This is a genomic window from Synechococcus sp. N32, assembly GCF_900473895.1.
In the GTDB taxonomy this organism is placed as follows: Bacteria; Cyanobacteriota; Cyanobacteriia; order PCC-6307; family Cyanobiaceae; genus Parasynechococcus.
Genome location: NZ_UCND01000011.1, coordinates 53,515 through 165,167, shown reverse-complemented (window position 1 = coordinate 165,167; position 111,653 = coordinate 53,515). Strand labels below are relative to the sequence as shown.

The window sequence follows — 111,653 nt, the reverse complement described above, 5'->3', positions numbered from 1 at the left end:
GCTCTGATCGTGGCGGCGACCCGTTGCCAAGTCTTCGGGGCTGTCGTGCGCCCCCAAGCTGACGCGTTAGGGCAGAATCTGCCCGGTGGGGCGATTAGCTCAGCGGTAGAGCACCTCCCTTACAAGGAGATTGTCACTGGTTCGATCCCAGTATCGCCCATTTAAAAACGCAGTGCTGCACTGCGTTTCCTGAGGTTTTGCTTCAGTTCGCCAGCGTTCGCTCTCCAGGACCATCGCTTGTTGGCTGGGCGCTGAATTCACCGCGCAGGACGCCTTCTGCCCTTCGCATCATTTTCAGGCAGGTCTCCCTGTCAGCAGCGGCGTAGGCAGCATCCATGCATTGCACGTACTGCTCTTCAGGAGTCACAAGGCGCTTGCCGTTGGGCGGAGTATCGGTCCGATTCGAATGGCTTGCCGTAGCTGCAATTACTCATCCGCTCGGTGCGTCGGACGGTTGGGTGTGCAAAGGTGGGGCGACGCCAAAGAGCCTGATTGAAGGCCCACTGCGCGAGAACCGATAACTCGATTCCATGAACAGAAGATCCAGCACCCCCCCGAGGGAGTGGCGAAAGGCTGGCAGCAATGCCAGCAGAATTGACCTCAGCGGCTATGCCTCATCTCAGCATCGCCGTTTCCTGAAGGCGGAAGCCGAGCAGGCCCCAGGGGAGCCCAGACATCGCTGACGAGGTTCGTCCCTTCAGCGGAATGAAGACGCCTCAGCTGTTGCTGCCGTCGTCCATGCCACGTCTGATCAGGCTTTGCGTGAGCCAAAGCAGACCAATGAAACCGGCCGTGACGATCAACAGAGTCAAGATTCAGGCTGTGGTGCGGACGTAGAGACGTAGCTCGATTTGCCACCACATCATCATTGGAAGGTAGGCCTCAAAGGCACTTTGTGATGCAGTTGGTCTTGGCGCTTGTGGTTCCCGTGGTTCTGCTAGTGGGGTTCACTGCGCTGTTGGCAACTGGCAGGTTGTCGATCTCTCGCAACGCTGCTTGGTTGTTGGAACGCCAAGGCAGCATCTGGATGGCTGGAATCGTTGCCCTTGCTGCTGCTGCGGCTGTGGTTGCTCTGCAGCGTTAAGCCGTCTCGCCGCAGCGCTTTCAAAAGCTTGACCCATCCCCAGGTAGGGAGCGGGATGGGTGGCTTGTGATTTGGAAGTCTTGATCAGCGGCTGCTGGAGCGCTTGCGCACAACCCTGGGGGTCTCCCGCTCGGTCTTGGCATCGGTTTCAGACACCGTCTTGTCTTCGCCGGCCGCTTCTCCCTGCCCGGGCTCATCGTCGGGTTCCTGCGCCTCAATCACCCCAAGCACCATGGCGGCCTCCAGCTGATCGCTCATGTCACCGATGGTGAGCAGGGCTTTTAAGACCAGCTGGGCGCGAGGCGCTTTGGGCAGGCCGGGACGAAGCTTTTTGGTGGTGTTCCACAGCTCCAGGGCCACTTCCTTCAGCAGTTCCTTGTCAGCAGCCATTCGATTCGAACGTGAATCGCACCATTCTCATCATCGGGGGGGTGGTCCCCCTTCCGAATCAGAAGCAGAAGGGCAGGAATTGGGTGCGGCAGGCGGCATAGCCATCCACCAGGGGACCCAGTCCGATCTGGTGAACGATGCCGGCACCGGTGAGCCCCTCGGTGATGATTCCGATCACGATGCCGACCATGGCGGCACGGCCGTTGAAGCGTTCGGCCTTTTTGAGCTGCTCCATGTGGATGTCGCGGGCAGCGACGCCTTGGAACCAGGAATCGCTGGCTTGCGTGGATTTCATCGAACTCAAGCTGTTGTTACAAAGCTTAATCCAAGCAATCAGTTTTTCAGCAGCAGTCGTTCCCCCGGTGTTGGATCGGTCCAGGAGCTGCTGGCCGGCAGCTGGGCTCCAGTGCTGGCCACGGATCCTTTCATTTGCAGGGCCCGACTCAAGGCGCCGCTAAAGCGCACGTCGCCGCCGGAGGTGCTGGCGAGCACTGTGGTGGGTTGGAAGCGTTCCACCAGTTGCGGCACCACGGAGCAGCCTTTAACAAACGCTCCAAGCGCCGGCAGCCCCAGATCCACCATCGGCGTGATCACGGCATCCAGGGGCTGTGGCTCCAGGGCTGGATCGAGAAAACCGTGGGGTTCGAGATAGAGCGACCCGGCCGGATGCTCGAGCAGATAACCGTTTTCCACCATCGGCACCGGTGCACCGGCGCTGGCGCGCACCCGCAGGCCCTGGTGGTTGGTGCTCTCTCCGGGGGAGAGGGCTTTCACGCTGGTGAAGCCCAGGCGTTCCGCCACCCGTGCAGCCGCCGCCGATCCAATGACGGGCAGGTCCTTGGGGAGAAGCGCCAAGGTGTCCGGATGGGCGTGGTCTGCAAGCCCCTGGGTGAGCAACAGCAGGTTCAGCTTCTCGGGCACCTTGCGCTCGCAGGGCAGTTCCCCTTTGAGCAGCCACTCCCCAGGGGGGAAGCTCAGGCTGCCGCGCAACCAGGGATCCACCAGAACGCGGAGATCATCGAATTCGAGCAACCAGCCATTGGCTCCGTAGTACGTGGCGGCCAGGGTCATGACGGGCTTTGCTGCCGCTCGCGGCAGTCGCTGCAGAGACCAAAGAATTCAAGCGTGTGAAACAGGAGATCGAAGCCTTTGCGACCGTCTTCGGGCACCTCCAGGTCGTGAATCGGGCAGTGGTCGAGCGCCTGGGTCTTGCCGCAATCGACGCAGGTGAGGTGGTGGCGATCTCGCTCCAGCGGCGCATAGAGCGCCTCGCCATTGGGCAGGTGGCGGCAGCGCACCAGGCCCCGTTGCTGCAGCTGGCGCAGATTCCGGTACACCGTGGCCAGGCCCATGGCCTGTTCGGGCTCCAGGCTGCGGTGCAGCTGCTGACCGCTCATCTCATCACCACAGGCCTGCAGGTTCGCCAGCAAGACCTTCTGGCGGGCATTGATCTGGGTGGCAGGGCGGCGAGTGGCCATGGTTTCAAAGGGCGACCAACCAGCGGCCACTCAACATCACAGCGTGGGATTCAGCCACCGATCAGCTGCTCGCTCAAGCTCCAGAGCCGCTGCCGTTCGGTGGGTTCATTCGCTGCGGGCGCCACACGGCAGAGCGCCGGTGCACCCCGTAAGCCACCGAACTGTTCAGGGCCGTAGTGCTCGCCACCCTGTGCCGTCGCGGCGGTGGCGGCATGCAGTTGTGGGAGGGCACCCATGCCGGCGCTTTGGAACAGGGGATCCATCAGCCGGTAGGCCAGAGCCTCGAAGCGGTTGCCGACGCTGGCGATTGCGGTGGGCTGCAATTCCGTGCGCGCGATGCCGGGATGGGCGGCCAGGGAGCGGATCGGGCTGCTCTGCTCGCGCAGGCGTGCATCCAGCTCAAGGGCAAACATCACGTTGGCGAGTTTGCTTTGGCCATAGGCCGCATAGCGGTCGTAGCCCTTGCTCCAACTGGGGTCGTCCCAGCGGATCTTGCTGAAGTACTGCGCTCCGGAAGTCACCGTCACTACGCGGGGATCGGGCCGGTTCTGCAGCAGCGGCAGCAGGGCCTGAGTCAGGGCCATGTGCCCCAGGTGATTCACACCGAACTGCAATTCATGCCCCTGGGCGGTGGTGCGGCGCGGCGGTGCCATCACGCCAGCGTTGTTGATCAGCAGATCAAGGCAGCCGTAGCGCTCCCCGACGGTGGCCGCCGCCTTTTGCACGCTGGTCAGGTCCGCCAGATCCAGGTCCACCAGATCCACCGCTCCCCCATCGCGCTCCGGCAGCAACTCCTGCTTGGCCAGCTCGGCTTTGCGGGGGCTGCGGCACGCCAACACCACCGTGGCCCCGCAGCGTTTCAAGGCCCGTGCGGTTTCCAGACCCAGACCGCTGTTGGCTCCAGTGATCAGGGCAATGCGCCCCTGCTGGTTCGGGATGTCAGCCGCGGACCAACCCATCGCGTCACCTGAGCCTGGGCTCAGTCCTCCGGGAAGAGCAGCTCGGCCAGTTCGTCGGCGTCCACGTCGTAGACGCGGGCCAGGCTGGTTTCGATGGCGCTGGTCACTTCGCCGGGCAGGAAGCGCATTGAGTTAAGGGCGTCCTCGGCGATGTCATCGGTGAGCAGCTTGTCGTCGCTGTCCAGCTTTTCGTCGTTGATCACCGCCATCACCCAGCTCTGGTAGGCGTAGACCAGATCGGAGAACTCGAGTTCGGGATCGTTCAGGTCCAGGGCCATGGTGCGAATAGCCAGTCGCCCCAGTCTGACCTTTCGCAGGAGAGGATGAACAGCATGGATTCCGCTGATGCCACTGGCCTGCAGGCCACGCTGTTTGATTTTTCAATCGCTGAGCTGGTGCGGCAGCACCGGGAGAGCTTCCAACCCCTGTGGACGGCAGAAAGTTGGGTGAAGCTGCTGATCTGGTTATCGCTCAATTGCGGCAGCTCCGGGGATGAAGCCGGCATGGCCCGGTTCGTCGAGGCGCTTGGGCCAAGCTTCACCACCCGGATGCGGCGGGTGTTCTTTGAGCGGGAGCTGGAGGCCCTCGATCTTCAGGTGATGGCCGATCCGGCTGAGCAGCAGGTGCTGGTGCTGCCGATGGGCCCGGGTGTTCCCCTTGATCTTGAGCGCGCTGGCACGGTGATTGAACAGGTGCAGTTGCAGGACCATGTGGTGGCTGACCGGGCGCGTTGGCAGCAGCTCGATGCTGTGGTGGCGATTCCCCGCTTGGAGGCTGCGGCATGAACCTGATCGGGCGCTACAGCAATCCCGGTTACGCCTCGGTGGCGGATGCGGTGCGTGAATTCTTCGAGCGCCGGGTGGACTTACAGCGGCCTGGCGTGGCTTTCGGGCCCGAGGGGGAGGGGGAGCCGGCGAAACAGAGCACCGACATCAGCCTGGTGGCGATTGATCGCTCGGAACCTGAATCCTTTGCTCTCTCGCAACTGATCCTGCGTGGGGTGACGGCCGGCTTGGAGCGCTATCTGCAGGAGCGACCGCTGTTCCGGCAGTGCTGCCCGCAGCAGAGCCTGTTTGTGAATCCGATCTTCAACCTCCAGCACTACGCCCCGGGGGAAGGGTTCAAGCGTTGGCACTGCGATTGGACCATCAGCGATGAGGCCACCGAACCGGTGCACCGGGTGCTGGCCTGGATTCTTTATTGCAACGACGTGGATGAGGCCGGCACCGAGTTCCACTGGCAGGACCATCACGAACCGGCGGAGCGGGGCAAGTTGGTGATCTTTCCGGCTGGTCCGTCCCACATTCATCGTGGCCGGGTGAACGAGAGCGCCAGCAAGTTGATCGCCACCGGTTGGATCAACGCCGGACGACAGGAGGACTACCTACGACGTCTCGCCAGTTGAATCGTTGGTTGGATCGCTGTCTGTTTCTGCCTGGAGCTGCTTGGTGGGGCTGCCAATCCGGTGGGTTTGTTCCTTGGAGGGGGGCCATTCCATTGGATACACCTGTCGCTGCGGGAAGGGAATGCCGATCCGTTCTTGTCGAACGCCGTCCAGATCGCTTGACGCAAATCACTGCCAACAGCGAAGGCTTCCAGGGGATTGCGCACCCAGAAGAGCAGCTTGTAGTTGATCGATGAATCGGCGAAATCCACCGTGAACGCCTGTGGTGGTGGGTATTCCAGCACCTTCTCGTGCTGACGGGCCACCTCCTCAAGGACCGCGATCACCTGACTGGGTTCATGGTGATAAGCCGCCCCCACCACCACCGCGTCGCGGCGTGAGGTTTCCTCAGCGGTGTACGACTCCGCCTCCTGGGTGAAGAAGTTCTGGTTCGGAATCAGCAATTCCGCTCCATCGCGGCCGCGCCGCAACTGGGTGGCCCGCAGGCCCAGCTTGCGCACGGTGCAGGGGTCGCCGTTGATCATCAGGATTTCGCCGGGGCGCACCGATCCTTCGAACAACAGCCAGAGGCTGCTGATGAAGTTGGAGATGATCTCCTTGATGCCGAAGCCGATGCCCACCGAGAGGCCCCCGGCCACGGCCACCAGGGCGGTGCCATTGATGCCGATGTAATACGCCACCCCCATCACGCCGACGCCGATCACCGAATAGCGAAGAATCACTTCCAGTGCCTTGCGGCCCTGTGGCCTGATGCCGAAGAAGCTTCCCCCCAGCCAGGCGGCGAAGGCCGCAGGCCGGCTGGCCAGGGCGATCACCATATAAACGATCACCAGGGCGGTGAACAATTTGCCGATGGTGAGTGTCACCCCGAACACGTCACCCAGGGAAATCAGCGACAACGATTCCCGGCTGCCCAGCATCTGGACAAAGGTGAGGATCGACATCACCAGCAGCACAGGCCGGAAGAACGATTTATCGATTTCTTCCACAGGCACTTTGGGGAAGCGTTGGTGGATCAGCTGCTTGGTGGGTTCAACGCAGCGCCACAGCACCCAGAGCAGCGCCAGGTACTGCAGAAAGCCCGCTGTGATGCCGGCCAGGGTCAACACGCTGGCGCTAATGAACAGCGCCGCCGGCACGATCAGATGGGTCAGGCTGGCGATCAGGGGGCTGTTGAGTTTGCGCTTGACCCTGGATTCGCTGCTGATGGCAGCAACGAAAAAACCCACCTGGATGAGCACAGAACCGCGTTGCAGATAACCCAGCCAAGTGGTGGCCTCAGACGTGATCTGCGTGATCATGAGCCGCTCTCCCGCAAACTCTTGAGGATGGTTTGGCTGGCTTTCTCAGGAGAACTGACGTCGTAAATGGTGTCGAGCAGAGCGTTCGAGATGGCTTCGTAACGCTCCGGATCCCGGTACACCCGAGCTTTCGATTGCCCCTTGGCGGCGTTTTCCTTCAGCGACTGCTTTGCGTATGTCACCAGGGCTTCAGTCCCTCCTGGGATTTTTGCCGCCACAATTTTTGCGGCTTTCCGATTCACCGGAAGTGAATTGCGTCCGGCCAGGGCATAGGTCTTTTGCGCCCAGGGTTTGGTGATGAAATCGATCATCACCAGAGCCTTGTCCCGCTGCTCGGGGCTGGAGTTGCGCCCCAGGGACCACACCTGAAGTTTGGTGGCGGCTTTGAGCTTGGTGGACGGACCTTTCGGGAGCGGGGCGAGGGCAAGCTTCCCGTCCATTTTTTCTCTCAACTCCCGCAGGCTGCTGCTCCAGCAGGTGATCCAATCCAGATCTCCAGCTACCAAGGCATCGCGCAGGCTGCGCTGATCATTGAGGAAGCGAATGTTCTGCTGATAGCTGGAGTTTTTCAACCAGTGCAACCAGCTGGTCACGTTGGCTTGCCGTTCAGCGTTCGGCGGGAGTTGGGCTAGAGCGGCTTCCATGGCCTCGCCGGCGTCGAAGGATTCAGCGCTCCAGAACAGATCTTTCAGCTGAAGCGCCATGCCGAAGGTGCTGCCTTCGCTTTCTTGTTCCATCCCCTCCAGAGTCTGAGGAGGGGAGCTCAAGCGCTCCTTGTTGAAGCAGGCCAGCTGCACGAACTGGTTCACCGGGCGGCCCACCAGTTGTCCGTCATGAGCGGTGACGAGGTCGAACAGATAGCTCGGTGTGTCGGCGCGATCTTCGGGTGAAAGTTCAATCGGATCCACCAATTTGCGCCTGTACAGCTCAAGGGCTGTGTCGCTATCGGTGATCAGCAGATCTGGGCCAAAGCCGCTGCGGGTCTGATCGGCGATTTCGTCAACGAAGTTTTTCTGGCTGGACAGGGTCAGTTGCGGGCGGATGTGGGGATTCACGCCCTTGATGTGATCGATGGCTTCTTCGGTCACCTCCCTCAGCCGTTCGTAGTCCTTGCTGGAAATGGTTTCTGCGTTGTTGATCGTGCGCGCCACCTTCACCACCACCGGTGGCCTCCAGGAGCTGCAGCCTGCGCTGGTCACGGCGAGTGCGATGCCTAGGGCCAGATGCTGGATCCGGATCGCGACCATGCCATCGCTTCGATAGGCCGATGCTAGGGAGATTGGCCGTAGCGGACAGGGCTTTGCGAGCATGGCCGGCTGAACCGCTGAGCTTTCCGTGCCCGAACTGGCCAAGACCTACGACCCGGCTGGCACGGAGGCCCGCTGGCAGCAGGCCTGGGAGGACCAGGGGGCGTTCCATCCCAACCCGAAGGCCCCCGGTGAACCGTTCTCTGTGGTGATCCCGCCGCCGAACGTGACCGGCAGCCTGCACATGGGCCATGCCTTCAACACGGCCCTGATCGACACGATCGTGCGCTACCAGCGCTTGGCGGGGAAAAACGTGCTCTGCCTGCCCGGTACCGACCACGCCTCGATCGCGGTGCAGACGATCCTCGAGAAGCAGCTGAAGGAGGAGGGCAAGACTCGCCACGATCTCGGCCGCGATGCCTTCCTGGAGCGGGCTTGGGAATGGAAGGCCGAAAGCGGTGGCCGCATCGTGGGCCAGCTGCGGCGGTTGGGGTATTCCGTTGATTGGAAGCGCCAGCGCTTCACCCTGGATGAGGGCCTGAGTGAGGCGGTGAAGGAGGCCTTCGTGCGGCTGCACGAGCAGGGGCTGATTTACCGCGGTGAGTATCTAGTGAACTGGTGCCCCGCCTCTGGTTCGGCGGTGAGTGATCTGGAGGTGGAGATGAAGGAGGTGGACGGCCACCTCTGGCATTTCCGCTATCCGCTGAGCAGCGGCGACGGCCACCTGGAGGTGGCCACAACCCGGCCCGAAACAATGCTGGGCGACACGGCGGTGGCGGTGAACCCCACCGACGAGCGCTACGCCCACCTGGTGGGCCAGACCCTCACCCTGCCGTTCGTGGGCCGGGAGATTCCGATCGTGGCCGACGACCACGTGGAGAAGGAGTTCGGCACCGGCTGCGTCAAGGTGACGCCGGCCCACGACCCCAACGATTTCGCCATCGGCCAGCGCCACGGTCTGCCCCAGATCACGGTGATGCGCAAGAACGGCACGATGAACAAGGAGGCCGGCCAGTTCGAGGGGCTGGATCGCTTCGAGGCCCGCAAGGCTGTGGTGGCTGGCCTGGAGGGGCTGGGGCTGCTGGTGAAGGTGGAGGACTACCGCCACAGCGTTCCCTATTCCGATCGCGGCAAGGTGCCGGTGGAGCCGCTGCTTTCCACCCAGTGGTTTGTCAAAACCGAGCCTTTGGCGGCTCGTTGCCGTGAGGCCCTCGAGAAGCAGGACCCCCGCTTCATCCCCGAGCGCTGGGAGAAGGTGTATCGCGACTGGCTCACCGACATCCGCGACTGGTGCATCAGCCGCCAGCTCTGGTGGGGCCATCGCATTCCCGCCTGGTTCGTGATCAGCGAGACCGGCGGCAAGTACACCGACACCACCCCCTACGTGGTGGCCCGCAACGAAGCTGAAGCCCTGGAGAAGGCCAAGGCGGAGTACGGCGCGGCGGTAGAGATCGAGCAGGACGAAGACGTGCTCGACACCTGGTTCTCCAGCGGCCTCTGGCCCTTCTCCACCCTGGGCTGGCCCGATGCTGACAGCGCCGACCTGCAGCGCTGGTACCCCACTAGCACCCTGGTGACGGGTTTCGACATCATCTTTTTCTGGGTGGCCCGGATGACGATGATGGCCGGCGCCTTCACCGGTGAGATGCCCTTCCAGGACGTCTACATCCACGGCCTGGTGCGGGATGAGCAGAACCGCAAGATGAGCAAGAGCGCCGGCAACGGCATCGATCCGCTGCTGCTGATCGACCGCTACGGCACCGATGCCCTGCGCTTCGCCCTGGTGCGGGAGGTGGCCGGTGCCGGTCAGGACATCCGCCTGGACTATGACCGCAAGAAGGACACCTCCGCCACGGTTGAGGCCTCGCGCAACTTCGCCAACAAGCTCTGGAACGCCACTCGCTTCGCCCTGATGAACCTGGGCGGTGAAACGCCGGCCCAACTCGGGGATCCCGACCCTGCGGCCCTGCAGCTGGCCGATCGCTGGATCCTCTCTCGCCTGGCCCGGGTGAACCGGGAGACGGCCGAGCGCTACAGCAGCTACGGCCTGGGTGAAGCGGCCAAGGGGCTTTACGAGTTCGCCTGGAACGACGTTTGCGACTGGTATCTGGAGCTGAGCAAGCGCCGGCTCAACCCCGGTGAGAACCCCTCAGCCGAGGCCCTGGCTGATCAGCGGGTGGCCAAGCAGGTGCTGGCCAAGGTGATCAGCCAGATGCATCTGATGCTGCACCCGTTGATGCCCCACCTCACCGAGGAGCTCTGGCACAGCGTTACCGGCGAGCCGGAGACCACCTTCCTGGCTCTGCAGCCCTGGCCGGTCCTGGATGAAAGTGCTCTGGATGATGCATTGGAAGCCTCCTTCGCTGAGCTGATCGGCGCCATCCGTGTGGTGCGCAACCTGCGTGCGGTGGCGGGTCTTAAGCCCTCGCAATCGGTGCCGGTGCGCTTCGTCACAGGTCGCGGCGAGCTGGCGGATGTGCTCACCAAGGGCACGGCCGACATCACGGCGCTGACCCGGGCGGAGTCGGTGGTGGTGATGGCGCCGGCGGAGGCCGATGCGGCTCCGGTGGCCAAGGCCCTGGCGGGGGTGAGCGGAGAGTTGCAGGTGCTGCTGCCGATCGAAGGCCTTGTGGATCTCGATGCGCTGAAAGGGCGCCTGGAGAAAGACATCGCCAAGGCGGAGAAGGAGATCAAGGGCCTGGCGGGCCGGCTGGGCAACCCCAACTTCGCCGACAAGGCCCCGCCGGAGGTGGTGGCGGAATGCCAGGCCAACCTCGATGAGAAGCAGGCCCAGGCCAATCTGGCCCGCAAGCGCCTGGCGGATCTGAGCTGAGTCGGTGATTCAGGTTGAGGGGCTGAGCAAGATTTACCGGGTTGCTGAGAAGCAGCCCGGCTTGGCTGGCACCCTGCGTCATTTCATCCGCCGCCGCACCCGGGACGTCACCGCGGTGCAGGACGTTTCCTTCGGGATTGAACCTGGGGAGATGGTGGGCTTTCTCGGTGCCAACGGCGCCGGCAAAACCACCACCTTGAAGATGCTCTGCGGCTTGATCCACCCCAGCGCCGGCGAGGTGCAGGTGGCGGGGCACCGGCCCCAGCGCCGTCAGGCGGAGTTTCTGCGCCGGATCACCCTGGTGATGGGGCAGAAGCAGCAACTGCTCTGGGACCTGCCGCCGATGGATTCACTGCGGGTGAATGCGGCGGTCTACGGCATCCCTGATGCTGTGGCCCGGCGACGGATCAATGAGCTGGCCGATCTGCTGGAGCTGGGGGATGAACTCACCCGGCCGGTGCGCAAGCTTTCCCTGGGCCAGCGGATGAAGGCCGAACTGTTGGCGGCGCTGCTGCATGAGCCGGAGGTGTTGTTTCTCGATGAACCGACCCTGGGGCTGGATGTGAATGCCCAGGCCCGGGTGCGGCAGTTCCTGGCTGAGTACAACCGCCGCACGGGGGCAACGGTGCTGCTCACCAGCCACTACATGGCTGACATCACGGCCCTCTGCCCCCGGGTGCTGTTGATCCACCAGGGTCGCTTGTTCCACGACGGCCCACTGGAAGCGCTGGCTGATCAGTTAGCACCGGAGCGGGAGGTGAGGCTCGAGTTGGAGTCGCCCGTTTCAGCCGATGCCTTGGCGGGGTTGGGGCGTCTGGAGCAGTTGAAGGGCTGTGACGTGCGGCTGCTGGTGCCCCGCGACCAGCTCACCGCCGTGGTGGCGCAGCTGCTGGATCGCTTCCCTGTGCGTGATCTCGATGTGACCGATCCACCGATCGAGGAGTTGATCGGTGGGTTGTTCCGGCAGGGGCGGGTCTGATGCGGATCTTCGGGCTGAACCGCCGGATCATCCGTGTGCTGCTGGGTTCCCAGTACGCCCACATGCTCGAGTACCGCGCCGAAATCGCCCTCTGGGCTCTGTCTGGGGTGTTGCCGTTCATCATGCTCAGCGTCTGGAGCGGCAGCGACGCGCGCACGGGGCTGGGGCTGGATGGTGTGGCCCTGGATCGCTATTTCCTCAGCGCTTTTCTGGTGCGCCAGTTCTCGGTGGTGTGGGTGGTCTATGCCTTCGAGGAAGACGCTCTGCTGGGCCGGCTCTCGCCCTATCTGCTGCAGCCGCTGCATCCGCTCTGGCGCTATGTGGCGGCCCACCTCGGTGAGCAGCTCACCCGTCTGCCCTTTGCAGCCCTGATCGCCGTCGTGTTTTTTGTAGTGCGGCCCCAGGCCTTCTGGTTGCCGTCGTTGGGGGGCTTCCTGTTGGCCTGGCTGGCCACGTGGATGGCCTTCGCCATCGCCTTTCTGTTTCAGAGCCTGATTGCGGCCCTCTGCTTCTGGAGTGAGAAGGCCAGTGCCCTGGAGCGGCTCCAGTTCATTCCCTTCCTCTTCCTGTCCGGTCTGCTGGCACCGCTCACGGCCTTTCCGCCGGCGGTGCGGGCCCTGGCCCAGTGGACGCCCTTCCCTTATCTAATCGACTTTCCGGCCCGGGTGCTGGCGGGCCAACCGGTGGATCTGTTGGCGGGCTTCGGGGCGCAACTGGCCTGGATCGCTCTGCTGTTGCCGCTGGTGCTGCTGCTCTGGCGTGCCGGCGTGCGGCGCTACAGCGCCATGGGGGCCTGATGGGGCGCTACTGGCGAACCCTGCGTCGCTTCTGGGGTACGGCCGTGGCCGTGCAGCTGGAGTATCAGGCCAACGTGCTGATCGAGCTGTTGGCGGTAGCGATGAGCCTTAGCGGCAGCCTGTTCCTGCTCTCGCTGTTCTATGGCCCTGATCAAACGTTGGGGGGCTGGAGCTGGGCCCAGGCCCTGATGGTGCAGGGGCTTTACACGGTGTTCGATGGCATGGCCACCACCTGGTTGCGCCCCAACCTCGGCGCGATCGTCACCCATGTGCGTGAGGGCACCCTGGATTTCGTGCTGCTCAAACCGATCGACAGCCAGTTCTGGTTGTCGCTGCGCACGCTTTCGCCGGCGGGCCTGCCGGAGATCGGCCTGGGGCTTGGGCTCCTGGCCTGGGGCAGCCATCAGGCTGATGTGGTGTTCAGCCTGTCTTCTCTCTTCACCGTGCTGGTGATGCTGCTGGCTGGTGGCTTGATTCTCTATTCGCTCTGGTTTCTGATCGCCGCCACCAGCATCTGGTTCGTCAAAACCTGGAATGCCACTGAGGTGTTGCGGGCCCTACTGGCCTCCGGCCGTTATCCCCTCAACGCCTATCCGCCTGCCCTGCGCCTGTTGTTCACCCTGGTGCTGCCGGTGGCCTTTCTCACCACGGTTCCGGCCCAGGTGCTGCTGGGTGAGGCCGCCGCACCGATGCTGCTGGCGGGCTTGGTTCTGGCGGTGCTGTTCTTTGCGGCGGCGCGGGCCTTCTGGCTCTTTGCCCTGCGCTTTTACACCTCAGCATCGAGTTAGTGCAATGCTCCAGACCATGCGTGGGTGATTCCGCTTGATCTCCTTGGTTCAACACTGGCTGCCGGATGTGTTGGAGCTGCTGCGCTCCCCCGCTGGGGCTCTGTTGTTCATGCCGCTCTATGCCCTCTGGGTGACGCTGCTGCTGCCGGGGGTTTGGGCGTCGATGCTGGCCGGGGTGCTCTATGGCACCTGGCTTGGCAGTGGCCTGGTGTTTGTTGGGGCCTGCCTCGGGGCGGTGGTGGTGTTTCTGCTGGGCCGTTCGGTGCTGCGCGACTGGGCCCGGCGCCGGTTGGAGCAGCTCCCCAAACTGCAGGCGGTGGAGCGGGCCGTGAGCAAGGAGGGCCTGAAGTTGGTGTTGTTGACGCGCCTCTCGCCCGCCTTTCCTTTCTCGCTGCTCAACCTGGCCTACGGCCTCAGTGAGGTGAGCTTGCGGGACTACAGCATCGGCTTGATCGGCATCCTCCCCGGCACGGTGCTGTTCTGCGGTTTGGGTGCCTTGGCCGGCGATGTGGCCCGGTTCGGTGAGGTGCTGGGGGGTGAGGCCGATGCCGGCACCTGGGCGCTGCGGGTGGTGGGGCTGCTCGCCACGCTGGCCGTGGTCTGGCTGGTGAGCCGGGCGGCCCGGCGGGCGCTTCAGGATGTCGAGACGTCGTTCTGATCGGGATTGGGCAGACGCCAGTCCCGCAGGGCAGCGATCAGGATGAACCACGCCAGGCGCACGCGGGCAATCGGGCCGGTGTGCTGCTGCAGCTCAGCCAACTTGGCCCGTCCGCAGTCGGTCTTGATCCAGCGGTGCAGGGCAGGGGTGGCTGGGCTCATGGCTGCAGCAGGGCGGTGAGGTCGGCTTCGCTGAGCACCGTCACCCCGAGGCTCTCGGCTTTGGTCAGTTTGCTGCCGGCGGCTTCGCCGGCCACCAGGTAGTCAGTCTTCTTGCTGACGCTGCCGCTCACCTTGCCGCCGGCCGCTTCGATCAGCGCTTTGGCCTCGCTGCGGCTGAGGTTGGGGAGTGTGCCCGTGAGCACCAGGGTCTTGCCCTGCAGCACGCCGTCGGCGTCAGCTCCGGCTTGGCTGGCGGACTCCTGCTCGAAGGCATTCGCCTCCAGGGAGAGCCCAACGCTGTGCAAGTCCTGCAGCAGCTGTTGGTTGGCGGGGTTGCGCAGCCACTGGCCAAGGCTGGCGCTGATTTCCGGGCCGATGCCATGCAGTTCGGCGATCTGCTCCGGGGCCTCCAGCGCTGCTGCCGCGAGGCTGTCGATGCTGAAGAAAGCGGCCGAGAGCGCTTTGGCGTTGACCTCGCCGATGTGGCGGATGCCCAGGCCATAAAGCTGGCGGTGCCAGGGCTGTTGTTTGGAGGCCTCCAGAGCCTCCACCAGATTGGTGGCCGACTTATCGCCCATCCGATCCAGGCTGGCAAGCAGGGCCGCATCCAAGCGGTAGAGATCCGCCAGCGAGCCCACCAGGCCGCGGTCCACCAGCTGTTCGATCAACTTGCTGCCGAGCCCATCCACATCCAGGGCACCCTTGCTCACCCAGTGCCGCAGGCCACCCCGCAGGATCGCTGGGCAGCTGCTGTTCACGCAGCGGGTGGCGGCTTCATCTCCCTCCCGCACCATGTTGGAGCCACATTCGGGGCAGTGCTGCGGCAGTTGCACCGGTGTGGCGTCGCTGGGCCTGAGCTCAGGCAGCACCCGCACCACTTCGGGAATGATCTCCCCGGCTTTGCGCACCACGATGGTGTCGCCCAGGTGCAGATCCAGTTCTGCGATCCGATCGGCGTTGTGGAGGGTGGCGCGGCTGACGCTCGTGCCGGCCAGGGCGACTGCTTCGAATTCAGCCACGGGGGTGATGGCACCGGTGCGGCCTACCTGAGCACCAACGCGGAGTAATCGGGTGGGGGCTTCTTCGGCCGGGTATTTGAGGGCGATAGCCCAGCGCGGGGCCTTCTGGGTGAAGCCGGCTTCGTCCTGCAGCTGCAGGTCGTCCAGCTTCACCACCACGCCGTCGGTGGCATAGGGGAGGTCATGACGTCCCTGCTCCCAGTGGTCGCAGAAGCGCTGGATGGCGGCCAGGTCTTCGCAGCGTTCCCGGTTCGGGTTCACGCGGAAACCGGCCGAGTTCAGCCACTCCAGAGCTGCCCATTGGCCTGGGGGTTGGGCGTCACCCGGCAGGTGCAGGGTGTAGGCGAAGAAGTCGAGCCGACGGGCGGCCACCACCTTCGGATCCAGTTGGCGCAGGGTTCCGGCGCAGGCGTTGCGCGGATTGGCGAATAGCGCTTCACCCCGTTGCTCCCGTTCGGCATTGATCGCCGCGAAGGTGGCATCAGGGATGAAGGCTTCTCCTCGCACTTCCACCCATTCCGGTGGGTTCTCGATCTGCAGCCGCAGCGGAATCGAGCTGATCGTGCGCACGTTGGCGGTGATCTCTTCACCGCGGCTGCCATCGCCCCGGGTGGCGGCCCGCTCCAGCACCCCATTGCGGTAGCTCAGGGCCAGGGCGTTGCCGTCAATTTTGAGTTCTCCCACCAGGGGCAGGCGGGTGTCGCTGGGACGGTCCAGCACCTTGAGCAGCCGCTCGTGCCAGGCCTGCAGGTCGTCGCGGTTGAAAGCGTTGTCGAGGCTGAGCATGCCCACGCGGTGCTCAACGCTGGTGAACCCCTCCGCCGGAGCTCCACCCACTCTCTGGGTTGGGCTGTCGGACCGTTGCAGGTCTGGATGCTTCTGTTCCAGCTCGAGCAGCTCGCGATAGAGGCGGTCGTAGACCGCGTCCTCCATCACCGGAGCATCGAGAACGTAATAGGCGTGGCCGGCACGGTTGAGCAGCTGCCGCAGTTCCGCAGCCCGCTCGTGCGGATCAGCCATTGACCTGGTTGATGCGGGCAATGCGCCAGTTGTCGTCCACCTTGGTGAAGGTGAAGTCGAGGGGGAGCTCTTCGTCGCCTTCGGACTTCAGCTTCACGGTGAGGATCAAGTTGCCTTCCTGCACGCGGGGGCGGCCGGACTTGAGATTGCGGAACTTGTTCAGCTTCAGGCCCGCTAGGAAGCGGATGAACTGCTGACGGCTCACGTGCTGGCGGTAGGCCTTGGTGGTGAGCAGGTAGGCGGCATCGATGCGGCCGGCAGCCACCTGGGTGAAGAACTGCTTGATCAGGGGATTGATGCCGCGGGCGTCTAGCACCAGCTTCACGGCGTTGTAGATCCAGTACCCCAGCAGGGTGAGACCCCCGGCCAGCAGAGCTTTGCTGCCGATCTCCCGCACCAGTCCCAGTTCCATCACCAGCTGTCAAAGCAGGGCCGAGTCTGACTGACCACGGCAGGATGGCGCTGATTCGGATCTCCTCCCCCCCCGTTCTGTGCCTTTGCAGCCCCTGCTGCCGATGTTTCACCGTCTTAACCGGGAGCATTTCGGCGGTGCTTTGGTGGATGGGGGCCAGCCGCTGACGGCGGTGCGCTGGAGCGATGGCCGGATGAGCCGCACGGCGGGGTTCTACCGCCGTGGCCCCGGTGTGGGTGAGGGCCGCGGCAGCGAGATCGTGCTGTCGCGGCCGGTGCTTGAGCCCTTGCCGCAGATCGCCACGGAAAGCACGCTCTGCCACGAAATGATCCACGCCTGGGTTGATCTGGTGCAGCGTCGCCGCGAAAGCCACGGACCGCTGTTCCGGGCCCGGATGGCCGCCATCAATGCGGCCCAGAGCCGGTTTCAGGTGAGCATCCGCCACAGCTATCCGGTGCCGCCCCGACCGCCCCGCTGGCTGGCGGTCTGTCCCCGTTGCGGCCGCCGCACCCCCTGCCGAAGGCGCACGCGCAATGCCGCTTGTCGGGCCTGTTGTGTCGAGCATTTCCATGGCCGCTGGGATGCCAGCTGCGTGCTCAGCTACGTGGAGGCGGAGGGTTAGATGGAGGTGTTCTGGCTCACCCTGGAGTGCGGCGGTGTGGTGATTGTGTTGCTGGGATTGCGGCGGGAACAGTGGTTGCGCCGCCGCCGTCGGTAACGTCAGGGGATGGAGGAGCGTTTCGATCGGTTGGACCGGTTCCGTGATCAGCGGGATCGCCGTCTCGACCAGTTCTTGGAAACCGGCCGTCAGCTCGTGGATGGGGTGTCCGGTCGGCGACCAGGACAACGGCCTGGAGGGCGGCGCTCCGGTTTGGATCTCGATTCGGTGGGCCGCTGGGTCGGCGAAAAGGTCGAGTGGCTGCTGGAAGAGGACGACGACTGGCAGGAGCCCTGGCAAGAGGCTGGCCGTGGCCGGCCAGAGCCCGCACGTTCGATGCGTTCTTCCCGTCGCCCCCTTGAGGCGATCTCCCGCCGGAGTCGCCGCGGAGCAGCAGCGCAGGCTCCAGCGCCCCCATCAACGCCACCTGTGGCTCAGGAGTTCAGCGCGGCAGATCAGGGCGACTGGCCGGAGGACGACAGCTTCCGGGTGCAGCGCTGGTCGCGCTCTGCCCAGCCGGCAGCCCGTCCAGAGCCCGAAGCCGCATCCAATCCAGCGGGCTCCCGCCGGACCTTGCCCCGCTCCAGCCGCCGCCGGATCGACTAATGCCTCGCGTGCAATGAGCGTGGGCTGACCCGGTAGCGGCAGCCCCGTGCAGCGAGCTGGTGGTTCACATCCTCGAGCAGCTCTCCGGGCATCTCTTCGGCCATCTGGTCCGCTGTGGCGGTGATAGATGGGGATCCCACCTGCAGCGCTTCCAGCAGTTGGGTCCACTGCTCCACTTGCAGGCTGCGGCTCATCGGCTCATAGCCCTTCTGTTCCAGCAGCTCGCTGCAGACCGTGCGGTTCCAGAGCACCGTGCGTCCCTGGCCATGGGGGCCGGTCTGCATGGCGGCATTGGCGTCGAGGGCGCTTTGGGTGGGGCGGCCCCGCCTGTCACGCCAGCCTTGATGTTCGAGGGTCTTGCCGCAGTGAATCGCCGAAATGCCGTAGATCCGACCGAGGTCGGTGAGGCTGAGCCAGGAGGTGGTGGCAGCCATGACACGGTGCACCGAATTGGCCACATCTTCCTGTGAGCACAACTAATGGCAAGTTGTCAAGAGCAAATCCCAACAAACCCGCAGGTTTGTTCATGAATTTTGTTGAAATTCCTGGCGCAGCGTGGGTCCGAGCCAGGTTTCGAGTTGCGGGCTGAACACTTCGCGAATCACGGTGAGGGCCTTGCCCTGGCGGAAGAAGCGGTAATGGCGGCTCCAGTAGGGGCCGCGATGGCCAAAGGTCTGGTCGAGCCAGTCCCCCTCCACCAGTGCCAAGCCATCCACCTCACGGAACAGCTCGGAACGCCCTTCGGTGAGGCTTTTCCAGATCGGCTGGTTGCGGTCCCGCAGGTGCCAATCCGCTTCGGCCTGGTTCCACCAGCTTTCGGCCCAGGCCAGCGGGGTGCCGCCGCAGGTGAGCCACACCTGGCGGCGCAGCAGCGGTGCCATCAATTCCTTCACCTCCTCCGGTGCCCCGGGGTGGTCGGTCTGGTCGGCCTCCATGGCGATCAGATCCACGGCAACGGGCGAACCGGTGAGCAGGCGCAGGTGGCGGGTGGGGCTGCCATCGCCCAGCAGCATCAGCCGCCAGGGGCCGGGCAGTTGACGCGGCCCCTCCGCTGAGAGCACCGCATCGGTGGGGGCTTGCCAGAGCTGGTGCGGTGATGGATGAAGACGGGGGGTGGGGTTCAGAACAGTCCTCCCACCGAGAGGGTTTGGCGTTGGCCGTTGCGGCTGATCACGGCACCGCTGTCGGTGACCTCGCTGAGCACCCAGCCGCTGCTGCCGATCGCTTCACCGATGCCGGCGGACACCGATCCCTGCCCCAGTTGAAAAATGGCGGAACTGGAACCACCGGGGCCCTGCACCACACCGGTGAGTTGCGGGATCGGTCCCATCGGTGCCAATGCCTGAACGCTGCCTAGCGGCTCAACCGTCAAGGGTTGTTGGATCGGCACGGTCAGCGGTTCGAGGCTTTGGATGGCAAGGGAGGCCTCCTCGGGCGTTGCTGTCTCTTCTGCCCGGCTTTCTCGGGCCGCCACTTGCTCGCGCAGCTGCTCGATCAGGGCGGCGTTTTGCTTCCGTTCCAGCTCCAGGCGGGAGCGTTGCAGGCTGCTCACCAGCCAGGCGCTGCAGATCACTCCGGCAACGGCGATGCCACTGATCAGTGGCAGCAGCCAGGTGGAGGGGGAGCGGCGTTCGCTGGGTTCGCTTGGTTTGGTTGTTGGTTCGTGCACATCCACATCCACCGGCACCAGGTGCGGCTGGCTTGGGGCGGTGACCGTCTCGCGGTCGAACACGTTGTCCATCACCTGCTCAGCCCGCAGGTTCCAATAGGCACGTGAGGTGGGAACCCGGGCTGGCACTGCAGAGGTTTCAGGAGTCCAACGCTATCGAGCTTCTGCGGTGGGGGCGAGGGGTTGGCGTTCCCTTTGCTGCAGTTCCAGCCACATCAGCAGGGCGGTGATGTCGGCTTTGCTGACGCCGGGGATGCGGCTGGCCTGCCCCAGGGTGCTGGGTTGAATCGCCGTGAGCTTTTCGCGGGCTTCATTGGAAAGAGTGCCGATGCCGGCGTAGTTGAGGTCGGCCGGCAGCTTGCGCTGGCTCTGGCGTTTCACCTGATCGATCTGCTGCTGCTGCCGCTGCAGGTAGCCGCTGTATTTGATGTCGATCTCCGCCCCCTCGCGCACGGGCAGGGGCAGATCGGCATCAGCCAGGCCATGGCGCACCAGATCGGCGGCGTGCATGCCGGGCCGGCGCAGCAGGTCGGCCAGGGTGATCGAGCCTTTGATCGCTGCACCGGTTTCCTGTTCCACCGCCGGGGCCACCGGATCGCTCACCTTGAGCCGCACGGTTTCTAGCCGCTGCTTTTCGCCCTCCATCGCCTGGAGTTTGTCTTCGAACAGCTGCCAGCGCCGGTCGTCGATCAGGCCAAGCTCACGGCCTAATGGTGTGAGGCGGCGGTCGGCGTTGTCGCCCCGCAGGATCAACCGGTATTCGCTGCGGCTGGTGAGCACCCGGTAGGGCTCGCGCAGGTCCTTGCTCACCAGATCGTCGATCATCGTGCCGATGTAGCTGCCCTCCCGGGGGAAGTGCACCGGCTCCTGGCCGCCGATCAGTCGGGCGGCGTTGATGCCAGCCACCAGGCCCTGGGCGGCGGCTTCCTCATAGCCCGTGGTGCCATTGAGCTGGCCGGCGCTGAACAGGCCGCGCACCTGCTTGGTTTCCAGGGAAGGCTTGAGCTGGGTGGCGGGCAGGTAGTCGTAATCCACCGAGTAGGCCGGCCGCAGCATCACGGCGTGCTCCAGGCCCGGCAGGCTGCGCAGCAGTTGCAGCTGGATCGGTTCGGGCAGGCCGGTGGAGAAGCCCTGCACATAGATCTCCGGGGTGTCGCGCCCCTCCGGCTCGAGGAAGATCTGGTGGCTGTCCTTGTCCGCAAAGCGAACGATCTTGTCTTCGATTGAGGGGCAATAGCGCGGACCTTTGCTGTCGATCACGCCGCCGTAGATGGCGGTGAGGTGCAGGTTGTCGCGGATCAGCTGATGGGTTTCGGCGGTGGTGCGGGTGATGTGGCAGCTCATCTGCTCACCGCTCACCCAGGCGGCCGGGTCAAAGGAGAAGAAGCGATCGGCCGCATCACTGGGCTGCTCCTCCAGTTGATCGAGGGCGATGCTTCGCCGGTCCACCCGGGCGGGGGTGCCGGTTTTGAGCCGGTCGGTCTGGAAGCCCAGTTGCTGCAGTGCTTCGGTGAGCCCTTCAGCGGCTTGCTCCCCTGCGCGGCCGGCGGCCATCGATTGATGCCCCACCCAGATGCGGCCGCCGAGGAAGGTGCCGGCGGTGAGGATCACCGCTTTAGCGCCGTAGACGCTGCCGAAATAGGTGCGGATGCCACTGATGCGTTGCTGGTCCCCTTCACCGCTGGTTTCCAGGCCGGTCACCATCGCTTCGCGCAGGGCGAGGTTGGGGGTGTGCTGCAGCAGTTGCAGCATCTGGCGGGAATAGAGGCGTTTGTCGGTTTGGGCGCGCAAGGCCCATACCGCTGGGCCGCGGCTGGCGTTGAGGATGCGCTTCTGGATCGCGGTGGCATCGGCCAGGCGCCCGATCACCCCACCCAGGGCATCTACTTCATGGACGAGCTGGCTTTTGGCGGGGCCGCCAACGGCCGGGTTGCAGGGCTGCCAAGCGATGCGATCGAGATTGAGGCTGAACAGAGCGGTGTTCAGGCCCAGCCGGGCAGCGGTGATCGCCGCTTCACAGCCTGCATGGCCGCCGCCGACCACGATCACGTCGAAGGATTCGGTGGGGGAGGCGCTGAAGCTCATGCCTCCATTATCTGAGTTGGCTCAGGCCGCCAGGTTGCGGAAGCGGGTGAACTGCGGCTCGAACAGCAGCTTCACCGTGCCCACCGGACCGTTGCGGTGCTTGGTCACGATTACTTCGGTGATGCCGCGGTCCGGTGTTTCCGGGTTGTAGTACTCGTCGCGGTAGATCATCAGCACCAGGTCGGCGTCCTGCTCAATCGAGCCCGATTCCCGCAGGTCGCTCAGCATCGGTCGCTTGTTGGTGCGTGCCTCCACACCCCGGCTCAGCTGGGAGAGGGCAATCACCGGCACATTCAGTTCCCGAGCCATCTGCTTCAGGCCCCGGGTGATGCGCGACAGCTCCTGCACCCGGTTGTCGGACCCTGAGCCTTCCATCAGCTGCAGGTAGTCGATCATCACTAGCCCCAGCTCCTTGCCCTGTTCGGCCATCAGCCGCCGGCAGAGCGAGCGCATCTCCAGCACGCCGGAGTTGGGTTTGTCATCGATGAAGATCGGCAGTTGCCCCAGGCTGTTGATGCCCTGGCCCAGCAGAGGCCATTCCTCCTGCTGCAGGCGGCCGGTGCGCAGCCGGCCCGCCTCGATGCCCACCTCCATCGAGAGCAGGCGGTAGGTGAGCTGCTCCTTGCTCATCTCCAGGGAGAACAGGCACACCGGTAGGTCGTGCAGCTGGGCCACGTTCTTGGCCAGGTTCAGCACGATCGAGGTTTTGCCCATGGCCGGCCGGCCCGCCACGATGATCAGGTCGCTGCGCTGCAGGCCCTGGGTCATCGCATCCAGGTCGTAGAAATTCACCGGGATGCCGGCCACTGAGGTGCCCAGCGAGCGGCTTTCGATTTCCTCAAAGGTCTGGGTGAGGATTTCGGCGGTGGGGGTGAGCCCCTTGGAGGGTTTCTCCTGGCTGATGGCAAAGATCTTTTGTTCTGCCTGGTCCAGCACCTGCTCCATCGGCAGGCTCTGATCAAAGCCCAGCTGGATCACTTCGTTGCCGGAGCGGATCAGCTGGCGGCGCAGGAACTTGTCCATCACCAGCCGGGCCACCTGCTCGATCGAGGCGGTGGACGGCACCCGCTCCACCAGCTCCACGAGTCGGTTGTTGCCGCCCACCTTCTCCAGGGCACCGGTGTCGGCCAGCCAGGCGCTCATGGCGGTGAGATCCGTCGGCTTGCCCTGGCCGTGCAGCATCAGGGCGGTGCGGAAGATCTCCCGGTGGGCGTTCAGATAAAACGCTTCCGGCTGCAGCACATCGGCCACACGCCCGATTGCATCGGGATCCAGCAGGATGCCGCCCAGCACCGCTTCCTCCGCCTCCAGGTTCTGGGGCGGAAGCGAATCGGGCAGAGCCTCGAAATTGGGCTCATCGTCGCGGCCTTTGCCAAAACCACGGCGTCCCCCATCGTTGTTCTCTGGCAGGGGGACGCTCACCATGGCGGCAGGGCGTGAAGCGAAGGGATCACACTCTGGCTCGAATGAGCCGTTTGAGTGTCAATTGACAGCGATCAGTAGCCGACCACTTCCAGGTTGATCTCAGCGGTGACTTCGCTGTGCAGCTTCACCGTCACGGTGTACTTGCCGGTGCGGTGGATCTCAGGCACCACGATGTCGCGGCGGTCGATCTCCTTCTTGGTGGCGGTTTCGATGGCTTCTGCCACGTCACCGTTGGTGACGGTGCCGAACAGCACGTTGTCTTCACCGGTCTGCTTCTTCACGGTGAAGCGACCAATGGTGGAGAGGGCGGTCTTGAAGTCGATGGCTTCTTGCTTCAGAGCGGCCTGACGCTCAGCTTCCTTGGCCCGGCGGTGCTCCACCTGCTTCATCACCGCAGGGGTAAGGGGCACAGCTTTGCCGAAGGGCAGCAGGAAGTTGCGGGCATAACCCGGAGCCACTTCCACCAGGTCTCCGTCCTTGCCGAGGCTGAGGACGTCCTCATTCAGAACGACTTGTACACGCTTAGGCATGGGACCGGTATGAAGGATGGAGACGGGTGCGATCGACCACGTTACGACGTGGCCGGTTTTTGAAGGTTGCTTTGAGCCTCAGGAGGCTCCGGGGACGTAGCGGGCTGTGCGGATCCGGCTGGCCAGTCCGAGGCGCTTGAGCAGGCGCACGTGCTGCCAGGTGAGATCGAACTCGAACCAGCGCAAACCGTGGCGTGCACTCGCCGGATGGGCGTGGTGGTTGTTGTGCCAACCCTCACCGAAGGAGAGCAGTGCCACCCACCAGCAGTTGCGGGAGAGGTCAGGGCAATCGAAATTGCGGTACCCGAAGGCGTGGGTGGCGGAGTTCACCAGCCAAGTCACGTGGTACACGACCACGAGGCGCAGAGGAATGGCCCACAGAACCAGGCCAAGGCCACCGCCGTGAACCTGGGCGGCTTCACCGAACCAGTAGAGCCCAAGGCCCAGGGGGATCTGCAGCAGCAGGAACCAGCGGTCGAGCCAGCGGTAGAAGGGGTCGCACTGCAGGTCGCCGGCGTAGCGGTCGAGTTCCTTCAGGGCCGGGATGTCGTGCAGCATCCATTCGCTGTGGGCCCACCACAGGCCACGGCCAGCGTCGTGGTGATCCGTGGGCTGATCCGAAAAACGGTGGTGATGGCGGTGCAGACCCACCCATTCGATCGGGCCGCTCTGGCAGGCCAGGGTGCCCATCAGCACCAGGATGCGCTCAACCCACACCGGCACCACCAGGCTGCGGTGCGCCACCAGACGGTGCAGGCCCAGGGTGACGCCCAGCACCGTCATCCAGTAGAGAACGCCAAAGGCCACAACGCCCTGCCAGCTCCAGAAGCGCGGCAGCAGCGCCACGGTGGCGAGCACGTGCATCACCAGCATGAAGCTGGTGGTTCCCATCTTGAATTTGCGCTGACGCGCGGGCAGTCGGTCACGCGGTGCCATCACCGCGGCCCGCTGCCGAAGCTCGCGGGTGTCAGCTGTTTGCGAGGAAACCAAGCGGATTCTCCTTGGATTGACAAAGCCGCTCAGACAGGAAAACCAGGGAGCGGATGGTGCCGTTAGTGACAGAAATCTAAAGGAGTTGCCGCATCGCAGCGGCTCCCCGCGTTGTGAATTCTGGCGTTGGCCAGGGTTTAGGAAGGCATGACATCCGTCAGGCAAGTGGTGATCAGTGCGTTTGCAGAGGACCTGATCAACACGGTGGCGCGGGAGCAGGCCGACCTGGCTGCAGCGAGGACGGCGGCGGTGGAGCAACGCCTGCAGCGCGTGTTGGATGCCCTGGCGGCGGAGCGCGTTGGCACCCAGCACTTTGCGTCGCTCACCGGTTACGGCCACGGGGATCAGGGGCGCGAGGTGGTGGATCGGGTTTTTGCCCGGGTGCTTGGGGCCGAAGCCGCCGCGGTGCGCCTGCAATTCGTCAGCGGCACCCACGCCATCGCCGCTGCACTGTTCGGCGTGCTGCGGCCCGGGGATCGTCTGCTTTCGATTACGGGTCGTCCTTACGACACCCTTGAGGAGGTGATCGGTCTGCGCGGCAAGGGCCAGGGTTCTCTGGCGGAATTCGGGGTTACCTACGACGAAATCGATCTGCAGCCGGATGGGGCGGTGGATCAGGCGGCCTTAAACCAGGCCCTGGAGCAGCCCTGCCGAATGGTGCTGATCCAGCGCAGCTGCGGCTACAGCTGGCGTCCGTCGGTCACGGTTGAGCAGATCGCCGGGCTGTGTGAGCGCATCCACGCCCGCCAGCCCGACTGCGTTGTCTTTGTCGACAACTGTTACGGCGAGTTGGTGCAGGAGCAGGAACCGACGGCGGTTGGGGCGGATCTGATCGCTGGATCCTTGATCAAGAACCTCGGCGGCACCATCGCCCCCACCGGCGGCTACATCGCTGGACGGGCCGATCTGGTGGAGCAGGCCTGCTGCCGGCTCACGGCGCCGGGCATCGGCAGTGAGGGGGGCACGGGATTTGACCTGCAGCGGCTGGTGCTGCAGGGTCTGTTCCTGGCACCGCAGATGGTGTCTGAGGCCTTGATTGGTGCCGATCTGGTAGCGGGGGTGTTTGAGCGGCTGGGCTTCCCCGTGAATCCAGCGCCCGGGGCCGTGCGCAGCGATTTGATTCAGGCGGTGCGGCTGGGCAGTCCTGATGCCCTCAAGGTGGTGTGCCGTGCCTTCCAGGCGATGTCGCCGATCGGGGCCTACCTCGATCCAGTGCCGGCCTCGATGCCTGGCTATGCCTCGGATCTGGTGATGGCTGGTGGAACCTTCATCGACGGCTCCACCAGTGAATTTTCGGCCGATGCGCCGCTGCGGGAACCGTTCAACCTTTATGTGCAGGGCGGCACCCATCGCGCCCACATCCGCCTGGCCCTCTCCCGTGCGTTGTGTGACCTCAATGCGGCAGGACTGATCAATCTCCCGCAGACTGGGACCACCTGAAACTGCCTCGATGGCGTTCGCGTTCCCCGACTCTTTTCGCTTCGCCGACAGCCACGAGTACGCCAATGCCGATGGTGAGCTGGTGCGGGTGGGCATCAGTGCCTTCGCCGTTGATCAGCTGGGCGACATCGTGTTTGTGGATCTGCCGGATGTGGGCGCCAGCCTGGCGAAGGGCACCAGCTTTGGCTCGGTGGAGTCGGTGAAGGCCGTGGAAGATATGTATGCACCGATTGCCGGTGAGGTGGTGCAACGCAATGAAGCGGTGCTGGCCAGTCCGGAGGAACTGCAGAACGACCCCCACGGTGAGGGCTGGCTGCTGGTGCTGCGTCCGTCGGACCCCTCCGAGCTCGACAGCCTGATGACCGCCGAGGCCTACGGCGCCAAGGTCAACGCCGGCTGACATCAACGCTGGCTCTCATCAGCGCCGGGGCTTCGCTCTTACGATCGACCGGCGGGCTGTGCATTCGACGTTGACTTCTCCTTTTGCGCAGCGGCACATCGGCCCGAGTGAGGCGGAACAACTCCGCATGCTCAATGCCCTGGGCTACAGCGATCTGCAGGAGTTCATCGCTGATGTCGTGCCCGCCGACATCCTTGATCCCAAGCCGCCGGTTGAGGCCTTGCCCGAGGGTTGCGGTGAGGCGGAGGCCCTCCAGCAGCTGAAGCAGTTGAGTGAAACCAACACGCTGCGTCGCTCCCTGATCGGGCTGGGTTACTACGGCACGGCAACCCCGGCCCTGATCCAGCGCCACGTTTTTGAGAATCCGGCCTGGTACACCGCCTACACCCCCTACCAGGCGGAAATCGCCCAGGGTCGTCTGGAGGCCCTGCTCAACTTTCAAACCCTGATCAGTGAGCTCACGGGCTTGCCGATCGCCAACGCGTCGCTGCTTGATGAAGCCACCGCCGCCGCCGAGGCGATGAGCCTCAGCTTCGGGGTGTGCCGTCGCCCTGAAGCGACACGGTTCCTGGTGGACGCCAATGTTCTGCCCCAGACCTGGGCGGTGCTGCAGACCCGCGCCGAACCCCTTGGTATCAGCCTCGAGCGGATCGACCCGGCCACGGCGCCGATCGATGCGTCGGTGTTTGGTGTTCTGCTGCAGTTGCCCGGTGCCGATGGATGCCTCTGGGATCCATCCGCCGTGATCGAAGCGGCCCACGCCGCCGGTGCCTTGGTCACCGTGGCCATCGATCCCCTGGCGCAAACCCTGATGGCGCCCGTGGGATCCCTCGGAGCCGACATTGCTGTGGGCAGCGCCCAACGCCTGGGGGTGCCGATGGGATTTGGTGGTCCTCATGCGGCTTTCTTCGCCACGGTTGAGGCCTACAAGCGCCAGATCCCGGGCCGTCTGGTGGGGCAGTCCAAGGATGCGGAAGGCCGTTCGGCCCTGCGCTTGGCGCTGCAAACCCGTGAGCAGCACATCCGTCGCGACAAGGCCACCAGCAACATCTGCACGGCTCAGGTGCTGCTCGCTGTGATGGCCTCTTTTTATGCGGTGCACCATGGCCCTGATGGTCTGCAGGCCATCGCCCAACGCATTGCTGGCCTGCGCAGCCAGCTGGAGCAGGGCCTGCGGGCCCTTGGTTATCCGCTGGAGCTGGTCGACCGTTTCGACACCGTCACCGTTCACTGTGCGTCAGCACCGGCTGTGCACCGCGCTGCCGCCGTTGCTGGGTTCAATCTGCGGGTGCTTCCCGATGGTGCAGCACCCGCAGACGCCACCGGATTCGGCATCAGCCTCGATGAGCTCTCGGATCAACAGGAGCTGCAAGCTCTGCTCGCCCTGCTGGCGGAGGCCTGCGGTCAGGCCACCCCGCAGCTCGAGGCTGAGCAGCCCCCGTTGCTTTCGCTGCCGCAGCGCAGCCAGCCCTGGCTGAGCCAGCCGGTTTTTCATCAGTACCGCAGCGAATCAGAGCTGTTGCGCTACATCCAGCGGTTGGTGAGCCGTGATCTCTCGCTGGTGCACGGGATGATTCCGTTGGGCAGTTGCACCATGAAGCTCAACGCCGCCGCTGAGCTGCAGCCGGTGAGCTGGCCTGCGTTTGCGGCCTTCCATCCCTTTGCCCCAGCCGATCAGGCCCAGGGCTATCGCCGTCTGGCCGACGATCTGGAGCAATGGCTGGCTGCCCTGACCGGTTTTGCCGCCGTGTCGTTGCAGCCCAATGCCGGTTCCCAGGGGGAATACGCCGGGCTGCTGGTGATTCGCGCCTGGCACCGCTCCCGCGGTGAAGCCCATCGCGACATCTGTCTGATCCCCACCAGCGCCCACGGCACCAACCCCGCCAGTGCTGTGATGGCTGGTCTCAAGGTGGTGGCCGTCGCCTGTGATGACGAGGGCAACATCGATCAGCAGGATCTGGCGGCGAAGGCGGCCGAGCACGCCGACCGGCTGGCGGCGCTGATGGTCACCTACCCCTCCACCCACGGCGTGTTTGAAACCGGCATCCGTGAGATCTGCTCGGTGGTGCATCGGAACGGCGGGCAGGTGTACCTCGATGGGGCCAACCTCAATGCCCAGGTGGGGCTGTGCCGTCCTGGTGCCTTCGGTGCCGATGTCTGCCACCTCAACCTGCACAAGACCTTCTGCATCCCCCATGGGGGCGGTGGCCCAGGCGTGGGGCCCATTGGTGTGGCGGCGCATCTGGCACCCTTCCTGCCGGGGCACCCTTTGCAGGCTGGCGCTGCATCGGCCATCGGTCCGGTGTCCGCAGCTGCGCTCGGTAGCGCCAGCATCCTGCCGATCAGCTGGATGTACCTGCGGATGATGGGGGCGGAGGCCCTGCGGCAGGCCAGTGCCGTGGCGCTGTTGTCGGCCAATTACCTGGCCCATCGGCTTGATGCCTCGTACCCCGTGCTGTTTCGCGGCAGCACCGGCCGGGTGGCCCATGAATGCATCCTCGACCTCCGGCCGCTCAAGCGGGATGCGGGGATCGATGTGGATGACATCGCCAAGCGTTTGATGGACTACGGCTTCCATGCGCCCACCGTCAGCTGGCCGGTGGCCGGCACGGTGATGGTGGAGCCCACCGAAAGCGAAAGCCTGGCGGAGTTGGATCGTTTCGCCGATGCCCTGGTGGCGATCCGCGAGGAGATTCGCGCCATTGAAGCCGGCAGCAGCGACCCTCAGAACAACCCGCTCAAGCGTGCTCCGCACACCCTGGCGGCCGTCACAGCGGATGACTGGGATCGTCCCTACAGCCGTCTGCAGGCCGCCTTCCCGATGGAGGGGCAGCAGGAGAGCAAGGTTTGGCCTGCGGTGGCACGGATTGATAACGCCTTTGGTGATCGCAACCTGGTGTGCACCTGTCCGTCGGTGGAAGCGGTGGCTGTGGCGGCTTGACGCCCTGGTGCAAGGGGTTCAGAGCGTGTAAATTTTCACTGAAAGTGGAAAAATTGGTTTGATTCCGTTCATCGCCCTTGCGAGTTCGGTCAAACTGTTCGACAACTGATTCGTCTGTCGGGGGACACCATGGATCGGGACAACAACAAGAAATCCGCGCTCAGCAGCGTTGAAGGGCCTGCCCTTCCTCAACTTCCTGAGGGTCTGGAATCGGCCTTCAATCGCGGCCATACCTTGTCAATTGAAGGAACCAATGTGATTCGGGTTCCCTTTGGCACGCGCCGTTCCCGTCGCAGCCGCCCCGAGCGGCCCGATCACTGGGCCACCCTGGTGATTCCTTTTCAACCGGTGGGCGATCCCACTCCACCGCCGGCAGCGGCCTGAGTTCAGGCCACGCCGATCTCTGATTCTTCCTGGGCCAGACGCCAGTCCAGCAGTGCTTTGACGTCGGCCAATGAGCAGGTTGGTGTGCGGAAGGGCAGCAATCGCATCGGGCTGCGTTCCGGCCTCACCAGCCAGCTCCGGTTGGTTTGAGGCATCAAAAGAAAGCCGCGGTATCGAACCGAGGCCTCCTGGCCGTTCATGAATCCCATCGCTCTAGGGATTGTTTGGAAGTGACCCCGTCATTTCAGGGCACAAGATCTGGTGTCGCGCACTTGCACCAGATTTTTTCCGGATTGCTTCACGCCAGGGCAAACAGCAGCACGTCGGCGCGCTCTCCGAGGCCGATCAGCTCGCTTTGTGTTGCTGCGTCCTGGATCAGGCCCAGCCCATCGCCCCGCCGCAGCGACTGCTTCGGAGAGCCTTCACTGTTGAGCGTCAGCTCCCCATCAATCACCTGAAGCCAGAGCCATCGCTCCTTGGCGGCGGGCAATGGCAACTTCTGTTGGCGTTGCGGTTGGGCACGCCAGAGGCGCACGGGACGTTCGATGGCCATCGCATCGCCGGTGGCGTCGGGCTCAATCAGGGGCGTCCAGCCCTCGCCGATGGCGAAGGGTTTCTGCTCGTAGGCGGGCTGGATGCCCAGCTGTGCTGGCTCAATCCAGATCTGCAGCAGCCTGCAGGGCGCGCCGGTCTGGTTGATTTCGCTGTGAACTATGCCGCTGCCGGCACTCATCCGTTGCACCTCGCCGGCGTGCAGCACTGCGCTGTTGCCCATCGAGTCGGCATGGGTCAGGGCCCCCTCCACCATCACCGTGATGATTTCCATGTCCCGGTGGGGGTGCATGCCGAACCCCTGGCCTGCAGCAATGGTGTCGTCGTTGATCACCCGCAGGGGGCCGAAGCCTATCCAGTTCGGATCCTGATGGCTGCCGAAGCTGAAGCTGTGCCAGGAATCGAGCCAGTCCAGCTGGCTGTGGAAGCGCTGGTCTGCGGGTCGCAGGATCACGGTTGACGTGGTGGCGTGTTGACCTGTTGGCGGGGCCATCCGGGACATCGAGGTGTTCAGGGTTGGAGGGGTTGCATCTGCAGAAGCCTCTGCACCAGGTTGTTGATGCTGTCGTCCTGGGCTGGTTTGGCGTGGTTGCTCAGCAGCTGACGCCCCACCACCTGGGCCCCGAGGTGGGTGAGCTGGATGCGCAGCGACACCAGCAGTTCCATGCCGCCACCGCCGGAGAAGGTGGCTATAGCGATCGGCCGCCCGTTGAACAGGGATCGGAAGTCGTCGTCGGTCACCGAGAGCCAGGCAATGGCATTGGTGAGCGACGGCGGAATCGAGCCGTTGTATTCCGGGGCGCAGATCACCCAGCGTGGGGTTGCGTGCAGCTGGTCGTGCAGGTTCGCCAGGTCAGGGCCCGCCCCTGCTGCCTGGACCCGTGGCGTGAACAGGGGTAGGTCGAGCTGGGTGAGATCGATCAGTTCGGCGCTGGCGTTCTGAGCTGCGGCGGCTTGCACGAAGCGTTTCGCCAGCTTGCGGTTCTCGCCATTGCTCGCCGTCAGAACGATGAGATCAGAGGGCATGGAGACGAAGGCTTTTGATCGAATCGTGCAAGGGCCTCAGGCCGTTTTCAATTCGGCTTCGCGGTAAGGAACAAAGCTGGCTATGCGGGCGCCTCAGATCGGGCAGTGCCAATCGTCGGGAATCGCCTCAAATGGCGTTCCTGCGGCGATGCCGGAATCAGGATCCCCTTCGGCGGGGTCGTAGACCATCGAGCACACCTTGCAGATCCACTTGCCCGGGATCGGTTGATCGGCCTGGCCTGCGCTGCCCTTGCCTTGCAGGGCCTCGAGGGCAACGCCATAGGTTTCGGCGTGATGCTGCTCGATCGGGGTCAGCAGGCCGAAGTTCTTGGCGGCGGTGCGGAACAGGCCCGCATGCTCCTTGGATTCGCTGCTTTGCTCGGCGAATTCCGCTGCGGCTCCGCTGTCCCGGTCCTGCCGGGCCTGGGCGGCGAACTCCGGATACATCGTTGTGTATTCGTAGGTTTCACCTTCAATCGCCAGCTCTAGGCAGCGGCTCAGGATGGCCTGCTTCTCCTCGTCGCTGAGCTGCTCGGGATTGTTCACCACCAACTCAGGGTGCAGCAGGCGGAAGTGGGCGAAGGCGTGTTCCGTTTCCTGCGCTGCGGTGTCTCGAAACAACTTGGCCAGGTCCTTGTGACCCAGTTGTTTGGCCACCTCTGAAAAGAACAGGTATTTGCGGTTGGCCATGCTCTCGCCACCGAAAGCGGCCTCGAGATTGGCGTGGGTGGAAGGCTTGGAAAGGTCCATCGATGGCACCACGGATCGTTCCATCAGCCTAGCCCTAACTCATAGTGAGTATGAGTTAGCAGGAAGTTCGATTTGCCGGCTCAGGCTGCCGGCTCAGTAGTTGGCGCCGCTGCGGCGTTGGTGCACCGCGGTGCTGCCCTCCGCATCCAGCACCCCGCCGCGATCCACTTCGGCATAGATCAGCCAGTGGTCGCCGCATTCCATCCGCTGGCTCACCTTGCCGTCCAGCCAGGCCAGAGCATCCGGCAGCAAGGGCTGTTCGGCGGGGCTGGTGTCCAGCTCGAGGCCTGCAAAGCGATCGGCACCGGGTTCGAACGGTTGCAGGAACTGCTTCATCAGGGCGGTTTCGCGGCCTTCGGCCAGCACGTTCAAGGCGAAGCGATCGCCCTTGTGCAGCAGCGCTTCCACGGCACGGTCCTTGGCCACGGCCACGGTGATGCCGGGGGGACTGAAGCTGGCCTGGCTCACCCAGCTGGCCACCATGGCGCCGCTCAGCTCCGCTTTGCGGGTGGTGAGCACGCAGAGGGAGCCGATCACACGGCCCAGGGCCAGCACCGCTGGATCGCTGCGGCTTTCGCTCAAGCCCCCCGCACTGCGCCGTTGCGCCCGTTTCTGGCTCTGCAGCAGCTGGCGGGCGAAACGGGTGCCGGTTTCCTCCAGCTCCTTCACCCGGGCGGCATCCGGACTGAACTTCACCCGGATCGGCTCGAAGCCAAAGCTGAAGCCGCCATCCCGCAGCTTCGTTTCCAGCAGGTCCACCGCCTCGCCGCTCCAGCCGAAGCTGCCGAACACCCCCACGGGCTTGCTGCGATCCCCCTCCGCCAACACGGTTCCCAGGGCCGAGACGATGGGTGTGGGGGCATGGCCCCCCAGGGTGGGTGAGCCGATCAACACGGCATCGGCCTGCTGGATCGTGCTCACCAGTTCATCTGCGGGGGTGAATTCGCAGTTCAAGCTGCTCACCCGGATGCCGGTGCGGCTGACCCCGCGGGCCAGGGCATCGGCAATGGCTGCAGTGTTGCCGTAGGCGCTGGCAAACAGCAAAGCCACCGTCAGGCTGGCGTTCTGCTGGCCTTCGCCCCAGCGGCGGTAGTCATTCAGCAGGCTGCGCCAACTGGCTTCGATGGCCGGGCCATGGCACGGCGCGATGGTGCGGATGTCGAGTTCTTCGAGCCGTTCCACCAGGGCATCCACCTGACGGGCCATGGGGGCCATCAGGCAGTCATAGAAGTGACGGCGTTCTTCTTCGGTGCTGCTGCGGTTGCTTTCGGCCCAGCTGTCCGTGCAGAGGTGGGCACTGAAGAACTTGTCGCTCATCAGCAGGCCCAGGCTTTCCTCGAAGGCCAGCAATCCGCCCGGCCAGCGGGGGGTTGGCGCCGGCAGCAGCATCAAGCTGCGCTGATGGCTGAGCGGAAGCGTTTGCTCCTGGCGGATCACCCGCAGGGGCGGCAGACCGGGCAGTGGCGGTTGCTCGCTTGTCTCACCGGGGGGGGCTGGCTTGCGTTGGCTCCACAGCTCCTCGATCAGCTTGGCGCCGGGGTTGGAGACGATCAGTTCCAGGCCGGTATAGGCCTCCGCCAGATCCCGCAGCAGGGCAACGCGGTTGGGGTTGACGTGGCCCACCACCACCAGGAGCGGTGCGTCGCTGCTGGGCAGGGCTTCGGCAAGCACCGGCAGAAAGGCCGCGCTGTAGGCCACCCCCGGGGGGTGGACCAGCACGGCAGGGGTGCCATCAGCGGCCTCAAACAACACACTGTTGGCGGTGCTGCCCCGCTCCAGGGCGTATTCCAGTTCGAAGCGGTGACGTTGAGGGCTCAGACCGCGAAGTCCAACGACCCCCTCGTCGATCGGCAGCTGGATCGTGCGACGCGTGGTTGCGGTGCTGGTCACGCTCATCTTCGAAGCCAGTTGAATGTAGGCGCGTTGTTGATGGGAGCAGAAGGGCTTTGGCGCAGAGCGTTGTTGTTCTCTCCTCCCAGCTGATCACCACCCTCTCGGCACTGGCCTATCTGCGCTGGAGAGGGATCCGCGGCACCCGGCTGGAGGTTGTCTCGCTCTATCGCGACGACCTCAGCCATTCGGCCAAGGCCTTCCAGCCGCTGCTGCGGTATCTTGCGGCTCAGGATGGGCATGACTGCCGGTTCATCGCCGGAGACAGCGCCTTCACTGAGCCGGAGCCCAGGGCCTGCAGCTTGTTGCTGCTGCCGCGCTTGGACGATCGCGAAGGCCAGCAGATGCTGCGCACCTATCAGGCCTCAGAGGTGGTGGAACTGGGGGAATCGATTGGGGTTGAGACGCGGCTGTATTCACGGCGTGGGCGTCGGGAACGCCAACGGATGTTGCGGCGATTGCACTGCGCTGATGGCCAAGCTGTGGTCCGACAGGATCCCCTGATTCCGTTCAATCAGCCTGTCGATCCAGGTCGGCTGCGTTGTTTGCTCGAGCTCTGCGCCACGTGTCGCGCGGCTTTCGCCGACTCCCCTTCCACCAATGGCAACCCTGCGCCAGGGCTGATGCTCTGTTTGCCATACCTCAAACTGAAGACCTGGCGCTTTCGCTGGCGCCTGATGGGGCGATCGCTGGGTTGGCGCCAGGCGCCGGTGATTGAGAACGGTTCCTATGTAAGGCGTGCCGTTCGTTCGGCCTGGCGCCCCCTGCCCGCGGCTGCACCGTTGAGGGTGCAAGCCCATCCCAAGAACGAATCACACCATGGCTTGATCGAACGGCTGTTGGCTCCGTTGCGTCCCGATGCTCCGCTCCAGGTGCTCGGCTCGACAGACCCTCTGGAGGTGCGTCTGTCGAGCGGATGGTCGTCTGAAGCGAGTGGACCTTGGCAGCTGCTGGGCTTCGGCACCAACCTCCTGGCCGCCGCGGTGTTTCTGGCGCCTCATCACCGTGGCGTCATGCTCTGCCAGCCGGCGGAGCAGGGTTGGTGGCGGCGTTGCTCAGACCCTTGGCTCAACCGTCGTGAATGGCGGAGAAGCCAGCACGTGGGTGCCTTGCTGAGCAACCTTTTGGATGCTCTGGATCAGCTGCCGGCTCAGTAGTGGTTGCCCACTTTGCGGTGATGCACCGCGGTGCTGGCCTCGGCATCAGCCACGTTGCCCTGCTCCACTACGGCATAGATGATCCAGTGATCAGGGCCTTCCATCCGTTGCTCGACCCTGCAGCCCAGAAAGGCCAGGGCATCAGCGAGCACCGGGCCGCCATCGGCGGTTCCCTCCAGCACGTTCACCCCAGCGAAACGATCGGCGCCGGGGGGGAAGCGCTTGAGGAAATGGCGCATTAATTGTTGGTGGTTGTCCTGCCGTAGAACGTTCAGCACGAAGCGGTCGCCCACTTGCATCAGGGCTTCGATCGCCCGGTCTTTGGCGACGGCGATGGTGAGGCCCGGTGGGGTGAAGCTGGCCTGGCTCACCCAGCTGGCCACCATGGCGCTGCGGCGTTGTGATTCGCCCTCTCCCTGGCTGGCGGTCACCACATAAAGGCCACCGCTGATGCGACCCAGGGCCTTGTCGAGGTCGCCATCGAGGCTTTTCATCGCCGCGATCGTCTTTTCTTTGGTCAACAGCTGGCCGAGGTCGGTGCCCGACTCCTCACAGCGTTGGTAGTCGCTGCCCTGGGGCAGTTGTTTGATTCGCAATGGGCTGAAGGCTTGCTTCTGCCCCTGGCTGCGCAGTTGATCGGCGACGGCGTCGATCGGTTCATCGTTGCCGCCGAAGGCGTCGTACACCCCCACAAGTTGTTTGGGATGCATGGCCGCCAGCAGGGTTCCGATCGAGGCCTGGAGATCCGGTTCCGGTTCCGCGGGCCAGGTCGGCACCACAACAGCTTTGGCATCGCCCACCAGGGCGGTGAGTTCCTGGGGGTCGGTGGCCCGCAGGTCCACCAGCTGCACCTGGGCATCCGCCTTGCCGATGCCGTGGGCAATGGCCTGGCTGATCCGATCGGAGAAGCCGTACTGGCTCAGATAACAAACAGCGGCATAGCTCTCGCCCTTGCTGCGCTGGCCGCTCCACTCGCGGTAGTCGCTGATCCAGTGGCTGAGGTGATGCCGCAGTAGCGGTCCGTGGCCCACCGCGATGGTGTTGATCTCCGGCAGGCCATCCATGCGCTTGAGGGCCTGCAGCACGCTGCGAGCATTGGGGCCCATCAGGCAGTCGTAATAGAAGCGGAAATCGGGGGCGATGGCGCCGGGGTCGGCGTCGAAGACGTCGTCAGAGCAGTAATGCAGGCCGAAGGCATCGCAGGTGTAGAGGATGCCTGTGCCGTGATCGAAGGAAAAGATCGTGTCCGGCCAGTGCAGGTTCGGAGCACTGAGGAATTCGAAGCGGTGCTGGATGCCGCTCTCGGGGTTGGTGCCGAGATCCAATTCCTCGCCCGACTTCACCGCACGGGATTTGAACGGCCTGTGCACCTGGTCCTTGAGGAACTGCAGCGCCACCTTCGATCCCACGATTTCGATCTCGGGATTGAGATCGATCAGGTCACCGATCAATCCGGAGTGGTCGGGTTCGGTGTGGCTCACGATCAACACATCGATCGCAGTTGGATCGATCTGCTGCTTGAGCAGGGGGATCCAGGTGTCGCGGAACTTGGCGTGGCTGGTGTCGATCAGGGCGGTGCGTTCACCCCGCACCAGGAAGGCGTTGTAGGTGGTGCCGTTGCGCAGGCCGAATTCAATGTCGAAGCGGCTGCGGTCCCAGTCGAGGGAACGAATCGTCGTGGTGTCGGCGGCGATGGCCTCGCACTGCAGCGACAGCTTCGGAGCAGCGGGAGCAACGACCATGAAACCGACCGTGACGGAAGTCGACTCTACGGAGATTCAGCGGGGCAAAGCGGCGGAGACTGGTATCAACTGCAACCTTGTGATGGCGTCATCGACGCTGCGACGCAGCATTGGACCCGGGATCCTCTTGGCCGGTGCCTGCATCGGTGGATCCCATTTGATGTCGTCCACCACGGCGGGAGCCCGATTCGGCTTTGCGCTGGTGGGCCTGATCCTGCTCACCAATCTGATCAAGTACCCGTTCTTGCGCGTGGGCACCCGCTTCACAGCGGCCACCGGACTGTCGCTGCTGGAGGGGTTCCAGAAACGCAATCCCCTCTACCTGCCGCTGTACCTGGTGGTGAGCCTGGTCACCGGCACCTTCACCATCGCGGCGGTGAGTTTTGTGGCGGGGCTGCTGCTCACCAATATCCCTCTGCTGGCGGGGTTGGATCCCTACGGCCTGTCCATCGCCGTGCTGGCGGTGAGTGGCCTGGTGCTGCTGCTGGGGCATTACTGGGCGCTCGACCGTCTCTCCAAACTGTTGGTGGTGCTGCTCACCCTGCTCACGGGGGTGGCGGCTGCATCACTGCTGATCCGCGGCCCCGTCGGGGATGTGGCGGCCAGTTGGGTCAGCACGGATCCCAGCCCCTGGACCCTGGCCAACCTGGCCTTCCTGATTCCCCTGATGGGCTGGATGCCAGGCCCGGTTGAGATGTGCGTGTGGCCGTCGTTGTGGATGTTCTCCCGTGCGCGCGACACCGAACACACCGCAACGCCGAAGGAGGCCGAGTTTGATTTCAACCTCGGCTATGGCGTCACCGTCGTGACGGCCATGTTCTTTGTGATCCTGGGCGCTTACACGATGTACGGCAGCGGTGACGGAATGCTCGCCGGAAGTGGCGTGTCCTTCGCCCAGAAGCTGATCAAGCTCTACACCGCCGCCATGGGTGGTTGGGCGGCCTGGGTGATTATCCCCGCGGCCTTTTCCGCCATGTTCAGCACCACCCTCACCTGCCTCGATGCCTACCCCCGCAGCATTGCGGCGATCCAGGGCTTGCTGCGTCATCACGACAGTGGGGATTCAGCGCCGGGGCCCATGCAGCGTCGCTTCGACATCTGGGTGATCGTGCATTTCCTGGCCGCTGTGCTGGCGCTGGTGGTGGCCAAGAGCGGCGGAATCGGCGTGAAGGATTTCGTCTTCGGGGCGATGACCGGCAGCTTCCTCACGGCTCCTCTGTTCGCCTGGATGGCTATGGACACGATCAACAGCCCCTTGGTTCCAGTGGAGCACCGTTATGGGCGGCTCACCCAGGCCTTCTGCTGGTTCGGTCTGGTGTTTTTCAGTGGCTTCAGCCTGCTGTTCATCGGCCGCTTCTTCCTCGGCCTCGGCGGCTGATTTCGCCCTTGCTTCAAAAAAACCCCTGCCGTGGGCAGGGGTTGGGCTTCCGTTCTTCTTGTCTGGGTGTGTTGGGATTGTCCAGCCCAAGGCTTTCAGTGCTCAGGTTCTGATCAGCTCTCCACCTTCACCGAAACGCTGGTGTGTTCCACCGCTTTGCCGGCGTTGATTTCAAGAATGCCGTCCCGATAGCTGGCCTTGAGCTGGTCGCGATCGAGGCTGTGGGGGAAACGGAAGCTGCGGCTCCAGGTGCCGCTGCGGAATTCGCTCAGCAGCGGTGTGTTGCTGTCGTTGCTGTCTGTGGCTGGGCGTTCGGCGCTGATCACCAGGTTGCGATCGGTGGCCTTGACATCGATGGAGTCGCGGTCCACCCCGGGCAGTTCCAGTTGCACGGTGTAGCTGGTCTCGGTTTCGCGGATTTCGGCGTTGGGAACGCGCTCAGCGGTGGCCAGTTGTTGTTCGAGACGCTCGAACAGATCAAAGGGGGATTGGCGCAGGGTCAGCATGATGGTGGCTCCGAAGAATGAACATCTGCGGACTGGGTTGATCGCCCGCCATCACAATCTGCGCCGCTTGGATGAGAACCAGAAGCGTGAGAACCGTCCGTTTTGATTCGGTCTGTACCACCAGGTTCGGCTGGCACCACAGGGATGGTGTTGAAACCGAATCTCCTTAAAGCCACCACCAGTCGCTGAAGCAGGCCGCCTGGCCGCAGACCCGCTCTTCTGCATCCCACAGGGTCCAGATCCGGGCCTTGTTGATCATGAATCGCCGCCCTTTGCGGCTGATGCGAATGCCGCGATAGTTCTGCACGGCATCGAGGCGTTTGGCCTGGCCCAGTGCGCTGCTGCGTTCCGCCCGTTCGCTGTCCGGGGCGGTGAGCCGTGAGGGCATGCCAATCAGCACATTCCAGTCGCTGTCCCACAGCAGCAGGGCCGCAGCGTTGGCGTAACTGAGTGCGGGATCCTGCTCCGTGCCGTGGGCCAGCACCGGAAAGCCGCAGGCAAACAGGTTCTGGCAAAGCAGCCGCCTTGACTGGCCCGGTTGGGCGGAAGCGATCAGCGGCCTGCTGAAGGCTTGTTGATGCGATTGCAGCAGCACTGCGGCGAGTGCTTGTTTGTCGGCGGTGAGCCAGGCGGCTTCATGGCCCATGGCTTTGCTCTGCGTTAGCTCCCGGCTGCCATGGCCTGCAGCATCGCCTTCTGGGCACTGGCCTGACCATGGGCCTTGAGGTTGTTAAGGAAGGTGCTGCGCGCATCGGCGAAGCGTGGGTCTTCCGCCAGCGGCAGCTCTCCGGCGGTATCGAGGCCCGTGTCGCCCTCCATGGCTGGGGTGATCACCACCAGGTCGCCATCGAGGCTGCGGTTGTAGCGCCACCACAGGGCCGGGTCCTGCACCGCCGCATGGGGCGGCAGCGGTGTTGCCTCTTCAGATGTGCTGGCTTTGTTCTCCTCCTTGGCTGACGCCGCCCGCTCCGCCAGGGCCTTGCGCCGGTGTTCCGCCAGGTCTTCCAGCAGCCGAGCCCGGTTGCGGCCCCGCAGTTGGAACAGCACGAAGGGGTCTTCACTGAAGCGATCCCCCATCAGGAAATACACTGCGCTGATGTGTTTGCAGGGATTGGCTTTGTCGGGGCAGCTGCACTCGCTGCGCACCTCCTGCAACTTGAACGGGAACAGGCGTTTGCCGCTGGCGGCAAACGCCCGTTCGATGTCGGAGGGCATGATCCCCGCCAGCAGCTGGGCCGACCAGCGGGCTTTCTGGGTCAGTGCTTCCAGCACATAGCCCCAGTCCTCATCGTTGAGCACATCCAGCCAGAGCTTCACTTTGTAGGGCGCTTCATCGGTGCCCTGAACACGGGCATGCACGCGGCGGCCTTCGAAGCGGATCGAGGTCACATGGCCTTCACGGGCGTAGCCCCAGGCCCGCTCCAACCGTTTCTTGAAGCGGTAGCCGTTGATCAGCTCCATCCACTGCTCGACCCACCAGGGCTGTTGGCCCAGGCCGTCGTCGCCGATGGCGGTGATGCTGTTGCTGCTGCCGTTGCTGAGGGTCATGGTCAGGTGTCCTCCAAGGCGACGAGATCGCGCAATTGATCGCCACCGAGGCTTCCCAGCCAATCCTCGCCGGAGCCGATCACATCCTCAGCCAAGCGTGATTTTTCGCGGATCATGCGATCGATTTTTTCCTCCACCGAGCCGCTGGTGATGAATTTATGCACCATCACCCGGTTGGTCTGGCCGATCCGATAAGCCCGGTCGGTGGCTTGGTTTTCGACAGCCGGGTTCCACCAGCGGTCGATGTGGAATACGTGGCTGGCTCGGGTGAGGTTGAGGCCCACACCCCCGGCCTTGAGTGAGAGCAGGAACAGCTGCGGCCCGCGGGGATCCTCCTGGAAGCGATCCACCATCGCCTGCCGTTCGCTCTTGCGGGTGCCGCCATGCAGGAAGGGAACTTCCGATTTCCAGCGCTGCTGCATCCAGGACTGCAGCAGATGCCCCCATTCGGCGAACTGGGTGAACAGCAGGGCCCGATCGCCCGCTTCGATCACCTCATCGAGGATTTCCTCAAGCCGTTGCAGCTTGGCCGAACGGCCCAGGAAGCCATCGTCCACGGCTCCTTCGCTCAGGGCTAGGGCGGGATGGTTGCAGATCTGTTTCAGCCGGGTGAGCAGGGCCAGCACCTGCCCGTGGCGCTGCCCACGCGGCGCCCGCGCAATGGCATCGAGGGTGTCTTCCACGGTCTTGCTGTACAGGGATTTCTGCTCCTTGCTCAACCCCACCCATTCGCTCAGCTCCACCTTCTCCGGCAGGTCGGAAATGATTGTTTTGTCGGTTTTCAGCCGGCGCAGGATGAACGGACCCACGCGGCCTTTGAGGTCCCGCAGGGACGACATGTCCCCATACCGCTCGATTGGCATCCGGTAGCGCTGGCGGAAGAAGTCCTCTTCCCCCAGCACCTTGGGGTTGAGGAAGTCCATCAAGGCCCACAGTTCGCTCACCCGGTTCTCCACGGGGGTGCCGGTGAGGGCGATGCGGAAGCGGTTGCTCTTGCTGCGACCGGGTCGGGCCAGATCCCTGGCGGCCTGGCTCTGTTTGGCGCCGGGGTTCTTGATCGCCTGGGCTTCGTCAATCACCACCCCCTGCCAGTCCTGGGTTTCCAGCAGTTCGCTGTCCCGCTGCAGCAGTCCGTAGCTGGTGAGCACCAGATCCACCTCCTTCAACGCTTTTTTGAGTTCGGCGGGTGTGGAGGGGCGGCGGGGGCCGTAATGCTCGGTGACCTTCAACTCCGGGGTGAACGATTCCGCCTCCCGTCGCCAGTTGGTGAGCACCGAGGTGGGAGCCACCAGCAGCACCGGGCGTTTCAGTTCCTGCTCTGCTTTGAGGTGCTGCAGAAACGCCAGCAGCTGGATGGTTTTGCCCAGGCCCATGTCGTCAGCCAGGCAGGCCCCCTGGTCGAAGCGGTGCAGGAAGGCGAGCCAGCCGAGGCCCCGCTCCTGATAGGGCCGTAGCTGACCGCTGAATCCCTCGGGAGCCGGCAGGGGGTCGGGCGCTTTCTGCTGGTGGTATTGCTCCAGCACCGATTGGAGCCTTGGGCCGGCGTCGAAGCGGTGCACCGGCATCCGCATCAGCAGTTCCCCTTCCGTTCCCGTCAGCCGCAGCGCGTCGTCGAGGCTCAGTTCCGGTTTCGCGCCACAGAACCGTTCGGCGTTCTTGAGGTCGTTGGGTCGCAGTTCGATCCAGGCCCCCTTGTGGCGCACCAGGGGGCTGCGCTTGCCGCTCAGGCGCTCCAGTTCCCGCAGGGTGAGCGTCACCCCGCCGATCATCAGATCCCACTCCCAGTCCAGACATTCGCCCAGGGTGAAGCCGCGGGAGCGCTCTGGAAGTTCGGCCTTGATCGACAAGCCCAGTCGGCTGGCCAGGCCACCGGAGAGGCTGGGCGGCAGCTCCACCCCCACACCGGCATCCCGCAGCTGGCGGGCCGCCGTGCGCACCAGCACGAAGGCTTCGGCCGGGGTCAGCTGCATCGTGTCCGGCGTCGCACTCTCCAGGCCCCTTTCGATCGGTGGGAACACCGTCAGGGCCCGTCCCAGGCCTTCCAGCAGCACTTCGCCTGGTTGATCCACCTGGATCTCCCCCAGTTGCAGCATCTCGGCGCCGGAGGCCCAGGCTGCGGCGGCCGGGAGTTTCAGGCTGGGATCGGCTTCCGCCTGTAGCCCGAAGCGCAGCTCCCAGAGATCTTCTCCCTCCGGTGGGGTGTGCAGTTCAAGGCAGGTGCGGGCCGCAGCAAAACCGCCGGCGATGCCCTCCCTCCAGTGATGGCTGGCGGTGGCCAGGCGTTCGGCTTCTTCATCACCGATCTCGATCACCCCGGTCTCCGACCCCAGGGCCTCCTGCCAGAGGGTCAGCAGGGGATCAAGCCCATCGGTGGATGGTTCAAAGTCCTTGCGCAGCTGCGCGTCCACCAGGTCTTCCAGAAGCGTTGCCACCCGCAGGCGTCCGCTGCGGGGCCGGCAGCTGGCCACAGGGTTGGCGGCCCGCATCGCCTCCGGTCGCAATCGGGTGGTGCGGTTGCTGCGGCGCCCCAGGGGTTCCCGCCAGGGCAAGGCACAGGTGGCCACCAGCGGCAGGCTGGCCGCCAGATCCTCGAGCCGGCGCCGGTCCTCTTCCCGGTTGAGCAGCGGCACCCAACGGGCCCGATGCGGATAGCCCTCCCCTTTGCTGAGCTCCATCTGGGGAATCCAGCGGCCCCGGGCTACCAGGCTTAGGGCCCAGCGCTGCAGATGGCTCCACCAGCGCAGTTCGTCAGCCAGGTCTGGATTGGTGCCGGAGAGGGGCAATCGGGACAGCCACTCCGTGGCCGCCGATGGTTCCACCGCGAGCCCTTGCACCTGCCAGGGCCACCATTCGGTTTGTTTGGGGATTGGTTCGCCGGCCTGCATCGGTAGCCCGGTCCAGCCCGGTGGTTCCGGCGTTGGCTCCTCTTTTTTGCTGCGGCTTTTGCGCGGCTTCACCGTGCGGCTGGGCAGGGTTAGACAGGCCGTGGCATCAATGCAGCCGCCCGGCAAAAGGTCGCGTTCGCTCAGCCAGGCCCTGAGGTCGTCATGGCTGAGGGTGAAGGGGTGCAGCGCGGGGGTGAGGCCGGGGCCTTCCGGTGTTGCCACTCGCCAGGTGTCAGCCCAAACGAGCAGTGCCGGTTGACCGGAACTGCTGGAGGTGCGGATGGCGGGAAGCCAGGTGGCGTGCAGCAGGCTCATGGCCGCGACGCGGGCAGGAAGCGGAGGGTGCCGTGGAGCAGGAGAGCACTGCCGATCAACGGCAGCCAGGCCTGAAGTAGCTCCAGTAGTAATGATGCCAGGCCATCGACCTGCCAGTTGTCAAGGGGTAGAGGCATGCCGAGGCTGCGCAATCCGCAGACCGCCCCCACCAGACCTGCCTGCAAATGCCCGTCATCAGGGTCCACCCGTTGCAGGTGGAAGGCCAGCAGGCCGTAAAAGAGGCCACAACCGCCCGAACGCACCGCAGCTTCCAGACCCCAGGGCAAGCTCAGCAGCCCTGCGCTGATGCCGGCAGCCAGCGCCCAACCGATCGACTGCAGCCGCAGTCGCTGGCGAATCTCGGGATCACTGGGTGGAACGGCCACGGGCGCCGGCGGTTCAAAGGCGATCATGACGGCAGGATCCCCCTTTCCTGTCATGGTTGCCGCCGCATCGTCGTCTTCTGCAGCGTCTGCACCGCGCAGTGGGGAGGAGATCCGTGAGGCCTTTCTCAACTTCTATGCCGAGCGCGGCCACAAGCGGATGGCCAGCGCCTCATTGATTCCCGAAGACCCAACGGTGCTGCTCACCATTGCGGGAATGCTGCCGTTCAAGCCGGTTTTTCTGGGCCAGCAGGAGCGACCCGCGCCCAGGGCCACCAGTTCGCAGAAGTGCATCCGCACCAACGACATCGAGAACGTGGGGCGCACGGCCCGGCATCACACCTTTTTCGAGATGCTCGGCAACTTCTCGTTTGGGGATTACTTCAAGCAGCAGGCGATTGAGTGGGCCTGGGAGCTCAGCACCGGCGTTTACGGCATCGATCCCAAGAACCTGGTGGTGAGCGTCTTCCGGGAAGACGACGAAGCCGAGCAGATCTGGCGCGATGTGGTGGGGGTGAACCCCAAGCGGATCATCCGCATGGATGAGGCCGACAACTTCTGGGCCTCCGGCCCCACCGGCCCCTGTGGCCCCTGCTCGGAGATCTATTACGACTTCAAACCCGAGCTCGGGGATGAGGGCATCGATCTCGAGGACGACGACCGTTTCATCGAGTTCTACAACTTGGTGTTCATGCAGTACAACCGCGACGCGGAGGGCACCCTCACGCCGTTGGCCAACCGCAACATCGACACCGGCATGGGCCTTGAGCGGATGGCCCAAATTCTGCAGAAGGTTCCCAACAACTACGAAACCGATCTGATCTTCCCGCTGATCCAAGCGGCCGCGGATCTGGCGGGGGTCGACTACCACCAGCTCAACGACAAGGGCAAGACGTCGTTGAAGGTGATCGGCGACCACAGCCGTGCGGTGACGCAGCTGATCTGCGATGGCGTCACCGCCAGCAACCTGGGCCGCGGCTACATCCTGCGGCGTCTGCTGCGCCGGGTGGTGCGCCATGGCCGCCTGTTGGGCATCGATAAACCCTTCCTCGTCACGATGGGCGAGGCGGCGATTGCCCTTTTGAAGGGTGCACACCCCAGCGTGATCGAGCGCCAGGAGGTGATCCTTTCCGAACTCCAGCGGGAGGAAGCCCGCTTCCTCGAGACCCTCGAGCGCGGCGAGAAGTTGCTGGCGGAGGTGCTGGCCTCCAAGCCCACCCAGATCAGCGGTGCCCAGGCCTTTGAGCTGTACGACACCTATGGCTTCCCGCTGGAGCTCACCCAGGAGATCGCCGAGGAGCAGGGCCTGGCCGTTGACCTCGATGGCTTCGAGGCGGCGATGGAGGAACAGCGCCAGCGGGCCAAGGCGGCCGCGGTGAGCATCGACCTCACTCTGCAGGATGCGATCGACCAGGTGGTGGCGGATCAGGCGGCCACCTGTTTCGAGGGCTATGAAGCCCTCGATCACGCCTCCTGTGTGCAGGCGTTGGTGGTGAACGGTGAACCAGCCAGCACCGCCAAGGCGGGTGACGCGGTTCAGGTGGTGCTCGACAGCACGCCGTTCTATGGCGAAGGCGGTGGTCAGGTGGGCGATCGCGGCGTGTTGGCGGGCAGTGATCTGATTGTTCGGATTGAGTCGGTGAGCCGCAGCCGCGATGTCTTCGTCCATGCAGGGCGGGTGGAACGCGGCGAGCTCGCCTTGCGCGACACCGTGAAGGCCCAGGTGGACCGTGCCTGCCGGCGTCGGGCCCAGGCGAATCACACGGCCACCCACCTGCTCCAGGCAGCGCTCAAGCAGGTAGTGGATCCAGGCATCGGCCAGGCCGGTTCACTGGTGGATTTCGATCGCCTGCGCTTCGACTTCCACTGCCCCACGGCGGTGACGGCGGATCAGTTGCAGCAGGTTGAAACCCTGATCAACTGCTGGATCAACGAGGCCCATGCGCTGCAGGTGCAGGAGATGGCGATCGATCAGGCCAAGGCGGCCGGTGCCGTGGCGATGTTCGGCGAGAAGTACGCCGATGTGGTGCGGGTGGTCGACGTGCCCGGTGTGTCGATGGAGCTCTGCGGTGGCACCCACGTGGCCAACACCGCTGAGATCGGCCTGTTCAAGATCGTGGCGGAAAGTGGCGTTGCGGCCGGTATCCGCCGGATTGAAGCCGTCGCAGGTCCTGCCGTGCTCGCCTATCTGAACGAGCGCGATGCAGTGGTGAAGCAGCTGGGGGATCGCTTCAAGGCTCAGCCGGCCGAGATCGTTGATCGTGTGGCTTCCCTGCAGGAGGAGCTCAAGGCCACCGGCAAGGCGCTGGCCGCGGCTCAGGCGGAACTGGCGGTGGCGAAGGCCGGCGCTCTGGCCGCTAAGGCCGAGCCCGTGGGCGACTTCCAACTGCTGGTGGAACGCCTCGACGGCGTGGATGGCGCTGGTTTGCAGGGTGCAGCCCAGAGCCTGGCGGATCAGCTGGGGGATGGTGCGGCCGTGGTGATCGGCGGTCTGCCGGATCCCGGCGACATGGGCAAGGTGATCCTGGTGGCGGCCTTCGGCAAGCAGGTGATCGCTGCCAAGCTCCAGGCCGGCAAGTTCATCGGCGGCATTGCCAAACAGTGCGGCGGTGGTGGCGGTGGTCGCCCCAACCTGGCCCAGGCCGGGGGACGCGATGGTGCTGCCCTCCCTGCTGCTCTTGAGTTCGCTCGCTCCGAGCTGGCGGCAGCGTTGGCTTAGTCCTGAAGGTAGGTGGTCTGTCGCAGGCTGCTTTCGAGGTGATCCAGCAGCCGGCGTGACTCGTCGATGCGCAGCTGGCCGTTGTTGATGGCCGCTTCCGCCGCCACCCGCAACCGCTCCAGCAAGGCACGGGGGTCGTGCTCCATGGCCTCGAGCACATCGGCATTGGTGTCACCCCGCACGACGTGGTCAATGCGATAGCTACCGCCGGGGCTCAGACGGATGTGAACGGCGTTGGTGGTGCCAAACAGGTTGTGCAAATTGCCCATCACCTCCTGATATGCACCGCTTAGGAACAGGCCAATCAAATACGGGTTGTTGCCGTCGAGTTCGTGCAGCTCCAGCAGCTGTTTGGGTTGTCCATCTCCGATGAAGCGATCCAGACGACCATCGGAATCACAGGTGAGATCGGCGAGGTTGGCCAGTCGCGTCGGCCGTTGATCCAGTTGCTGGATGGGCACCACTGGAAACAGCTGGTCGATGGCCCAGGTGTCGGGTGCTGAGCGGAAGATCGACAGGTTGGCGTAATACGTTCCCGCCAAAGCCTTGTTCAGAGCTGCGAGCTCTTCTGGGATGGCTTGATCCTTGGGCAGTCGCTGCGCAATCGCATCAGCACAGGCCCACGTCAGTTGTTCAGCGGTGGCGCGATCGGGCAGCCCCATGTACCCGAGCCGGAATGCGGCAAGCGCATCCTGCTTGAACTTCAAGGCGTCGTTCCAGGCTTCCTGCAGACGCACCAATTGCGCATCCGCCGTCGCTGACAACTCCTCAATCGTGGCGAGGGTGTCCCGCAGGTTGCGAACGGTGAGTGGTTCATCTCCGCTGGCCTTGGGAACCGATGCCGGCAGTGCGCTGCTGCCCAGCACGTCGAACACCAGCAGGGAGAAATGACTGGCAATGGCGCGGCCGCTTTCGCTCACAAGCGTGGGTACGGCCACACCATTGGGTTCGCAGCATTCCCGCACCGTGGCCACAACGTCGTTGGCGTAGTTCTGCAGCGAGTAGTTCGTGGATGCTGCTGATGCGGTGCGGCTGCCGTCGTAGTCGATGCCGAGTCCACCACCCACATCCAGGAACCCCATCGGAGCCCCCAGTCGGGTGAGCTCCACATAGATCTGCCCCGCCTCCTGGAGGGCGTCTTTGAGCACGGCGATGTCGTTGATCTGGCTGCCGATGTGGAAGTGCAGCAGGCGCAGATCGGGGAGCAGGTTGTTCTCCCGCAGCCGCTCCACTGTGGCCAGCAACTCGGGAATCGAAAGGCCGAATTTGGCCTTGTCGCCGACGGAGCTGCCCCAACGCCCCGTGCTGCGGCTGGAGAGCTTGGCCCGCACACCGATGTAAGGCGCTGCTCCCAGGCTTTTGCTGGCTTCGATAATACGGTCGACTTCGTCCGGCTGTTCAATCACCACCACCGGTTGCCGTCCAAGACGTCGCGCCAGGATCGCTGTCTCGATGTAGAGCCGATCCTTGTAGCCGTTGCAGATCAACAACGCTTCGGGGTCGTCCAGCAGCGAGAGGGCGATCAGCAGTTCCGCTTTGCTGCCCGCTTCCAGCCCGAAGTTCCAGCGTTTGCCGCAGCTCACCAACTCTTCCACCACGTGGCGTTGCTGGTTGCACTTCACCGGGAAGACACCCTGGTACCGGCCTGGGTAGCTGTACTGCGCGATGGCGCGTTCAAAGGCGGCGTGGAGCCGCTCCAAACGGTCTTCGAGGATGTCGTCGAAGCGAATCAGCAGCGGCAGCGCCAGGTTGCGGCTTTTTAGCTCCGACACCAGATCCACCAGATCTAGGCTGCCGCCGCGATCCCCTTGGGGTTGAACGCTGATGTGGCCGCGCCCATTGATGGAGAAATACGGATCGCCCCAGCGATCGAGGCCGTACAGCGCAGCACTGTCCTGAATCGACCAGTGTTCGCTGTCTGACACCTGCGTCTGCTTGAAGTGGATGGCCGGAATCTAGGGACATTCCCTGCGCTGCCCAAGGTCAGTGCTTGCCAAGCGGGGTGGCCAGCACTGACGATGGCGGCGCTTTTTATTCACACCAATCCATGGCCGAACGCACGTTCATCGCCATCAAGCCCGACGGCGTCCAGCGCGGCCTGGTGGGCGAGATCCTCGGCCGCTTTGAGCGCAAGGGCTTCAAGCTGGTGGGTCTGAAGCAGATCACTCCCAGCCGCGCCCTGGCTGAGCAGCACTACGGCGTCCATAAGGAGCGTCCCTTCTTTGCTGGTCTGGTCGATTTCATCACCTCCGGCCCTGTGGTGGCCATGGTCTGGGAAGGCGATGGTGTGATCGCCAGTGCCCGCAAGCTGATCGGTGCTACTAAGCCCCTCGAGGCTGAGCCCGGCACCATTCGTGGCGATCTGGCCGTCAACATCGGCCGCAACGTCATCCACGGTTCCGATGCTGCGGAAACCGCTGCCTTCGAGATCGGCCTCTGGTTTGAAGCCTCTGAGCTGAACGACTGGTCTCCTTCCGATCAGGAGTGGCGCGTCGAAGGCTGATCGCTCAGTTTCCGAACCGGTTCCAGCGGAATGCCCCCAACAACGCCGCCGAAGAGGCGTTGTTGGGGGCTTTTTTCATGACACCGCCGGCCGTGAGCTCAGCCGTGATGGCGGCAAGCAGAACGCCATTGCGGTGATGCCCACAGGCCAGCCATAAACCAGGTAGCGGACCAGGGCCGAGCAAGGGGCCTTCATCGGGCGTGCAGGGCCGGAACCCCCACCAACGCTCCATCGGGGGCCATGTGGTCGCTGTTGGCAGCAGGCTGGCGATGCCCTCTTGCAGTTGTTTCTGGCCATCGGGGGTTAGGCCTTCGGCAAATCCGGCGTCCCGTTCGCTGGTGGCCCCCACCACGATCAATCCGTCTTCGCGTGGAACCAGATAGGTGCCGGGGCCGAAGATCACGCGCTTCAGTGCCTCCCGCGGACCCTGCAGCGACAGCATCTGCCCTTTCACCGGGAACACGGGCAGTTGCGGCACCAGTTGTTGGCTCCAGGCGCCACTGCAGAGCACCGCTTGCTGGCAGCGCAGTTGCTGCTGTTCTCCTTCGGCGCTGCGCAGATGGATGCCGCAGAGCTGTCCGGCGGACTCCCGCTCCAGATCAAGCACTTCGGCCCCTTCCATGAACCGCACGCCCAGGGACACGCAGGCCCGCTCCAGGGCCCGCATCAACTGCCTGCGGTTGTCGATCTGGCCGTCCTGCTCGAACAGCAGCCCGGTGCTCCACTCCGGCCCCAAGCCTGGGATTTCCCGCTCAAGGCCGGTGCGGTCCAAGGCTTGCCCAAGGTTGGCGGTGGGGTAGGCGTCCCGCTCGGTCGCTGTTCGGAACGGCACCACGATGCCGCTGGTGCGCAGGCCGCAGCTCAGGCCGCTGTCAGCCTCGATCTGCGCCACCCAGCGGGGGATCAGCGCGAGGCTGGCTTGACCCAGTTCCAGCAGGTTGCCGCTCAAGCCTTCGGCATGGGGCGCCAGCATCCCTGCAGCCACAAAGCCTGCCGCTTCGCTGCGGCGGCGGCTGATCACGGTCACGCGCTGATCGCGACGGGCCAGCTGATGGGCAACGGCTAAGCCCATCAGTCCCCCGCCCAAAACACAGACGGCTGAGGCAGAGGCGGCAGTCATGCGCAAGAAAGGCCCTTGCTGGTCATGCTGTCAGGAGAGGGCTTCATCCTGATTCCATAGGATCCCGGAATCTGCTTCACATCACGGGCGCATGGCCGACGCAGCAACCCAACCGGCCTGGGAGGCCGTGATCGGTCTCGAGACCCACGTGCAGCTGGGAACGGACAGCAAAATTTTCACGGCAGCGTCCACCACCTTTGGTGATGACCCCAACACCCACATCGACCCGGTGGTGTGCGGTCTGCCCGGCACATTGCCGGTGCTGAACCAGAAGGTGCTCGAGTACGCCGTGAAGGCAGCGATGGCGCTGAACCTCAACATCGCCGAACACAGCAAGTTCGACCGCAAGCAGTACTTCTATCCAGATCTGCCGAAGAACTATCAGATCTCCCAGTACGACCAGCCGATCGCAGAGGAAGGCTGGATCGAGGTGGAGGTCGCTGAAAAAGGGAAAGACACCTACCTGAAGACCATCGGCATCGAGCGTCTGCACATGGAAGAAGACGCCGGCAAGTTGGTGCATGCCGGCAGCGACCGCCTGGCGGGATCAACCCACTCCCTGGTGGATTACAACCGGGCTGGTGTGGCCCTGGCCGAGATCGTCAGCAAGCCGGACCTGCGCACCGGCCGTGAGGCGGCGGAATACGCCTCGGAGATCCGCCGGATCATGCGTTATCTGGGGGTGAGCGACGGCAACATGCAGGAGGGATCCCTCCGTTGCGACGTCAACATCTCCGTGCGTCGGGGGCCGGATGCGCCCTTCGGCACGAAGGTGGAAATCAAGAACATGAACTCGTTCTCGGCCATCCAAAAGGCCTGCGAGTACGAAATCAAGCGCCAGATCAAGGCCTACGAGACCGGTGAGCCGATCGTTCAGGAGACCCGCCTCTGGGATGAGGGCAAGCAGCTCACCAAGAGCATGCGCAGCAAGGAAGGGGCCAGCGATTACCGCTACTTCCCCGATCCTGACCTCGGTCCGATCGAGGTGAGTGCTGATCAGCGGGAGTCCTGGCGCGCTGAATTGCCGGAGCTGCCGGCGGCCAAGCGGCATCGCTACGCCGATGAGCTGGGCCTTTCCCAGTACGACGCGCGGGTGCTCACCGATGAGCGGCCGATGGCCGACTACTTCGAGGCGGTTGTGGGCGCTGGCGCTGACGCCAAGCTTGCGGCGAACTGGATCACCGGCGACATCGCCGCCCATGTGAACAGCAACCGGCTCAGCTATGCCGAACTGCCCTTCCGGCCTGAGCAGTTGGCCGAGATGGTGCAGCTGATCGACGGCGGCAAGATCAGCGGCAAGATCGCCAAGGAGATTCTTCCGGAACTGCTCGAGAAAGGCGGCTCACCCAAGGCGATCGTTGATGAGCGCGGCCTCGGCATGATCAGCGATCCGGCGGCGATCGAAGCCATCGTCGATGAGTTGCTGGGGGCCCATCCCGATGAGGTGGAGGCCTTCCGCGGTGGCAAGACCAAGCTGCAGGGCTTCTTCGTCGGACAGTTGATGAAGAAGACCGGTGGCAAGGCGGATCCCAAGCTGGCCAATCAAATTCTGAGCAAGAAGCTCAAGGGTTGATGAGCGGAGCGGCAGCCATTCCCGACGCCTGGAAGGAGTGGCTGCTGAAGAACCGCGATCGCGGCTGTGATCCTGAAGGCTTGATGCGACGGGCCCTCGACCAGGGGTTCGCGCGAGAGGCGATTGCCGCTGTTCTTAATGCGTCGTCCCACGGGCTGACGACCCGGGGTGAATCCACCCCCGATTGGCTCGCCTGGTTCGAGGCCCCCCTCACCCGGCCGGAGCACCGGCCTCGCGCCTGGCGGCTGGATACCTCTCTGGCCCAGGTCTATGAGCTGCCTGCTCTGCTCAGCCACGAGGAATGCGAGCAGGTGATCGACGCCATCAACGGGTCACTGCAGCCGTCAACGGTGACCCGCGGCAGCAGCGATTACCGCACCAGTCGCACCTGTCACTTGCGCCAGAACAATCCCCAGCTGGCGGCGAGCCTGGATCAGCGCTTTGCGGCCTTGTTCGGCGTGGATCCACGCCTCTCGGAACCGATTCAGGGGCAGCGCTACGACCCCGGCGAATACTTCAGGGAACACACGGATTGGTTCTCGCCGGGGACGCAGGAATACGCCACCCACACCGACAGCGGCGGTCAACGCACCTGGACGGTGATGGTTTATCTCAACGCTGTGGAGCGGGGTGGGGAGACGCTCTTCCGCCGCCTGGGGCGGTCGTTCACGCCGGTGCCCGGCATGGCGTTGGCCTGGAACAACCTTCAGGCCGATGGCACCCCCAACCCCTTCACGCTTCATGAGGCCTTGCCGGTGGAGGTGGGCCACAAATGGGTGATCACCAAGTGGTTCCGTGCCGACATCGGGCGAAACGGCTAACCGGGATCTGCTGGCAGCGTTGCGTTGAGCAGACCCAAGGCCTGGGTCTGCCATGCGCCGGGTTGGCCTCGATTGGAAATCACGTGATCTGCCAAGCCGCGTTTGCGGCTCAGGGGCCATTGGGCGGCAATGCGGGCTTGAGCGGCGTCAGGGCTCAGCCCGTCCCGTTCGATCAAGCGTTCGAGTTGCTGGGATGCATCGCAGTCGACCAGCCAGATTTCGCTGCAGAGCGACTCCAGCCCCGCTTCGAACAACAGCGGAATCATCAGCACAACGGCTGGTGCCTTGGCATGGAGGCTGAGTTCTTGGTCGAAGCGCTCCCGCACGATCGGGTGAACCAGTTGCTCGAGCCACCGCCGTTCCGCGGGGTCCTGGAACACGATCCGACCCAGGGCAGCGCGGTCGACGGCTGCGCCCCCGTCAGCCTGAACTCCAGCGCCGTACCGCTGCATCACGCTGGTCGTGGCCGGGCGACCGGGTGCGAGGGCCTCTCGGGCGAATTGATCCGCATCCAACACCGGCAGACCTTGCTGCGCCAACCAATGGCCCAAGCTGCTCTTGCCGCTTGCAATCCCGCCCGTGAGTCCGATGCGTCGTTGCGAGAACGGCTCGCCAGGCGCCATGGTGTCGGAGCAGGATGCACCCAGTGTCTCGCGGCGGATCAGCGGTGGCGATGGCTTCTTCTTGGCAACCGATCCAGGGTGGTGTGACGGCACCGAATGGGTTCCAGGCCGCTGGCATCGTTGCCGGTCTTAAGCCCTCAGGTAAGCCTGATCTGGCACTGGTGTTGGCACCGGAGACGGCCGTTTGTGCGGGCACCTTCACCACCTCCGTGGTGCGGGCGGCCTGTGTTGACCTCTGCCGTGATCGCCTTGCCAGTACTGCCGGCCAGGCCCGTGCCGTGTTGATCAACTCCGGTCAGGCCAATGCCTGCACCGGGGATCGTGGCCTGGTCGACAGTCAGCGCGCCACCCAGGTGCTGGCCGATCAGCTCGGTGTCGATGCGGAGTCGGTATTGATCTGCTCCACCGGAGTGATTGGTGTGCCGATTCCGATGCCCACCCTTCTGGCCGGGTTGGCTCCTTTGGTGGAGGCCTTGGATGACGCGGGGGGTGATGCTGCGGCCAACGCCATCCTCACCACCGATCTGGTGGACAAGCAGGTGGCGCTTGAACTGGAACTGGAGGGGCGCCGGGTGCGCATCGGAGGGATGGCCAAAGGCTCGGGAATGATTCATCCCGACATGGCCACGATGCTCGGCTTCTTCAGTTGTGATGCCGGCGTCGATGCAGGCGTTTGGCAGGGGATGGTGCGACGTGCGGTGCAGCGTTCCTTCAACGCCATCACCGTGGATGGAGACACCAGCACCAACGACACCGTGCTGGCCTTCGCGGCAGGCCCAGCGCTGGCCCAACAGCACCATGCCGTTCTGGAACAGGGCCTCACCCAGGCCATGCAACAGCTGGCTCAGGCCATTGCCCGGGATGGCGAAGGGGCGACCTGTCTGATCGAAGTGCAGGTGGAGGGTGCGGTTGACGAGGCCGCGGCGTTGCAGGTGGCGCGCACGGTCTGTGGTTCGTCCCTGGTGAAGACCGCAGTCCATGGCCGCGATCCGAACTGGGGGCGGATCGTGGCGGCCGCGGGTCGCTCTGGTGTGTCCTTCGATCCGGATGCGGTTGCTCTTTGGATTGGTCCCCATCAATTGATGGCGGCCGGTCAACCCGTGGCCTTTGATCGCGCTGCAGCCAGCAACGTTCTGCGGCAGGAGCATGTTCCGATTCGCCTCGGCCTGGGGCATGGTTCCGGCTCTGGTCAGGCCTGGGGATGTGACCTGTCGGATCAGTACGTGCGCATCAACGCCGACTACACCACCTGAAGCTTCTGTTCTGAATCCCTGTCACAATCCGAGTTTCCGTCAGACCCATCCGTGGACCATCCCAGCTCCCCTGACGCTCCCATTGAGGCCAAGGCACGTTTTTGGGTGGGGCCCCTGGTGGCTGGTTGTTGTTTCGCAATTGGTTACGGCATCACCGAGCGGGTGCTGACGCTGCAGACCAATGCTGAGGACCCTGTTCCTGAGGCTTTCACACCGCTCGCGTTTCCAGGGGATTCCCTGCAAGAGATGCGGGCTCGGTTCAGTGACGACGATTCATCCCTGCAAGTGGATGTCACAGCGCTAGAAGCTGCCGAGGCTGCAAGCCGCCCCGCCCAGCCAGCGGTCAAGGAGACGCCCAAACCCGCTGTGTCCCTGCAGACGCCCGAACCCCCGGTCTGGACAGCCCCCGCCTGGTCGGACCCCCAAACCATTGCCCCGGAGGTTGAGGAAGACGACGGACCAGCCCCCTCATCAGCCCAGGAGCCGGCGCTCGAGCTCGATGACAGCAATGCCGACTCCCTGGCGCTTCCTGAGGAGTCCATCGAGGCGATGCCTGCTGTGGTTGTTCCAGACGGTGATTCACCGGTGCTGGTGGCTGAGCCGGAACCTGTTGTGCTGCCTCCTGGCGCGGAAGCCTTTTTCGAAGTCATTGAGCCCGTAACTCCGCCTCAGCCCTGATCTCCGGTTGGATCTGCCACAGTTGAAGCTGTCTGCAATCGGTCCATGGGCTCGTCGGAGGCCTTGATTCGCGCCACGGTGAATCGCATCAGTGCGCGACTTGGTCACGGCTTTGCGGACGCTGCAGCGGAGTTGGCGGTGCTGGCGCAAGATGCCCCGCAACGGCTGCGCCAGGAATGGGATCTGTTTCAGGACGAGGTTCGTGCCGAAGCGGAACGGATTGAACGGGGTGATCAGGTCACGGTGAGCACAGATGGGGCGTCGACGTCGGAACCGTCGGACAACCCACAGGCGGTGATCGATCGTCTTCGGGCCACGGTGGCTGATCTGAGCCAAGCGATCGAGGCACGCCCCTGATGCTTGGCCTGCTGCGAGCGCTCCGCATTTGGCGCGCTGTCCTGACGCTGCTGCTGCTGCTTTGGTGGGATGGCCAGTCCTGGACCTACCGCGGAGGTGTTACCGCCGAGCGTCGTGCTCGCCGTCAGCAACAGCGAGCCCGTTGGTTGACGGCTGAGTTGCTGTCTCTGGGCTCCGCCTTCATCAAGCTGGGGCAACTGCTCTCCGCCCGCCCAGACATCCTCCCCGCGGGCTGGGTGGCCGAGCTGGCAGCGCTGCAGGACAGCGTTCCGGCCTTCAGTTTTGATCAGGTGCAGACCGTGCTCGAGCGAGAGCTGGGGCCGCGCTGTGCCGAGGTGATCGATCTGGATCCCGAACCCCTGGGTGCAGCCTCGCTGGCCCAGGTGCATCGCGCCAGCCTGCGCAGTGGCCGGCAGGTGGTGCTCAAGGTGCAGCGCCCTGGGCTCGATCGCCTGTTTCGCCTTGATCTGGAGGTGATGCAGCAGGTGGCAGCTGTGCTGCAACGCAATCCCAGTTGGGGGCGTGGTCGTGATTGGCCGGCGATGGCACGGGAATGTCGACGTGTGCTGCTGCGTGAGCTCGATTTCCGCGTTGAGGCGCAGTACGCCGCTCGTTTTCGTCAGCAATTTCTGGATGACGAACGCATCAGGATCCCCGGTGTGGTCTGGGAGTTGAGCACGCGCCGTGTGCTGTGCCTCGACTACCTGCCCGGTATCAAGGTCAACGACCGTGAGGCGTTGATCGAAGCCGGCGTTGATCCGGCCGCGGTGGCTGAGGTGGGTGCAGCTAGTTATCTCAAGCAGTTGGTGAGATTTGGTTTCTTCCATGCCGACCCCCATCCCGGCAACCTCGCCGTGGCGAGTGATGGAGCGCTCATCTACTACGACTTCGGGATGATGGGGTTGTTGTCGGACGGCTTGCGTCGACGTCTGGGAGCCATGGTCCGTGCTGCTGCTGCGAGGGATTCAGCGGCATTGGTGGAGGAGATGCAGGCGGCTGGTGTGATCTCCGGTGGCATTGATGTCGGTCCGGTGCGCCGTCTCGTGCGGCTGATGCTGCAGGAGGCCCTTACCCCACCCTTCACGGCCAACGTGATCGACAAACTCTCCGGCGATCTCTACGACCTGGTCTATGGCCAGCCCTTTCGTCTGCCGGTTGAGCTGATCTTCGTGATGCGGGCGTTGTCTACCTTCGAGGGTGTTGGCCGCAGCCTTGATCCCGCTTTTAGCTTGGTGGCGATCGCCAAGCCTTATCTCCTTCCACTCATGACCTCCACCGGCTCCGGCAGCAACGATCTGTTCAACGAACTCGGCCGTCAGGTCGGGGCCCTCAGCAGCCGAGCTGCGGCCTTCCCGCGGCGCTTGGATGAAAGTCTGGAACGCCTGGAGCAGGGGGATCTTCAGCTCCAGGTGCGGCTGGGCGAATCGGATCGTCAGTTCCGCCGGATGGCCCTGGCCCAGCAATCGATCGGCCAATCGGTGTTGCTCGGATGCCTGGCTTTGGCCACCGCGATTGTGGGTGCCAGTGCCCGCCCGCTCTGGTCGCTTCTTCCTGCTGCTGCTGCTTTGCCGGTGGGCTTGGGCTGGTTCCGAATGCAGGTCAAGATCCGTCGTGATCAACGGTTGGAGCAGTTGCCCGGCTCCAACCGTTGAACGTTCGTCGGGGGCCTGGGATCAGGCCTTGCCGCGGGGGCCCTGGCCAACAGCACCGGCGTAGACGGCCTGGCTGCCCAGCTCGTCTTCGATGCGAAGCAGCTGGTTGTACTTGGCGACCCGCTCACTGCGGCTGAGGGAGCCGGTCTTGATCTGTCCGGCGCGGGTGGCGACGGAGAGGTCGGCGATGGTGGTGTCTTCGGTTTCGCCACTGCGGTGGCTGATCACGCTGGTGTAGCCGGAGCGGCCTGCCAGGTCGATGGCCTGGAGGGTTTCGGTGAGCGAACCGATCTGGTTCACCTTGATCAGGATCGAGTTGGCCGTGGCGCTGTCGATGCCCTGTTGAAGCCGCTTGGTGTTGGTCACGAACAGGTCGTCACCCACCAGCTGCACCTTGCCGCCGAGGCGCTCGGTCAGCAGCTTCCAGCCATCCCAGTCGTCTTCGGCCAGGCCGTCTTCGATCGAAACGATCGGGAATTTCTCCACCAGTTGCTCGAGTTGGCCCACCATCTCGGCGCTGGTGTAGCTGCCGCCATCGAAGGCATAACGGCCGTTCTCGAAGAATTCGGTGCTGGCCACGTCCAGGGCCAGGGAGATCTGTTCGCCGGGCTTGTAGCCCGCTTTGCTGATTGCTTCCACCAGGATTTCGCCGGCTTCCACATTGCCCAGATCCGGGGCGAAGCCGCCTTCGTCGCCCACGGCGGTGCTCATGCCCTTGTCGCTGAGCAGTTTCTTGAGCGTGTGGAACACCTCGGTGCCCATCCGCAGGGCTTCGCGGAAGCTCGGAGCTCCGTGGGGCACCAGCATGAATTCCTGGAAGTCCAGGCTGTTGGCGGCATGGGCGCCGCCGTTGATCACGTTCATCAACGGCACCGGCAGCAGGTTGGCCATCGGGCCGCCGAGGTAGCGGTAGAGGGGAATTCCCAGCCCGTTGGCAGCAGCGCGGGCGGTGGCCATGCTCACCGCCAGGATCGCGTTGGCTCCCAGGTTGGATTTGTTGTCGCTTCCGTCCAGCTCCAGCATCGCGGCGTCCACAGCCGCCTGATCCAGGGCGGAAAGGCCGCAGAGGGCTGGTGCGATCCGCTCTTCGATGTGGTTGACGGCCTGGCCCACACCCTTGCCCATGTAGCGGTCGCCGCCGTCACGCAGTTCGTGGGCTTCGTGGGCACCGGTGCTGGCACCACTGGGAACGATGGCCCGTCCCATGGCACCTCCTTCGAGCAGAACCTCGGCTTCAACCGTGGGGTTGCCGCGGGAATCGAGCACCTCTCGGGCCACGATGGTGTCGATGACGAGGTCGAGGGAATCGATCACGTTGGGACGGACGCTTAACCCGGGGATCTTATGGGTCGCCCCTCTCTCTCGTGTTGTGACGGGTCATACCTGGCCAGAATGATGGCAGGTTCTCGCTGCACGACGCTCACCCATGCGGATGCTTCACACCATGCTCCGGGTCGCTGATCTGGAGCGGTCTCTGGGCTTCTACACCGAGGTCCTGGGCATGCAGCTTCTGCGTCGAAAGGACTACCCCAGCGGCCGCTTCACCCTGGCGTTTGTTGGCTATGGCTCGGAGAGCGACCACACGGTCCTGGAACTCACCCACAACTGGGACACCGACAGCTACACCCTGGGTGATGCCTACGGCCACATCGCGCTGGGGGTGGAGGACATCCACAGCACCTGCGCCGGCATTGCCGACAAGGGTGGCCGTGTGGTGCGGGAACCTGGTCCGATGAAGCACGGCACCACCGTCATCGCCTTTGTTGAGGATCCGGATGGCTACAAGGTGGAATTGATCGAGATGTCCTCCAAAGCCCACGCCTGAAGAACCGGATGACTTCATCGCCAGCGTTGAACGGCAGCCTCACCCATGAGCCGGATCGCTTCAGCGACGCGGCCTGGGATCTGCTGCTCAGTGGTCAGGACGTTGCCCGTCGCTGGCGTCATGGGCAGTTGGATGTGGAGCACCTGATTCAGGTGCTGTTCACCGATCCCGCCTGCCGCCGCCTGGTGGAGCGCTTGCCTCTCCCCATCGATGCGCTCTTGGACCGCTTGGAGGATGTGCTGGCTGATCAGCCCTCCGGGCGAAGCGATGAGCTCTTCATCGGTGATGACCTGGAACAGCTGCTCGATTCGGCTGATGCCATCCGTCGGCGCTGGAATGGCGACGTCATCGATCTGCCGGAAGTGCTGATGGCCATTGGTGCCGATCCGCGGATCGGCGCTGATCTGTTTGCCGGCTTTGGTTTGTCGGCCGATGCCCTGGAGCAGCTGATCCAACGGGGTATGGATGACCGGGTTCCTGGCATGACCGTTCCTCCCCAAGAGCGCTCGATGCCGCGGGCTCAGCCGGAGGTGCAGCAGGAAGCGCCCCGCCGTGAACGGGTGGCGCGCGTTCCCTCCTCCTCCCGTGCGCTGCGCGGGCCGGAGCCTGTCGCCGCCCATGTCACCCCCCAGTCGCCGGCCCCTGAGGCCCCCCTGCAGGAGCCCCCCACGGCTTTGGAGTCCTATGGGCGGGATCTCACCGAAGAGGCGGAAGCAGGCAGCCTGGATCCGGTGATCGGTCGCGATTCTGAAATTCGCAACCTGATCAAGGTGCTGTCGCGCCGGAGCAAGAACAATCCGGTGCTCATCGGTGAACCCGGTGTTGGCAAAACAGCGATTGCGGAGCTGCTGGCGCAGAGGATCGTGGCGGGTGAAGTGCCGGAGTCGCTGCAGGGTCTGCGGCTGGTGGCGCTGGACCTAGGGGCTTTGATCGCCGGTGCCAAGTTCCGTGGTCAGTTCGAGGAACGCCTGCGCTCGGTGCTCGAGGAGGTGAGTGGTTCCGATTCCGGTGTGGTGTTGTTCATCGATGAGCTGCACACCGTTGTTGGCAGTGATCGCAGCAGCACCGATGCCGGCAGCCTGTTGAAGCCAGCTCTGGCCCGGGGTGACCTGCGCTGCATCGGTGCCACCACGCCGGAGGATTACCGGCTCACGGTGGAAAAGGATCCGGCACTGAACCGCCGCTTCCAGCAGGTGGTGATCCGCGAGCCGGATCTGGAGTTGAGCCTCGAGATTCTGCGCGGCTTGAAGGAGCGCTATGAGCTGCACCACGGCGTCAGCATCACCGACGAGGCCATTCAGACCGCCAACCGTCTTGCCGACCGCTACATCAGCGATCGCTGCCTGCCGGACAAAGCCATTGATCTGATCGATGAGGCGGCTGCACAACTGAAGATGGAAGTCACCTCCAAACCGCAGGTGGTGGAGGAGGCCGAAGCGGATCTACGCCGCGTTGAACTGGCCCTGCTCGCCGCCGAGCAGGCGCCTGAAGCGGAGCGGATTCAGCTCCAGCGCAACCGGCTCGAAGTGTCCACGCGACTGGACGATCTGCGGCGGCGCTGGCAGGAGGAGCGCGGTCAGCTCGAGGAACTCGGCCAGCTGCTCCAGCAGGACGAAGACCTGCGCCATGCCATCGCTGAGGCCGAGCGGGATGGTGATCTGGAGGAAGCGGCTCGCCTCCAGTACGACCAGCTGCATCGGGTGCAGCAGCGCCGGGATGAATTGGAGGCGTCCCAGGCGGAGGCCCAGTCCGCTGGAACGGCTCTTCTGCGCGAGCAGGTGGAGGCCGGTGACATCGCTGATCTGGTGGCCCGTTGGACCGGGATTCCCGTGCAGCGGCTGTTGGCGGGCGAGCGGCGCAAACTCCTGGATCTCGACGCCCATCTCGCCGAACGGGTGATTGGTCAGGGAGAGGCGGTGTCCGCCGTTGCTGCTGCCATCCGCCGGGCCAGGGCCGGCATGAAGGATCCCCGTCGACCGGTGGGTTCCTTCCTGTTCCTGGGGCCGACCGGCGTCGGTAAGACCGAGCTGGCGAAGGCGCTGGCGGGGTCGTTATTCGATGAAGAGGAGGCGCTGGTTCGCCTCGACATGAGCGAGTTCATGGAGCGGAACGCCGTGGCCCGGCTGATCGGTGCTCCTCCGGGGTATGTCGGCTACGAGGAAGGGGGGCAACTCACGGAGGCCGTGCGGCGTCGTCCCTATGCGGTGCTGCTTCTCGATGAAGTGGAGAAGGCCCATCCCGATGTGTTCAACCTGCTGCTGCAGGTGTTGGATGACGGCCGGCTCACCGATTCCCAGGGCCGCACCGTTGATTTCCGCCACACCGTGGTCGTGATGACCAGCAATCTGGCCAGCCCGGCGATCCTTGAACACGCCCGCTCGGGATCCACGGATGAGTCAGCCCTGCAACAGCAGGTGGATGCAGCGCTCTCCAGCCAGTTCCGGCCTGAATTCCTCAACCGCATTGATGAGGTGATTCGTTTCCGCCCGTTGGAGGTCTCCGATCTGGTGCGGATTGTTCAGTTGCAGCTGAAAGACCTCGCTGCTCTGTTGGCCGAGCAGGGTCTTGCCCTTCAGGTGGACGATGCTGTCGCTGAAGCCATGGCCCGTCAGGGCCATGAACCGGAGTACGGGGCGCGGCCGCTGCGTCGGGTGTTGCGGCGCCAATTGGAAAATCCGCTCTCCACGCTGCTGCTTGAGGAGCGCTTTGCCGGAGCAAGTGGCGTGACGGTGCGGCTGGGGGAGGCCGGCACGGATGCCCTGGTGTTCGATCCGGTGGGGGTTTGAGGGCATCCGGTAGGGTGTCTGTTTGGCGAAGTGCCTACAGGCACCGTTGTCAACTTCCGGTCCCATCCCCGTGACCAGCCCCATCTCTGAGGACACCACCACTTCCGACGGCTCAAAAGCCGCTGCCGATTCCACCAAATCCGGTGGTTTTCTGGCGGACACGGTTGATGAGCTGAAACTCGTGGTCTGGCCCAGCCGCCAGCAACTGTTCAGCGAATCCATCGCTGTGATCCTGATGGTCAGCCTTTCGGCCGCCACCATCGCGGCTGTCAGTCGCTTCTTTGGGTGGGCTTCGTCCCAGGTGTTCCGCTGACTCGATATCACCTTTCTCGCCGTGCCCGACGACCTGACCACACCGGACGCCCCTGAGGTGCTTGATCTGCCGGCCCCGAATGAGGGGGAAGACGGCACCTTGCCTGCGGCGGTTGTCGCCAACACGGCCATCGCCCGTTGGTACGCCGTTCAGGTGGCCTCCAGCTGCGAGAAGAAGGTCAAGGCCACCCTGGAGCAGCGGGCCGTCACCCTCGGTGTGAGCAACCGAATTCTCGAAATCGAGATTCCCCAGACCCCTGCCGTCAAGCTGAAGAAAGACGGCACCCGTCAGTCCACCGAGGAGAAGGTGTTCCCCGGTTATGTGCTGGTGCGGATGGTGCTGGATGAGGACACGATGATGGCGGTGCGGAGCACCCCGAATGTGATCAATTTCGTCGGTGCTGAAGACCGGCGCGCCACCGGTAAGGCTCGCGGTCACATCAAGCCCCGTCCCCTCAGCCGCTCTGAGGTGGATCGCATCTTTAAGCGCGCTGCCGAGAAGAAGACCGTCGTCAAGGTGGATCTCACCGAAGGCGATCAGATCCTGGTGACCGCTGGTCCGTTCAAGGACTTCCAGGGCGAGGTGATCGAGGTCTCCGGCGAGCGCAACAAGCTCAAGGCCCTGCTCTCCATCTTCGGTCGCGAGACCCCGGTGGAACTGGAGTTTTCTCAGATCAGCAAACAGAACTGACCTGGCGGCGGCCGTCTCCCTGCGGAGGGCGGCCTTGGGAGTGGGCAACCATTCCGCCGCACCCGACCCGAGGGTCTGGTGATCCGCAGCTGTCCAAACCCCCCAGCCGATGGCCAAGAAAGTCGTAGCTGTGATCAAGCTGGCCCTAGACGCCGGCAAAGCCAACCCCGCGCCTCCGGTGGGCCCTGCCCTCGGTCAGCACGGTGTGAACATCATGATGTTCTGCAAGGAGTACAACGCTCGGACGCAGGACAAAGCCGGTTATGTGATTCCGGTGGAGATCTCGGTCTTCGAAGACCGCAGCTTCACCTTCATCACCAAGACGCCTCCGGCGTCGGTGCTGATCACCAAGGCTGCAAAGATCCAAAAGGGATCCGGTGAGTCCGCCAAGGGCAGTGTTGGATCGATCACTCGAGCTCAGCTCGAAGAGATCGCCAAGACCAAGCTCCCCGACCTCAACTGCACCAGCGTTGAGTCCGCCATGCGGATCATCGAAGGCACCGCCCGCAACATGGGCGTTTCCATCAGCGACTGACGTCGCTGCATCGCTTCTCCAACCCAATTCGGGGGAGGCATCCCTGATGTCGTCTGAACCCCAACTCTGAACATGCCCAAAATCTCCAAGCGCCTGGCCAGCCTGGCCGGCAAGATCGAGGACCGTGCCTACGCACCCCTCGAGGCGATTGCCCTGGTGAAGGACAACGCCAACGCGAAATTCGACGAGACGATGGAGGCCCATGTGCGCCTCGGCATCGATCCGAAATACACCGACCAGCAGCTGCGTACCACCGTGGCTCTGCCCAACGGCACCGGTCAGACCGTGCGCATCGCTGTGGTGACCCGCGGTGAGAAGGTGGCTGAAGCTAAAGCCGCCGGTGCTGAATTAGCCGGTGAAGAAGACCTGGTGGAAAGCATCAGCAAGGGCGAAATGGATTTCGACCTGTTGATTGCCACCCCCGACATGATGCCCAAGGTGGCCAAGCTGGGTCGGGTTCTCGGCCCCCGTGGCTTGATGCCCAACCCCAAGGCCGGCACCGTCACCACGGACCTCGAGGCCGCGATCAAGGAATTCAAGGCCGGCAAACTGGAATTCCGTGCCGACCGCACCGGCATCGTCCACGTTCGCTTCGGTAAGGCCAGCTTCAGTGCCGATGCCCTGCTGCAGAACCTCAAGACCCTGCAGGAGACCATCGACCGCAACAAGCCCAGCGGTGCCAAAGGCCGTTACTGGAAGTCCCTGTATGTGACCTCCACCATGGGTCCTTCCGTTGAAGTCGATTTCTCTGCTCTGCAGGACATCGAGCAGGGGAGCTGATCCGGCTCTCCTCTACACTTAGCGATTGGCGAAAGCCAAATCGGGCACGCGCCCGGCCAGAGACAGCAGGAAGTCCCCGGGAATGACGTCAGTCATTCCTGTTGATGTAATCCCTGCCGAGGCAGACGCGACACGGTTTTGTCCCATTCGGGATTGGATCGGCACGCGGCCTCGTCTTCCTTATCGAAGACTCGATCGGCCGTGTGCCCAGCTTGTTCCTTTGATCCGATCCAATCCCTATGGGCCGCACGCTGGAGAACAAGCAGCAGATCGTCGGAGAGCTCAAAGAGCTCCTCGCCGACGCCGAACTGGCACTTGTCCTTGATTTCAAGGGCCTGTCCATCAAGGAAATGTCTGACCTGCGGGATCGTCTGCGGGCCAGCGACAGCGTTTGCAAGGTGACCAAAAACACCTTGATGCGCCGTGCCATTGATGGTGACAGCAACTGGGCCAGCCTCGATTCCCTGCTGACCGGAACCAACGCTTTCGTCCTGGTGAAGGGCGATGTTGGTGCCGGTGTGAAGGCCGTTCAGACCTTCCAGAAGGAACTCAAGAAGTCCGAGACCAAGGGTGGCCTTTTCGAAGGCAAGCTCCTGTCTCAGGACGAGATCAAAGCCATTGCCGATCTCCCCTCCAAGGAGCAGCTCATGGCTCAGATCGCCGGTGCCATCAACGCCGTGGCCACGAAGGTCGCTGTGGGCATCAACGAGGTTCCCTCTGGTATGGCCAGGGCGCTCAAGCAGCACGCCGAAGGCGGCGAAGGCTGATTCGGCCCTGCCGAGACCACTGTTCATTGATCTGTTGCTTCCCCTTTCAAAACCATGTCTGCAAAAACCGACGAAATTCTCGAATCGCTGAAATCCCTCTCCCTGCTTGAAGCTTCTGAGCTGGTCAAGCAGATCGAAGAGGCCTTCGGTGTGTCCGCCGCAGCATCTGCTGGTGTTGTGATGGCTGCCCCCGGCGCTGCTGGTGGCGGTGGTGATGCCGCTGAAGAGAAGACCGAATTCGACGTGATCCTCGAAGGCTTCGATGCCTCCGCCAAGATCAAGGTCCTCAAGGCCGTCCGTGAGGCCACCGGTCTGGGTCTGGGCGACGCCAAGGCTCTGGTCGAGGCTGCTCCCAAGGCCGTCAAGGAAGGTGTCTCCAAGGAAGACGCCGAGGCCGCCAAGAAGGCCATCGAAGAAGCAGGCGGCAAAGTCACCCTCAAGTGATCGCCTTGGGAGAGGGCTTGTCCCTCTCCCCCTGTTCTCGTTCAGTCACCGGCCCTTTCGAGGGTCGGTTTTTTTGTGTTTTTCTCTGGCCAACAAAAAAGCTCCGCCAAAGGCGGAGCTTTCGTCGAGAGGAACACGTTCAGGAGTCTGTCCTTGTTTCGACCCTGAATAGGCGTTCGGCACTCCTCACACAAGTTCAAATTAAGAGCGGAGTTTCCATTGTCAGCCCCTGTCTGGTCGCTCTCCCAACTGGCACTGTGACGGTTCGTCTTCAGCGGCGGTAAGGAGTCACCTGCAGCCGGATCGGAGCAGTGCTGGCGAGGCGTGTTGTTCGTTGGCGTGATGCTGGTGCAGTGGGCAATGGCGGTGGTGTGATCGGCGCCATCGGGGCTCCCAGGCGGCTGAAGCCTGAGCGATGGCCGCGGCTGCTTGCGATCGCCAGCAGCCGGTTCAACGGTTCCTGGTGGGCGAAATACAGGTGGTTCAACGGACGTCCCTGGTAAACTCGACGTTCCAAAGCCCAGCCTGGTTCCAGCCTCAAGGCCACGAACCCGTTGGGATCGCGTTTGGAGATCCTGGCCTGACCCACCAGGAGTGGTGCCCGTTGCTGGGGGTCAAGCGCCTCAAGCTTCAGCGATGTGCCGGATCGCTTGAGCTGGAAGCGGAAGCGGGTTCCAAGGTCTTGGCCCCCGCTGCGCAGCGAGTAGCCATTGCTGTCCAGGTAGCGCTTGCAGATTCCGCTGAAGTTGAAGCGATTCAGGCTGGGCTTCACCAGTCCGTCCTGGCGTGCCCTCCAGCAGCGCGGTTGGGCCTTGATTTGTTCCAGCACCAGCAGTTTCCACTGGGCCCTGCCAATCGGTTGGGCCAGCACCGCAAAGCGCTTCTCCGGCACAGCAGCGCTGTCAAACAAGGCCCGTGCTGCACTCTCCTGCGACAGGCCTGCGGTCAGGAGCCCCACGGCAGTCAGGCATGCAGCCTGCAGGTAGGTTCGGCTCATTCACGGTGACGCCAGAAACCGTGTTGTACCGAACAGTGTTGGGACCGATCAATGGCGGAAGGACGGGGACGGGTCGTGGCTGCAGCGACGGATGGTGCCTGCAGCGGCAATCCAGGTCCTGGGGGTTGGGGCGCGTTGTTGCGCTTCGAAGATGGCAGCGTTGAGGAATTCGGTGGCCATGCGCCCGACACCACCAACAACCGCATGGAACTGCAGGCGGCATTGGAGGTGCTGCAACGGCTGGAGCAGCTGCCCCGTCATCCGGATCTCACCCTGCGCACCGACAGCAAATATCTGATTGATGGCCTGGGCTCCTGGATCAAAGGCTGGAAGCGCAAAGGTTGGAAAACGGCTGCTGGTAAGCCCGTGCTCAACCAGGACCTCTGGAAGGCCCTGGATGCCGCCCGTCTCGACGATGTCCCCCTGCGCTACGTCAAAGGCCACAGCGGTGACCCCGACAACGAACGGGTGGATCGCATCGCCGTGGCGTTCTCCCATAACGTCCAGCCGCCCTTGGCTCTAAAGCAGGGATCGTCGGAGCTGCCCTCCTCCAAGGCCGCACCAGAGGCTGCATTTGAAGTTGCTCCTAAGCCTCTGCTGCAGCTGTTGTCGCGCTTGGAGTTGGCGGATCGCTTGGCACAGGGTGGTTACAGCCTGTCGCTGTTGGAGCTGGCGCAATTGGTGGAAAAGCCGCTCAAACAGCTGGAAACCAAGCGGGAGAGCTGGATCTGGAGGGATTGGACCGTCGAGCCCCAGGCGGAGGGGCGCTGGACCCTGCAGCGTCGCGAGGCAGGATCAGAACAGTCCTGAGCCAGCGCATGTCGCCGTCCTCTTCGGCTGGACCGCTCAGCAGCGGTGCCTTCTATCAGCGTTGGCTTGGCCCGGTCCTGGCGCGGGACGACGGCCTGGATGCGGAACAGCTGTCGCGCACTGCGCTTACGGCCCTGGGTCAGGCCAGCCTGCGGCGCCGCTGGCCAGGGGTGTCCACGGTGCTGGATGGTGTTGCGGCGGATCTGCAACGGCGTGATCTGCGCCTGGAGCAGGTGTTGTTTGGCTGCCGCTTCCCAAACCCGGTGGGTTTGGCGGCGGGATTCGACAAGAACGGTGTGGCGGCTGGCATCTGGGATCGCTTCGGCTTTGGCTTCGCCGAAGTGGGCACCGTCACCTGGCATGGCCAGCCGGGCAACCCCAAACCACGCCTGTTCCGTTTGGCGGAGGAGCAGGCCGCGTTGAACCGGATGGGATTCAACAACGATGGCGCCAAGGCACTGTTGAAAACGCTGGAGCGTCAACGCCTGGACTCGCCCGGCCGGCGGCCAGCGGTGCTTGGCATCAACGTTGGCAAATCCAAGATCACGGCCTTGGAGCAGGCACCGGACGACTACGCGGCTTCCCTGGAGTTGTTGTCGCCCTTGGCGGACTATGCGGTGATCAACGTCAGTTCCCCCAACACCCCCGGGCTGCGGGATCTGCAGGACACAGCCCAGTTGCGTCGTCTGGTGGAGCGCTTGCGGCGGCTGCCGGCTTGCCCGCCTTTGCTGGTGAAGATCGCGCCGGATCTCGATGATGAATCGATTGATGCGGTGGCCCGCTTGGCCTTTGAAGAGGGGCTGGCCGGTGTGATCGCGGTCAACACCAGTCTCAATCGGCTGGGCCTGGAGCAACGGCGGCTGCCGCAGACCGGACGCACTCTGGCGGAGGAAGCCGGTGGCCTCAGCGGTGCTCCCCTGCGTCAGCGGGCCCAGGAGGTGATCCGCCGCTTGCGGGCCAGTGCTGGTCCAGCGCTGCCGTTGATCGGTGTGGGTGGGATTGATTCTCCGCAAGTCGCCTGGGAGCGCATCACCGCAGGGGCTTCTCTGGTGCAGCTCTACACCGGCTGGATCTTTCAGGGCCCGGATCTGGTGCCGCGGATCCTGGAGGGTCTGCTGCTGCAGTTGGACCGCAATGGCCTGCGCAACATCGCTGAGGCGTCCGGCAGCGGTTTGCCCTGGCAGGACTGACCCTGTTGCTTGAAAGCCACCTCACCTGCGCGATGTTGCCCCCTTAAATGTCTCTGAGAGGGAGTGATTCAAGCGAGTCATCGTCGATAGCTTGAAGACAGTGGGAAGCGTTGTGTGCCACTGCCTGCTTTCGGTGAGCTGCCTCAACTCACAGGATTGAGTTTGGCTTGGCGACGGCTTGTTGATGTCAAGCCGGTGTTGATTGCGGTAGATAACTCGAGCTTGGTGTGTTGTTGGAATCAGGCCGGCCGTTGGCAGCAACGTGTTGTGGCCTGGCCCGATGGCGTGTGCCGTGATGGTGTGCCGCTGCAACGGGAAGCCGTTGGTGAGTTGATCGCTGATCTGATCTTTGACTGCGATTGTCCAGGGGGCGAACTCGTGCTTTGCCTCCCTTTGGATGCTGCGTCCTGGTGCGTGGTCGACGGCTACGGATCGGATGGGTCGCCTGGTCTTGTGCCCCTAGCGCTGCAGTCTGTTGAGTTGCCGTTTGGTCTGGCGGAGAGCTATGTCACGTCTTCGCCGTTAAAGGAGGCCTTGGCAGTGGTGGCTGTGCCGCGGTCGTTGATGCAGGGGTGGAGCGAGGTTGCTGAACTGGCGGATCTGCCGTTGCGGCGCGTTGACTGGTCGCTCATCGCGGCCCAGCGGGCCTTGGATCAACTCACGCTCGCGTGGGATGGCGATCTGGCTTGGCTTGTGCGGGATGGAAAGAGCATGCGTTTGTTGTTGCGCCGCCAGGGTGTTCCCGAGGTGGACCATGCGCTTGAGCAGCTCGACCCTCTGGCCTGCCAGCGCGAGATTCGGGCCTGTGTTGCTGCCTGGCAGGCCTTGGTCGATACACCATCTGCACTGGGCTGGTGGTTGTCGGTTCTGGCCGAAGAGGTTGACGATTGGATGCCACTCGTCGACGAGGAGAGGGGGGAGTGCTGTTTGAACCAGCCCTTACCCACATGGGCTGAACCATCGGATCAGAGCGCCGCCGGAGATGTGACCGGTGTGCCGTCAGCTCTGCAGCAGTTGGCGCTGCTGGCGCTGCAGCAGGAGGAGCGATGACGTCGCGTCAGGACTGGCCCAAGCCGGATTTGTTGCAGCAACGCCGGCTTGAGCTCGGCTTGCCGTTGGATCCGGCTCCTGTCCCGTCGCCACTCTCCCTGCTTCTTAAGGGCGGCATCGGAGCGGTGGTGTTGGTAACGCTGCTCCTGCTCACCCTGTTGGCCCTCCAGCGTCGTCAGCAGCTGGTGCAGTCCGAGGTCGATGCACTCAATCTCGTGGAGAGGCGTGTGGGTGATGCCAAGGCACGGCTCCGTGCCATGACATCGCGCCGGTCCAGCCTGGAGCAGCAGACGCAATCCATCGCCGAGCAGTTGGTGGCGGTGCGCTCGGGGTCGGCCTTGTTGGAGCAATTACGACGGGTCACGCCTCAGGGGGTGCGCCTTGTGTCGGTCGACGCCAACCCTTCCAAACTGCTGATCAAGGGGGAATCTCAAGGAACGGATGCCTTCCAGCGGATCAACGCTTTGGATCTCAACCTTGAAGCCCTGCCGGACATGCTCTTCGATGGCACAACCGTTGTGAAAGCTCAGGCCGATAAACAGGGACGAATTGACTTCAGCCTCGAGGCCAAGCTCGATCCAGCCATGAAACCCACGCCGGAACACTTGCGTGGCCTTGGTGCAGAGGGTTTGGTCCAGCGCTTGGAGTTGCTGCAAGGCGAGGGGTTGTTGCCATGACCAACCTGTCGACAACATCAAGCCAGCCATGGCTCACGCGCGGACGCTTGTTGGTGGGCTTGCCCCTTGGGCTTGGTGTTCTGGTGAGTGCTGCTGTTGTGGTGTTGGGGGTGAGACCTCTCCTGCAATCGGTGCAAGGTTTGGAGGAGAGGCGAGACACCTTGCTCACTCTTCAGCGCAGTGCTCCCGCTTTGGAACGTCAGCTCAACCAGGCTGAGACTGAACTGCTGATGGCTGAAGAGAAGCAGGCTTTGTTGGTGGGTTTGCTGGCAGGGCGTGACAAGGTGAAGACATTTCTGGCGCTGTTGAATCAGCAGGCTGTGGCTTCGGATGTGCAGATGCTGCGCTACGAACCACTCAAAACGCCACCACCCCAACAAGGGCAATCCCGGCAGAACAACAGACGATCACAAGCGAAGCAGAAGGCTGAAACTCCGCAAGATCCATGGCAAGCCCTTGGCTATCGCAAATCGTCTGTTGCGCTTGAAGTGAGCGGTTCATTCGGCGGATTGCAAACCTTCTTGCAACGGATGGAGTCTTTGGAGTTGCTGGTCGAAAGCAGTGATCTTTCGCTTCAGGCCAATTCTTCTGGCAAGTCGGATGATGAAACATCTCTGAAGCAACCCGCAACCAAACTCACCCTCCAATTGAGCTTTTACGACTGGCTTCCTCAAGCCTCGGATCGTTCAACTGCGGCAGGTTCCAACGAAGACCCTGTTTGAGCCTGGTTGCCTCCAGATCCCGTTGATACCATCTGCCCATAGTTCAGGCATGCGAGCGGTTTCGGTTTGGTGACCCCCCCCCTCCGGCGTGTTTTTCCGCTTGTGTTGATGCTTGGTTTGGCTGGCCAGGGGCTGGTCGAGTCAATCTTCTTTGAACGAGCGGTCTTGGCTCAAACCGTCTCTCGCGTCTCCCTGAAGTTGCGCAAGGAACCGAAGCATCTTGATGTGATGTTGGCCGGCATCGGTAATAGCGCTCGGGTGGTGCAGGAGCAGAGCACCAAAACCAGTTGGCGCGGTGAGATTGTCGGCTCGGATGATGAGGTGGTGACTGAGGTGGTCCCGCAACAGGTCTCCATGCCCGAGATCGGTGTGGCCAGTGTGCGACTCAGCAGATCAGGTTCTGCTTATCGGCTGGAGGTCACAACTGTTAACGGCAAAGTTTTGCCGAAGCCAACAATCTTGGCAACTGGTGAGGATCTGGTCCTTCGGTTCATTGGCCTTACCGGCACATCGATTGCGCGTCAAACTGGTTCCTTGGATTTGCGTCGACCGGGCCGTCTTCCGCAACCTGTATCAGCCCCACCCTTGAGATCTCGTGCTGTTGCTCCTCCATTGGGAGATATGGCAGTAGGCACGATGTTGATCAACAACCGCAGTTTTGTGCAGGCCAGTGGGCCACCGGTAACGCTCACGCTCAACAGAGCTCCGGCGAAGGATGCCTTGATGTCGTTGGCTCGCCTTGGTGGTTATGGCTTTGTTTTTGTTGGTGAAAATGCTGATGCAACCTCAGATGAGGGTGCTGCTGGTGGAAGTGACCCTCTAGTCACCATGGCCTTCAAAAGTGAGCGGTACGACCGAGCTCTGAATAGTGTCTTGATGGCATCGGGGTTGCAAGGGCGTCTTGATGGCGGAATGTTGCTTGTGGGAACTGCACTCTCTGCCAAGAGCTTTGGGCCGCAGATGTCCAAAGTGTTTCGCCTGAATCAGGTGGATGTGGCTTCTGCTAGTGAATATCTAGGGAATCTTGGGGCGGATATACAAATCGCGAGTACTTCAACTACAACTTCTCGAGAATCGGAATCGTCCGGAACGAGTTCCAATAGTTCTGAGTCTAGTACCTCTACAACTTCTCAAATTAGTGTGAGTGAATCGTATAGCTCGGGAGTTGGCCCTTTGGTGGGCTTGGTGGGGACAACTGATTCTCGCTTAAATACGATTACGATGATTGGAGATCCTGCTCTGATTCATGTCGCTCAAGGCTATCTAAAGCAAATTGATCTGCGCAAACGGCAAGTCGCTGTAAAAGTGCAGATTCTGAATGTGAGGCTTGAGAATAATGCGAGTATTGACTCTAGTTTTTCGGCGAAGATAGGGGATGCGTTTATTGTGAGCCAAAGCGGCACGGCGCATATGAATTTTGGTGCTTACAAACCCGGAGATCCCAATTTGGGTTCAGGTAACTATAACGGAAAAGAGTATGCGAGACCGGGGATTTACCCGTCATTTTTGCCGAGAGTTCAGGCAATGGACGTGAAAGAACCTTATATTCCTGCAGTTGATGTAACCAAGCCTCAGTACGACGATGAAGGCAATTTTACTGGATATCCTCCATTGCTCGATGAGTTAGGGCGTCCAAAATATGTCCCAGATTCTAACCCCAATGCTTCCAAGAAGCTTGTGCCTCGTGTTGACAAAAATGGTCGCCCAGTTTATGTGAAAGCCAAGGATCCTGATAAGTTTAAACATGCTAACAATTCCTTTTACTCTTATCTTGAGTCAGCTGTTATTTCGTCAAATGCTAAGACTTTGGCTCAGCCAACACTTTTAGTTCAGGAAGGTGAGTCGTCTGTTGTTCGCTCCGGAGTAAGCGTTATTACTGGTGTACAGAAAACTGAGGGTGTGAATGGGTCGACGTCTTTTAGTAACACGCGAGAAGATGCCGGTTTGACAGTAAATCTTGAAGTGGAAAAAATTGATGATAATGGATTCATTACCTTAAAGTTAGATCCTACGATTGCAGTGCCGATCCCAGCGGGTGTGCAGGAGGGTGTGCCAATTTCTGATCTCAACAGACGTGAATTGAAATCCGGTCGTATTCGTCTTCGGGATCGGCAGACTTTGATCCTTACCGGTGTGATTCAAGAAGATGATCGTCGCTTAGCACGCAAATGGCCATTGCTTGGTGACCTGCCGTTGATTGGTCAGCTGTTCCGGAGCTCCACAACCACCCGGCTGAAAAATGAGCTGGTCATTATCGTGACCCCTTCGATCTTGGATGATGACAATGGTGGTACGTATGGCTATGGCTACAGACCAAGTACGACAGAAGCGACCCGGTTGATTGGTGCTGGTTCAAATCCCTAAGTCTTGGCTTTAGAGGCCCATCCCTCCAGGCATCAAGGTTTTCAGCGCAAGTGGTGCGAGAGCATTCAGAGTTGAGAGGGCTCCTCCGAGAACTGCAGATCCCAGTCCGTTGCCTGATTTGCTTCTTTCGCTGTCGTTGGTGTTCAACATTTTGACAGCCCTTCGTATTTGTTCACTCTGTTCCGTGGCTCCCTGACTATCCAGAAGGTCGGCGGCATGGAGCAAATCTTGAGCTGCCTTGGTTTCATCTCCCTGTTCGCCTCTGCTAAGTCCTCTTGCGATCCAACTCATGGCTTGACCTGGATCGGCCTGTATGGCCTCACCAAACAGATGCTCTGCCTGAGACCAGCGTCCGGCCTGGGCTTCATCTACGCCAGCGTTATGCAGTGAAGCGGGGCTGCGCAAGCCTTGGTTGATGCCTCGTGCCCCAAGCCAGTGGCTACGGTCAAGTGCGCCTGGAATGAGCTGACTTCCGCTCAGGTCTGCCTGCCGAAGGTCGGTTCCGTTGAGTTTGGCTCCTCTGAGATCTGCGCCCCGCAGCGACGCCCCCTGCAGACTGCTGAACCGTAGATCTGCGTCGCGGAGATCGGCGCCATCCAAGAGGGCTCTGCTGAGATTCGCGCGTTGAAGATCGGCCGCTGATAGGTCGGCATCCCGTAAGTCGGCATGCACCAGATCCGCATCAGCCAGACGGCAGCGCGGGCATGATTTGTTTGTCAGCAGCATGATCAAATCGTCTGCGCGGGCCGAGAGTGGTGCACCGAGCAGCAATGTCAGCAACAGCATCGGTTTGGCTGGCATCGGCAGTGGGTCACGCTGGTGATGTCATTGCGTTTTAACGAGACACCGGATGCGCGTCGACCTGCGCCATGGGGGGAATCGACAGGCGGTTGCGGCCGCTTTGGGCTGCCGTCCATCGCAGTTGCTGGATGCCAGTGCTTCATTGGCTCCCTGGACGCCCCGTTGCCCTCGTTTGCGTGCGGCTGATCTGCGGGATTACCCCGATCGAGGCCAGAATTCCTTGCGGCAGGCGATTGCTGCGATCCACGGGCTGTCTCTTGATTGGGTGCTCCCGGGCAATGGTGCTGCAGAGTTGTTCACCTGGGCTGCGCGCGATGCCACCGCTGCTGGCTTGAATGGATTGCTGGCTCCTGGTTTTGCCGACTACCGGCGGGCCCTCCAGTGTTGGGCCGCGGCATTGGAGGAGACGCCATTGGCGCTCCACTGGGATCACGCTGGCCCGTTGCCCCACCCTCCGCTGGAGGCTGCCGTGGCGTGGATTTGCAACCCCCACAACCCCACCGGGCAGCTTTGGAGCCGTGCCTCGATCGAAGCGATGCTTGATCGCCATGCGCTGGTGATCTGCGATGAAGCCTTTCTCCCTTTGGTTTCGCAGGCCGAGCAGCAATCGATGATCCCCTTGGTGGCTCAGCACCCGAATCTCGTTGTGATCCGCAGCCTCACCAAGTTGTTTGGGGTGGCGGGAGTGCGTGTTGGCTACGCCATAGCGCATCCCGATCGCCTTCAGCGTTGGAAGGCGTGGAGGGACCCTTGGCCGGTGAATAGCATCGCTGCGGCGCTGACGGAACAGTGGCTAGGGACACCTAAGCGCTACGAGCGCTGGTGTGCTCGAGTTCAGCGGTGGACGGCAACACAAGGCGCATGGATGCAGCGGGAATTGGCGCGTGTTCCTGGCATCACGCCGATGCCTTCGGCGGCCAATTTTTTGTTGATTGCAGGAACCAGCTCCTTGGTGCCGTTACGGGAAGCCCTGGAGCTCGACCATCGAATCCTGCTCCGTGATTGTCGATCCTTTGCCGGGCTTGGTGAGACGTGGCTGCGTATTGGCTTGCAATCAGCTCGCAACAATCGCCGGATTCTTCGTGCTTTAAATCAGCTTCAGCATCTGACCGATTGAAGCATGTTGTTCCTCGAATGGATGGTCGGCCTTTCCCCACTGGGTTGATGTAGTGCTAGTGCCATAAAGGGCGACTTCCCTTCAGCCCAATCGACCCGATGATTTTGTTTGGTTGTTGCGGGGTTGGAGACGTGCTGGTCGTTCAAACTGTGATTGGCTTCAGGCTGCCATCGGGGCCTGTTCAGATTCCAGATGTTCGAGCAGCTCAGCTGCGATCGCATCCAACAGTTCCGCTTTGGCTTTCTGTTGCCGTTTCACACTGCGAATGGCTGGAATCTGTAGCCTCAGCCGAACTGTGGGCTCATCGGGTTGAGTCGATGGAGAGCCGGCCAAGCGCATCAGATCAACAACAGCCACCCAGCGCAATGGAGCATCGTCTTTGCAAAAGCTTGGCCGAAATGACGGCGGTACAGCACCTATGGCTTGAAGAGGAGTGAATTCACCCTCAGAGGCCGAGCGGAAACGAACAATGGCGGAAGGATTGGTTTGGAACCAGCAACGGTCTTGCCGTATCGCACTCACCAGGCCAACTCTCATTTCGCCGAGTATGCCGTCAGGACCTGTTCGAGGCCAGTTGCCCGGGAGTGGACCGGCGGCGGTGGGATGCAGGTTGTGCATGATTTATGCATTGATGGCTGGTCAGGCTTGGCCTTGGGAGATTCAATGGAAGGACTGAAGCGATTCTTGTGAGCGCAGGAGCGTGGCGGGAACTTGACCTTCTGGTCCGGCGGCGCGAGTCGCTTGGCTTGGCTCGTCCCCAGCCGATCCCAGTTCGGACGTTGCTAACCCGAGGAACGCTGATCGGCGGCTTGTTCCCTTTGCTCGTGCTTTTGGCGTGTTTGGTGTTGTTGCTTCAGGACCGTCTACTGGCTCGTCAGGAGAAGCAGCTCAAGCCGGCTGCTGCCCGCTACGACATGGTTCAACAACGTTTGACAGACCTTGTTGAGCAGATGGATGCGCTGAGAACGAGAAACCGCTCCATTGCTGCTGCCATGGCTGACGTGCGATCCAGCTCCGCGTTGGTTGGGGAACTGACGCAGTTGCTTCCCTCTGAGATGGTGCTGGAGCGATTTCAGGTTGAAGGCAGCCGTTTGTCGGTTGATGGAACCGTGCTGCAGCCGAATGGATTGCGCACAATCAATGCCTTTCTTCTCCAACTGGCGCAATCCAGTTTGTTTGATCCAAAAAAGGTTCAACTAGAGAAGGCAGAAGTGAATGCAACTTCGGGTGATCTGGCTTCTGTGATGCGCTTCAGTCTCAACGCAGCCTTTCGTGGTGATGCTGCTGTGCTGACGCGTCCGCGGTTGGACCTTTTGGGTGCATCTGGTCTGGCAACGCGTATGCGGTTTTTGGAGTCTGAGCAGCTCCTGCCATGACTAATTTTCAGGGCCAATCGTCTTCTTCTCGCTTGCAATGGTTAACCCCTGAGCGTGCGTTGTTTTTTATACCTGTGCTGACGAGCGTTGGTGTGGCCATAGCTCTCTTCTCCCTGGCAGTACTTCCCATGCTGCGCATGGTTCGTGAGCGTCAGGCTGTTGTGAAAGATTTATCGAACAAAGTTCTTGAGCTTCCAGAGCTGGTGCGTGATCTGCAGAAGCAGCAAGCCCAAAAGTTGCAGTTCGAAGAGCAAGAAAAAAGGCTTTTTAAAATGCTGGCTGGTACTAAAGATCTGGATACATTTTTGGCGGGTTTGAATGTATTGGCTGTGAAGCATCAGGTGACCGTAGCAACCACTGAGCCTGGTGCGATTGAATCTTGGGTGCCACCTTTAGATGGTGAAAGCATGGAGGATGATGATATGGACTTTGATGGTAATTTGCCAAATTCAAATGATAGTCTTTTGCAGGAAGGCCTTGAGAGGCGCTCTGCCTTGATTGTGGTTCAAGGGCCCTTCCGAAATGTGCAAGCTTTTCTTCAGGATTTAGAAAGTCTGGAGGTTTTTGTGATCGCCAGTGATTTGTCAATGGAGGCCATCCGTCAATCAGCTAATGAAACTGGTAATGAAGCTCTTGTTCAAACCAAGTTGGAGCTCCAGCTTTCCGCCTATGGAAGGGTCGTTACGCCCATAATTAATGACATTGATGTGATGAGTGAGGTGTCACAATGATTTATTTCTACGCTGGTCTGGGTGTCGCAATGATGACAGGCATCATGGTGCTTTTTGAAGTAGGGCTGGCTCTAACAGGTCAGTCGTTGCTTGAGGAACCACCGCACTCAGATGTTTATCGGGATGTTTCAAGCTCTGCTGATCAACTCTTTCAAAGGATGTTGTCAGAACCGCTCGAATTGAAGGCCTTGGGAACTGGTCGATATGGACCTGTTCTATGTCAACAAATCCTCTGTCGAATTTATGGCATAGGTTGTGGATATGGGAATAGGCAAACACCTCAATATGCAGGTTTGAAAGGTTATTCAACGCCCACGTCAACTCCCTCTGCTGGTGTTTGGTCGTCATCCTGCGTTCTAGAACGTCAGCTTGACCAAGGTGGTTACACCCATCGCCTTTTAATTCGACCCAATCGTAAACTTTCTGAACGTGGATATGAGTTGTACAGTTGTGTAGTCAAGGAAACTAGCTTGGATCAGCGCTGTTTATTTGAACGCGGAGAGTAGATGTAACGATGCTGGATGCTGTTGTTGGTTCTGTGATTATGGTGATTGCGACAACAACGCTCTTTGCAGCTGTGGAAGTTATTGAGAAGGGCTTCGAGGGAGCAGGTCGTCAACCTTTGTCAAAGAGAGAAGAAAGACTCTTGGAGAGAGTTGGTCGTGCTGATGCCCTAGATCAGCAGCAGTTCTGGCGAGATTCGTTGCAATCCCTGCCGAGGGAAGTTCTATTGCCTTGAGTGAAGCGATGCTACGCCGCACTTCACAATCAAGCAGTTCAGGCATGACGGTGCTCGAACTTCTTATAGCGGTCACGATGTTGCTCGTTTTTACAGGTGTCGTTGTGATGGTTAGCGGAACGCTGCTTCGATTTCTTTCTCCTATTGTTCAGGGCAGCGGCAGCGGGACACTTCGCTCCAACGGGTTGCTTATTGATCAGACGGAGCTCCGAGCAACCATGCAGAGTCTTGTGAGCTTGTTGGAGCAGCCTGGGATCACACGTAGTCAGGTTCTTGGCCTTGAAGATAAGGACGGAGGGCGTTTGGCGATTGCTCACCCCCAATCTGCTGATCCTGATCAGGCTTGTGTGATCGATCCCATTCGGGCATGGAATTTGCCTCTGGCTACCGGTAGTGTCCCCTCATTACCCCCTGGCTATCGCTTGTGCATCTGGACGACATCTATTCAGGAAGCCACGATGCAGCAGCTTTTATCTGGAGATGCATCCCCTGGGGTATATGTCATGCAGGCATTGCCTGAACAGTTGACGACAAGCCATTTGCCAAGCAGGCTTCTTTTTTGTAGGCCTAGGCCGTTCTGTTGAGGTTATGACGGCGACTCCTGTAATTGGCACGACTTTTTTTGGTCTGGATATCTCTGGACTGGGCGAGGGACTCAAGTCCATTCGTCGGAAAATATCCCGCTCAACACTTCTGATTGAATTTGGATCACGTATGCTCCAAATCGCTGAGGCTCGTCAGCGATCCCACGGTATAGAAATTAGACACTTCAGTCGGATTGTTTTACCTGAAGAAGCTCTGGAGCGATCTGTTCCGGCAGACCCAGACGTGATGGCACAACTATTGCGTGATTTTTGCAAAGAGAAGGGCATCATTTCCCATCGCGCCGCTGTTGTTTTGCCTCCGGAACTCGCCTTTCAACGTCTTGTTCAACTTCCAGTTGGTCTGTCAGTTCAGGAGGCTCGCAAATATTTACTCGATCCAAGGAATGGGTTATCACTTCCGTTCCCCATTGCTCAAACTGATTTTGATTTGGTTCCGTTGGATTCCTTTGATCCAATGTCAACCAAACCAGGTTCTTCAGCGTTTCAGCTTAGTGCGATTCCAAGTTCCTTGGTTGAGCCTGTTTTAACCATGCTTGATAGATCTGACTTTGATCTACAGACCCTAGAGCTCGGTTCTTTTAGTGCATTGCGCTGCATTCAGGACTCTCTGCAGCTGCTTGGTGCATCTGGAGTTTGTCTCCTGTTGGATTTCTTGCCTGATGCAACGTTGCTTCATTTTGTTGGTATAGATGGGCTGATTGAGTCAGAGCGCTTGCCATCAGTTCGTGAGTTCCCCCGTTATGAGTTATCGGAGCTTGAACGGGAGCAAATCCTTCAAGGGAGCCAATCACTCGAGCAGGCCACGATTGCAAGTGACCGTTACTTGCCCCTCTCAGAGATGGACCTTCGCGCATTCATGAAAGATCTTGAGTGTGCTTTGAGTAATTTTCTCAAACGCTATTCAGGCTCGACCCTCATTCAGGTTGTTGTGACTGGTGAAGGGAGTGCTCATCCAGATTTGCCAGCACTGCTCCAGAATCATCTCAATTGTTCTGTCAAGCAGGTGAGGCCCCTGTTGACAAAGGGGTTGCGGGAATGGGAATTGGATGAGCCATTGTTGCAGGCGAGTCTCACGCGTTTGGTTGGCCTTGGTTTAGGACTTCTCGGTACTGAACAAGCTATCGAACAACCAGATTCCACTTCAGGTCCACAGGATTGCGATCAGAAGTCTTTGCTTTCTAAGTCCATTGTGCCTGAATCAGGCGGATCAAATTTTGCGACTTTATTAAACTCATCATCCTTGATTGATTCGTCTCAAGCTCTCTCGGCTGTTGATGAAGATGCTTCACCGACGCTCATCGAACTTGATGTTTCAGACGGCGAAGTGGAAGATGAAGAGAGTGAATGGCCGAGTCTGAATTTGGCTGCGAGTGAGAGTGTTTTGGAGGATGCAGAAGAGATTGGTGGAGAAGACGAGATTGAGCCTGTGAGAGTTGATGTTTCAGAGGGCGAAGTAGAGGGTGAAGAGAGTGAATGGCCGAGTCTGAATTTGGCTGCGAGTGAGAGTGTTTTGGAGGATGCAGAAGAGATTGGTGGAGAAGACGAGATTGAGCCTGTGAGAGTTGATGTTTCAGAGGGCGAAGTAGATGATGAAGAGAGCGAATGGCCGAGTCTGAATTTGGCAGCGAATGAGAGTGTTTTGGAGGATGCAGAAGAGATTGGTGGAGAAGGAGAGATTGAGCCTGTGAGAGCTGATGTTTCAGAGGGTGAAGAGAGTGAATGGCCGAGTCTGAATTTGGCAGCGAATGAGAGTGTTTTGGAGGACGCAGGGGAGGTTGATGGTGAAGGACAGATTGAGCCTGTGAGAGTTGATGTTTCAGAGGGCGCAGTAGAGGGTGAAGAGAGTGAATGGCCGAGTTTGAATTTAGAGGGGACTCAGAAGCATCAATCCTCTGAATCTGCTGCTGAAAAATCAACTTTTGAAAATAGTGTGATTCCCGGATTGCCTATTGCAAAGGCTCAGCCCGCTCAACCAAACCCCATCTCTGAATCTACTCGTCGTAATGGCTTGACTGACTTTGACGTGGATGAATCTCCTCTCGGCGAACTGCGTTTCAAGGATTAGTGATTTACCCTCGCATGTTCGTGATCATGCTGAACATCGGTAAGTAGAGAGCAATCACAATGGTGCCGACGATTCCTGCAACTACAAAAACGACTGTTGGCTCCATTGCTTTTGTAAGAGAAGAAACAGCTGAATCAACCTCTCTTTTGTAAAATACAGCGAGTTTCTCAAGCATAAAACTTAACTGTCCTGTCTCCTCGCCGATTTTAATCATCGAGATAACTAATTTTGGTAGAACACCACTACGATCTAGCCCATAGTTCAACTCTTCTCCTTGCATGACTCGATTAATCCCCTGACGGATGGTCTGTTTTATTAACGCATTGCTGCTTGCCGATTCACAACGTTCTAAAGCATCGACAATGGGGATTCCTGAATTGACCAAGGTTGCGAGAGTATCGCACAATCCTGCCATTTCAGTGCGTAGCAACAGGCTTCCAAAGAGTGGCAGTTTCAGGATGTTACTGTCCACCGTCATTCGTCCTGAAGTAGTTCCGTAATATTGGTTGAAGAGAAGTACAAATAAGAGAATCCCTCCTGGTCCTCCCAGTGCAAAGTATGGGGAAGTAACGATTTTGGATAAAGTCAGCATGGTTGAGGTCAGTGCCGGTAGTTCAGCGCCCATGCTTTCAAACATCACCTGGAAGCGAGGAACAATAAAAATGAGTAATCCTAGGCTCACACTTACCGCCAACACCAGCACGATCACTGGATAAACCATCGCCCCAATCAGTTGACCCCTGATTTTGGCTTGTTCTTCCATTAATAATGCAATGCGGTCTAAAACGCTTTCTAAAATTCCTCCAGCCTCTCCAGCCTCGATCAAACCAATAGCAATGGGTTTGAAAACTTTTGGATAGTGTCTCAATGTTGTAGAAAGCTCTTCTCCCGCTGTTAAACGCCCTGCAATATTCTGTACCGCATGGGCTAACTTTCGGTTTGTCATGTTTTCCGCGATCAAAACCATGCCTTGCGCTATAGCTACACCACTTTGCAGAATCACAGAGAGCTGGCGAAAGAATACGAGTAAATCTTTCTGAGGTACACTTAATTTTGCAGGTAGTGGTTGTCGATTAAAGAATCCCCCGCGCTTAATCGATGTTTGTGGAATGCTCCCAACTACTGTTGCGCTTCCCGCTGATGGTGACCTTTGATCAGTTGGCTTGGATCCGTAGCTTGCCATTTCAGCTCTCCACGTCCATCAGTGCTTTGGGGTTTCCTGCTTTACTCATCGCTTCTTCCATGCTTATTTCTCCTCTATCCATCAAGCTCTTGAGGCATTGTTCGAGTGTGTTCATTCCCTCTTTGCTACCTGTTTGTAATTGCGAGTAAATCTGGCTAATTTTGCGTTCGCGGATGAGATTACCAATGGCTGGAGTATTGATGAGCAATTCGTAGGCCAGTGAGCGCTTGCCCGTGGTGTTCTTGCAAAGCGTTTGGCACATAATGCCTGCTAGTGATGTTGAGACCTGCAGGCGTGCTTGCTCCTGTTGGTCTCCGGGGAATACATCCACGATTCGTTCGACTGTTTTTCCCGCTGATGACGTATGCAGTGTCCCAAGCACCAAGTGACCTGTCTCAGCTGCCGTAATTGCGAGTTGGATTGTCTCCAAATCTCTCATTTCGCCGATGTAGATCACATCGGGGTCTTCTCGAAGTGCTGCTTTTAAGGCAGATGCGAAACTCTGAGTGTCTCGCTTGACCTCACGTTGATGAATGATAGAAGTTTTGGAGTGATTAAATTCAAATTCAATTGGATCTTCAATGGTGAGGATATGTCTTTTCTGTGTTTCTAGAATGCAGTTGATGAACGCAGCGAGTGTTGTCGATTTGCCTGATCCAGTAGGCCCTGTGCATAAGACGAGTCCACGGTTCTTACGTGTTAGATCAATGAAGGGTTTTGGTAATCCTAAATCCTGCCACCGCGGTAGATTGTCTGGAAGGATGCGAAGCGTTAGGCAACGTTTTTCATTGGAGATATAAGCATTAATTCGTATTCGTGATAATCCATCCAAGCCAATCGATGTATCGAGATCTCCTGTTCGCCGATATCCCTCTAGCTTTTCTTCACCGATGAGTTCATGCATGAGCTGTGTCATCTCTTCTTCACCAAGAATATTCTCAAGAATTTTGATGTCTGAGTTGACTCTTATGGCAATAGGCGAGCCCTCCTCGAGATGGATGTCTGATGAACCGGCCTGGATGGCAAAATCAACAATCTGACGGGCAATGCTCATTTCAGTGCTCTATCTAGAAGCCAGTATTACTGATTTTCATCATTTCGGAAATGGTGGTCAGCTGCTTTTCTACAAGATTAGCTGCATATTTCTTCAGAGTCCACATGCCGTTTTCAATAGCTACGGTTTCGATTTCTTGGGTACTGAGCTGTTTTTTGATGGAAGCTTGAATGTTTTGATTAACCTTCATTAATTCGTAAGCACCTACCCTTCCCTGATACCCGGAGCCATTGCACCGTGTGCAAAGTGTTCCTTCTTTTTTCCGTTTCTCACGCTCTTCTGCAGTTAATGCATTAGCGACACGAATCGATGTTCCTTGTCGTATTCCTGAGAATTGCGATTCGTTTTCATTGATTGGTCGTTCGGCACTACATTCTGGACAGACTTTTCTCAGCAATCGTTGTGCGAGAACACCTCGTAGAGACGAATTCAACTTATAACTTGGAACCTCCATATCCATCAGTCTTGTCAATGAGCTTGCTGCACTGTTGGCGTGCAATGTGGTGAAGACAAGGTGACCAGTCTCTGCTGCATCCATCGACGACTCTGCTGTCTCTGGATCTCTGGTTTCACCAATTAAGATGACGTCAGGGTCTTGACGAAGAAAGGTGCGCAGTAGATTTGCAAATGTTTGACCTTTTGCTCGAATAACGGGGAACTGTTGGATTGTTCCTCCCAAATCATATTCAATTGGGTCTTCTGCGGTCACAATGTTGACCTCGCCAGTGTCCTTCTCTCTTAGTGCTGATGCTAAAGTTGTTGATTTTCCAGACCCCGTTGGCCCTGATACAACAATAATTCCATTGGAAGCTTCAATAATCGATCTAAAATCTTTTCGTACATCTTCATTGCTGATCAGTACGTCGAGGCTCAACATATCCGCATTGCTGTTCAAGAACCGCATTACCATTTTTTCGCCATGTTTGGCTGGTGCTGTGGCACAGCGAAATTCCATGGTTTGTCCTTCAAATTTTCTCCGAATTTTTCCGTCTTGTGATGCCCGTCGTTCTGCGATATCCATATTGGCCATATTTTTCAGGCAGGCCGTTAATTTAATTCCTGCTCTTCGTGGCATCGTGACATAGCTTTGCATTACACCATCACGCCGCACTCTTACTTTGTATTCACTTTCTTTTGGCTCGATGTGTATATCTGATACGCCTGATCGGGCTGAATTGATTAATATTTTTGCTGCAGCTTGTTGTATTTTTGTGCCCATCATTTCCATTGCAAGATCTAGGGTTTGCTCCTCGATGATTTGTTCATCGCCATCGTCATAATCAAAATCAAACCCGAGGTTTCCTGATGAATCATCATCTGCGTCTTTTAGAGCATCAAGGATTGCATCATCGCTGAATTCAAAGGTTTCGAGTCCCTCCCCACTAATGAGCCTTTGCTGTGCTGCTTGATCAAGAAACGCCTGGATATCACTTGCGGGCTTTTCAATGAATTGGCATTCCAGTCCTGCTGCGCTGGCACGCTGTTTGATGAAATCGCCAATCGTTGCTAGATAGCTGAAATTCCCAATGGCTACGGTCAGCTTTTCACCGCCTGTTATCTCGTTCTTTTCGACTCCCAGCGGAACAACAATATTCTCTCTGCACCATTGCAGTGAAAAATATTGATCAACTAACTCGCGAATTTGCAGAGAGTCAGCCATCTGATCCTAATGCAAATGTTCTACTATTATCTGCCTATTTATTTTAGCAAGAATAAGCTTTGGTTTGTCAAGATCAATGCTTTTGCTTTTCACCCGTCTGATCTGGATTTTCATCATATATGACTTTGTTCTTAATCCATACCTTCTGACCGCATGGTGGAAGACCGCTCAACTTCCCCTCTCCAACGATGTATTGGCCATTCCCTCTAGAGTCGTCCTTCCGCCTTTCTTCTAAATCCACCTTGCATCTCGACACATTGAGCTCTATCTCGCACTCTTTGTAGTCGTAGCCCTCTGGATCGCTATATTGTTTGCTTGCACAGATGCTTATTGGCTTTGTGCAGTTTGGGATCTCTACATTTGCTATTGCATATCCGTCGTAAGCGCTTCCATTTATCTTTATTTCTTGATTGATGTATTTCGCGACATTGACTGAGCACGCTGTGCTTTGCGCCTCACTTTGACTTGATTTGCTGTAGCCCGTAAATTTTCCGTCAAAAATATAAGCTGTTTTATTGCATTTATTCAGAGAACATGTGTTTTTGTAATTCGCATCACTGTTTGGAACTGGCTGTTTGTTGTTGCAATCTTGGTCTGCTGTGGCGTCCCATCGGTTTGCTGTTTTTGACTGTGGTGTCTTTGTTAATTTTTCTCGGAATTGCAGCTCGCACGCTTCTCGGTTGTATTTGTATCTAGTCATGTAGGTGTAGAACTTGTCGTAGCTTTGAGTCGTATTGTCGACGCATTTTTCCCCCGCCCAGCGTTCACATGCATCTCTCGCTTGTGTGTAGTCTTTAGTGCTCGGACTGATTCCAAACTTGGTGACTTTCCCGTTGTAGATGCCAAATCCAAGAGATGGATATTCCTTCGAGTTGGTATCAATTGGATCGATTTGTAAGTAAAAGCAGTTATTGAAGTCTTTATTAATTTTGTATCCATTTTTTGTCAGAAGTCTATCATCAATGGCATCAATTAAATATGGATAGTCTTTATTTTTTGTTGTGTCTGGTTTGTCGCTCTGGTTGTCTAGTGCCAAGTTTTTTGAGTTTGGCTTCTCTGGCTTTTTCAGATTCGCCATGGCTCTTAGGCAGTCGTTCGCTGCGCTATTGAGATGGGCTTGTGTTTCATCCATCTCGAATTCTCTGAAACTATTTTGAATCGTAGTCACTGCTATCGATGTGAGTAGCGTGATGCCGCTAAGCACGCAAATTAACTCAATTAAGGAAAAGCCGGCTGATAAAGCCGGCTTTAGCTTTTTTGGATTTTTTGTTATAAACAAGTGGTATAAGCGGTTCATTTAATTGCTTAAGAATATATTATTCCCAAATTCCCCGTTCGTTGTCGCCTGCCTCTGCTTCACACCCCACATTGTAGGTGTCTTCATATTCGTCATCTCCTGTCATGCAAACTCTTGATCCTGATTCTGAAATCTTGAAAGATGAAAATTTATCTTGGAGTGTGGCTCCTACTGGTACCGCGAAGAAATCCCGTTCAGCGCCTCCATCATCGAAGCATGCAAGTTCGTCGGTCGCTTCATCTGGTTGGCCATTCACTCCAGAAGTTTTTGCGTCGGAGTAGCCGGCACCCGTTGCTGCCGCAGTCATGGCAAGTACGGCCCAATCGGTCACTGAAGGTTTGTTGAAATATTGGGGGTCATCCTCACCGTGGCCGTCCCGCTTATTTCTTGCCCATGAAACTTTGCATTCCTTGTAAGCGTTTAGCAATGCCTGCTGGGCTGTTCTAACTGATGCGTCTTCGGTGACGCCAAGGAAGTTGGGTAGTGCAATCGCTGTCAGCACAGCGAGCACAGCGATCACCACCACCAGCTCGATCAGGGAGAAGCCTTTCTCCCCTGGCTTGCGGCTGAGAGTTTTGCGGGTGCGTGGATTTTGCAAATAGGCCTGAAGAAGGCTCATTTCGATGTAAGAAGTCGCTCTGTCCATGATCTTGGCTTGCAATTCAGTTGTCAACACGACTGATCAGTCACATCTGCAGAAGTTGCATCGATGAGTGTGGTTCTTTCATTCAGTTGGCGCTCAGCAGGGGCTTGTCGTGCTGGTTTGACGCCAAGCTGTTGGCTGTTGCCGTTGATTCCTGGCTGGCTGCGTGAGGTTCGGGCTCTTCAACGGGACTCTTTTAATGCAGTCTCGCCGCAACAACCGCCGCATAGTGAAGGCATTGCGTGAGGAGTTCCAGCGCAGCCCTTTGGCTTGATTCACTCCACCAGCGTCTGAAGCAAGGCTGCCAGTTGCCGTTCGGCATCCCGTTCTGCCAGGGCCTGCATGCCTTCACGCATCTGGGCGAGAGGATCGGCTGCTGAATCGGATCGTCCCAAAGTCACGCCCAGCAGCCGTTGAACGGTGTTCAGCAATGTGGGCTGATCCGGCTCGTGCTGATGCACGATCACCGCTGCACCGAGGGATGCAGCGCAGGCGGCGTTGGCTTCCTGGTGCTTGTCTGCTGCCTGCGGGAACGGCACCAGCACGGCTGGGGTGCCGCAAACCGCCAGTTCACTGAGGCTGCCGGCCCCTGCGCGGCTGATGGCCAGGTCGGCATGTTGCAGCAGCCCTGGAATCTCATCGCTGAAGCGGCGCTCCACCAGTTGTGGGTGACGGATCTGCTCGATGTCGGGATCGTTGTCGCCGGCGAGGTGCACCACGCGGCAGCCCTGCTCCAACAGGGCCGGCACCGCCGCACGCACCATTCGGTTCAGGCCGACGGCCCCTTGACTGCCGCCCATCACTACTAACAGCGGCCCGGCGCCATGGGGGACCCAGCTCGGCAGGGCTTGCGGGGCCAGAAAGCTGGAACGCACCGGTGTTCCCGTCAGCACCGGCTGGCTGCCGGGGATGAGCTTGGCGGCAGCGGGGAGGCCGATGGCTACGGCGCTGCAGAAGCGACCCAGCAATCGGGTGACCCGCCCCGGGATGGCATTGGATTCATGCAGCACCACGGGAATGCCGCACCAGCGTGCCGCCAGGATCGCTGGTGCGGCGATGTAACCGCCAGTAGTAAACACCGCGTCGATCGCGTTCCGGCGAATCGCCCGCCGCACGCTGACGCTGGCGAGCAACAGCCGCAGCAGCTGCAGCAGCTTGGTGAGCCCGCGGCCCTGCAGTCCGCCGGCGTTCACACACACCAAACCAAACCGTTCCGGCACCAGCTGTGTTTCGAGGCGATCGGGCACCCCAACCCAGCGCACAAGCCACCGCTCTTCAACGGCTTCAGCAACGGCCAGAGCGGGGAAGAGATGGCCGCCGGTGCCGCTGGCGGCGATCAGAAGCCGGGTCATTGCGTCGGCCGTCACCGCTCACCAGGCCTAACTTAATTGGGTTGTCGCATTCCGGCCCGTGCGTCGTTTCCTGGGAGTCACGCTCGTCTCGGCCATGGCGATGCTGTTGTCGCCGGCCCATTCCGTCGCGCAGCCCGCTCGCCAGGGCAGTGCCGTGGAGCGTTTCAGCGATCGCCTGCAAACAGCCTTGAACAGTGGCAGTGCGTCAGCGCTCGACACGCTGGCCAGCGTTGATCTGCAGCCGGTGCTGGCCCAGCGCCTAGCGCGATTCCAGCAGGATTTCCCCGAGGTCACCTGGCAAGTGAAACCCGCAGCTCCCACTCCGGATGGGCGCCCGACCCTGAGCTTGCGGGTGCGGGGTGTCGCTGAATCCGAGGGGCTGACCTATGCCCTGGAGGCCAGCGAAGAGATCGCGATCCGCTTGGACAATGGGCAGCTGGTGGAACAGGAACTGCTGGCCCAGCAGTCGTTGCTGCGCAGCGGTGAACGTCCCTTGGCCGTCAAGGTCGCCATCCCCGATGTGGTGCTCACCGGCAGTCGCTACGACGTCGACTTGATTGTTGAAGAGCCGCTGGGCCAGGCCCTGGTGGCGGGCGGCTTGATCAACCTCACCGATGAGCAGCTGTTGGCACAGATGCGCCCCAATCTGCCGCTGGCGCCCCAGGGTGGTGGTGGTTTGTTCAAGAGCGTTCAGGCACCGCAGCAATCCGGATCGCAGTCCTGGGCCTTGATGTTGGTGCATCCCGATGGGGTGGTGACGGCCACGAAGCGGGTGCGGGTGGTCAGCAGCAACTAGCGCTCCTGCCTCGTTTGGTTCCAGCGGTGCAGGGCTGACACGTCCTCGTTACCACGGCCGTTGTTGATCAGATCGAGTTCCAGCTGTTCCACCAGCGTTGTGACGGGCAGATCCAGTTGGACGGCCTTGGCTGCATCAAGGGCAATGCCGAGATCCTTTCGATGCAGGCTGAGTCGGAAGCCAAGGGGGTAGCTGCCGTTCAGCATGGCGGTGCTGCGATGTTCGAGGGCCCAGGATCCTGCGGCGCCAGTTTTGAGGGCATCGATCACCTGTGGCATCGGCAGATCGAGCTGCTGGCCCAGGGCTACCGCCTCAGCCACGGCGGCATAACTGCCGGCCACCAGCACCTGATTCACCGCCTTCACTTGCTGGCCTCGTCCCACAACTCCGAAGTGGTGGATCGATCCGCCAATCACCTCAAGGATGCCCCGAACCCGTTCCAGTGGCTCGCTGGCACCGCCCACGAGCACCGTGAGGCTGCCGCGTTTGGCGCCCTCCGTTCCGCCGGTGACCGGGGCATCCAGGTAGTGGACGTTCTGGTCGGCCAGCCGTTCCCCACAGCGTTCGGCTGTGGCGGGAGCAATGGTGGAGCAATCCAGCACCACACTGCCGGTGCTCAGTTGTGATGCTGCACCGTTGGGGCCGAACAACACTTCTTCAACGGCTGCATCGTCGCTGACGCAGAGCAGCAGCACATCCACACCAGTGCTGGTGTCGGCTGGGCTGGAACACCGAATCGCACCCTCGAGCCCCGCGCTGGTTTCGGCGCTGCGGCTGCGGGTGTGCACCCTGAGCCGGAAGCCGGCGCGGTGCAGGTTGATCGCCATGGGCAAGCCGAGAGCCCCTAGCCCCACGAAGCCCAGGCTCAGGTCACATCTGGTCATGACTCACGGCGAAGCAATCAGATCCTGCTTGACGGATCACTCCACAATGGATCCATCCCGATGACCTGAACGATGCGCATCTCCACGGCTTCCCTTGCTTTCGCTGCTCTGTTGGCGGCCCCGGTGATCACGATCGCTCCATCGGATGCGGCTGGTCGTGACGAATCTCCCGCGCAGGCCGAGGTGATGTTCCAGGCCCGCAAGACCTGGTTCAAGGACAATTTCCAGCGTCGGCTCGATCTGCTGGAGAGCCATCAGAACTGCATTGATGCGGCCTCATCCAGGCAGGAGTTCAAGACTTGCCGCAAGGACAAGAAAAAAGCCCGGAAGTCCCTGAAACGGGACTACCGGGCCTACATGAACAAGGTGCGGAATCAGCTGGGGCTTCCGGCGCGCGCCGGAAAACCCGTTGCCAACGGCCGCAGGCTCGAGGCCTGAGCCGCTGATCAGGCGGCGTCGAGGGCGGCCACACCGGGCAGCACCTTGCCTTCCAGCAGTTCGAGGCTGGCGCCGCCGCCGGTGGAGATGTGGGACATCTTCTCGGCCAGGCCTGCCTTCTCGACCGCTGCCACGGAGTCACCGCCGCCGATGATCGTGCAGCAGCCCTTGCCGCTCAGGTCGGCCAGGGTGGTGGCGATGGCGTTGGTGCCAGCAGCGAACTTGTCGAACTCGAACACGCCCATGGGGCCGTTCCAGATCACGGTCTGACAGTCGGCCAGGGCGTCCTGGAACACCTTGATCGAGTCGGGGCCGATGTCGAGGCCCATCCAGCCATCGGGGATGGCGTTGATGTCAGCGGTCTGGCTGTTGGCATCGGGGGCGAAGTTGTCGGCCAGCACCACGTCGGTGGGCAGCAGCAGTTGCACGCCCTTGGCCTTGGCCTTGGCTTCCAGCTCCTTGGCCAGTTCCAGCTTGTCCTCTTCCACCAGGCTCTTGCCCACCGAGAGGCCGCGGGCCTTGTAGAAGGTGAAGATCATGCCGCCGCCAATCAGCACCTTGTCGCACTTGTCGATCAGGGCTTCGAGCACGCCGATTTTGGAGCTCACCTTGGAGCCGCCGACGATGGCTGCCAGGGGGCGCTTGGGCTCATCCACAGCACCCTGCAGGTACTGAAGTTCCTTCTCCATCAGGAAGCCGGCGACGGAGGGCTTGAGGAACTTGGTCACGCCCTCAGTGGAGGCGTGGGCACGGTGGGCGGCGCCGAAGGCGTCGTTCACATACACCTCAGCCAGGCCTGCGAGTTTCTCAGCGAAACCGGCTTCGTTCTTCTCTTCTTCAGCGAAGAAACGCACATTCTCCAGAAGCACCACATCGCCGTTGGCCATCGCGCCCACCTTGGCTTCCGCGTCGGGGCCGATGCAGCTGTCGGTCTTGGCAACGGGCTTGCCCAGCAGTTCGCTCAGGCGAGCCGCCACGGGGGTGAGACGCATGGCGTCATTCACCTGACCCTTTGGACGGCCGAAGTGAGCCGAAAGGATCACTTTGGCGCCCTTGCCGATCAGGTCGTTGATCGTGGGCAGGGCGGCGCGGATGCGGGTGTCGTCGGTGATCGCACCGGCGTCGTTCAGGGGCACGTTGAAGTCAACCCGCACGAGAACGCGTTTGCCGCTCAGGTCGCCGGCGTTGAGGCTGGCCAGGGAACGCTTCGCCATAGGGTTGTGTCGTGCGGTAAGAAAACGGGGTGAGATTAACCCGTGTGAATGGCAATGGCGCCAGCGCGTTCAAAGTGAATCTGCACCGGCTGGCCGTCTGTTCTGTGCGTTTGCGTTCGTGAGCACCCCAACGATCCAGTGGTATCCCGGCCATATCGCCAAGGCGGAGCAGCAGCTCAAACGCCATCTCGACAAGGTTGATCTGGTGATTGAGGTGCGTGATGCCCGCATTCCTCTGGCTACGGGCCACCCCCACCTCAACCGCTGGTTGAAGGGCAAACAGCATCTGTTGGTGATCAACCGGCGCGACATGGTCACCGCGGCCGCCAAGGAGGCCTGGGAGGCCTGGTTCAAGGCCCAGGGGCAGCGGACGGTCTGGTGTGATGCCAAGGCTGGGACCGGCGTGAAGCAGGTGCAGCAGGCCGCGATCCGTGCCGGCGACCAGCTCAATGAACGCCGCCGCAACCGGGGCATGCGGCCCAGGCCGGTGCGGGCGCTCACCTTGGGCTTCCCCAACGTGGGCAAGTCAGCGTTGATCAATCGCCTCGTGCGGCAGAAGGTGGTGGCCAGTGCCCGGCGGGCCGGGGTAACGCGAACCCTGCGCTGGGTGCGTCTGGGGCAAGACCTTGACCTCCTTGATGCCCCTGGCGTGCTGCCCCCTCGGCTCGATGACCAGCAGGCGGCCCTGCGGCTCGCCCTCTGCGACGACATCGGCCAGGCCGCTTATGACGGTGAGCTGGTGGCTCAGGCCTTTCTGAGGTTGCTGCTGGATGTGGAATCGCAGGCTGCAGCCGGCGTGACGATTCCGCTACTGCAGGAGCGTTATGGCATTCCCTTGAGCGGTGAAACAGCCGACCCTGCTCTCTGGCTGGATGCGGCGGCGGCCCGCCACACCTCAGGGGAAACAGCCCGCATGGCCCAGCGGTTGCTGGATGATTTCCGCAAGTCCGCCCTCGGCAGCATTGCCCTGGAGCTGCCGGCATGAGTCCGCAGTGGAAACGTCCTCCGCTGCCGGAGGAGACCTTTACGGATCGCTTTGGTGAAGGGGAGGGAGAGCTGCTGACGCTGGCCTACCCCAAGCCGTTGCCGATGCGGCTGGACCGCTGGCTGGTGAGCCAGCGAACGGAGCAGAGCCGTGCCCGGATTCAGAAGTTCATCGACGCGGGCTATGTGCGCGTCAACGGCAAGACCGGCAAGGCCAAAACGCCCCTGCGCCAGGGCGATGAGGTGCAGCTGTGGATGCCGCCACCGGAACCGCTGCCGTACCTCAAGCCGGAGCCGATGGATCTGGATGTGTTGTTTGAGGACGACCATCTGATCGTGCTCAATAAGCCGGCCGGGCTGACGGTGCATCCGGCGCCGGGCAACAAGGACGGCACCCTGGTGAACGGCCTGCTGCATCACTGCCCGGACTTGCCCGGCATCAGCGGCAAGCTGCGGCCGGGGATCGTGCACCGTCTCGATAAAGACACCACCGGCTGCATCGTGATCGCCAAGAGCCAGGAAGCCCTGGTGCGGCTGCAGGTGCAGATCCAGAAACGGATCGCGTCACGCGAGTACTTCGCCGTCGTCCATGGCGTGCCCGGCGGTGATTCCGGCACGATCGTCGGCGCCATTGGTCGCCATCCGGCGGATCGCAAGAAATATGCCGTGGTGAGCTCTGAAAATGGTCGTTACGCCTGCACCCACTGGACACTGGTGGAGCGTCTTGGCGACTACTCCCTGTTGCGGTTCAAGCTCGATACCGGACGCACCCATCAGATCCGCGTCCACTGCGCTCACATGAATCACCCCGTGGTAGGGGACCCTACCTACAGCCGCTGCCGCAAATTGCCGATGGATCTGCCCGGTCAGGCCCTGCATGCCGTGCAGTTGGGGCTGGATCACCCGATCACCCGGGAACGGATGGTGTTTGAGGCGCCCCTTCCTCCGGTGATGGAGAAATTGCTGGGGCTGTTGCGGCGGCGCGTCGCGTCCTGTTGATGGCAACGACCCTGGTCAGCATTCCCTGGCAGGTGTGCAGCGGCTGAGATCAGCGTTATCGCGCAGAAGCCAGTGGCCGAGCGGTATGTGAGTGCTTGAAGTTCAGGGGGTGTTGGAGAGAGGGATCTCATCCCTGCTGGACAAGTCTTGAATCCGCCCTTTGGTGGCACATCTTCCACGGGCCGAGCGATGGTCATACGGGTTCATTGCCGCAGGACTTGGCTGTCTGCACTGATCCGTTCGGTTCGCCGCGAGGTCTTGCCTGATGCCCTGCGCCGGCATCTGATCGTGGTTGACCTTCCTAAGGGAGTCTGACCTCAACGCGGCAGCCTCGGACAGGCCTCCACGAGGGTTCGGCTGATCGGTGCCTGAGGCGCATTGAAGATTCGGTCCCCAGGGCCTTCCTCCACCACTTTTCCTTTGTCCAGCACCATCACCCGGTGGCAGAAACCACTGGCCACCGAAAGGTCGTGGGTGATGAACACGATTGCGAGTCCCAGCTCCTGCTGCAGCTCCCGCAGCAGCGCCAGCACATCCGCCTGCACTTCCGCATCGAGCATGCTGACGCTCTCATCGCAGATCAGCACCTTGGGCTTCAAGGCCAGGGCGCGGGCGATGGCCACCCGCTGCTGCTGGCCGCCGGAAAGCTGCTTCGGTAGGCGATGTTGAAATTGCTCGGCCGGGCTGAGGCCGACCCGCTCCAGCAGCCGCCGGGCTTCCTCCCGGGCTGCGGCTTTGGAGCAGAGGCCATGGATCAGCAACGGATCGGCGATGGCATCCGCCACCTGCAGAGCCGGATTCAGGCAGGCCAGGGGGTCCTGAAACACCATCTGGAGAGCCCGGCGGGCCGTTCGTAGTGCTTCCCCGCGCAGGCTCAGCAGGTCCTGGCCCAACAGATCGACCCGTCCGCCGCGGATGGAATTGAGCCCCATCAGGGCCCGGCAGAGGGTGCTTTTGCCGCAGCCGGAGGCCCCCACCACCCCCAGGCTTTCCCCGGCCCTGAGCTCGAAACTCACCCCGTCCACCGCCTTCAGCCAGAGGGGTGCCCAAGGTGCGCCACCCACGGCATGCCAGCTGCGCATCTCCTCCACCCGCAGAACGTTGCTGTTGTCGGGACGTTCCGGAGAGCGTCCCCCTTCCCGGGCCCGGGCGGAGGCCACCAGCCGTTGCCCGACCGATGACTGCGGCCGGGTGAGCAGCTGGTGGCTGGGGCCGTCCTCCACCTTCCGTCCGCCATCGAGCATGGCCATGCGGCTGCACCAGCGGGCGGCCATGGCCAGGTCGTGGCTGATCAGCAGCAGGGCACTGCCCAGTTCCTCGCAGAGGCCGCTGAGCTCCGCCATCACCTGCCCTGCCACCGCCACATCCAGGCTGGTGGTGGGTTCATCGGCGATCAGCAGCGGTGGTTCCAGGGCAATCGCCAAGGCAATGGCCAGGCGCTGTCGCATGCCACCGCTGAGCTCATGGGGGTAAGCGCGGAAGCGGTTGGCCCCGATGCCCACCCGATCCAGCAGCTCCCGGGCCCGTTCCCGGTGGGCCGCGGCACTGGTTTGAGGCCGGTGGGCCCTGAGGGTGTCGATCAGATGGCCGCCCACGCTCATCAGCGGATTCATCCGCGTCATCGGGTCCTGAAACACCAGACCCACGGCATCACCACGCAGCTGCCGCAACTGCGGTCGCCTGAGTTGGCGTGGATCCTGGCCGGTCAAGGCCAGCCGGCCTTCACAGACCGTTCCCTGGGGCAGCAGCTGCATCACGGCCCGCGCCACCGTGCTTTTGCCACAGCCCGAAGACCCCACCAAGGCGAGGGTCTCCCCCGGCTCGAGCCTCAGATTCAGCCCATCCAGCGTCCAGGTGTCGCTGCCGGGGTAGCGCAAGCGCAGCTGTTCGAGTTCCAGAACAGGCCGGCCCATGAACAGTGCTGTTGGAGCGACAGGGGGTCCTGCACTGAATACCATGGATTGACCCGATGGGTCGGATGCTCAACGCTGCCTCCACACCCAAAGAGCCCCGAACCAGCACGGGTTCGGCCACGGTGGGCTGCGCGTTGCCCGAAGTCAGGCGCCATCCGATTCGTCATCCGGACGATTACGGGATCGCTCTGCCTGAGTGGTTGAAGGAGTGCATCGCCAATGTGCCGCCCGGCATTGGCCAGAGCTGCCCCACCGATGCCGAGGCCTTGCTGGTGTCGGCCTTCGATTTCGGCTTCCAGCTCCATGAAGGCCAGTTCAGGGCCAGTGGAGACCCTTACATCGTCCATCCGGTGGCGGTGGCTGATCTGTTGCGGGATATCGGCGCCAGCGCTCCGGTGATCGCCGCGGGCTTCCTCCACGACGTGGTCGAAGACACCGACGTCACCCCCGATCAGATCGAACTGCACTTCGGTTCCGAGGTGCGTGAACTGGTGGAGGGGGTCACCAAGCTCGGCGGCATCCACTTCAACGACCGCACGGAAGCTCAGGCGGAGAATCTGCGCCGGATGTTCCTGGCGATGGCCAGCGACATCCGAGTGGTGTTGGTGAAGTTGGCCGACCGCTTGCACAACATGCGCACCCTGGGTGCGTTGAAGGAGGAGAAGCGCCAGCGGATCGCCCGCGAAACCCGTGAGATCTATGCCCCCCTCGCCAACCGCCTCGGCATCGGTCGCTTCAAGTGGGAGCTGGAGGATCTGGCCTTCAAGCTGCTGGAGCCGGAGGCCTTCCGGGAGATTCAGGAGGAGGTGGCCACCAAGCGCAGTGAACGGGAGCAACGGCTCGGCGTCACGGTGGGGCTGCTGAACGAGCGGCTGGAACGGGCCGGCCTAGAGCACTGCGAGGTGAGTGGTCGCCCCAAACATCTGTTTGGCATCTGGAGCAAGATGCAGCGCCAGCAGAAGGAGTTCCACGAGATCTACGACGTGGCGGCGTTGCGGATCCTCACCCCCAATGTTGAGAGCTGCTACCGCGCCCTCGCGGTGGTTCACGACACCTTCCGCCCGATTCCCGGTCGCTTCAAGGACTACATCGGGTTGCCGAAACCCAATGGCTACCAATCCCTGCACACGGCGGTGATCGGTCGGCATCGCCCGATCGAAGTGCAGATCCGCACGCTTGAGATGCACCATGTGGCCGAATTCGGGATTGCGGCCCACTGGAAATACAAGGAAGGCGGCTCACCGGCCAGCAGCAGCAGTGATGCGGAGCGGTTCAACTGGCTGCGTCAGCTGGTGGATTGGCAGCAGGAAGGCGGCAACGATGACCACAACGACTACCTCTCCTCGATCAAGGAAGACCTCTTCGACGAGGAGGTGTTTGTGTTCACCCCGAAGGGCGATGTGCTCGGTTTGCGCAAGGGGGCAACCGCCGTCGACTTCGCCTATCGCATCCACTCCGAGGTGGGCAACCACTGCCATGGCGTTCGCATCAACGATCGGCTGTGTCCGCTGGCGACGCCGCTGCAGAACGGTGATTTCGTTCAGGTGCTCACCAGCAAAACGGCCCATCCCAGCCTCGATTGGCTGAACTTCGTCGCCACGCCGACGGCGCGCAATCGCATTCGCCAGTGGTACAAGCGCAGCCACCGTGACGAGACGATTGAACGGGGCAAGGATCTGCTGGAGCGGGAGCTGGGCCGTGATGGCTTCGACTCCCTGCTCAACAGTGAGGCGATGCAGCGAGTGGCGCAGCGCTGCAATGTGCCCACCACCGAAGACCTGCTGGCGTCACTGGGATTTGGAGACGTCACGCTGCAGCAGGCGCTCAACCGTTTGCGGGAGGAGATGCGTCTGCTGGCGGAACAGCAGCAGGCCCCACCCAGCAACGAAGACGTGGCCGCGGCGCTGCTGCCGTCGCGGGATCTGGCGCCGGACCGTTCCGGAGGCGAAGGGGCGATCCTTGGGCTGGAGGGCTTGGACTACCGCCTCGGTGGCTGCTGCAGTCCGCTGCCGGGTGAGTTGATCGTGGGCACGGTGGCCCTCGGCAACCACGGCATCACCATTCATCGGCAGGACTGCTCCAACGTGGAGACAATCCCGCGGGAACGACGGCTCCCCGTGCGTTGGAACACCGCCCATGCCGAACAGGAGAAACAGCGCTTCCCGGTGCAGTTGCGGATCGAAGTGATCGATCGCGTCGGCATCCTCAAAGATATCCTGCTGCGTCTCTCCGATGGGGCCATCAATGTCAGTGATGCCCGGGTGACCACCGCCGCTGGCAAGCCGGCCCGTATTGATCTGCGGGTTGAGCTGGAGGGTGCCGATCAGCTCAGCCGCACTATGGACCAGATCCGCTCGATGGCGGATGTGATCGGGATTGCCCGGGTGGGCACGAGCTAGTTGCCTCTGCTCACGACGGCACGGGCTTCACGCTGCAGAAACAGGCGGTAGGCCATCCAGCCGCTGGCGATGGCCAACACCATCCCTACAACGGTGGAGCCCAGCAGGATGCGCTGGCTGAACTCCCATCCCTGGGCCCACAGGCTGCTGCGATTCAGCTCCGAAAGGTTGATCCCGCCTTGGCCTGTGCCCAGCAGCCGACAGCCCACCAGATAGTTGAACCAGTAAAGGGGCAGATAGGTGAGGGGATTGCTCACCAGGGTTCCTGCGGCGGCGAGCAGGTGGTTGCCACGCACCACGCTGGCCACACCCACACTGAGGAAGATCTGCAGCCCGAAGAAGGGGTAGCAGCCGCAGAACACGCCAGCCGCCAGGCCACGGGCCCGTTGGCCTGGGGTGCCTTCCTGTCTCCACAACCAGAGGACCCCGCGGCGCATCCGGATGCGACTGAGGCGCAGCAACCGGCGCATGAACCCAGCAGAAATCGGCCGGATCCTAGGTATGGATCACCAGCGGCGACTGCTGTGCCCAGCACCGACACGATTGCGGCCGTGGCCACCGCCGTGGCCCCAGGGCAGGGCGGCATCGCCGTGATTCGTCTCTCCGGGCCGGCTGCGGAAGCAACGGGGCGCAGCGTGGTGCACTGCCCGGGCCAACAGGAGTGGCGATCGCACCGGGTGGTGTACGGCCATGTGATCGATGGCGAGGGCCGCCGTCTCGATGAGGTGCTGCTGCTGCTGATGCGCGGCCCTCGCAGCTTCACCGGTGAGGACGTGGTGGAGATCCACTGCCATGGCGGCGTGATCGCCGTGCAGCGGGTGCTCGAACAGGTGCTTCGGCAGCCGGGAGTGCGGCGGGCCCAGCCGGGCGAGTTCAGCCAGCGGGCCGTGCTCAACGGCCGGCTCGATCTCACCCGTGCCGAGGCGGTGAGTGAGCTGGTGGCGGCCCGCAGCCGCCGGGCGGCCGAGTTGGCCATGGCGGGCCTCGATGGCGGCATTCAGGCCCAGATCACGGCGCTGCGGGAACGGTTGCTCGATCAGCTCACGGAGTTGGAGGCCCGGGTGGATTTCGAGGAGGACCTGCCGCCCCTCGATGGCGAGGCCCTGCTGCAGCAGCTGCAAGCCGTGCGGCTGGAGCTTCAGCAGTTGGTGCGCGATGGCGAGCGGGGCGATGCGCTGCGCCAGGGCCTGCGCGTGGCCCTGGTGGGTCGCCCCAACGTGGGAAAAAGTTCCCTGCTCAATCGGCTCAGCCGCCGCGAGCGGGCGATCGTGACCGATCTGCCGGGCACCACCAGAGATCTGTTGGAGAGCGAGATCGTGCTGGAGGGGGTGCCGATCACCCTGCTCGACACCGCCGGCATCCGCAGCACCGATGACGCGGTGGAGCAGCTGGGGATTGCCCGCAGCGAGGAAGCTCTGGCCACGGCGGATGTGGTGCTGTTGGTGCTCGACGGCCATGCGGGCTGGACCGCTGAAGACGCCGCCTTGCTGGCGCGCATCCCCGCGCAGATCCCCAGGATCCTGGTGGCCAACAAGGCGGATCTCCCTGCGGGGATCTTCCCCCAGCCAGTTGATGTTCAGTTGTCGGCCTTGGAGGGCACGGGGGAGGCCGACCTGGTGCAGGCCCTGCTGGAGCGTTGTGGTGCTGCTGGAACCGAAGGGGTGCTGCTGGCGCTGAACCAACGTCAACGCGATCTGGCCGCCCAAGCCGCCGAAGCCCTGGCTCGCAGCCAGGAGGTGGCAGCCCAGCAGCTCCCGTGGGACTTCTGGACGATCGATCTGCGGGAGGCGATCCGCGCGCTGGGGGAGATCACCGGAGAAGAGCTCACCGAAGCGGTGCTGGATCGGGTGTTTTCGCGCTTCTGCATCGGAAAATAGGTTCAGCGCACGTCTGAAACGGTTTGGACTGGCAATCCCCGGCACTCACCGCTGCCTTGGAGGCCTGGCTGGCGGAAGACATCGGCCGCGGTGATCTGACGGCGGCTGCCTTGCAGGGACAGCAGGGGCAGGCCCATTGGGTCGCCAAACAACCGGGCCGGTTCTGTGGTGGACCGTTGGTGCAGCACCTGTTCCAGCGCCTGGATCACGGGGTGAGCCTTCGCCTGCTGCGGCAGGACGGTGACGCCGTTGAGGCCGGGGACTGCCTGTTGGAGCTGCAGGGGCCTGCCACGGCTTTGGTGGCTGGGGAACGCACCGCCTTGAACCTGGCCATGCGCCTCTCGGGCATTGCCACCGCCACCGCTGCATTGGTGGCCCAGCTTGAGGGCACCGGTGTGCGTCTGGCTGACACCCGCAAGACCACCCCTGGGCTTCGTCTGCTGGAGAAATACGCGGTGCGTTGCGGCGGCGGCATCAACCACCGCATGGGGCTGGATGACGCTGCCATGCTCAAGGAGAACCACATCGCCTGGGCGGGGGGCATCACAGCGGCCATCACGGCTGTGCGTGAGCATGCCCCTTGGCCTACGGCAGTGATTGTGGAAGCGGAGACGGAGGCCCAGGCATTGGAGGCGGTGCAGGCGGGCGCCAATGGGGTGCTGCTGGATGAATTCAGCCCTGAGCAGCTCACCCAGCTGGTGCCGCGCCTGCGGGCCTCCAGCACCGGGGTGGTGGTGCTGGAGGCCTCCGGCATTCAGCCCGAGCAGTTGCAGGCCTACGCCGCCACCGGCATTGATCTGATCTCCACCAGCGCGCCGGTCACCCGCAGCCGCTGGCTCGACTTGAGCATGCGTTTCACCTGAAGAGGGATGATCAGAGCCGGATTCCCCCGGCCACGCACTGCCCATGCTCAGCCTGTCCCAGTCCCTGGATGCCCAGCTGCGGGCGGCGATGCAACGGGCCTTCCCGGAAGCCGATGCGGGGCTGGACCCCCAGCTGGCCCCTGCCAGCAAGCCGGAATTCGGCGACTTCCAGGCCAATGGCGCGCTGCCCCTGGCCAAGCCCTTGAAGCAGGCTCCTCGGCAGATCGCCACGGCGATCGTGGAGCAGCTGCAGGCCGATCCCGCCTTCACAGACCTCTGCCTGGAGCCGCAGATCGCCGGGCCTGGCTTCATCAACCTCACGATCCGGCCGGAGCGGCTGGCGGCGGAGGTGTCGGCACGGCTGGGGGACGAGCGTCTCGGCGTGCCGGCGGTCAGCAACGCGGCGCCGGTGGTGGTGGATTTCTCCAGCCCCAACATTGCCAAGGAGATGCATGTGGGGCACCTGCGATCCACGATCATTGGCGACTCCCTGGCGCGGGTGCTGGAGTTCCGCGGCCATCCGGTGCTGCGCCTCAATCACGTGGGCGACTGGGGCACCCAGTTCGGCATGCTTATTACCCACCTCAAGCAGGTGGCGCCGGAAGCCCTGGACACCGCCGATGCGGTGGATCTTGGAGACCTCGTGGCCTTCTACCGCGAGGCCAAGAAGCGCTTCGATGACGATGAAGCGTTCCAGTCCACCTCCCGCGACGAGGTGGTGAAGCTGCAGGGGGGCGATCCGGTGTCGCTCAAGGCCTGGGGCCTGCTCTGCGACCAGTCGCGGCGCGAGTTTCAGAAGATCTACGACCGGCTCGACATCCGCCTCAGCGAACGCGGCGAGTCGTTCTACAACCCCTTCCTGCCAGCGGTGATTGATGGCCTGAAGGCGGCTGAGCTGCTGGTCACCGATGCCGGTGCCCAGTGCGTGTTCCTTGAGGGCGTGCTGGGCAAGGACGGCAAGCCCCTGCCGGTGATCGTGCAGAAGAGCGACGGCGGCTTCAATTACTCCACCACTGATCTGGCGGCGATCCGCTACCGCTTTGGAGCGGCGCCGGAGGGGGATGGTGCCCGCCGGGTGGTGTATGTCACCGATGCTGGCCAGGCGAACCATTTTGCCGGGGTGTTCCAGGTGGCCGAACGGGCCGGCTGGATCCCGGACGGTGCGCGCCTCGAGCATGTGCCCTTTGGCCTGGTGCAGGGGGAGGACGGCAAGAAGCTCAAAACCCGCGCCGGCGACACCGTTCGTCTGCGGGATCTGCTCGATGAAGCCGTCGAGCGGGCAGAAACCGATCTGCGTTCACGCCTGAAAGAGGAGGAGCGCAGCGAGTCGGAGGAGTTCATCCAGCATGTGGCGGGCACCGTGGGTTTGGCGGCGGTGAAATACGCCGACCTCAGCCAGAACCGGATCACCAATTACCAGTTCTCCTTCGATCGGATGCTGGCGCTGCAGGGCAACACGGCGCCCTATCTCCTCTATGCCGTGGTGCGCATCGCCGGTATCGCCCGCAAGGGGGGCGACCTTGCGGCCACCAATGCCCAACTGCAGTTCAGCGAGCCCCAGGAGTGGGCCCTGGTGCGGGAGCTGCTCAAGTTCGATGCTGTGATCGCTGAGGTGGAGGAGGAGCTGCTGCCCAACCGCTTGTGCAGCTATCTGTTCGAGCTCAGCCAGGTGTTCAACCGTTTCTACGACCAGGTGCCAGTGCTCAAGGCCGATCCTGAAGCGCTGGCATCCCGCCTGGCCCTCTGCCGTTTAACGGCTGACACCCTCAGACTGGGGCTCGGACTGCTGGGCATCGCCACCCTGGACCGCATGTGAGCGACAACACTCAACCGTTCACACCCGCTGGTGCTCCGGCGGCCCGCGCCGCCGTTGAACAGCTCAAGGCCTACAGCGCGCCGTTGGAGGGTCGCCGCCAGATGCTGCGGCTGGATTTCAACGAGAACACGATTGGCCCCAGCCCCCTGGTGGCCCAGGCACTGCGCAACTTCAGCACCGAAGAGATCGCCGTTTATCCGGAGTACGACGGCCTGCGGGGTGCGTTGCTTCAGAACCTGCTGGAAACCGGCTGTAAGCCGGGGTTGAAGCCTGATCAGGTGGGCCTGTTCAACGGTGTGGATGCCGCCATCCATGCGGTGTTTCAGGCCTATGGCGATGCCGGTGAGACGTTGCTCACCACAGCGCCCACCTTCGGGTACTACAGCCCTTGCGCTGGGATGCAGGGCATGACGATTGAGGCGATTCCCTACGAAGGGGAGACGTTCAACTTCCCCTTGGCGGCCATTCAGGAGGTATTGGCGGCTCGATCGCCGCGGTTGCTGTTGATCTGCAACCCCAACAACCCCACCGGCACGCGCTTGCCAGCAGATCAGGTGATCGCCTTGGCGGCTTCAGCCCCGGGCACCTTGGTGGTGGTGGATGAGCTCTACGAGGCCTTCACCGGAGACAGCGTGCTGCCGAGTGCAGATTTCACGGCCACACCGAATCTGCTGGTGTTCCGCTCCTTGGCTAAAACAGCTGGTTTGGCGGGGTTGAGGATTGGCTTTGCCATCGGCCACGCCGATGTGGTGGATCGGGTCAGCCGCGTCACCGGGCCCTACGACGTCAACAGCGTGGCCGTGGCCGCGGCATTTGCCGCCTTGGCGGATCAGTCGTATGTGGATGCCTACGTGGCTGAGGTGCTGCGGGCTCGTGACTGGACCCTGCAGGCGCTGCGAAAGGCTGGCGTGAAGCACCACTGCGACGGCGGCAACTATCTGCTGATCTGGCCCCAGCGCCCGGTGGCGGAGGTGGATGCAACGTTGCGCGAGGCGGGAATCCTGGTGCGTTCGATGGCGGGCAAGCCCCTGATTGATGGGTGCTTCCGGGTGAGCATCGGCACCACCAGCCAGATGCAGCGTTTCATGGAGGCGTTCCTCCCCCTGGAGCGATGAACCGCCTGCTGCTGCTGGCCACCGGCGGCACCATTGCCGGCTGTGCAGACAGCAGGGCAACGCTGAACAACTACACCGCGGGCGTGCTGGGGGGCGATGCCCTGTTGGCGGCGGTGCCGCAGCTGCAGGAGCTGGCCGCGATCAGTGTTGGGCAGATCGCCAATGTCGACAGCGCCGATCTGTTGTTTGCGCACTGGCGTGCGCTGGTGGGACGCATTCGTGCTGCCTTTGCGGCAGACCCCGAGCTGGCCGGGGTGGTGATCACGCATGGCACCAACACGCTGGAGGAAACCGCCTGGTTGCTGCAGCTGTTGATCGACGATCCCCGGCCGGTGGTGCTGGTGGGGGCGATGCGGCCGGCCACGGCCCTCAGTGCCGATGGCCCCCTCAATTTGTTGCAGGCAGTGCAAGTGGCCTCAAGCCCAGAAGCGCGCGGTCAGGGCGTGCTGGTGGTGATGGATGGCCAGATCCATTCCGCCCAGCGGGTCACCAAGTTGGCCACCCAGGGGGTGGGGGCGTTCGCCAGTCCCGGTCGCGGGCCCGTGGGCTGGGTGGATGACGTTGGCGTTCATCTGCCCATGGCGAGTGGACCCCAGCAGGTGCCCTTTGCTGGGCTCGATTTGCCGGAGCAATGGCCCCAGGTGCCAATCGTCTACGGGTGTGTGGAGCCCGAGCCGCTACTGCTCAGCGCTTGCCTCAACGCCGGCGTTGAGGGTCTGGTGTTCACCGGGACGGGCGCCGGCCAGTTGTCGGCAGGCGAATGCTGTGTGTTGGAGGCGTGGGATGAACCGCGGCCATTGATGTTGCGGGCTAACCGCTGCGGATCAGGCCCTGTGCATCATCATCCCGAGGACGAACGGCTCGGGCTGCTGCCCGCGGGCAGCCTCAATCCACAGAAAGCAAGGGTGTTGTTGTTGTTGGCTGTGCTGGCGGGTTGGGATAGAAATCAGCTGCAGGCGCTGATCACTGCATCACCGTGATCACGGTGGTGTCGTCGAGGCGGCCCGGCAGGGTTTGCGACAGGCCCACCCGGCGCACGGCGGTGCCACCCATGGCGTCGAGGAAGGGCTGCACACCCTCTTGATCACAGCCTTCAGGTGCTTCTCCGTTGACGTACTGCACCGGGATGACGCGTTTGGGGTTCAACTGCTCCACCACCCCCGCAGCTTCATCGGCGTCGTAGATCTTGCTCCCGCCACCCACGCCGATGATCAGCACATCGGGGTTGCCCAGCAGCACCTTGTCGGCAGCTGTTAGCTCTCCAGCGGTGGCACCGAGATGGGCAAAGCTGAGGCCCCCCTGCTGCCAGCGCCAGAGGGTGGCGTTGCCAAAGCGGCGTCCGCCCACGCGGTCGTGGGGATTAGCAAAGCCCTCAAGGCTCAGCCCGCCGATGCGATACGACCCGGGTTGGGCCAGAAAGCGGCCGCCGGCCACGTCGCGGGCTCCTTCATCGGCGAGTTCGGAGTTGGCCAGAACAACGCCGGCCGTCAGCCGAGGTTCAGGGAGCCCCGCAGCACAACCAACGGCCTTGTAAGGGTTGAGCAGAACCGATTGCCCGCCCCCCTGGATCAGCAGGGACCGCTGCCCATAGCTGCTGATCGACACTCCACCACCCGCCAAGGCCGGAGACGTGAGGCTGAGTGCCAGGCCTGCAGCGGCGGTCACGGCGGAACGCAGGACGGACATGGGAGGGGTTGAACGTGTTTCGGACGCTAACAGCGTTATCCCTCAGCTTCCCGCAGGAAATTGGCCAGCAGTTGGTGGCCTTGATCGGTGAGCACGCTTTCCGGGTGGAACTGCACCCCCTGTAGGTGCTGATGCTCCCGGTGTCGCAGGCCCATGATCGTGCCGTCCTCGAGCCAGGCGGTCACCTCGAGGCAGTCCGGCAGGGTGTCGCGTTCGGCGATCAGGGAGTGGTAGCGGGTGGCCGTCAGCGGTTGGGGGAGTCCCGCGAACACGCCATCGCCCTTGTGCAGCACCGGTGAGGTCTTGCCGTGCATCTGCTGCTGGGCGCGCACCACCCGGCCGCCGTACACCTGGGCGATGGCCTGATGGCCCAGGCACACCCCCAGGGTGGGCACCGTTGCGGAAAGCTCTTTGAGGATGTCGAGGCAGACGCCTGATTGATCCGGGTCGCCAGGGCCTGGGGAGAGCAGGATCGCGTCGGGCTTCAGGGCACGGATCTGCTCGAGGCTGATGGCGTCGTTGCGATGCACCTGCAGATCGGCTGCCACCGGATGCTGAGCGGCGAGCTCACCGAAGTACTGCACCAGGTTGAAGGTGAAGCTGTCGTAGTTGTCGATGACCAGCAGCATCTGCGAATCGGGAGTCAGAGCCCCAGGCGGAGCAGGAGCGGCGGAAGCAGGAGAAACAGAGCGATCAGCAAAGAGCTGATGGCTGCAGTCAGCACGGCGGCAGCAGCACAGTCTTTGGCGATGCGGGCCAAGGGGTGGTAGCGCCGGCCAATGGCCAGATCCACCACCGCTTCCATCGCTGTGTTCAGCAGCTCCAACACCAGAACGGCAGCCACGGTAAGCACCAGCACGGCCAGGCGGATCAGATCCAGTTGCAGCCAGGTGGCCAGGCCAAACACCACCAGCCCCGTCACCACATGGATGCGGAAGTTGCGCTGGGTGAGGAAGGCGTAGCCGAGGCCCTGAGCCGCGTAGCGAAAACTTGAGGGCAGATCACCGGCGATGCGCCAGCTGCCCCGTCGTCGCATGGCATTGGGCACCATGGCCACCTCCTCTGAAGCTGTGTCTGCGGAGGGTGTCCGGGGCGATTCAGTGGTCATCGGAACGGAACTCAGACTCCGCAGGGCACACGCCCGCTCCTCGAAGACTACCCGGGTTGTCCAGGCCACCCCTCCCCAAGAAGCCTTTCCTGCAGGGCCAGCATTGCGGCAAGGCTCTCGTCATCGGGATGGTCCCAGCCCAGCAGGTGCAGCAGGCCATGGCTCACCAGCCAGCGCAATTCCCGCTGCAGGCTGTGCTCCTGTTCCTGGGCCTGACGCCGGGCCGTCTCCAGGGAGACGACGATGTCTCCCAGTTCGATGCTGGGGCCTTCCATCCAGTCGCCGGCGTCGTCGAGGGCGGCAAACGACAACACATCCGTGGGGCCTGTTTTCTGGCGCCAGGCGCTGTTCAAATCCGCGATCTCGGCTTCATCGGTGAAACGCAGTCCCAGGCTGATCTCCTCCGCCGCACGCACCAGGGTTGGGCAGTCGAGGCTCGAGTCCCCGCAGATGCTGTTCAGCCAACGTTCCAACTGCTGGAGCCAGGCCGACTCATCGAGCAGATCGGAGCTGTCGGAGGGTTGCAGCGTCACCCCCTCCCGATCCAGTGCGAGGTCGAGCTCCATGCCTAACCCGGCAGGGTCGGTCGTCCCAGCCAAGCCACAAGGGTGATGAAGCCGAGGAATCCCAGGGCGGTGAGGCCGAAGTGGAACAGGCTCTTGCTGCCCTTGCGCACCATGTTGCGCATGGCCTGTTTGACGAAGCTCGGCGGTGGGGTGCTCTCGCTGGCCATGGGATCAGGAATCGGCGTCGGCGCCGGGGCTGTCGACACCCTGGCGTAAACAGGCATCGATAAACGGGTCGAGGGCCCCATCCATCACCGCTTGCACATCGTTGGTTTCTTCATTGGTGCGCAGGTCTTTCACCATTTGGTACGGGTGAAACACGTAGTTGCGGATCTGGTTGCCCCAGGCAGCTTCAACGATGTCGCCGCGGATGTCGGCGATTTCGGCGGCCCGTTGTTCCTGGGCGATCACCAGCAGCTTGGCCTTGAGCAGGGCCATCGCTTTTTCCTTGTTCTGGAGCTGGGAACGTTCCTGGGTGCAGCGCACGGCCAGGCCGGTGGGGATGTGGAGAATCCGCACGGCGGTTTCCACCTTGTTCACGTTCTGGCCACCGGCGCCACCGGAGCGTGAGGTGGTGACTTCGAGATCCTTTTCAGGGATATCGATGTCGACTTCCTCCTCCAGTTTCGGCATCACCTCGATGCCGGCAAAGCTGGTCTGGCGCTTGTCGTTGGCGTTAAACGGCGAGATGCGCACCAGGCGGTGGGTGCCCTTTTCGTTGCGCAAATAGCCGTAGGCGTAGCGCCCTTCGATCTCGATCGTGCAGCTCTTGATCCCGGCTTCTTCCCCTTCGGAGAGTTCATCCACGGTCACCTTCATGCCGCGGTCTTCCGCCCAGCGGGTGTACATGCGCAGCAGCATCTGGGCCCAGTCCTGGGCGTCGGTACCACCGGCGCCAGCATTAATGCTGAGAACGGCACCCTCTTTGTCGTATTCGCCGCTGAGCAGACGCTCCAGTTCCCAGCGGTCCAGTCCCTGGCGCAGCTGGTTCAGCCCGTTCTGAGCTTCCTGTAGCAGGTCCTCATCGGGCTCCAGTTCGTAGAGCTCAAGGGTGGCCTGGGCGTCGTCGACCGCACCGCGCCATCCGGCCAGCTGAGACAGCTGGGCCTTCACCTCATCCAGACGCCGCATCTGCTTTTGGGCGTTCTGCTGGTCATCCCAGAAATCGGGCTGGGCCGCGAGTTGTTCGAGATCCTGTTGCCTGGCGTTCAGTGCAGGAACGTCAAAGACAGTCCTGGGCATTGCCCAGGCGGTCAGTGAGCTCGGAGAGATCGCGTTTGAAGTCGGTGAGATCCAGCAAGGACTCGGTCCTGATCAGCCTCTGACGCTATCAGCGCAGTAGCTGCATAGGATCCGACCACCGGCATCACCAACGCAATGGCCAAGGTTGAGATCTACACCTGGCAAACATGCCCGTTCTGCGTCCGCGCCAAGGGGCTTCTGGACCGCAAAGGGGTGAGCTACACCGAACACAGCGTGGATGGGGATGAGTCGGCTCGGGATGCCATGGCGGCGCGGGGTGATGGTCGCCGCAGCGTCCCGCAGGTGTACATCGACGATCGCCACATCGGTGGTTGTGACGACCTCCATGCCCTGGATCGCGCCGGTGAGCTCGATGCGCTGCTGAAGGCCTGATCGATGCGCCAGCTGTTTGTTCTGGATCCGCTGGGGCAGATCAATCCAGCCAAGGATTCCTCTGCTGCGCTGATGCAGGCCGCCCATCGCGCCGGCGATGAGGTGTGGGCCTGCACGCCCTCCGATCTGATTGCACGGGGCGATGAACCCCTCGCGATTGCACTTCCGGTGACGCCGGAGCCCTGGATCACGGTTGGGGTGGCTGAACGTCAGGCGCTGGCTGGGTTTGACGTGATCTGGATGCGTAAGGATCCGCCGGTTGATGAGGCATATCTGTACGCCACCCATCTGCTGGAGGTGGCCGAGCGAGCGGGGGTGCGGGTGCTCAATCGCCCCAGTGCGCTGCGCAGCTGGAACGAAAAGCTGGGGGCCTTGCGCTTCAGCCGTTGGATGGCTCCCACGCTGGTGGCGGGGCGGGTGTCTGAACTGCTGTTGTTTGCCCAGGAGCAGCAGGAGATCGTGCTCAAACCCCTGGGGGGGCGTGCCGGCCTGGGGGTGATTCGGGTCAACGGCCAGGCGCCGGGCTTGAAGGCTCTGCTGGAATTGGTGACGGAGCGGGAAAGCCTGCCGGTGATGGCCCAGGCCTTTCTGCCATCCGTGACCGAGGGTGACAAGCGCATCCTTCTGGTGGACGGCGATCCCCTGGGGGCGATCAACCGGCGTCCTTCAGCCGGAGAATTCCGCAGCAATCTGGCCGTGGGTGGCCAGGCGGAAGCCACGGAACTCACCGAGCGGGAACGTCAGATCTGCGCTGCTCTGGCCCCGGCGCTGCGGGCAGAGGGGTTGTTCTTCGTTGGCATTGACGTGATCGGCGGCATGCTCAGCGAAATCAACGTCACCAGCCCCACCGGGGTGCGGGAAGTGGAGAGGCTGATGAACCAGCCGTTGGCCGATCAGACGATCGAGCGGTTGCGCGCGCTGGTCTGAAGTTCCAGCTGGTCCGCCAGCACGGCCAGCTTCAGCCCCACTTCCTGAAGTTCCCGCTCTGCAACGGACCCCCGCACCAGGCCGGCGCCTGCGGTGAGATCCAGCTCACAGCCCAGGGCGTGACCACAGCGGATCGCCACCCGCAGTTCGGCATCACCGGCGCTGTCGATCCAACCGATCGGTGCGGCATAGCTGCCCCGTTCAAACGGTTCGAGAGTGCGCAACCAGGCCATCGCGTCGCGTCGCGGCAACCCGGCAACGGCAGGGGTGGGGTGCAGTTGTTCGGCCAGCGTCAACACGGGCTGACCGTGGGTTTCGGCCGTGATCGGGGTGTGCAGGTGGGTGAGGTTGCCGTGACGGGCCAGTTGGGGTTGGCGGCGGCGGCGGGGGCTCAGTCCGTTGCGGCGCAGTTGGTCGGTGATGGTTTCAACCACCAACTCGTGTTCACGGCGGTCTTTATCGGAGCGCAGCAGCTGCGCTCCGGAATCTCCCTGCCCCGCCGTGCCAGCAAGGGCATCACTGCGCAGCCAACCGGCGCGCAGGCTGAGCAGCCGTTCCGGCGATGCACCAAAGAAGGCATCGCCGGCATGGCGCTTCCAGAGGAAGCGGCAGCTGCCGGCCTGTTGCCGCCGCAGCCGTTTCAACAGCGGCAGGGGGTTGAAGGTGTCGGCCAGAACGATGCGGTGCCGCACCGCCAGCACCAGTTTGTGCAGCTCGCCGCTGTTGACCAGATCAATGCCGCGGGTGAGGGCTGCGGCGTAGCGCTGCCGCCAGGTTTCCGGTTCCGTTGCCGCCACCAGCGCCTGGGGCTTGAGGGGGGTTGGCGTGGCTGGCGCCTTGAGCAGTTGTTCGTGCTTGAGCCAAAGCTTTTCCGCCAGCTCGCGGCAGTCCGCTGCACTGCTCACGACCCCGTTCAGCCGCAGCCAGCCGCGGCGTCCCTGACGACTGAGCTGCCAGCGGGGCAGCACCGCCTGCACAGATGGCACCACCGCTTCACTGCGGCGGCGCTCACTCACCTGGTCAAAGAAGCGGAAGCGCAGCAGCACCCGAGGCCGCGCATGGGCTGGGCTGTCCGCTGCCGTGTCGTGCAGCCGGCTGAGGCAGAGGTCGGCGAAGCGTTGGGCCTGTTCAAAGCGACGGCTGCCGGCCAGCTCCAGTTCCTGGCAGGGTCCTGCGGCAGCAAGGCAGAGACCCGGCGCGCTGTCCCACAGCACCTGCAGACTTTCCTGCTCCGCCAGCTGCGGCAAGGCCAGAAGCGGATCGATCCCTTCGATCGGCAGGGCCAGGCTGAGCAGCGCTTCATCGCCGTCACAGGCCAACCATCCCCGCTGGGCAGCGGAGAGGAGGGTGCTGAAACAACAATCAGCCGACATCCGCGGCGTTTCCGGCCAGGGTTACTGCTCAAATGTATGGGTCTTCGCCCTGTGGGAACGGGTCCTGTCCATGTCTGAGCCGCAGGCTGTCGCATCCCGTTACGCCGATCGGCGCCGTTTGTGGAAGGCAGCGATCAAGTGGCCGATGTATTCCGTCGCCGTGATGCCTGTGCTGCTGGCGGCTGGATGGCAGTTCGGGGTGGCGGGCTCCCTGCGCTGGCTGCAGTTGGGAGGCTTTGTGCTGGCGGCCATCCTGTTGCTGCTCTGGGAAAACCTCAGCAACGATGTATTTGATGCGGCCACGGGTGTGGATGCCAGCACAAAGCCCCATTCCGTGGTGAACCTCACCGGTCGCCGGGACCGTGTTGCGCAGGGGGCGACCGCTGTGCTGGTGCTGGGGTTGCTGGTGATGGCCGGGTTGGCTTGGAACAGCAGTGGGGCCGTGCTGGCCCTGGTGTTGGTGTGCTGCGGTTTGGGTTACGTGTACCAGGGCCCGCCGTTCCGCCTGGGCTACCGCGGCCTGGGTGAGCCCCTGTGCTGGCTGGCCTTTGGGCCCTTTGCCACCGCAGCGGCCCTGGTGGTGTTGCAACCAAGGGGCACGGTGTCGATTCCTTGGGGCACGGCCTGGATCTTGGGGGCAGGTCCCGCCCTGGCGACCACCCTGGTGTTGTTCTGCTCCCACTTCCATCAGGTGGAGGAGGACGCCGCCCATGGCAAACGCTCGCCGGTGGTGCGTCTGGGCACGGCCCGGGCGGCAGCTTTGGTGCCCTGGTTTGTGGCCTTGACGCTGGCGTTGGAGTGGGTGCCCGTGCTGCTCGGGGACTGGCCTCCGACGGTGTTGTTGAGCGCTCTCGGCCTTCCTGCCGGTGTGCAGCTGATGCGTCTGCTGCAGCGTCACCACGACAGGCCGGAGCTGATCAGCGGCAGCAAATTTATGGCCTTGCGCTTCCAGGGCTGGAATGGTCTGGGGCTGAGTGCGGGCCTTGCACTGGCGCGCGTCTGGACGGGCGGATGACGCTCCGGCTGCAGCGTCGCCGCTTCCGCTTTTCCCTGCTGCAGCCGCTGCGCACGGCAGCCGGTGAGCTGCGGGAGCGCTGTGGCTGGTTGCTGCGGTTGGATGATGCTCAGGGGGCCGTGGGCTGGGGCGAAGTGGCTCCGCTGCATCAGCAGCAATTCACGGCCTGTGAGCAGGCTCTCGCAGCGCTGCCGGACGAGCTTCCTCAGGCTCAGTTGGAGGCTGTATTGCGGGAGGCCCCAGGGCCGATCGGTTTTGGCCTTGGGGCGGCGCTGGCGGAGCTGCAGGGTGTGGTGGGTGCTGCTGCCCCCCAGGGCTGGCTGAAGGCCCCTGCCCCGGCGCTGTTGCTGCCGGCTGGCGAGGCGATGCTTTCGGCTCTAGA

The 111,653-nt window shown here is 62.1% G+C and carries 112 protein-coding genes, 1 tRNA gene and 1 pseudogene (2 of these 114 only partly in view); 59 read left to right on the top strand and 55 right to left on the bottom strand.

Annotated elements, in window-relative coordinates:
- On the bottom strand, window positions 1-30 hold the 5' end (the start) of the coding sequence (locus DXY35_RS04480) for a metal-binding protein (RefSeq protein WP_114988724.1). 453 nt of this gene lie to the left of the window's left edge; only the first 30 of its 483 coding nucleotides appear in the window; it begins with the start codon at window positions 28-30; its stop codon lies off the left edge, out of view.
- A gap of 58 nt (window positions 31-88) precedes the next feature.
- Between DXY35_RS04480 and DXY35_RS04475 the strand changes: the two genes are divergently transcribed.
- Window positions 89-160, top strand: a tRNA-Val gene (locus DXY35_RS04475).
- 1,008 nt (window positions 161-1,168) lie between these two features.
- Here DXY35_RS04475 and DXY35_RS04465 read toward each other — a convergent pair.
- Genes DXY35_RS04465 through DXY35_RS04440 form a run of 6 tightly spaced genes read right to left on the bottom strand, consistent with a single transcriptional unit; the run spans window position 1,169 to window position 4,189 of the window.
- A complete protein-coding gene (locus DXY35_RS04465) occupies window positions 1,169-1,474 on the bottom strand; it encodes a TIGR03894 family protein (protein ID WP_115009834.1) in 306 nt (101 codons plus the stop codon).
- 58 nt (window positions 1,475-1,532) lie between these two features.
- Window positions 1,533-1,769, bottom strand: coding sequence for a high light inducible protein (locus DXY35_RS04460; protein ID WP_115009835.1), 237 nt, complete (start codon window positions 1,767-1,769; stop codon window positions 1,533-1,535).
- Window positions 1,770-1,807: 38 nt separating this feature from the next.
- Window positions 1,808-2,545 (bottom strand): MBL fold metallo-hydrolase, encoded by a 738-nt coding sequence (locus DXY35_RS04455; RefSeq protein WP_115081294.1) that lies wholly within the window; start codon window positions 2,543-2,545, stop codon window positions 1,808-1,810.
- Entirely contained in the window at window positions 2,542-2,952 is a 411-nt protein-coding gene (locus DXY35_RS04450; protein WP_114987764.1) for a transcriptional repressor, read from the bottom strand. Before DXY35_RS04450 ends, DXY35_RS04455 begins: the two co-directional genes overlap by 4 nt.
- Window positions 2,953-3,002: 50 nt before the next feature.
- Entirely contained in the window at window positions 3,003-3,911 is a 909-nt protein-coding gene (locus DXY35_RS04445; protein WP_115081293.1) for an oxidoreductase, read from the bottom strand.
- A gap of 20 nt (window positions 3,912-3,931) precedes the next feature.
- Window positions 3,932-4,189, bottom strand: a complete 258-nt coding sequence (locus DXY35_RS04440) for a hypothetical protein (protein ID WP_011365486.1) — start codon at window positions 4,187-4,189, stop codon at window positions 3,932-3,934.
- 54 nt (window positions 4,190-4,243) lie between these two features.
- Between DXY35_RS04440 and DXY35_RS04435 the strand changes: the two genes are divergently transcribed.
- Together DXY35_RS04435 and DXY35_RS04430 are read left to right on the top strand one after the other, a co-directional pair.
- Window positions 4,244-4,696 (top strand): protein phosphatase, encoded by a 453-nt coding sequence (locus DXY35_RS04435; RefSeq protein ID WP_115081602.1) that lies wholly within the window; start codon window positions 4,244-4,246, stop codon window positions 4,694-4,696.
- Entirely contained in the window at window positions 4,693-5,316 is a 624-nt protein-coding gene (locus tag DXY35_RS04430; RefSeq protein WP_114987741.1) for a 2OG-Fe(II) oxygenase, read from the top strand. The genes DXY35_RS04435 and DXY35_RS04430 overlap by 4 nt, the downstream gene beginning before the upstream one ends.
- Here DXY35_RS04430 and DXY35_RS04425 read toward each other — a convergent pair.
- Both DXY35_RS04425 and DXY35_RS04420 read right to left on the bottom strand, forming a co-directional pair.
- On the bottom strand, window positions 5,292-6,617 hold the full coding sequence (locus DXY35_RS04425; protein WP_371681733.1) for a mechanosensitive ion channel family protein: 1,326 nt from the start codon (window positions 6,615-6,617) through the stop codon (window positions 5,292-5,294). The genes DXY35_RS04430 and DXY35_RS04425 overlap by 25 nt on opposite strands.
- A complete protein-coding gene (locus DXY35_RS04420) occupies window positions 6,614-7,864 on the bottom strand; it encodes an extracellular solute-binding protein (RefSeq protein ID WP_115081292.1) in 1,251 nt (416 codons plus the stop codon). The genes DXY35_RS04425 and DXY35_RS04420 overlap by 4 nt, the downstream gene beginning before the upstream one ends.
- Before the next feature lie 88 nt (window positions 7,865-7,952).
- Here DXY35_RS04420 and DXY35_RS04415 point away from each other — a divergent pair, with 88 nt between their 5' ends.
- The 5 genes from DXY35_RS04415 to DXY35_RS04395 are packed head-to-tail and all read left to right on the top strand — an operon-like array spanning window position 7,953 to window position 13,919.
- Window positions 7,953-10,697, top strand: coding sequence for a valine--tRNA ligase (locus DXY35_RS04415; protein ID WP_115081291.1), 2,745 nt, complete (start codon window positions 7,953-7,955; stop codon window positions 10,695-10,697).
- A 4-nt stretch (window positions 10,698-10,701) separates the two neighbouring features.
- Window positions 10,702-11,676, top strand: coding sequence for an ATP-binding cassette domain-containing protein (locus DXY35_RS04410; RefSeq protein WP_115081290.1), 975 nt, complete (start codon window positions 10,702-10,704; stop codon window positions 11,674-11,676).
- On the top strand, window positions 11,676-12,473 hold the full coding sequence (locus DXY35_RS04405) for an ABC-2 family transporter protein (RefSeq protein ID WP_115081289.1): 798 nt from the start codon (window positions 11,676-11,678) through the stop codon (window positions 12,471-12,473). The genes DXY35_RS04410 and DXY35_RS04405 overlap by 1 nt, the downstream gene beginning before the upstream one ends.
- Window positions 12,473-13,261 carry an ABC transporter permease gene (locus DXY35_RS04400; protein ID WP_115081288.1) on the top strand — a complete coding sequence of 263 codons (789 nt, stop codon included), beginning with the start codon at window positions 12,473-12,475 and terminating at the stop codon, window positions 13,259-13,261. The genes DXY35_RS04405 and DXY35_RS04400 overlap by 1 nt, the downstream gene beginning before the upstream one ends.
- A gap of 34 nt (window positions 13,262-13,295) precedes the next feature.
- On the top strand, window positions 13,296-13,919 hold the full coding sequence (locus DXY35_RS04395) for a TVP38/TMEM64 family protein (protein ID WP_115081287.1): 624 nt from the start codon (window positions 13,296-13,298) through the stop codon (window positions 13,917-13,919).
- Here the strand turns inward: DXY35_RS04395 and DXY35_RS04390 are convergent.
- The 3 genes from DXY35_RS04390 to DXY35_RS04380 are packed head-to-tail and all read right to left on the bottom strand — an operon-like array spanning window position 13,895 to window position 16,531.
- Entirely contained in the window at window positions 13,895-14,080 is a 186-nt protein-coding gene (locus DXY35_RS04390; RefSeq protein WP_115081286.1) for a hypothetical protein, read from the bottom strand. The genes DXY35_RS04395 and DXY35_RS04390 overlap by 25 nt on opposite strands.
- Window positions 14,077-16,119: an NAD-dependent DNA ligase LigA gene (gene ligA / locus DXY35_RS04385; protein ID WP_115081285.1), complete on the bottom strand. Its 2,043-nt coding sequence runs from the start codon at window positions 16,117-16,119 to the stop codon at window positions 14,077-14,079. The genes DXY35_RS04390 and ligA overlap by 4 nt, the downstream gene beginning before the upstream one ends.
- Entirely contained in the window at window positions 16,112-16,531 is a 420-nt protein-coding gene (locus tag DXY35_RS04380) for a hypothetical protein (RefSeq protein WP_114987734.1), read from the bottom strand. The genes ligA and DXY35_RS04380 overlap by 8 nt, the downstream gene beginning before the upstream one ends.
- Before the next feature lie 79 nt (window positions 16,532-16,610).
- On the opposite strand from DXY35_RS04380, the gene DXY35_RS04375 reads away from it, so the two are divergent.
- Entirely contained in the window at window positions 16,611-17,153 is a 543-nt protein-coding gene (locus DXY35_RS04375) for a SprT family zinc-dependent metalloprotease (protein WP_170950509.1), read from the top strand.
- Window positions 17,154-17,258: 105 nt separating this feature from the next.
- A complete protein-coding gene (locus DXY35_RS04370) occupies window positions 17,259-17,795 on the top strand; it encodes a hypothetical protein (protein WP_115081284.1) in 537 nt (178 codons plus the stop codon).
- Here DXY35_RS04370 and DXY35_RS04365 read toward each other — a convergent pair.
- The 7 genes from DXY35_RS04365 to DXY35_RS04335 form a co-directional block, all read right to left on the bottom strand.
- Window positions 17,792-18,229: a hypothetical protein gene (locus DXY35_RS04365; RefSeq protein WP_115081601.1), complete on the bottom strand. Its 438-nt coding sequence runs from the start codon at window positions 18,227-18,229 to the stop codon at window positions 17,792-17,794. The two genes, DXY35_RS04370 and DXY35_RS04365, sit on opposite strands and share 4 nt — an antisense overlap.
- Before the next feature lie 90 nt (window positions 18,230-18,319).
- Entirely contained in the window at window positions 18,320-18,919 is a 600-nt protein-coding gene (locus DXY35_RS04360; RefSeq protein WP_170950531.1) for a chorismate lyase, read from the bottom strand.
- Window positions 18,916-19,593, bottom strand: coding sequence for a pilus assembly protein PilZ (locus DXY35_RS04355; protein WP_244272911.1), 678 nt, complete (start codon window positions 19,591-19,593; stop codon window positions 18,916-18,918). The genes DXY35_RS04360 and DXY35_RS04355 overlap by 4 nt, the downstream gene beginning before the upstream one ends.
- A 24-nt stretch (window positions 19,594-19,617) precedes the next feature.
- The gene (gene mnmG / locus DXY35_RS04350) at window positions 19,618-21,549 is read right to left on the bottom strand and encodes a tRNA uridine-5-carboxymethylaminomethyl(34) synthesis enzyme MnmG (RefSeq protein ID WP_115081282.1); all 1,932 of its coding nucleotides are present in this window, start codon (window positions 21,547-21,549) and stop codon (window positions 19,618-19,620) included.
- 21 nt (window positions 21,550-21,570) lie between these two features.
- Entirely contained in the window at window positions 21,571-22,974 is a 1,404-nt protein-coding gene (gene dnaB / locus DXY35_RS04345; RefSeq protein ID WP_115081281.1) for a replicative DNA helicase, read from the bottom strand.
- A 71-nt stretch (window positions 22,975-23,045) separates the two neighbouring features.
- Window positions 23,046-23,504 (bottom strand): 50S ribosomal protein L9, encoded by a 459-nt coding sequence (gene rplI / locus DXY35_RS04340; RefSeq protein ID WP_115081280.1) that lies wholly within the window; start codon window positions 23,502-23,504, stop codon window positions 23,046-23,048.
- Between the two features lie 78 nt (window positions 23,505-23,582).
- A complete protein-coding gene (locus DXY35_RS04335; protein ID WP_369792014.1) occupies window positions 23,583-24,440 on the bottom strand; it encodes an acyl-CoA desaturase in 858 nt (285 codons plus the stop codon).
- Window positions 24,441-24,641: 201 nt separating this feature from the next.
- Here DXY35_RS04335 and DXY35_RS04330 point away from each other — a divergent pair, with 201 nt between their 5' ends.
- The 4 genes from DXY35_RS04330 (at window position 24,642) to DXY35_RS04315 (ending at window position 29,659) form a co-directional block, all read left to right on the top strand.
- A complete protein-coding gene (locus tag DXY35_RS04330) occupies window positions 24,642-25,934 on the top strand; it encodes a methionine gamma-lyase family protein (RefSeq protein WP_115081279.1) in 1,293 nt (430 codons plus the stop codon).
- 10 nt (window positions 25,935-25,944) lie between these two features.
- Window positions 25,945-26,334, top strand: a complete 390-nt coding sequence (gene gcvH, locus DXY35_RS04325) for a glycine cleavage system protein GcvH (protein WP_115081278.1) — start codon at window positions 25,945-25,947, stop codon at window positions 26,332-26,334.
- Between the two features lie 70 nt (window positions 26,335-26,404).
- Window positions 26,405-29,275, top strand: coding sequence for an aminomethyl-transferring glycine dehydrogenase (gcvP, locus tag DXY35_RS04320; protein ID WP_115081277.1), 2,871 nt, complete (start codon window positions 26,405-26,407; stop codon window positions 29,273-29,275).
- Window positions 29,276-29,404: 129 nt separating this feature from the next.
- Window positions 29,405-29,659, top strand: a complete 255-nt coding sequence (locus DXY35_RS04315; RefSeq protein ID WP_011365460.1) for a hypothetical protein — start codon at window positions 29,405-29,407, stop codon at window positions 29,657-29,659.
- Window positions 29,660-29,661: 2 nt separating this feature from the next.
- Here DXY35_RS04315 and DXY35_RS04310 read toward each other — a convergent pair whose 3' ends face one another.
- The 5 genes from DXY35_RS04310 to DXY35_RS04290 all read right to left on the bottom strand — a co-directional run bounded on the left by DXY35_RS04310 (window position 29,662) and on the right by DXY35_RS04290 (window position 33,883).
- A complete protein-coding gene (locus DXY35_RS04310) occupies window positions 29,662-29,868 on the bottom strand; it encodes a hypothetical protein (RefSeq protein WP_011365459.1) in 207 nt (68 codons plus the stop codon).
- Window positions 29,869-29,957: 89 nt separating this feature from the next.
- Complete coding sequence (locus DXY35_RS04305; protein WP_115081276.1) at window positions 29,958-30,713, bottom strand: pirin-like bicupin family protein; 756 nt, start codon at window positions 30,711-30,713, stop codon at window positions 29,958-29,960.
- A gap of 8 nt (window positions 30,714-30,721) precedes the next feature.
- On the bottom strand, window positions 30,722-31,237 hold the full coding sequence (locus DXY35_RS04300) for an NADPH-dependent FMN reductase (protein WP_115081275.1): 516 nt from the start codon (window positions 31,235-31,237) through the stop codon (window positions 30,722-30,724).
- 93 nt (window positions 31,238-31,330) lie between these two features.
- Window positions 31,331-31,987 carry a rubredoxin gene (locus tag DXY35_RS13260; protein ID WP_115081598.1) on the bottom strand — a complete coding sequence of 219 codons (657 nt, stop codon included), beginning with the start codon at window positions 31,985-31,987 and terminating at the stop codon, window positions 31,331-31,333.
- A gap of 93 nt (window positions 31,988-32,080) precedes the next feature.
- Window positions 32,081-33,883 (bottom strand): diflavin flavoprotein, encoded by a 1,803-nt coding sequence (locus tag DXY35_RS04290; protein WP_115081274.1) that lies wholly within the window; start codon window positions 33,881-33,883, stop codon window positions 32,081-32,083.
- Between the two features lie 50 nt (window positions 33,884-33,933).
- On the opposite strand from DXY35_RS04290, the gene DXY35_RS04285 reads away from it, so the two are divergent.
- Window positions 33,934-35,034, top strand: a complete 1,101-nt coding sequence (locus DXY35_RS04285; RefSeq protein ID WP_115081273.1) for a hypothetical protein — start codon at window positions 33,934-33,936, stop codon at window positions 35,032-35,034.
- Here the strand turns inward: DXY35_RS04285 and DXY35_RS04280 are convergent.
- Window positions 35,028-36,776 (bottom strand): diflavin flavoprotein, encoded by a 1,749-nt coding sequence (locus DXY35_RS04280; RefSeq protein ID WP_115081272.1) that lies wholly within the window; start codon window positions 36,774-36,776, stop codon window positions 35,028-35,030. The genes DXY35_RS04285 and DXY35_RS04280 overlap by 7 nt on opposite strands.
- Before the next feature lie 82 nt (window positions 36,777-36,858).
- On the opposite strand from DXY35_RS04280, the gene DXY35_RS04275 reads away from it, so the two are divergent.
- Window positions 36,859-38,154 (top strand): NRAMP family divalent metal transporter, encoded by a 1,296-nt coding sequence (locus DXY35_RS04275; RefSeq protein WP_115081597.1) that lies wholly within the window; start codon window positions 36,859-36,861, stop codon window positions 38,152-38,154.
- 113 nt (window positions 38,155-38,267) lie between these two features.
- Here DXY35_RS04275 and DXY35_RS04270 read toward each other — a convergent pair whose 3' ends face one another.
- The 5 genes from DXY35_RS04270 to DXY35_RS04250 form a co-directional block, all read right to left on the bottom strand.
- A complete protein-coding gene (locus tag DXY35_RS04270) occupies window positions 38,268-38,660 on the bottom strand; it encodes an Hsp20/alpha crystallin family protein (protein WP_115081271.1) in 393 nt (130 codons plus the stop codon).
- A 166-nt stretch (window positions 38,661-38,826) separates the two neighbouring features.
- A complete protein-coding gene (locus DXY35_RS04265; protein WP_115081270.1) occupies window positions 38,827-39,306 on the bottom strand; it encodes an MEKHLA domain-containing protein in 480 nt (159 codons plus the stop codon).
- Between the two features lie 14 nt (window positions 39,307-39,320).
- Window positions 39,321-40,208 (bottom strand): SWIM zinc finger family protein, encoded by an 888-nt coding sequence (locus DXY35_RS04260; RefSeq protein ID WP_115081269.1) that lies wholly within the window; start codon window positions 40,206-40,208, stop codon window positions 39,321-39,323.
- Between the two features lie 2 nt (window positions 40,209-40,210).
- The gene (locus DXY35_RS04255) at window positions 40,211-43,408 is read right to left on the bottom strand and encodes a DEAD/DEAH box helicase (RefSeq protein WP_115081268.1); all 3,198 of its coding nucleotides are present in this window, start codon (window positions 43,406-43,408) and stop codon (window positions 40,211-40,213) included.
- Window positions 43,405-43,821: a hypothetical protein gene (locus tag DXY35_RS04250; protein ID WP_114987758.1), complete on the bottom strand. Its 417-nt coding sequence runs from the start codon at window positions 43,819-43,821 to the stop codon at window positions 43,405-43,407. The genes DXY35_RS04255 and DXY35_RS04250 overlap by 4 nt, the downstream gene beginning before the upstream one ends.
- A gap of 25 nt (window positions 43,822-43,846) precedes the next feature.
- On the opposite strand from DXY35_RS04250, the gene alaS reads away from it, so the two are divergent.
- Complete coding sequence (gene alaS, locus DXY35_RS04245) at window positions 43,847-46,510, top strand: alanine--tRNA ligase (RefSeq protein ID WP_115081267.1); 2,664 nt, start codon at window positions 43,847-43,849, stop codon at window positions 46,508-46,510.
- Here alaS and speA read toward each other — a convergent pair.
- Entirely contained in the window at window positions 46,507-48,435 is a 1,929-nt protein-coding gene (gene speA, locus DXY35_RS04240; RefSeq protein ID WP_115081266.1) for a biosynthetic arginine decarboxylase, read from the bottom strand. The genes alaS and speA overlap by 4 nt on opposite strands.
- A gap of 122 nt (window positions 48,436-48,557) precedes the next feature.
- Here speA and ndk point away from each other — a divergent pair, with 122 nt between their 5' ends.
- Complete coding sequence (gene ndk / locus DXY35_RS04235; protein ID WP_025362563.1) at window positions 48,558-49,013, top strand: nucleoside-diphosphate kinase; 456 nt, start codon at window positions 48,558-48,560, stop codon at window positions 49,011-49,013.
- A gap of 4 nt (window positions 49,014-49,017) precedes the next feature.
- Here ndk and thiO read toward each other — a convergent pair whose 3' ends face one another.
- Window positions 49,018-50,133, bottom strand: a complete 1,116-nt coding sequence (gene thiO / locus DXY35_RS04230) for a glycine oxidase ThiO (protein WP_115081265.1) — start codon at window positions 50,131-50,133, stop codon at window positions 49,018-49,020.
- A gap of 91 nt (window positions 50,134-50,224) precedes the next feature.
- Between thiO and gatB the strand changes: the two genes are divergently transcribed.
- On the top strand, window positions 50,225-51,706 hold the full coding sequence (gatB, locus tag DXY35_RS04225; RefSeq protein ID WP_115081264.1) for an Asp-tRNA(Asn)/Glu-tRNA(Gln) amidotransferase subunit GatB: 1,482 nt from the start codon (window positions 50,225-50,227) through the stop codon (window positions 51,704-51,706).
- Window positions 51,706-52,527: a 2OG-Fe(II) oxygenase gene (locus DXY35_RS04220; protein ID WP_115081263.1), complete on the top strand. Its 822-nt coding sequence runs from the start codon at window positions 51,706-51,708 to the stop codon at window positions 52,525-52,527. Before gatB ends, DXY35_RS04220 begins: the two co-directional genes overlap by 1 nt.
- Here the strand turns inward: DXY35_RS04220 and coaE are convergent.
- Entirely contained in the window at window positions 52,524-53,150 is a 627-nt protein-coding gene (gene coaE, locus DXY35_RS04215; RefSeq protein WP_115081262.1) for a dephospho-CoA kinase, read from the bottom strand. The genes DXY35_RS04220 and coaE overlap by 4 nt on opposite strands.
- Before the next feature lie 50 nt (window positions 53,151-53,200).
- Between coaE and argJ the strand changes: the two genes are divergently transcribed.
- From argJ to DXY35_RS04195, 4 genes are read left to right on the top strand one after another with little or no spacing between them, the layout of a single operon-like run.
- Window positions 53,201-54,403 carry a bifunctional glutamate N-acetyltransferase/amino-acid acetyltransferase ArgJ gene (argJ, locus tag DXY35_RS04210; protein WP_244272910.1) on the top strand — a complete coding sequence of 401 codons (1,203 nt, stop codon included), beginning with the start codon at window positions 53,201-53,203 and terminating at the stop codon, window positions 54,401-54,403.
- Window positions 54,404-54,454: 51 nt separating this feature from the next.
- The gene (locus DXY35_RS04205) at window positions 54,455-55,081 is read left to right on the top strand and encodes a hypothetical protein (RefSeq protein WP_115081260.1); all 627 of its coding nucleotides are present in this window, start codon (window positions 54,455-54,457) and stop codon (window positions 55,079-55,081) included.
- A gap of 45 nt (window positions 55,082-55,126) precedes the next feature.
- Window positions 55,127-55,438, top strand: coding sequence for a hypothetical protein (locus DXY35_RS04200; RefSeq protein WP_115081259.1), 312 nt, complete (start codon window positions 55,127-55,129; stop codon window positions 55,436-55,438).
- Complete coding sequence (locus DXY35_RS04195; RefSeq protein ID WP_115081258.1) at window positions 55,438-57,090, top strand: AarF/ABC1/UbiB kinase family protein; 1,653 nt, start codon at window positions 55,438-55,440, stop codon at window positions 57,088-57,090. The genes DXY35_RS04200 and DXY35_RS04195 overlap by 1 nt, the downstream gene beginning before the upstream one ends.
- A gap of 21 nt (window positions 57,091-57,111) precedes the next feature.
- On the opposite strand, the gene eno is transcribed toward DXY35_RS04195, so the two are convergent.
- Window positions 57,112-58,404, bottom strand: a complete 1,293-nt coding sequence (eno, locus tag DXY35_RS04190; RefSeq protein WP_038552476.1) for a phosphopyruvate hydratase — start codon at window positions 58,402-58,404, stop codon at window positions 57,112-57,114.
- Between the two features lie 112 nt (window positions 58,405-58,516).
- On the opposite strand from eno, the gene gloA reads away from it, so the two are divergent.
- The 8 genes from gloA (at window position 58,517) to rplL (ending at window position 65,230) form a co-directional block, all read left to right on the top strand.
- Complete coding sequence (gene gloA / locus DXY35_RS04185) at window positions 58,517-58,915, top strand: lactoylglutathione lyase (protein ID WP_115081257.1); 399 nt, start codon at window positions 58,517-58,519, stop codon at window positions 58,913-58,915.
- 8 nt (window positions 58,916-58,923) lie between these two features.
- A complete protein-coding gene (locus DXY35_RS04180) occupies window positions 58,924-61,701 on the top strand; it encodes an ATP-dependent Clp protease ATP-binding subunit (protein ID WP_115081256.1) in 2,778 nt (925 codons plus the stop codon).
- A gap of 70 nt (window positions 61,702-61,771) precedes the next feature.
- On the top strand, window positions 61,772-62,014 hold the full coding sequence (secE, locus tag DXY35_RS04175) for a preprotein translocase subunit SecE (protein ID WP_006850159.1): 243 nt from the start codon (window positions 61,772-61,774) through the stop codon (window positions 62,012-62,014).
- 21 nt (window positions 62,015-62,035) lie between these two features.
- The gene (nusG, locus tag DXY35_RS04170) at window positions 62,036-62,704 is read left to right on the top strand and encodes a transcription termination/antitermination protein NusG (RefSeq protein WP_115081254.1); all 669 of its coding nucleotides are present in this window, start codon (window positions 62,036-62,038) and stop codon (window positions 62,702-62,704) included.
- Window positions 62,705-62,813: 109 nt separating this feature from the next.
- On the top strand, window positions 62,814-63,239 hold the full coding sequence (gene rplK, locus DXY35_RS04165) for a 50S ribosomal protein L11 (protein WP_115081253.1): 426 nt from the start codon (window positions 62,814-62,816) through the stop codon (window positions 63,237-63,239).
- Between the two features lie 72 nt (window positions 63,240-63,311).
- Window positions 63,312-64,019, top strand: a complete 708-nt coding sequence (rplA, locus tag DXY35_RS04160; RefSeq protein WP_038552494.1) for a 50S ribosomal protein L1 — start codon at window positions 63,312-63,314, stop codon at window positions 64,017-64,019.
- A gap of 239 nt (window positions 64,020-64,258) precedes the next feature.
- Window positions 64,259-64,786 carry a 50S ribosomal protein L10 gene (gene rplJ / locus DXY35_RS04155; RefSeq protein WP_006851480.1) on the top strand — a complete coding sequence of 176 codons (528 nt, stop codon included), beginning with the start codon at window positions 64,259-64,261 and terminating at the stop codon, window positions 64,784-64,786.
- A gap of 54 nt (window positions 64,787-64,840) precedes the next feature.
- Window positions 64,841-65,230 carry a 50S ribosomal protein L7/L12 gene (gene rplL, locus DXY35_RS04150; RefSeq protein WP_114987674.1) on the top strand — a complete coding sequence of 130 codons (390 nt, stop codon included), beginning with the start codon at window positions 64,841-64,843 and terminating at the stop codon, window positions 65,228-65,230.
- A 271-nt stretch (window positions 65,231-65,501) separates the two neighbouring features.
- Here the strand turns inward: rplL and DXY35_RS04145 are convergent, their stop codons facing one another.
- Entirely contained in the window at window positions 65,502-66,227 is a 726-nt protein-coding gene (locus tag DXY35_RS04145; protein WP_115081252.1) for a DUF3747 domain-containing protein, read from the bottom strand.
- Window positions 66,228-66,278: 51 nt separating this feature from the next.
- Here DXY35_RS04145 and rnhA point away from each other — a divergent pair, with 51 nt between their 5' ends.
- The 6 genes from rnhA to DXY35_RS04110 all read left to right on the top strand — a co-directional run bounded on the left by rnhA (window position 66,279) and on the right by DXY35_RS04110 (window position 73,040).
- On the top strand, window positions 66,279-67,037 hold the full coding sequence (gene rnhA / locus DXY35_RS04140) for a ribonuclease HI (protein WP_115081251.1): 759 nt from the start codon (window positions 66,279-66,281) through the stop codon (window positions 67,035-67,037).
- 8 nt (window positions 67,038-67,045) lie between these two features.
- The gene (locus DXY35_RS04135) at window positions 67,046-68,227 is read left to right on the top strand and encodes a quinone-dependent dihydroorotate dehydrogenase (RefSeq protein ID WP_115081250.1); all 1,182 of its coding nucleotides are present in this window, start codon (window positions 67,046-67,048) and stop codon (window positions 68,225-68,227) included.
- Window positions 68,228-68,341: 114 nt separating this feature from the next.
- Window positions 68,342-69,277, top strand: coding sequence for a hypothetical protein (locus DXY35_RS04130; protein ID WP_115081249.1), 936 nt, complete (start codon window positions 68,342-68,344; stop codon window positions 69,275-69,277).
- Entirely contained in the window at window positions 69,274-69,954 is a 681-nt protein-coding gene (locus tag DXY35_RS04125; protein ID WP_115081248.1) for a PilN domain-containing protein, read from the top strand. Before DXY35_RS04130 ends, DXY35_RS04125 begins: the two co-directional genes overlap by 4 nt.
- Window positions 69,955-70,145: 191 nt before the next feature.
- Entirely contained in the window at window positions 70,146-70,676 is a 531-nt protein-coding gene (locus DXY35_RS04120; RefSeq protein ID WP_137006712.1) for a hypothetical protein, read from the top strand.
- A 69-nt stretch (window positions 70,677-70,745) separates the two neighbouring features.
- Window positions 70,746-73,040, top strand: a complete 2,295-nt coding sequence (locus DXY35_RS04110) for a type II secretion system protein GspD (protein ID WP_244272909.1) — start codon at window positions 70,746-70,748, stop codon at window positions 73,038-73,040.
- Window positions 73,041-73,049: 9 nt separating this feature from the next.
- Here the strand turns inward: DXY35_RS04110 and DXY35_RS13090 are convergent, their stop codons facing one another.
- Both DXY35_RS13090 and DXY35_RS13085 read right to left on the bottom strand, forming a co-directional pair.
- Window positions 73,050-73,445, bottom strand: a complete 396-nt coding sequence (locus tag DXY35_RS13090; RefSeq protein WP_244272976.1) for a hypothetical protein — start codon at window positions 73,443-73,445, stop codon at window positions 73,050-73,052.
- A 78-nt stretch (window positions 73,446-73,523) separates the two neighbouring features.
- Window positions 73,524-73,766 (bottom strand): annotated as a pseudogene (locus tag DXY35_RS13085) (pentapeptide repeat-containing protein); the annotation flags it as partial.
- 124 nt (window positions 73,767-73,890) lie between these two features.
- Here DXY35_RS13085 and DXY35_RS04100 point away from each other — a divergent pair.
- Window positions 73,891-74,958, top strand: coding sequence for an aminotransferase class I/II-fold pyridoxal phosphate-dependent enzyme (locus DXY35_RS04100; protein WP_115081243.1), 1,068 nt, complete (start codon window positions 73,891-73,893; stop codon window positions 74,956-74,958).
- 159 nt (window positions 74,959-75,117) lie between these two features.
- Here DXY35_RS04100 and DXY35_RS12395 read toward each other — a convergent pair whose 3' ends face one another.
- Window positions 75,118-75,480 (bottom strand): hypothetical protein, encoded by a 363-nt coding sequence (locus DXY35_RS12395; protein ID WP_137006711.1) that lies wholly within the window; start codon window positions 75,478-75,480, stop codon window positions 75,118-75,120.
- Between the two features lie 392 nt (window positions 75,481-75,872).
- Here DXY35_RS12395 and DXY35_RS04090 point away from each other — a divergent pair, with 392 nt between their 5' ends.
- Genes DXY35_RS04090 through pilM form a run of 6 tightly spaced genes read left to right on the top strand, consistent with a single transcriptional unit; the run spans window position 75,873 to window position 80,474 of the window.
- Complete coding sequence (locus DXY35_RS04090) at window positions 75,873-76,334, top strand: PilN domain-containing protein (protein ID WP_137006710.1); 462 nt, start codon at window positions 75,873-75,875, stop codon at window positions 76,332-76,334.
- Entirely contained in the window at window positions 76,331-77,065 is a 735-nt protein-coding gene (locus DXY35_RS04085; RefSeq protein ID WP_115081240.1) for a hypothetical protein, read from the top strand. Before DXY35_RS04090 ends, DXY35_RS04085 begins: the two co-directional genes overlap by 4 nt.
- The gene (locus tag DXY35_RS12390) at window positions 77,062-77,571 is read left to right on the top strand and encodes a hypothetical protein (RefSeq protein WP_137006709.1); all 510 of its coding nucleotides are present in this window, start codon (window positions 77,062-77,064) and stop codon (window positions 77,569-77,571) included. The genes DXY35_RS04085 and DXY35_RS12390 overlap by 4 nt, the downstream gene beginning before the upstream one ends.
- An 8-nt stretch (window positions 77,572-77,579) precedes the next feature.
- Entirely contained in the window at window positions 77,580-77,804 is a 225-nt protein-coding gene (locus tag DXY35_RS04080; protein ID WP_115081239.1) for a hypothetical protein, read from the top strand.
- A gap of 44 nt (window positions 77,805-77,848) precedes the next feature.
- Window positions 77,849-78,388, top strand: a complete 540-nt coding sequence (locus DXY35_RS12385; protein ID WP_137006708.1) for a hypothetical protein — start codon at window positions 77,849-77,851, stop codon at window positions 78,386-78,388.
- Window positions 78,389-78,392: 4 nt separating this feature from the next.
- The gene (gene pilM / locus DXY35_RS04075; RefSeq protein WP_115081238.1) at window positions 78,393-80,474 is read left to right on the top strand and encodes a type IV pilus biogenesis protein PilM; all 2,082 of its coding nucleotides are present in this window, start codon (window positions 78,393-78,395) and stop codon (window positions 80,472-80,474) included.
- 4 nt (window positions 80,475-80,478) lie between these two features.
- Here pilM and DXY35_RS04070 read toward each other — a convergent pair whose 3' ends face one another.
- The 6 genes from DXY35_RS04070 to murG form a co-directional block, all read right to left on the bottom strand.
- Window positions 80,479-81,657, bottom strand: a complete 1,179-nt coding sequence (locus tag DXY35_RS04070) for a type II secretion system F family protein (protein ID WP_115081237.1) — start codon at window positions 81,655-81,657, stop codon at window positions 80,479-80,481.
- A 1-nt stretch (window position 81,658) separates the two neighbouring features.
- On the bottom strand, window positions 81,659-82,711 hold the full coding sequence (locus tag DXY35_RS04065) for a type IV pilus twitching motility protein PilT (RefSeq protein WP_115081236.1): 1,053 nt from the start codon (window positions 82,709-82,711) through the stop codon (window positions 81,659-81,661).
- A gap of 13 nt (window positions 82,712-82,724) precedes the next feature.
- Window positions 82,725-84,371, bottom strand: a complete 1,647-nt coding sequence (locus DXY35_RS04060; RefSeq protein ID WP_115081235.1) for a GspE/PulE family protein — start codon at window positions 84,369-84,371, stop codon at window positions 82,725-82,727.
- A 73-nt stretch (window positions 84,372-84,444) separates the two neighbouring features.
- Window positions 84,445-85,668 carry a Tfp pilus assembly protein FimT/FimU gene (locus DXY35_RS04055; RefSeq protein ID WP_137006707.1) on the bottom strand — a complete coding sequence of 408 codons (1,224 nt, stop codon included), beginning with the start codon at window positions 85,666-85,668 and terminating at the stop codon, window positions 84,445-84,447.
- Window positions 85,669-85,687: 19 nt separating this feature from the next.
- The gene (locus tag DXY35_RS13255) at window positions 85,688-86,341 is read right to left on the bottom strand and encodes a prepilin-type N-terminal cleavage/methylation domain-containing protein (RefSeq protein ID WP_305791027.1); all 654 of its coding nucleotides are present in this window, start codon (window positions 86,339-86,341) and stop codon (window positions 85,688-85,690) included.
- Between the two features lie 245 nt (window positions 86,342-86,586).
- Window positions 86,587-87,663 (bottom strand): undecaprenyldiphospho-muramoylpentapeptide beta-N-acetylglucosaminyltransferase, encoded by a 1,077-nt coding sequence (gene murG / locus DXY35_RS04045; RefSeq protein ID WP_115081233.1) that lies wholly within the window; start codon window positions 87,661-87,663, stop codon window positions 86,587-86,589.
- A 58-nt stretch (window positions 87,664-87,721) separates the two neighbouring features.
- Here murG and DXY35_RS04040 point away from each other — a divergent pair, with 58 nt between their 5' ends.
- Complete coding sequence (locus tag DXY35_RS04040) at window positions 87,722-88,459, top strand: hypothetical protein (protein WP_244272908.1); 738 nt, start codon at window positions 87,722-87,724, stop codon at window positions 88,457-88,459.
- Here the strand turns inward: DXY35_RS04040 and DXY35_RS04035 are convergent.
- The gene (locus DXY35_RS04035; protein ID WP_115081231.1) at window positions 88,456-89,343 is read right to left on the bottom strand and encodes an NAD(P)-dependent oxidoreductase; all 888 of its coding nucleotides are present in this window, start codon (window positions 89,341-89,343) and stop codon (window positions 88,456-88,458) included. The two genes, DXY35_RS04040 and DXY35_RS04035, sit on opposite strands and share 4 nt — an antisense overlap.
- A gap of 72 nt (window positions 89,344-89,415) precedes the next feature.
- On the opposite strand from DXY35_RS04035, the gene DXY35_RS04030 reads away from it, so the two are divergent.
- The gene (locus DXY35_RS04030) at window positions 89,416-89,781 is read left to right on the top strand and encodes a hypothetical protein (protein WP_115081230.1); all 366 of its coding nucleotides are present in this window, start codon (window positions 89,416-89,418) and stop codon (window positions 89,779-89,781) included.
- Window positions 89,782-89,789: 8 nt separating this feature from the next.
- Here the strand turns inward: DXY35_RS04030 and pgk are convergent, their stop codons facing one another.
- Entirely contained in the window at window positions 89,790-90,995 is a 1,206-nt protein-coding gene (pgk, locus tag DXY35_RS04025; RefSeq protein ID WP_115081229.1) for a phosphoglycerate kinase, read from the bottom strand.
- 118 nt (window positions 90,996-91,113) lie between these two features.
- Here pgk and ylqF point away from each other — a divergent pair, with 118 nt between their 5' ends.
- Both ylqF and DXY35_RS04015 read left to right on the top strand, forming a co-directional pair.
- A complete protein-coding gene (gene ylqF / locus DXY35_RS04020; RefSeq protein WP_115081228.1) occupies window positions 91,114-91,980 on the top strand; it encodes a ribosome biogenesis GTPase YlqF in 867 nt (288 codons plus the stop codon).
- A complete protein-coding gene (locus DXY35_RS04015; RefSeq protein ID WP_115081227.1) occupies window positions 91,977-92,978 on the top strand; it encodes an RluA family pseudouridine synthase in 1,002 nt (333 codons plus the stop codon). Before ylqF ends, DXY35_RS04015 begins: the two co-directional genes overlap by 4 nt.
- Before the next feature lie 317 nt (window positions 92,979-93,295).
- On the opposite strand, the gene DXY35_RS04010 is transcribed toward DXY35_RS04015, so the two are convergent.
- Window positions 93,296-94,936 (bottom strand): ABC transporter ATP-binding protein, encoded by a 1,641-nt coding sequence (locus tag DXY35_RS04010; RefSeq protein WP_115081226.1) that lies wholly within the window; start codon window positions 94,934-94,936, stop codon window positions 93,296-93,298.
- Between the two features lie 20 nt (window positions 94,937-94,956).
- On the opposite strand from DXY35_RS04010, the gene DXY35_RS04005 reads away from it, so the two are divergent.
- Window positions 94,957-97,290, top strand: a complete 2,334-nt coding sequence (locus tag DXY35_RS04005; RefSeq protein WP_115081595.1) for a bifunctional (p)ppGpp synthetase/guanosine-3',5'-bis(diphosphate) 3'-pyrophosphohydrolase — start codon at window positions 94,957-94,959, stop codon at window positions 97,288-97,290.
- Here the strand turns inward: DXY35_RS04005 and DXY35_RS04000 are convergent.
- Window positions 97,287-97,760, bottom strand: coding sequence for a DUF2062 domain-containing protein (locus tag DXY35_RS04000; RefSeq protein WP_115081225.1), 474 nt, complete (start codon window positions 97,758-97,760; stop codon window positions 97,287-97,289). The genes DXY35_RS04005 and DXY35_RS04000 overlap by 4 nt on opposite strands.
- Before the next feature lie 54 nt (window positions 97,761-97,814).
- On the opposite strand from DXY35_RS04000, the gene mnmE reads away from it, so the two are divergent.
- The 5 genes from mnmE to DXY35_RS03975 are packed head-to-tail and all read left to right on the top strand — an operon-like array spanning window position 97,815 to window position 103,941.
- Window positions 97,815-99,167: a tRNA uridine-5-carboxymethylaminomethyl(34) synthesis GTPase MnmE gene (mnmE, locus tag DXY35_RS03995; protein ID WP_115081224.1), complete on the top strand. Its 1,353-nt coding sequence runs from the start codon at window positions 97,815-97,817 to the stop codon at window positions 99,165-99,167.
- A gap of 23 nt (window positions 99,168-99,190) precedes the next feature.
- The gene (nadC, locus tag DXY35_RS03990; RefSeq protein ID WP_115081223.1) at window positions 99,191-100,030 is read left to right on the top strand and encodes a carboxylating nicotinate-nucleotide diphosphorylase; all 840 of its coding nucleotides are present in this window, start codon (window positions 99,191-99,193) and stop codon (window positions 100,028-100,030) included.
- A 43-nt stretch (window positions 100,031-100,073) separates the two neighbouring features.
- Window positions 100,074-101,846 (top strand): arginine--tRNA ligase, encoded by a 1,773-nt coding sequence (gene argS / locus DXY35_RS03985; RefSeq protein ID WP_115081222.1) that lies wholly within the window; start codon window positions 100,074-100,076, stop codon window positions 101,844-101,846.
- Window positions 101,843-102,961, top strand: coding sequence for a histidinol-phosphate transaminase (locus DXY35_RS03980; RefSeq protein ID WP_115081221.1), 1,119 nt, complete (start codon window positions 101,843-101,845; stop codon window positions 102,959-102,961). The genes argS and DXY35_RS03980 overlap by 4 nt, the downstream gene beginning before the upstream one ends.
- Entirely contained in the window at window positions 102,958-103,941 is a 984-nt protein-coding gene (locus tag DXY35_RS03975; protein WP_115081220.1) for an asparaginase, read from the top strand. The genes DXY35_RS03980 and DXY35_RS03975 overlap by 4 nt, the downstream gene beginning before the upstream one ends.
- Here the strand turns inward: DXY35_RS03975 and DXY35_RS03970 are convergent.
- The 6 genes from DXY35_RS03970 to prfB all read right to left on the bottom strand — a co-directional run bounded on the left by DXY35_RS03970 (window position 103,925) and on the right by prfB (window position 107,621).
- Window positions 103,925-104,647 (bottom strand): MBL fold metallo-hydrolase, encoded by a 723-nt coding sequence (locus DXY35_RS03970; protein WP_115081219.1) that lies wholly within the window; start codon window positions 104,645-104,647, stop codon window positions 103,925-103,927. The two genes, DXY35_RS03975 and DXY35_RS03970, sit on opposite strands and share 17 nt — an antisense overlap.
- A 35-nt stretch (window positions 104,648-104,682) precedes the next feature.
- Window positions 104,683-105,276, bottom strand: coding sequence for an aminodeoxychorismate/anthranilate synthase component II (locus DXY35_RS03965; RefSeq protein ID WP_115081218.1), 594 nt, complete (start codon window positions 105,274-105,276; stop codon window positions 104,683-104,685).
- Window positions 105,277-105,290: 14 nt separating this feature from the next.
- On the bottom strand, window positions 105,291-105,698 hold the full coding sequence (locus DXY35_RS03960) for a diacylglycerol kinase family protein (protein ID WP_244272960.1): 408 nt from the start codon (window positions 105,696-105,698) through the stop codon (window positions 105,291-105,293).
- A 104-nt stretch (window positions 105,699-105,802) separates the two neighbouring features.
- Entirely contained in the window at window positions 105,803-106,321 is a 519-nt protein-coding gene (gene ybeY / locus DXY35_RS03955) for an rRNA maturation RNase YbeY (protein WP_115081216.1), read from the bottom strand.
- Between the two features lie 2 nt (window positions 106,322-106,323).
- Window positions 106,324-106,488, bottom strand: a complete 165-nt coding sequence (locus tag DXY35_RS03950) for a DUF3285 domain-containing protein (protein WP_115081215.1) — start codon at window positions 106,486-106,488, stop codon at window positions 106,324-106,326.
- A gap of 4 nt (window positions 106,489-106,492) precedes the next feature.
- A protein-coding gene (gene prfB / locus DXY35_RS03945; protein ID WP_115081214.1) for a peptide chain release factor 2 occupies window positions 106,493-107,621 on the bottom strand; the annotation gives its coding sequence in 2 pieces (ribosomal slippage) (window positions 106,493-107,545 and window positions 107,547-107,621; 1,128 coding nt in all).
- Window positions 107,622-107,698: 77 nt separating this feature from the next.
- Between prfB and grxC the strand changes: the two genes are divergently transcribed.
- On the top strand, window positions 107,699-107,956 hold the full coding sequence (gene grxC, locus DXY35_RS03940; RefSeq protein ID WP_115081213.1) for a glutaredoxin 3: 258 nt from the start codon (window positions 107,699-107,701) through the stop codon (window positions 107,954-107,956).
- Window positions 107,957-107,959: 3 nt separating this feature from the next.
- Complete coding sequence (gene gshB, locus DXY35_RS03935) at window positions 107,960-108,883, top strand: glutathione synthase (RefSeq protein WP_115081212.1); 924 nt, start codon at window positions 107,960-107,962, stop codon at window positions 108,881-108,883.
- Here gshB and DXY35_RS03930 read toward each other — a convergent pair.
- Entirely contained in the window at window positions 108,850-110,256 is a 1,407-nt protein-coding gene (locus DXY35_RS03930; protein WP_115081211.1) for an isochorismate synthase MenF, read from the bottom strand. The genes gshB and DXY35_RS03930 overlap by 34 nt on opposite strands.
- Window positions 110,257-110,326: 70 nt before the next feature.
- On the opposite strand from DXY35_RS03930, the gene menA reads away from it, so the two are divergent.
- Together menA and menC are read left to right on the top strand one after the other, a co-directional pair.
- Window positions 110,327-111,271, top strand: coding sequence for a 2-carboxy-1,4-naphthoquinone phytyltransferase (menA, locus tag DXY35_RS03925; protein ID WP_115081210.1), 945 nt, complete (start codon window positions 110,327-110,329; stop codon window positions 111,269-111,271).
- Window positions 111,268-111,653, top strand: partial view of an o-succinylbenzoate synthase gene (menC, locus tag DXY35_RS03920; protein WP_115081209.1) — the 5' end (the start) only. Its footprint extends 583 nt past the window's final position; only the first 386 of its 969 coding nucleotides appear in the window; it begins with the start codon at window positions 111,268-111,270; its stop codon lies beyond the right edge, outside the window. The genes menA and menC overlap by 4 nt, the downstream gene beginning before the upstream one ends.

Coding starts and splice junctions, on each gene's coding strand:
- DXY35_RS04465 (WP_115009834.1), bottom strand. CDS start 1,474: ATGGCTGCTGACAAGGAACTGCTGAAGGAAGTGGCCCTGGAGCTGTGG.
- DXY35_RS04460 (WP_115009835.1), bottom strand. CDS start 1,769: ATGAAATCCACGCAAGCCAGCGATTCCTGGTTCCAAGGCGTCGCTGCC.
- DXY35_RS04455 (WP_115081294.1), bottom strand. CDS start 2,545: ATGACCCTGGCCGCCACGTACTACGGAGCCAATGGCTGGTTGCTCGAA.
- DXY35_RS04450 (WP_114987764.1), bottom strand. CDS start 2,952: ATGGCCACTCGCCGCCCTGCCACCCAGATCAATGCCCGCCAGAAGGTC.
- DXY35_RS04445 (WP_115081293.1), bottom strand. CDS start 3,911: ATGGGTTGGTCCGCGGCTGACATCCCGAACCAGCAGGGGCGCATTGCC.
- DXY35_RS04440 (WP_011365486.1), bottom strand. CDS start 4,189: ATGGCCCTGGACCTGAACGATCCCGAACTCGAGTTCTCCGATCTGGTC.
- DXY35_RS04435 (WP_115081602.1), top strand. CDS start 4,244: ATGGATTCCGCTGATGCCACTGGCCTGCAGGCCACGCTGTTTGATTTT.
- DXY35_RS04430 (WP_114987741.1), top strand. CDS start 4,693: ATGAACCTGATCGGGCGCTACAGCAATCCCGGTTACGCCTCGGTGGCG.
- DXY35_RS04425 (WP_371681733.1), bottom strand. CDS start 6,617: ATGATCACGCAGATCACGTCTGAGGCCACCACTTGGCTGGGTTATCTG.
- DXY35_RS04420 (WP_115081292.1), bottom strand. CDS start 7,864: ATGGTCGCGATCCGGATCCAGCATCTGGCCCTAGGCATCGCACTCGCC.
- DXY35_RS04405 (WP_115081289.1), top strand. CDS start 11,676: ATGCGGATCTTCGGGCTGAACCGCCGGATCATCCGTGTGCTGCTGGGT.
- DXY35_RS04400 (WP_115081288.1), top strand. CDS start 12,473: ATGGGGCGCTACTGGCGAACCCTGCGTCGCTTCTGGGGTACGGCCGTG.
- DXY35_RS04390 (WP_115081286.1), bottom strand. CDS start 14,080: ATGAGCCCAGCCACCCCTGCCCTGCACCGCTGGATCAAGACCGACTGC.
- ligA (WP_115081285.1), bottom strand. CDS start 16,119: ATGGCTGATCCGCACGAGCGGGCTGCGGAACTGCGGCAGCTGCTCAAC.
- DXY35_RS04380 (WP_114987734.1), bottom strand. CDS start 16,531: ATGGAACTGGGACTGGTGCGGGAGATCGGCAGCAAAGCTCTGCTGGCC.
- DXY35_RS04370 (WP_115081284.1), top strand. CDS start 17,259: ATGGAGGAGCGTTTCGATCGGTTGGACCGGTTCCGTGATCAGCGGGAT.
- DXY35_RS04365 (WP_115081601.1), bottom strand. CDS start 18,229: ATGGCTGCCACCACCTCCTGGCTCAGCCTCACCGACCTCGGTCGGATC.
- mnmG (WP_115081282.1), bottom strand. CDS start 21,549: ATGAGCTTCAGCGCCTCCCCCACCGAATCCTTCGACGTGATCGTGGTC.
- dnaB (WP_115081281.1), bottom strand. CDS start 22,974: ATGGTGAGCGTCCCCCTGCCAGAGAACAACGATGGGGGACGCCGTGGT.
- rplI (WP_115081280.1), bottom strand. CDS start 23,504: ATGCCTAAGCGTGTACAAGTCGTTCTGAATGAGGACGTCCTCAGCCTC.
- DXY35_RS04335 (WP_369792014.1), bottom strand. CDS start 24,440: ATGGCACCGCGTGACCGACTGCCCGCGCGTCAGCGCAAATTCAAGATG.
- DXY35_RS04330 (WP_115081279.1), top strand. CDS start 24,642: ATGACATCCGTCAGGCAAGTGGTGATCAGTGCGTTTGCAGAGGACCTG.
- gcvH (WP_115081278.1), top strand. CDS start 25,945: ATGGCGTTCGCGTTCCCCGACTCTTTTCGCTTCGCCGACAGCCACGAG.
- DXY35_RS04315 (WP_011365460.1), top strand. CDS start 29,405: ATGGATCGGGACAACAACAAGAAATCCGCGCTCAGCAGCGTTGAAGGG.
- DXY35_RS04310 (WP_011365459.1), bottom strand. CDS start 29,868: ATGGGATTCATGAACGGCCAGGAGGCCTCGGTTCGATACCGCGGCTTT.
- DXY35_RS04305 (WP_115081276.1), bottom strand. CDS start 30,713: ATGTCCCGGATGGCCCCGCCAACAGGTCAACACGCCACCACGTCAACC.
- DXY35_RS04300 (WP_115081275.1), bottom strand. CDS start 31,237: ATGCCCTCTGATCTCATCGTTCTGACGGCGAGCAATGGCGAGAACCGC.
- DXY35_RS13260 (WP_115081598.1), bottom strand. CDS start 31,987: ATGGACCTTTCCAAGCCTTCCACCCACGCCAATCTCGAGGCCGCTTTC.
- DXY35_RS04290 (WP_115081274.1), bottom strand. CDS start 33,883: ATGAGCGTGACCAGCACCGCAACCACGCGTCGCACGATCCAGCTGCCG.
- DXY35_RS04280 (WP_115081272.1), bottom strand. CDS start 36,776: ATGGTCGTTGCTCCCGCTGCTCCGAAGCTGTCGCTGCAGTGCGAGGCC.
- DXY35_RS04275 (WP_115081597.1), top strand. CDS start 36,859: ATGGCGTCATCGACGCTGCGACGCAGCATTGGACCCGGGATCCTCTTG.
- DXY35_RS04270 (WP_115081271.1), bottom strand. CDS start 38,660: ATGCTGACCCTGCGCCAATCCCCCTTTGATCTGTTCGAGCGTCTCGAA.
- DXY35_RS04265 (WP_115081270.1), bottom strand. CDS start 39,306: ATGGGCCATGAAGCCGCCTGGCTCACCGCCGACAAACAAGCACTCGCC.
- DXY35_RS04260 (WP_115081269.1), bottom strand. CDS start 40,208: ATGACCCTCAGCAACGGCAGCAGCAACAGCATCACCGCCATCGGCGAC.
- DXY35_RS04255 (WP_115081268.1), bottom strand. CDS start 43,408: ATGAGCCTGCTGCACGCCACCTGGCTTCCCGCCATCCGCACCTCCAGC.
- DXY35_RS04250 (WP_114987758.1), bottom strand. CDS start 43,821: ATGATCGCCTTTGAACCGCCGGCGCCCGTGGCCGTTCCACCCAGTGAT.
- alaS (WP_115081267.1), top strand. CDS start 43,847: ATGGTTGCCGCCGCATCGTCGTCTTCTGCAGCGTCTGCACCGCGCAGT.
- ndk (WP_025362563.1), top strand. CDS start 48,558: ATGGCCGAACGCACGTTCATCGCCATCAAGCCCGACGGCGTCCAGCGC.
- thiO (WP_115081265.1), bottom strand. CDS start 50,133: ATGACTGCCGCCTCTGCCTCAGCCGTCTGTGTTTTGGGCGGGGGACTG.
- gatB (WP_115081264.1), top strand. CDS start 50,225: ATGGCCGACGCAGCAACCCAACCGGCCTGGGAGGCCGTGATCGGTCTC.
- DXY35_RS04220 (WP_115081263.1), top strand. CDS start 51,706: ATGAGCGGAGCGGCAGCCATTCCCGACGCCTGGAAGGAGTGGCTGCTG.
- coaE (WP_115081262.1), bottom strand. CDS start 53,150: ATGGCGCCTGGCGAGCCGTTCTCGCAACGACGCATCGGACTCACGGGC.
- argJ (WP_244272910.1), top strand. CDS start 53,201: ATGGCTTCTTCTTGGCAACCGATCCAGGGTGGTGTGACGGCACCGAAT.
- DXY35_RS04200 (WP_115081259.1), top strand. CDS start 55,127: ATGGGCTCGTCGGAGGCCTTGATTCGCGCCACGGTGAATCGCATCAGT.
- DXY35_RS04195 (WP_115081258.1), top strand. CDS start 55,438: ATGCTTGGCCTGCTGCGAGCGCTCCGCATTTGGCGCGCTGTCCTGACG.
- gloA (WP_115081257.1), top strand. CDS start 58,517: ATGCGGATGCTTCACACCATGCTCCGGGTCGCTGATCTGGAGCGGTCT.
- DXY35_RS04180 (WP_115081256.1), top strand. CDS start 58,924: ATGACTTCATCGCCAGCGTTGAACGGCAGCCTCACCCATGAGCCGGAT.
- rplK (WP_115081253.1), top strand. CDS start 62,814: ATGGCCAAGAAAGTCGTAGCTGTGATCAAGCTGGCCCTAGACGCCGGC.
- rplA (WP_038552494.1), top strand. CDS start 63,312: ATGCCCAAAATCTCCAAGCGCCTGGCCAGCCTGGCCGGCAAGATCGAG.
- rplJ (WP_006851480.1), top strand. CDS start 64,259: ATGGGCCGCACGCTGGAGAACAAGCAGCAGATCGTCGGAGAGCTCAAA.
- rplL (WP_114987674.1), top strand. CDS start 64,841: ATGTCTGCAAAAACCGACGAAATTCTCGAATCGCTGAAATCCCTCTCC.
- DXY35_RS04145 (WP_115081252.1), bottom strand. CDS start 66,227: ATGAGCCGAACCTACCTGCAGGCTGCATGCCTGACTGCCGTGGGGCTC.
- rnhA (WP_115081251.1), top strand. CDS start 66,279: ATGGCGGAAGGACGGGGACGGGTCGTGGCTGCAGCGACGGATGGTGCC.
- DXY35_RS04135 (WP_115081250.1), top strand. CDS start 67,046: ATGTCGCCGTCCTCTTCGGCTGGACCGCTCAGCAGCGGTGCCTTCTAT.
- DXY35_RS04125 (WP_115081248.1), top strand. CDS start 69,274: ATGACGTCGCGTCAGGACTGGCCCAAGCCGGATTTGTTGCAGCAACGC.
- DXY35_RS04100 (WP_115081243.1), top strand. CDS start 73,891: ATGCGCGTCGACCTGCGCCATGGGGGGAATCGACAGGCGGTTGCGGCC.
- DXY35_RS04090 (WP_137006710.1), top strand. CDS start 75,873: ATGGTTCAACAACGTTTGACAGACCTTGTTGAGCAGATGGATGCGCTG.
- DXY35_RS04085 (WP_115081240.1), top strand. CDS start 76,331: ATGACTAATTTTCAGGGCCAATCGTCTTCTTCTCGCTTGCAATGGTTA.
- DXY35_RS12390 (WP_137006709.1), top strand. CDS start 77,062: ATGATTTATTTCTACGCTGGTCTGGGTGTCGCAATGATGACAGGCATC.
- DXY35_RS04080 (WP_115081239.1), top strand. CDS start 77,580: ATGCTGGATGCTGTTGTTGGTTCTGTGATTATGGTGATTGCGACAACA.
- DXY35_RS12385 (WP_137006708.1), top strand. CDS start 77,849: ATGACGGTGCTCGAACTTCTTATAGCGGTCACGATGTTGCTCGTTTTT.
- pilM (WP_115081238.1), top strand. CDS start 78,393: ATGACGGCGACTCCTGTAATTGGCACGACTTTTTTTGGTCTGGATATC.
- DXY35_RS04070 (WP_115081237.1), bottom strand. CDS start 81,657: ATGGCAAGCTACGGATCCAAGCCAACTGATCAAAGGTCACCATCAGCG.
- DXY35_RS04065 (WP_115081236.1), bottom strand. CDS start 82,711: ATGAGCATTGCCCGTCAGATTGTTGATTTTGCCATCCAGGCCGGTTCA.
- DXY35_RS04060 (WP_115081235.1), bottom strand. CDS start 84,371: ATGGCTGACTCTCTGCAAATTCGCGAGTTAGTTGATCAATATTTTTCA.
- DXY35_RS04055 (WP_137006707.1), bottom strand. CDS start 85,668: ATGAACCGCTTATACCACTTGTTTATAACAAAAAATCCAAAAAAGCTA.
- murG (WP_115081233.1), bottom strand. CDS start 87,663: ATGACCCGGCTTCTGATCGCCGCCAGCGGCACCGGCGGCCATCTCTTC.
- DXY35_RS04035 (WP_115081231.1), bottom strand. CDS start 89,343: ATGACCAGATGTGACCTGAGCCTGGGCTTCGTGGGGCTAGGGGCTCTC.
- DXY35_RS04030 (WP_115081230.1), top strand. CDS start 89,416: ATGCGCATCTCCACGGCTTCCCTTGCTTTCGCTGCTCTGTTGGCGGCC.
- pgk (WP_115081229.1), bottom strand. CDS start 90,995: ATGGCGAAGCGTTCCCTGGCCAGCCTCAACGCCGGCGACCTGAGCGGC.
- DXY35_RS04015 (WP_115081227.1), top strand. CDS start 91,977: ATGAGTCCGCAGTGGAAACGTCCTCCGCTGCCGGAGGAGACCTTTACG.
- DXY35_RS04010 (WP_115081226.1), bottom strand. CDS start 94,936: ATGGTATTCAGTGCAGGACCCCCTGTCGCTCCAACAGCACTGTTCATG.
- DXY35_RS04005 (WP_115081595.1), top strand. CDS start 94,957: ATGCTCAACGCTGCCTCCACACCCAAAGAGCCCCGAACCAGCACGGGT.
- DXY35_RS04000 (WP_115081225.1), bottom strand. CDS start 97,760: ATGCGCCGGTTGCTGCGCCTCAGTCGCATCCGGATGCGCCGCGGGGTC.
- argS (WP_115081222.1), top strand. CDS start 100,074: ATGCTCAGCCTGTCCCAGTCCCTGGATGCCCAGCTGCGGGCGGCGATG.
- DXY35_RS03975 (WP_115081220.1), top strand. CDS start 102,958: ATGAACCGCCTGCTGCTGCTGGCCACCGGCGGCACCATTGCCGGCTGT.
- DXY35_RS03970 (WP_115081219.1), bottom strand. CDS start 104,647: ATGTCCGTCCTGCGTTCCGCCGTGACCGCCGCTGCAGGCCTGGCACTC.
- DXY35_RS03965 (WP_115081218.1), bottom strand. CDS start 105,276: ATGCTGCTGGTCATCGACAACTACGACAGCTTCACCTTCAACCTGGTG.
- DXY35_RS03960 (WP_244272960.1), bottom strand. CDS start 105,698: ATGGTGCCCAATGCCATGCGACGACGGGGCAGCTGGCGCATCGCCGGT.
- ybeY (WP_115081216.1), bottom strand. CDS start 106,321: ATGGAGCTCGACCTCGCACTGGATCGGGAGGGGGTGACGCTGCAACCC.
- DXY35_RS03950 (WP_115081215.1), bottom strand. CDS start 106,488: ATGGCCAGCGAGAGCACCCCACCGCCGAGCTTCGTCAAACAGGCCATG.
- grxC (WP_115081213.1), top strand. CDS start 107,699: ATGGCCAAGGTTGAGATCTACACCTGGCAAACATGCCCGTTCTGCGTC.
- gshB (WP_115081212.1), top strand. CDS start 107,960: ATGCGCCAGCTGTTTGTTCTGGATCCGCTGGGGCAGATCAATCCAGCC.
- DXY35_RS03930 (WP_115081211.1), bottom strand. CDS start 110,256: ATGTCGGCTGATTGTTGTTTCAGCACCCTCCTCTCCGCTGCCCAGCGG.
- menA (WP_115081210.1), top strand. CDS start 110,327: ATGTCTGAGCCGCAGGCTGTCGCATCCCGTTACGCCGATCGGCGCCGT.